Origin of the sequence: Parasphingorhabdus sp., from assembly GCF_036568145.1 — a bacterium.
Taxonomy (GTDB): domain Bacteria; phylum Pseudomonadota; class Alphaproteobacteria; order Sphingomonadales; family Sphingomonadaceae; genus Parasphingorhabdus.
This window is the reverse complement of the sequence record NZ_DATCTC010000016.1, coordinates 1-115,343: the sequence shown is the minus strand read 5'-3', so window position 1 is coordinate 115,343 and position 115,343 is coordinate 1. Positions and strand designations below refer to the sequence as shown.

109 protein-coding genes (1 of these 109 running past the window's edge) are annotated in these 115,343 nt (G+C 53.8%); 45 read left to right on the top strand and 64 right to left on the bottom strand.

The genetic code is table 11. The annotated features are described in order from the left end of the window. Positions 1-140, bottom strand: the start of a protein-coding gene (locus VIN76_RS04860) for an aromatic ring-hydroxylating dioxygenase subunit alpha (protein WP_332040693.1). 1,444 nt of this gene lie to the left of the window's left edge; 140 of the gene's 1,584 nt are visible here — the first part of the coding sequence; it begins with the start codon at positions 138-140; its stop codon lies off the left edge, out of view. Between the two features lie 223 nt (positions 141-363). Between VIN76_RS04860 and VIN76_RS04855 the strand changes: the two genes are divergently transcribed. The 4 genes from VIN76_RS04855 to VIN76_RS04840 all read left to right on the top strand — a co-directional run bounded on the left by VIN76_RS04855 (position 364) and on the right by VIN76_RS04840 (position 3,161). Then, the gene (locus VIN76_RS04855) at positions 364-993 is read left to right on the top strand and encodes a glutathione S-transferase family protein (protein ID WP_332040692.1); all 630 of its coding nucleotides are present in this window, start codon (positions 364-366) and stop codon (positions 991-993) included. Continuing rightward, positions 990-1,550, top strand: a complete 561-nt coding sequence (locus VIN76_RS04850; protein WP_332040691.1) for a VOC family protein — start codon at positions 990-992, stop codon at positions 1,548-1,550. The genes VIN76_RS04855 and VIN76_RS04850 overlap by 4 nt, the downstream gene beginning before the upstream one ends. After that, the gene (locus tag VIN76_RS04845; protein ID WP_332040690.1) at positions 1,551-2,336 is read left to right on the top strand and encodes a ThuA domain-containing protein; all 786 of its coding nucleotides are present in this window, start codon (positions 1,551-1,553) and stop codon (positions 2,334-2,336) included. Positions 2,337-2,402: 66 nt separating this feature from the next. Continuing rightward, positions 2,403-3,161 carry an SDR family oxidoreductase gene (locus VIN76_RS04840; protein ID WP_332040689.1) on the top strand — a complete coding sequence of 253 codons (759 nt, stop codon included), beginning with the start codon at positions 2,403-2,405 and terminating at the stop codon, positions 3,159-3,161. A gap of 161 nt (positions 3,162-3,322) precedes the next feature. On the opposite strand, the gene VIN76_RS04835 is transcribed toward VIN76_RS04840, so the two are convergent. Continuing rightward, entirely contained in the window at positions 3,323-4,903 is a 1,581-nt protein-coding gene (locus VIN76_RS04835; protein ID WP_332040688.1) for a fatty acid--CoA ligase, read from the bottom strand. Between the two features lie 176 nt (positions 4,904-5,079). Here VIN76_RS04835 and VIN76_RS04830 point away from each other — a divergent pair, with 176 nt between their 5' ends. The 4 genes from VIN76_RS04830 (at position 5,080) to VIN76_RS04815 (ending at position 8,641) form a co-directional block, all read left to right on the top strand. Continuing rightward, complete coding sequence (locus tag VIN76_RS04830; RefSeq protein WP_332040687.1) at positions 5,080-5,907, top strand: sugar phosphate isomerase/epimerase; 828 nt, start codon at positions 5,080-5,082, stop codon at positions 5,905-5,907. A gap of 81 nt (positions 5,908-5,988) precedes the next feature. After that, the gene (locus VIN76_RS04825; protein ID WP_332040686.1) at positions 5,989-6,768 is read left to right on the top strand and encodes a GntR family transcriptional regulator; all 780 of its coding nucleotides are present in this window, start codon (positions 5,989-5,991) and stop codon (positions 6,766-6,768) included. A 68-nt stretch (positions 6,769-6,836) separates the two neighbouring features. After that, a complete protein-coding gene (locus tag VIN76_RS04820) occupies positions 6,837-7,757 on the top strand; it encodes a hydroxymethylglutaryl-CoA lyase (protein WP_332040685.1) in 921 nt (306 codons plus the stop codon). Between the two features lie 110 nt (positions 7,758-7,867). Next, positions 7,868-8,641: an SDR family oxidoreductase gene (locus tag VIN76_RS04815; protein WP_332040684.1), complete on the top strand. Its 774-nt coding sequence runs from the start codon at positions 7,868-7,870 to the stop codon at positions 8,639-8,641. A 5-nt stretch (positions 8,642-8,646) separates the two neighbouring features. Here the strand turns inward: VIN76_RS04815 and VIN76_RS04810 are convergent, their stop codons facing one another. Continuing rightward, positions 8,647-9,417 carry an SDR family NAD(P)-dependent oxidoreductase gene (locus tag VIN76_RS04810; protein ID WP_332040683.1) on the bottom strand — a complete coding sequence of 257 codons (771 nt, stop codon included), beginning with the start codon at positions 9,415-9,417 and terminating at the stop codon, positions 8,647-8,649. Positions 9,418-9,529: 112 nt separating this feature from the next. Here VIN76_RS04810 and VIN76_RS04805 point away from each other — a divergent pair, with 112 nt between their 5' ends. After that, positions 9,530-10,267: an SDR family NAD(P)-dependent oxidoreductase gene (locus VIN76_RS04805; protein WP_414696287.1), complete on the top strand. Its 738-nt coding sequence runs from the start codon at positions 9,530-9,532 to the stop codon at positions 10,265-10,267. Positions 10,268-10,269: 2 nt separating this feature from the next. On the opposite strand, the gene VIN76_RS04800 is transcribed toward VIN76_RS04805, so the two are convergent. The 9 genes from VIN76_RS04800 to VIN76_RS04760 form a co-directional block, all read right to left on the bottom strand. After that, on the bottom strand, positions 10,270-11,580 hold the full coding sequence (locus VIN76_RS04800) for an MFS transporter (protein ID WP_332040681.1): 1,311 nt from the start codon (positions 11,578-11,580) through the stop codon (positions 10,270-10,272). A gap of 94 nt (positions 11,581-11,674) precedes the next feature. Continuing rightward, positions 11,675-12,814: an acyl-CoA dehydrogenase gene (locus VIN76_RS04795; protein WP_332040680.1), complete on the bottom strand. Its 1,140-nt coding sequence runs from the start codon at positions 12,812-12,814 to the stop codon at positions 11,675-11,677. Between the two features lie 33 nt (positions 12,815-12,847). After that, a complete protein-coding gene (locus VIN76_RS04790) occupies positions 12,848-14,044 on the bottom strand; it encodes an acyl-CoA dehydrogenase family protein (RefSeq protein WP_332040679.1) in 1,197 nt (398 codons plus the stop codon). A gap of 163 nt (positions 14,045-14,207) precedes the next feature. After that, positions 14,208-15,170 carry an RDD family protein gene (locus VIN76_RS04785; RefSeq protein WP_332040678.1) on the bottom strand — a complete coding sequence of 321 codons (963 nt, stop codon included), beginning with the start codon at positions 15,168-15,170 and terminating at the stop codon, positions 14,208-14,210. Continuing rightward, positions 15,163-16,209, bottom strand: coding sequence for a stage II sporulation protein M (locus VIN76_RS04780; RefSeq protein WP_332040677.1), 1,047 nt, complete (start codon positions 16,207-16,209; stop codon positions 15,163-15,165). Before VIN76_RS04780 ends, VIN76_RS04785 begins: the two co-directional genes overlap by 8 nt. Continuing rightward, positions 16,209-17,528 carry a DUF58 domain-containing protein gene (locus tag VIN76_RS04775; RefSeq protein WP_332040676.1) on the bottom strand — a complete coding sequence of 440 codons (1,320 nt, stop codon included), beginning with the start codon at positions 17,526-17,528 and terminating at the stop codon, positions 16,209-16,211. Before VIN76_RS04775 ends, VIN76_RS04780 begins: the two co-directional genes overlap by 1 nt. Then, the gene (locus VIN76_RS04770) at positions 17,525-18,481 is read right to left on the bottom strand and encodes a MoxR family ATPase (RefSeq protein WP_332040675.1); all 957 of its coding nucleotides are present in this window, start codon (positions 18,479-18,481) and stop codon (positions 17,525-17,527) included. The genes VIN76_RS04775 and VIN76_RS04770 overlap by 4 nt, the downstream gene beginning before the upstream one ends. Beyond that, a complete protein-coding gene (locus VIN76_RS04765) occupies positions 18,478-19,773 on the bottom strand; it encodes a hypothetical protein (protein WP_332040674.1) in 1,296 nt (431 codons plus the stop codon). Before VIN76_RS04765 ends, VIN76_RS04770 begins: the two co-directional genes overlap by 4 nt. Next, positions 19,770-20,444: a hypothetical protein gene (locus VIN76_RS04760; protein WP_332040673.1), complete on the bottom strand. Its 675-nt coding sequence runs from the start codon at positions 20,442-20,444 to the stop codon at positions 19,770-19,772. Before VIN76_RS04760 ends, VIN76_RS04765 begins: the two co-directional genes overlap by 4 nt. Positions 20,445-20,643: 199 nt before the next feature. On the opposite strand from VIN76_RS04760, the gene cysD reads away from it, so the two are divergent. From cysD to VIN76_RS04745, 3 genes are read left to right on the top strand one after another with little or no spacing between them, the layout of a single operon-like run. Beyond that, positions 20,644-21,561, top strand: coding sequence for a sulfate adenylyltransferase subunit CysD (gene cysD, locus VIN76_RS04755; RefSeq protein WP_414696279.1), 918 nt, complete (start codon positions 20,644-20,646; stop codon positions 21,559-21,561). Continuing rightward, positions 21,561-23,486 carry a sulfate adenylyltransferase subunit CysN gene (gene cysN / locus VIN76_RS04750; protein WP_332040671.1) on the top strand — a complete coding sequence of 642 codons (1,926 nt, stop codon included), beginning with the start codon at positions 21,561-21,563 and terminating at the stop codon, positions 23,484-23,486. The genes cysD and cysN overlap by 1 nt, the downstream gene beginning before the upstream one ends. Then, the gene (locus tag VIN76_RS04745) at positions 23,483-24,220 is read left to right on the top strand and encodes a 3'(2'),5'-bisphosphate nucleotidase CysQ (RefSeq protein ID WP_332040670.1); all 738 of its coding nucleotides are present in this window, start codon (positions 23,483-23,485) and stop codon (positions 24,218-24,220) included. The genes cysN and VIN76_RS04745 overlap by 4 nt, the downstream gene beginning before the upstream one ends. A 31-nt stretch (positions 24,221-24,251) precedes the next feature. Here the strand turns inward: VIN76_RS04745 and VIN76_RS04740 are convergent, their stop codons facing one another. Continuing rightward, positions 24,252-26,234: a nucleoside-diphosphate sugar epimerase/dehydratase gene (locus tag VIN76_RS04740; protein WP_332040669.1), complete on the bottom strand. Its 1,983-nt coding sequence runs from the start codon at positions 26,232-26,234 to the stop codon at positions 24,252-24,254. A 259-nt stretch (positions 26,235-26,493) separates the two neighbouring features. Here VIN76_RS04740 and VIN76_RS04735 point away from each other — a divergent pair, with 259 nt between their 5' ends. Genes VIN76_RS04735 through VIN76_RS04725 form a run of 3 tightly spaced genes read left to right on the top strand, consistent with a single transcriptional unit; the run spans position 26,494 to position 29,698 of the window. Continuing rightward, positions 26,494-27,798, top strand: coding sequence for a UDP-glucose/GDP-mannose dehydrogenase family protein (locus VIN76_RS04735; RefSeq protein ID WP_332040893.1), 1,305 nt, complete (start codon positions 26,494-26,496; stop codon positions 27,796-27,798). Between the two features lie 18 nt (positions 27,799-27,816). Further along, positions 27,817-28,620, top strand: coding sequence for a class I mannose-6-phosphate isomerase (locus VIN76_RS04730; protein ID WP_332040668.1), 804 nt, complete (start codon positions 27,817-27,819; stop codon positions 28,618-28,620). Positions 28,621-28,630: 10 nt separating this feature from the next. Then, positions 28,631-29,698: a mannose-1-phosphate guanylyltransferase/mannose-6-phosphate isomerase gene (locus VIN76_RS04725; RefSeq protein ID WP_332040667.1), complete on the top strand. Its 1,068-nt coding sequence runs from the start codon at positions 28,631-28,633 to the stop codon at positions 29,696-29,698. On the opposite strand, the gene VIN76_RS04720 is transcribed toward VIN76_RS04725, so the two are convergent. After that, entirely contained in the window at positions 29,695-30,072 is a 378-nt protein-coding gene (locus tag VIN76_RS04720) for a hypothetical protein (protein WP_332040666.1), read from the bottom strand. The two genes, VIN76_RS04725 and VIN76_RS04720, sit on opposite strands and share 4 nt — an antisense overlap. Before the next feature lie 98 nt (positions 30,073-30,170). Here VIN76_RS04720 and wecB point away from each other — a divergent pair, with 98 nt between their 5' ends. Both wecB and uvrA read left to right on the top strand, forming a co-directional pair. After that, entirely contained in the window at positions 30,171-31,316 is a 1,146-nt protein-coding gene (gene wecB, locus VIN76_RS04715; protein WP_332040665.1) for a non-hydrolyzing UDP-N-acetylglucosamine 2-epimerase, read from the top strand. 477 nt (positions 31,317-31,793) lie between these two features. Continuing rightward, the gene (gene uvrA / locus VIN76_RS04710; protein ID WP_332040664.1) at positions 31,794-34,709 is read left to right on the top strand and encodes an excinuclease ABC subunit UvrA; all 2,916 of its coding nucleotides are present in this window, start codon (positions 31,794-31,796) and stop codon (positions 34,707-34,709) included. A 25-nt stretch (positions 34,710-34,734) separates the two neighbouring features. Here the strand turns inward: uvrA and VIN76_RS04705 are convergent, their stop codons facing one another. Continuing rightward, positions 34,735-35,127, bottom strand: a complete 393-nt coding sequence (locus VIN76_RS04705; RefSeq protein WP_332040663.1) for a DUF4345 domain-containing protein — start codon at positions 35,125-35,127, stop codon at positions 34,735-34,737. Positions 35,128-35,254: 127 nt separating this feature from the next. On the opposite strand from VIN76_RS04705, the gene VIN76_RS04700 reads away from it, so the two are divergent. After that, positions 35,255-35,608: a hypothetical protein gene (locus VIN76_RS04700; protein ID WP_414696278.1), complete on the top strand. Its 354-nt coding sequence runs from the start codon at positions 35,255-35,257 to the stop codon at positions 35,606-35,608. 1,965 nt (positions 35,609-37,573) lie between these two features. Here VIN76_RS04700 and VIN76_RS04695 read toward each other — a convergent pair. From VIN76_RS04695 to VIN76_RS04685, 3 genes are read right to left on the bottom strand one after another with little or no spacing between them, the layout of a single operon-like run. Further along, the gene (locus VIN76_RS04695; RefSeq protein WP_332040662.1) at positions 37,574-38,365 is read right to left on the bottom strand and encodes an SDR family oxidoreductase; all 792 of its coding nucleotides are present in this window, start codon (positions 38,363-38,365) and stop codon (positions 37,574-37,576) included. A gap of 11 nt (positions 38,366-38,376) precedes the next feature. Beyond that, positions 38,377-39,513 (bottom strand): acyl-CoA dehydrogenase family protein, encoded by a 1,137-nt coding sequence (locus VIN76_RS04690; protein WP_332040661.1) that lies wholly within the window; start codon positions 39,511-39,513, stop codon positions 38,377-38,379. Between the two features lie 38 nt (positions 39,514-39,551). Continuing rightward, positions 39,552-40,745, bottom strand: coding sequence for an acyl-CoA dehydrogenase family protein (locus VIN76_RS04685; protein ID WP_332040660.1), 1,194 nt, complete (start codon positions 40,743-40,745; stop codon positions 39,552-39,554). A gap of 348 nt (positions 40,746-41,093) precedes the next feature. Here VIN76_RS04685 and VIN76_RS04680 point away from each other — a divergent pair, with 348 nt between their 5' ends. From VIN76_RS04680 to VIN76_RS04660, 5 genes are all read left to right on the top strand, one after another. After that, on the top strand, positions 41,094-42,524 hold the full coding sequence (locus tag VIN76_RS04680; protein WP_332040659.1) for an MFS transporter: 1,431 nt from the start codon (positions 41,094-41,096) through the stop codon (positions 42,522-42,524). A gap of 99 nt (positions 42,525-42,623) precedes the next feature. Beyond that, positions 42,624-43,925: an acyl-CoA dehydrogenase family protein gene (locus VIN76_RS04675; RefSeq protein WP_332040658.1), complete on the top strand. Its 1,302-nt coding sequence runs from the start codon at positions 42,624-42,626 to the stop codon at positions 43,923-43,925. Positions 43,926-43,937: 12 nt separating this feature from the next. Continuing rightward, positions 43,938-45,023, top strand: a complete 1,086-nt coding sequence (locus VIN76_RS04670; RefSeq protein ID WP_332040657.1) for a Zn-dependent alcohol dehydrogenase — start codon at positions 43,938-43,940, stop codon at positions 45,021-45,023. A 29-nt stretch (positions 45,024-45,052) separates the two neighbouring features. Beyond that, complete coding sequence (locus VIN76_RS04665) at positions 45,053-46,135, top strand: phosphotransferase family protein (protein ID WP_414696277.1); 1,083 nt, start codon at positions 45,053-45,055, stop codon at positions 46,133-46,135. Positions 46,136-46,162: 27 nt separating this feature from the next. After that, a complete protein-coding gene (locus VIN76_RS04660; RefSeq protein WP_332040656.1) occupies positions 46,163-46,957 on the top strand; it encodes an SDR family oxidoreductase in 795 nt (264 codons plus the stop codon). Between the two features lie 101 nt (positions 46,958-47,058). Here the strand turns inward: VIN76_RS04660 and VIN76_RS04655 are convergent, their stop codons facing one another. From VIN76_RS04655 to VIN76_RS04605, 11 genes are all read right to left on the bottom strand, one after another. Continuing rightward, a complete protein-coding gene (locus tag VIN76_RS04655; protein WP_332040655.1) occupies positions 47,059-47,625 on the bottom strand; it encodes a hypothetical protein in 567 nt (188 codons plus the stop codon). Positions 47,626-47,736: 111 nt separating this feature from the next. Next, positions 47,737-48,249, bottom strand: a complete 513-nt coding sequence (locus VIN76_RS04650) for a hypothetical protein (protein ID WP_332040654.1) — start codon at positions 48,247-48,249, stop codon at positions 47,737-47,739. A 271-nt stretch (positions 48,250-48,520) separates the two neighbouring features. Continuing rightward, positions 48,521-49,855: an ammonium transporter gene (gene amt, locus VIN76_RS04645; RefSeq protein WP_332040653.1), complete on the bottom strand. Its 1,335-nt coding sequence runs from the start codon at positions 49,853-49,855 to the stop codon at positions 48,521-48,523. A 15-nt stretch (positions 49,856-49,870) separates the two neighbouring features. Next, positions 49,871-50,209, bottom strand: coding sequence for a P-II family nitrogen regulator (locus VIN76_RS04640; protein ID WP_332040652.1), 339 nt, complete (start codon positions 50,207-50,209; stop codon positions 49,871-49,873). A gap of 141 nt (positions 50,210-50,350) precedes the next feature. Next, entirely contained in the window at positions 50,351-51,169 is an 819-nt protein-coding gene (locus VIN76_RS04635; protein WP_332040651.1) for a patatin-like phospholipase family protein, read from the bottom strand. A gap of 52 nt (positions 51,170-51,221) precedes the next feature. Then, positions 51,222-51,434, bottom strand: a complete 213-nt coding sequence (locus VIN76_RS04630; RefSeq protein WP_332040650.1) for a DUF2007 domain-containing protein — start codon at positions 51,432-51,434, stop codon at positions 51,222-51,224. Continuing rightward, positions 51,434-51,997, bottom strand: coding sequence for a pyridoxamine 5'-phosphate oxidase family protein (locus tag VIN76_RS04625; protein ID WP_332040649.1), 564 nt, complete (start codon positions 51,995-51,997; stop codon positions 51,434-51,436). The genes VIN76_RS04630 and VIN76_RS04625 overlap by 1 nt, the downstream gene beginning before the upstream one ends. 15 nt (positions 51,998-52,012) lie before the next feature. Further along, the gene (locus VIN76_RS04620; protein ID WP_332040648.1) at positions 52,013-52,516 is read right to left on the bottom strand and encodes a type II CAAX prenyl endopeptidase Rce1 family protein; all 504 of its coding nucleotides are present in this window, start codon (positions 52,514-52,516) and stop codon (positions 52,013-52,015) included. Positions 52,517-52,526: 10 nt separating this feature from the next. Next, the gene (locus VIN76_RS04615) at positions 52,527-53,066 is read right to left on the bottom strand and encodes a DUF924 family protein (protein WP_332040647.1); all 540 of its coding nucleotides are present in this window, start codon (positions 53,064-53,066) and stop codon (positions 52,527-52,529) included. Between the two features lie 92 nt (positions 53,067-53,158). Further along, entirely contained in the window at positions 53,159-54,589 is a 1,431-nt protein-coding gene (tldD, locus tag VIN76_RS04610) for a metalloprotease TldD (protein WP_332040646.1), read from the bottom strand. A 60-nt stretch (positions 54,590-54,649) separates the two neighbouring features. Then, on the bottom strand, positions 54,650-54,865 hold the full coding sequence (locus VIN76_RS04605; protein WP_332040645.1) for a zinc-finger domain-containing protein: 216 nt from the start codon (positions 54,863-54,865) through the stop codon (positions 54,650-54,652). A gap of 117 nt (positions 54,866-54,982) precedes the next feature. Here VIN76_RS04605 and VIN76_RS04600 point away from each other — a divergent pair, with 117 nt between their 5' ends. From VIN76_RS04600 to VIN76_RS04555, 10 genes are all read left to right on the top strand, one after another. Continuing rightward, a complete protein-coding gene (locus tag VIN76_RS04600; RefSeq protein ID WP_332040644.1) occupies positions 54,983-55,918 on the top strand; it encodes an ABC transporter ATP-binding protein in 936 nt (311 codons plus the stop codon). A gap of 46 nt (positions 55,919-55,964) precedes the next feature. Beyond that, positions 55,965-57,551 carry an L-aspartate oxidase gene (gene nadB, locus VIN76_RS04595; protein WP_332040643.1) on the top strand — a complete coding sequence of 529 codons (1,587 nt, stop codon included), beginning with the start codon at positions 55,965-55,967 and terminating at the stop codon, positions 57,549-57,551. A gap of 143 nt (positions 57,552-57,694) precedes the next feature. Beyond that, the gene (locus VIN76_RS04590; RefSeq protein WP_332040642.1) at positions 57,695-58,618 is read left to right on the top strand and encodes a DnaJ C-terminal domain-containing protein; all 924 of its coding nucleotides are present in this window, start codon (positions 57,695-57,697) and stop codon (positions 58,616-58,618) included. A 26-nt stretch (positions 58,619-58,644) separates the two neighbouring features. Continuing rightward, complete coding sequence (locus VIN76_RS04585; protein ID WP_332040641.1) at positions 58,645-59,604, top strand: YihY/virulence factor BrkB family protein; 960 nt, start codon at positions 58,645-58,647, stop codon at positions 59,602-59,604. Between the two features lie 98 nt (positions 59,605-59,702). Beyond that, positions 59,703-60,506, top strand: a complete 804-nt coding sequence (fabI, locus tag VIN76_RS04580; RefSeq protein WP_332040640.1) for an enoyl-ACP reductase FabI — start codon at positions 59,703-59,705, stop codon at positions 60,504-60,506. A 51-nt stretch (positions 60,507-60,557) separates the two neighbouring features. Further along, the gene (gene aroC / locus VIN76_RS04575) at positions 60,558-61,637 is read left to right on the top strand and encodes a chorismate synthase (protein WP_332040639.1); all 1,080 of its coding nucleotides are present in this window, start codon (positions 60,558-60,560) and stop codon (positions 61,635-61,637) included. Positions 61,638-61,647: 10 nt separating this feature from the next. Next, positions 61,648-63,459: an SLC13 family permease gene (locus VIN76_RS04570; protein ID WP_332040638.1), complete on the top strand. Its 1,812-nt coding sequence runs from the start codon at positions 61,648-61,650 to the stop codon at positions 63,457-63,459. A 112-nt stretch (positions 63,460-63,571) separates the two neighbouring features. Then, positions 63,572-64,810, top strand: a complete 1,239-nt coding sequence (locus VIN76_RS04565) for a dicarboxylate/amino acid:cation symporter (RefSeq protein ID WP_332040890.1) — start codon at positions 63,572-63,574, stop codon at positions 64,808-64,810. Positions 64,811-64,929: 119 nt separating this feature from the next. Then, positions 64,930-66,441, top strand: a complete 1,512-nt coding sequence (locus VIN76_RS04560; RefSeq protein WP_332040637.1) for an ABC transporter substrate-binding protein — start codon at positions 64,930-64,932, stop codon at positions 66,439-66,441. 43 nt (positions 66,442-66,484) lie between these two features. Then, positions 66,485-66,907, top strand: a complete 423-nt coding sequence (locus tag VIN76_RS04555) for a DUF4112 domain-containing protein (RefSeq protein WP_332040636.1) — start codon at positions 66,485-66,487, stop codon at positions 66,905-66,907. A gap of 28 nt (positions 66,908-66,935) precedes the next feature. Here the strand turns inward: VIN76_RS04555 and VIN76_RS04550 are convergent, their stop codons facing one another. From VIN76_RS04550 to VIN76_RS04460, 19 genes are all read right to left on the bottom strand, one after another. Continuing rightward, positions 66,936-67,661 carry a ribonuclease T2 family protein gene (locus VIN76_RS04550; RefSeq protein WP_332040635.1) on the bottom strand — a complete coding sequence of 242 codons (726 nt, stop codon included), beginning with the start codon at positions 67,659-67,661 and terminating at the stop codon, positions 66,936-66,938. Between the two features lies 1 nt (position 67,662). After that, positions 67,663-68,523, bottom strand: coding sequence for a carboxylating nicotinate-nucleotide diphosphorylase (gene nadC / locus VIN76_RS04545; protein ID WP_332040634.1), 861 nt, complete (start codon positions 68,521-68,523; stop codon positions 67,663-67,665). Beyond that, positions 68,520-69,851: a DUF2254 domain-containing protein gene (locus VIN76_RS04540; protein WP_332040633.1), complete on the bottom strand. Its 1,332-nt coding sequence runs from the start codon at positions 69,849-69,851 to the stop codon at positions 68,520-68,522. The genes nadC and VIN76_RS04540 overlap by 4 nt, the downstream gene beginning before the upstream one ends. A gap of 70 nt (positions 69,852-69,921) precedes the next feature. Next, positions 69,922-70,935: a quinolinate synthase NadA gene (nadA, locus tag VIN76_RS04535; RefSeq protein WP_332040889.1), complete on the bottom strand. Its 1,014-nt coding sequence runs from the start codon at positions 70,933-70,935 to the stop codon at positions 69,922-69,924. A gap of 53 nt (positions 70,936-70,988) precedes the next feature. Next, positions 70,989-72,065, bottom strand: a complete 1,077-nt coding sequence (locus VIN76_RS04530; RefSeq protein WP_332040632.1) for a Kelch repeat-containing protein — start codon at positions 72,063-72,065, stop codon at positions 70,989-70,991. Continuing rightward, positions 72,062-72,778: a DUF4230 domain-containing protein gene (locus tag VIN76_RS04525; RefSeq protein ID WP_332040631.1), complete on the bottom strand. Its 717-nt coding sequence runs from the start codon at positions 72,776-72,778 to the stop codon at positions 72,062-72,064. Before VIN76_RS04525 ends, VIN76_RS04530 begins: the two co-directional genes overlap by 4 nt. Beyond that, entirely contained in the window at positions 72,760-73,638 is an 879-nt protein-coding gene (locus tag VIN76_RS04520) for an MBL fold metallo-hydrolase (protein ID WP_332040630.1), read from the bottom strand. The genes VIN76_RS04525 and VIN76_RS04520 overlap by 19 nt, the downstream gene beginning before the upstream one ends. Before the next feature lie 148 nt (positions 73,639-73,786). After that, positions 73,787-75,523: a M56 family metallopeptidase gene (locus VIN76_RS04515; RefSeq protein WP_332040629.1), complete on the bottom strand. Its 1,737-nt coding sequence runs from the start codon at positions 75,521-75,523 to the stop codon at positions 73,787-73,789. Further along, a complete protein-coding gene (locus VIN76_RS04510) occupies positions 75,520-75,888 on the bottom strand; it encodes a BlaI/MecI/CopY family transcriptional regulator (RefSeq protein ID WP_332040628.1) in 369 nt (122 codons plus the stop codon). The genes VIN76_RS04515 and VIN76_RS04510 overlap by 4 nt, the downstream gene beginning before the upstream one ends. Positions 75,889-76,433: 545 nt before the next feature. Then, the gene (gene grxD, locus VIN76_RS04505) at positions 76,434-76,769 is read right to left on the bottom strand and encodes a Grx4 family monothiol glutaredoxin (protein ID WP_332040627.1); all 336 of its coding nucleotides are present in this window, start codon (positions 76,767-76,769) and stop codon (positions 76,434-76,436) included. Positions 76,770-76,789: 20 nt separating this feature from the next. After that, a complete protein-coding gene (locus VIN76_RS04500) occupies positions 76,790-77,023 on the bottom strand; it encodes a BolA family transcriptional regulator (protein WP_332040626.1) in 234 nt (77 codons plus the stop codon). 10 nt (positions 77,024-77,033) lie between these two features. Then, positions 77,034-77,360 (bottom strand): DUF1476 domain-containing protein, encoded by a 327-nt coding sequence (locus VIN76_RS04495; RefSeq protein ID WP_332040625.1) that lies wholly within the window; start codon positions 77,358-77,360, stop codon positions 77,034-77,036. Positions 77,361-77,449: 89 nt separating this feature from the next. Beyond that, positions 77,450-78,451: an NADPH:quinone oxidoreductase family protein gene (locus VIN76_RS04490; protein WP_332040888.1), complete on the bottom strand. Its 1,002-nt coding sequence runs from the start codon at positions 78,449-78,451 to the stop codon at positions 77,450-77,452. Positions 78,452-78,486: 35 nt separating this feature from the next. Further along, a complete protein-coding gene (gene leuD, locus VIN76_RS04485) occupies positions 78,487-79,080 on the bottom strand; it encodes a 3-isopropylmalate dehydratase small subunit (RefSeq protein ID WP_332040624.1) in 594 nt (197 codons plus the stop codon). Continuing rightward, positions 79,077-79,352, bottom strand: a complete 276-nt coding sequence (locus VIN76_RS04480) for a hypothetical protein (protein ID WP_332040623.1) — start codon at positions 79,350-79,352, stop codon at positions 79,077-79,079. Before VIN76_RS04480 ends, leuD begins: the two co-directional genes overlap by 4 nt. Positions 79,353-79,360: 8 nt before the next feature. Continuing rightward, on the bottom strand, positions 79,361-80,788 hold the full coding sequence (leuC, locus tag VIN76_RS04475; protein WP_332040622.1) for a 3-isopropylmalate dehydratase large subunit: 1,428 nt from the start codon (positions 80,786-80,788) through the stop codon (positions 79,361-79,363). A gap of 202 nt (positions 80,789-80,990) precedes the next feature. After that, positions 80,991-81,623: a glutathione S-transferase family protein gene (locus tag VIN76_RS04470; RefSeq protein WP_332040621.1), complete on the bottom strand. Its 633-nt coding sequence runs from the start codon at positions 81,621-81,623 to the stop codon at positions 80,991-80,993. A gap of 132 nt (positions 81,624-81,755) precedes the next feature. Then, positions 81,756-83,243: a SulP family inorganic anion transporter gene (locus VIN76_RS04465; RefSeq protein WP_332040620.1), complete on the bottom strand. Its 1,488-nt coding sequence runs from the start codon at positions 83,241-83,243 to the stop codon at positions 81,756-81,758. A gap of 180 nt (positions 83,244-83,423) precedes the next feature. After that, entirely contained in the window at positions 83,424-84,587 is a 1,164-nt protein-coding gene (locus tag VIN76_RS04460) for an isovaleryl-CoA dehydrogenase (RefSeq protein WP_332040619.1), read from the bottom strand. A gap of 159 nt (positions 84,588-84,746) precedes the next feature. On the opposite strand from VIN76_RS04460, the gene VIN76_RS04455 reads away from it, so the two are divergent. The 3 genes from VIN76_RS04455 to VIN76_RS04445 all read left to right on the top strand — a co-directional run bounded on the left by VIN76_RS04455 (position 84,747) and on the right by VIN76_RS04445 (position 89,525). Further along, the gene (locus VIN76_RS04455; RefSeq protein WP_332040618.1) at positions 84,747-85,805 is read left to right on the top strand and encodes a quinone-dependent dihydroorotate dehydrogenase; all 1,059 of its coding nucleotides are present in this window, start codon (positions 84,747-84,749) and stop codon (positions 85,803-85,805) included. Between the two features lie 37 nt (positions 85,806-85,842). Further along, the gene (gene ggt, locus VIN76_RS04450; RefSeq protein ID WP_332040617.1) at positions 85,843-87,549 is read left to right on the top strand and encodes a gamma-glutamyltransferase; all 1,707 of its coding nucleotides are present in this window, start codon (positions 85,843-85,845) and stop codon (positions 87,547-87,549) included. 218 nt (positions 87,550-87,767) lie between these two features. After that, positions 87,768-89,525, top strand: a complete 1,758-nt coding sequence (locus tag VIN76_RS04445; RefSeq protein WP_332040887.1) for an AMP-dependent synthetase/ligase — start codon at positions 87,768-87,770, stop codon at positions 89,523-89,525. 51 nt (positions 89,526-89,576) lie between these two features. Here VIN76_RS04445 and VIN76_RS04440 read toward each other — a convergent pair whose 3' ends face one another. Together VIN76_RS04440 and gloB are read right to left on the bottom strand one after the other, a co-directional pair. Beyond that, the gene (locus VIN76_RS04440) at positions 89,577-89,996 is read right to left on the bottom strand and encodes a hypothetical protein (protein WP_332040616.1); all 420 of its coding nucleotides are present in this window, start codon (positions 89,994-89,996) and stop codon (positions 89,577-89,579) included. Between the two features lie 97 nt (positions 89,997-90,093). Beyond that, positions 90,094-90,816: a hydroxyacylglutathione hydrolase gene (gloB, locus tag VIN76_RS04435; protein ID WP_332040615.1), complete on the bottom strand. Its 723-nt coding sequence runs from the start codon at positions 90,814-90,816 to the stop codon at positions 90,094-90,096. Positions 90,817-91,033: 217 nt separating this feature from the next. Here gloB and VIN76_RS04430 point away from each other — a divergent pair, with 217 nt between their 5' ends. Further along, on the top strand, positions 91,034-92,710 hold the full coding sequence (locus tag VIN76_RS04430; RefSeq protein WP_332040614.1) for a diguanylate cyclase: 1,677 nt from the start codon (positions 91,034-91,036) through the stop codon (positions 92,708-92,710). 27 nt (positions 92,711-92,737) lie between these two features. Here the strand turns inward: VIN76_RS04430 and VIN76_RS04425 are convergent, their stop codons facing one another. Beyond that, positions 92,738-93,181: a VOC family protein gene (locus VIN76_RS04425; RefSeq protein ID WP_332040613.1), complete on the bottom strand. Its 444-nt coding sequence runs from the start codon at positions 93,179-93,181 to the stop codon at positions 92,738-92,740. Positions 93,182-93,293: 112 nt separating this feature from the next. Between VIN76_RS04425 and VIN76_RS04420 the strand changes: the two genes are divergently transcribed. Both VIN76_RS04420 and VIN76_RS04415 read left to right on the top strand, forming a co-directional pair. Continuing rightward, on the top strand, positions 93,294-94,028 hold the full coding sequence (locus VIN76_RS04420) for an SIMPL domain-containing protein (RefSeq protein ID WP_332040612.1): 735 nt from the start codon (positions 93,294-93,296) through the stop codon (positions 94,026-94,028). A 25-nt stretch (positions 94,029-94,053) separates the two neighbouring features. Then, positions 94,054-94,851, top strand: a complete 798-nt coding sequence (locus VIN76_RS04415; RefSeq protein WP_332040611.1) for a PdaC/SigV domain-containing protein — start codon at positions 94,054-94,056, stop codon at positions 94,849-94,851. Between the two features lie 49 nt (positions 94,852-94,900). On the opposite strand, the gene VIN76_RS04410 is transcribed toward VIN76_RS04415, so the two are convergent. Genes VIN76_RS04410 through VIN76_RS04400 form a run of 3 tightly spaced genes read right to left on the bottom strand, consistent with a single transcriptional unit; the run spans position 94,901 to position 96,829 of the window. Beyond that, positions 94,901-95,698, bottom strand: coding sequence for a tetratricopeptide repeat protein (locus VIN76_RS04410; protein WP_332040610.1), 798 nt, complete (start codon positions 95,696-95,698; stop codon positions 94,901-94,903). 24 nt (positions 95,699-95,722) lie between these two features. Further along, the gene (locus VIN76_RS04405; RefSeq protein ID WP_332040609.1) at positions 95,723-96,469 is read right to left on the bottom strand and encodes an alpha/beta hydrolase; all 747 of its coding nucleotides are present in this window, start codon (positions 96,467-96,469) and stop codon (positions 95,723-95,725) included. Positions 96,470-96,478: 9 nt separating this feature from the next. Continuing rightward, the gene (locus VIN76_RS04400; RefSeq protein ID WP_332040608.1) at positions 96,479-96,829 is read right to left on the bottom strand and encodes a hypothetical protein; all 351 of its coding nucleotides are present in this window, start codon (positions 96,827-96,829) and stop codon (positions 96,479-96,481) included. A 402-nt stretch (positions 96,830-97,231) separates the two neighbouring features. Here VIN76_RS04400 and thrS point away from each other — a divergent pair, with 402 nt between their 5' ends. Both thrS and infC read left to right on the top strand, forming a co-directional pair. After that, complete coding sequence (thrS, locus tag VIN76_RS04395) at positions 97,232-99,253, top strand: threonine--tRNA ligase (protein WP_332040607.1); 2,022 nt, start codon at positions 97,232-97,234, stop codon at positions 99,251-99,253. Between the two features lie 128 nt (positions 99,254-99,381). Then, positions 99,382-99,921 carry a translation initiation factor IF-3 gene (gene infC / locus VIN76_RS04390; protein ID WP_332040886.1) on the top strand — a complete coding sequence of 180 codons (540 nt, stop codon included), beginning with the start codon at positions 99,382-99,384 and terminating at the stop codon, positions 99,919-99,921. Positions 99,922-99,963: 42 nt separating this feature from the next. Here the strand turns inward: infC and msrA are convergent, their stop codons facing one another. The 6 genes from msrA to pabB all read right to left on the bottom strand — a co-directional run bounded on the left by msrA (position 99,964) and on the right by pabB (position 105,808). After that, a complete protein-coding gene (msrA, locus tag VIN76_RS04385) occupies positions 99,964-100,701 on the bottom strand; it encodes a peptide-methionine (S)-S-oxide reductase MsrA (RefSeq protein ID WP_332040606.1) in 738 nt (245 codons plus the stop codon). Between the two features lie 27 nt (positions 100,702-100,728). Then, positions 100,729-100,887 (bottom strand): hypothetical protein, encoded by a 159-nt coding sequence (locus tag VIN76_RS04380; RefSeq protein WP_332040605.1) that lies wholly within the window; start codon positions 100,885-100,887, stop codon positions 100,729-100,731. 180 nt (positions 100,888-101,067) lie between these two features. After that, a complete protein-coding gene (locus tag VIN76_RS04375; protein WP_332040604.1) occupies positions 101,068-102,270 on the bottom strand; it encodes a pyridoxal phosphate-dependent aminotransferase in 1,203 nt (400 codons plus the stop codon). A gap of 75 nt (positions 102,271-102,345) precedes the next feature. Continuing rightward, positions 102,346-102,648: an alkylphosphonate utilization protein gene (locus VIN76_RS04370; protein WP_332040603.1), complete on the bottom strand. Its 303-nt coding sequence runs from the start codon at positions 102,646-102,648 to the stop codon at positions 102,346-102,348. Positions 102,649-102,715: 67 nt separating this feature from the next. Next, positions 102,716-104,005: an O-acetylhomoserine aminocarboxypropyltransferase gene (locus tag VIN76_RS04365; RefSeq protein WP_332040602.1), complete on the bottom strand. Its 1,290-nt coding sequence runs from the start codon at positions 104,003-104,005 to the stop codon at positions 102,716-102,718. 27 nt (positions 104,006-104,032) lie between these two features. Continuing rightward, positions 104,033-105,808, bottom strand: coding sequence for an aminodeoxychorismate synthase component I (gene pabB / locus VIN76_RS04360; RefSeq protein ID WP_332040601.1), 1,776 nt, complete (start codon positions 105,806-105,808; stop codon positions 104,033-104,035). A gap of 71 nt (positions 105,809-105,879) precedes the next feature. Between pabB and VIN76_RS04355 the strand changes: the two genes are divergently transcribed. Continuing rightward, on the top strand, positions 105,880-107,835 hold the full coding sequence (locus VIN76_RS04355) for a S9 family peptidase (protein ID WP_332040600.1): 1,956 nt from the start codon (positions 105,880-105,882) through the stop codon (positions 107,833-107,835). A gap of 19 nt (positions 107,836-107,854) precedes the next feature. Here VIN76_RS04355 and VIN76_RS04350 read toward each other — a convergent pair whose 3' ends face one another. Next, positions 107,855-109,879 (bottom strand): NADPH-dependent 2,4-dienoyl-CoA reductase, encoded by a 2,025-nt coding sequence (locus tag VIN76_RS04350; RefSeq protein ID WP_332040599.1) that lies wholly within the window; start codon positions 109,877-109,879, stop codon positions 107,855-107,857. 177 nt (positions 109,880-110,056) lie between these two features. On the opposite strand from VIN76_RS04350, the gene VIN76_RS04345 reads away from it, so the two are divergent. Next, complete coding sequence (locus tag VIN76_RS04345) at positions 110,057-110,818, top strand: NRDE family protein (protein WP_332040598.1); 762 nt, start codon at positions 110,057-110,059, stop codon at positions 110,816-110,818. Here VIN76_RS04345 and VIN76_RS04340 read toward each other — a convergent pair. Continuing rightward, the gene (locus VIN76_RS04340) at positions 110,815-111,990 is read right to left on the bottom strand and encodes an indoleamine 2,3-dioxygenase (protein WP_332040597.1); all 1,176 of its coding nucleotides are present in this window, start codon (positions 111,988-111,990) and stop codon (positions 110,815-110,817) included. The genes VIN76_RS04345 and VIN76_RS04340 overlap by 4 nt on opposite strands. Before the next feature lie 105 nt (positions 111,991-112,095). Here VIN76_RS04340 and VIN76_RS04335 point away from each other — a divergent pair, with 105 nt between their 5' ends. Beyond that, on the top strand, positions 112,096-112,557 hold the full coding sequence (locus VIN76_RS04335; RefSeq protein ID WP_332040596.1) for an Lrp/AsnC family transcriptional regulator: 462 nt from the start codon (positions 112,096-112,098) through the stop codon (positions 112,555-112,557). Positions 112,558-112,564: 7 nt separating this feature from the next. Here VIN76_RS04335 and VIN76_RS04330 read toward each other — a convergent pair whose 3' ends face one another. Next, a complete protein-coding gene (locus VIN76_RS04330; protein ID WP_332040595.1) occupies positions 112,565-113,749 on the bottom strand; it encodes a serine hydrolase domain-containing protein in 1,185 nt (394 codons plus the stop codon). Between the two features lie 163 nt (positions 113,750-113,912). Further along, positions 113,913-114,209 carry a helix-turn-helix transcriptional regulator gene (locus tag VIN76_RS04325; RefSeq protein ID WP_332040594.1) on the bottom strand — a complete coding sequence of 99 codons (297 nt, stop codon included), beginning with the start codon at positions 114,207-114,209 and terminating at the stop codon, positions 113,913-113,915. A 502-nt stretch (positions 114,210-114,711) separates the two neighbouring features. Here VIN76_RS04325 and VIN76_RS04320 point away from each other — a divergent pair. Next, positions 114,712-115,343 (top strand): helix-turn-helix domain-containing protein (locus VIN76_RS04320; RefSeq protein WP_332040593.1); only part of this gene is annotated, 632 nt, incomplete at its 3' end.

Sequence of the window (115,343 nt, the reverse complement as noted above, 5' to 3'; positions counted from 1 at the left end):
ACATCAATACTCGTCAGGCCCGGCTCCATTGGCGATTCTTCAAAATATACTTCGGGCGCCCGTACTTTGTCGCCTTCCAACAACTCGATATAAGAAATGCCGTTTGACCGATTATGTCCTGTTAATGTCTCGACCATCATCTTCTCCTGAAAGCATTGAACTTCTTTTGCCTGAGCCTACTGCAAGAAACGGTAAACTCCACTAGTGAAACTGGCAGCCCCTTGCATCTTGCCAAAATATGTTCGCCCCGCGAAAATACCGCAACATTACTAATGGTTTTGAGAGGACCGTTGGGTCCCGTTACCTGTGTATCCTACCCGATAACAAGACAGGCATGAGTCTGTACAAAAGGAGAGCTATTCCGTGAAACTCTATTCCAGCCTTGGCCCGAATCCACGGCTTGTTCGTATGTACATCCTGGAAAAAGGGCTGGATATAGAACGTATTCATATCGACATTCTTACGGGCGAAAACCGTACACCTGAATTTGCCGACAAAAATATTCTCGGCACGACTCCCGTCCTGGAACTCGATAACGGCTTCATGCTGAGTGAGATCATCGCGATCTGCGAATATCTGGAAGAAACACATCCCGACCCTGCCCTGATCGGCACTACCCCGGAAACGCGCGCCGAGATACGCATGTGGGCGCGCCGTATTGATCTGGAAATAGCCGTGCCCATGACTCTCGGATTTCGCGGCGGCGCTGGCCGCCCCATGTTCGAGCCGCGCATGGATGTTGTCAGCCCCGAAGCAGCAGCTGAATTATCCGCTATATCTGACCGGCATTGGATATGGCTGAACGAACAACTGGGCGACAAAAAATATATCTGCCAGGACAAGTTCACGCTCGCAGATCTTGTGGCTTATTGCTTTATTAAATTTGGCGGCACGATTGGATGGAGCCTTCCCGAAGGTACCGATAATCTGGCCCGTTTTGTCCAGCATATGGATGAGCGCGAATCTGCCAAAGTCTGGTTGGATAGCGAATGACCGATATGACCACATCATCACCCGCCTCGCTCGCCAAACTCGGCACCATCATGCAGATCAGCTATGTGCCCGATGATTATGATGCTGCTCTTGACTACTGGACCCAAAAAATGGGTGCCGGCCCGTTTTTCCACACCGAAGGTGTCCAGGTCGAAAATGTCAAATATCGCGGCCAGCCCACCGACTTCCGTTTTTCCATGGCTATTGGTTATTGGGGTGATGTGCAGGTAGAATTGATCCGTCCCGATAATGATGCCCCGTCCATGTTCAAGGACTGGCGCGAAAAAGGATTACAGGGGGTTCAGCATCTTTGCATCATGGTCGATGATCTGGCCGAAGCGCGGCGAATTAGCGAAAGCAAAGGCGGCGAAGTCATTCAGGAAGTCACTCTGCCCGGCGGTGTCGGCGGGGCCTTCTATGCTGATTATGGCGGCGGACCCGGAACCATCATCGAATATCTGCAAATACCGCAAGCTGGCCGCGAAGGCTTTGCTGCCATGCGGCAGGCCCATCTCGACTGGGATGGAAAAACAAACCCGATAATAGGAAAAGAATGAATGAGCGAAGCACCGGAACGCAAACCTGACCAGAAACCGATCAATTGTGTACTGGTCGCTGCCGGTAAATATCATGATATTGATTTTGCTCGGCTGGAAGTTCTTAAATTACTGGCAGAAGATGATCGCATCCGGGTACGGGTATTTGAAGATTACGAAAATCTCGACGCGATCAAGAACGCTGATTTCCTGGTCAGTTATACATGCGACCTCCAGCCCAGTGTAGCGGCACAAAAGAACATTCAGGATTTTGTCAACAAAGGCGGCCGCTATTTCGCTTTGCATGGCACTAACTCGGTCCTCAGATTCCTTGAAAACGGGCTAGTCGATGCGCCGGATGAAATGCCGGTCTTTGCTGATACGCTAGGCACCCGATTTCTCGCGCACCCGCCGATCATTCCATTCACGGTCGATAATGCCCAGCCGGATCACCCGCTGGTCAAGGGTATTCCCAGCTTTGAGACTGTCGATGAGCAATATCTGGTCGAAACGCGCGCCGAGCTCGATATATTACTCGATACAGAATATAATGGCACGGATGATATTAGCGGCTTTGTCCATAGCGATATCAAGAAAAGCCGCCATCCGGTTTTCTATATCCGGCGCATGGGCGAAGGTGCGGTTCTCTATCTGACCATGGGCCATTGCCGCGGACATTATGATATGGAACCGGTACTCGATTGGTGGCCGGAAATAGACCGGTCAGGCTGGCAGCAACCAATTATCTACGACCTGCTACGGCGTGGCATAGCCTGGTCGTGTGAAACGGCTATCTCGAAATTTTAATCGCCGGATTTCAGGCATAATTTTCACCCGCGAACATAATCGTCAACGATATTAAAGGAGTGCAATATGGATTTAGGACTTAAGGGCAAGAAAGTCATTCTTACAGGCGGAAGCCGCGGACTGGGGCGTGCGGCGCTTGAGCATTTCGCTAAGGAAGGCGCTGATGTCGCCTTTTTCTCTCGCAATGCGGAACAGGTTGCGGCGGCAAAAAGCGAGCTTGAAGCACATGGTGGCAAAGTGTTTGCCGAGGCATTCGACATGAGTGACATTGAAGCTTATCCCGGCTGGTTGAAAAAGGCAGCAGAGGAATTGGGCGGATGCGATATTTTTGTACATAATGTCAGCTCTTCCGGTGCAGGTGCGACCGGTGATTGGGAAGTGACATTCCAGACCGATATCATTGGTGCTGTCAAAGCGATGGAGGTATTGGAGCCTTATCTTGAAAAGTCGGATGATGGCTCGGTTATCTTCATGTCATCAACTGCTGCATTCGAAACTTTCGTTGCGCCTCAAGCATTTAACGCAATGAAAGCGGCGCTTATCACCTATGGATCGCAGCTCAGCCAGGCACTTGGTCCCAAGGGGATCCGCGTTAACATGGTATCCCCCGGCCCGATCAAATTCCCCGGCGGCAACTGGTCCCAGATCGAGGCGGGTATGCCGGACTTCTATGAAGCCACCAAGGCCGGTTTTGCACTGGGTGATTTCGGCAGTGCAGACGATGTCGCGCGTACCGTTGTATTTCTGGCAAGCCCGGCATCAAGCTATACGACCGGCACAAATGTCGTGATTGACGGCGGCTTTACGAAAAGAGTGCAGTTCTAAAAAACTGAGTGCCTCTCTTCAATAAAGAAGGGGACGGATGGTTTTGAAAAAAAGGGGGGGGGGAGGTTTTACGCCTACTCCCCCCTTTCCAATTCCCTAGACAGCCCCCGTTGGCCAAGCTCTTGTTTCCTCTCCCCCAGAAGAGGGAGAGGATCAAATCTCTAATTCACCGCGCGGTCTTTTCCTTCCCAATAGGGCGCACGCAATTCGCGGCGGAGTATTTTCCCTGACGGGTTGCGCGGTAGTGCCGGGATGAAATCGACCGATTTGGGACATTTATAGCCCGCGATATTCTTGCGCGCATGACCGATAATCTCCGCTTCATCCGCATCTGCATCGCCCTTTAATACAACGCAGGCTTTCACAGCCTCACCCCATTTTTCGTCCGGCACGCCGATCACTGCGACATCCGCAACGGCCGGGTGGCCATAGATCGCGTTCTCGACCTCTGCCGGATAGACATTTTCTCCGCCCGAGATGATCATATCCTTCACCCGGTCATGGATATAGAGGTAGCCGTCTTCGTCAAAATAGCCCGCATCACCAGTGCGCAGCCACCCTTCGGCATCAATTGTCGCAGTCGTGGCTTCGGGCAGGTTCCAATAACCTTTCATGTTGTAGGACGAGCGCGTGGCAATCTCACCCACTTCTCGGGGCGGCAGAGTGTTACCTTCATCATCGATAATCTTCACCTCGACACCCTGTAGCGGCTTGCCCACCGAACGCATTTTCTCATTCCCGTTCGGATCATGATCTTCTGGCGGCAAGGCAACAATCGTCCCTGTTGTTTCCGTCATGCCATACATCTGCACAAATTCGCAGCCGAGAATATCAATAGACTGCTTCATCATTTCCAGCGGGATTGGAGACGCGCCGTAAGTGATATATTTCAGCTTCGAGAAATCGACCTCGCCAACCCTTGGGTGATTCAGTAATATCTGGATCGCGGCAGGCACCATGAAAATCTTGTTAATGCCATATTGCTCAATGAAATCGAGCGCCTGTGACGGGTCATATTCCCGCACTATGACCGCGTGGCCCCCGCTGTAAATATTTCCAAGTCCTGACCCCGTCCCGCCAATATGGAAACAGGGCATGGCGAGCAACATAGTCTCTCCCGGCTCTGACTTTTGCCAGTCGGCCAGTTCATCATCCGACAGCCTTGCGCGAGAGGCAAAGATGGAAGCACCCGTCAGAACCGCCCCTTTTGGGTGGCCGGTTGTACCCGACGTGTAAAGCTGCAAGGCATCATCGTCCGGCGCACAATGCACCATCGGATCAACATCGGGAAATCCATCGCGCCATTTCGGATAGCCGGGAAATTCCGCATCCGCTCCCTCGGAGCCGATAATGGTAGTGACATGCTCCAGATCGGGTTTAATCTGGCGCGCAAGATCAACAAATTCGGGTCCAATGAACAGGACTTTTGCCTGACAATCATTGACAATATAAGCCACTTCGGGGGCCGCCAGGCGCCAGTTCACGGGCGTCATCACTGCGCCGATTTTTGCCGCGCCTGCCAGTATCTCGAAATACAGATGCGAGTTCTTACCCATATAGGCGATCCGGTCGCCCTTTTTGACACCAAGCGATAACAGCCCGTTGGCCGCACGGTTGCTGCCTGTATCCAATTGGGAATATGTCATCTGGTCACCCTCGAAGGTGAAAACGACCTCGTTCCCTCGTTCCTTTGCCCGTTCCCGGATAACGTCAGCGATTGTTATAATATCTTCTTTCAGCATATACCTGTCCTGTTTTCACGGTCCTCCACGGGACCGATTCCCAGTACCCTATCTAATCGCCGCGGCCGTGCATACAGCCTAACAGATTCACTAGCCCCGTTTCTGAACATTTATAGCCGGGCCTTCTGCATTAAAGTCATAGGTGCAATCGCTGTGCCGCGGATTACCAATAAGCCATGCGTGATTTTGCCCTTCATCAAATTTGCCTGGCGCAAGGCGGCCCGGCCGCACTCGTCCGGTTCGCGGCAAAGGCCGGCTTAAAGAAAGTCTGCCTGTTCACATCCTCACCGGTGACAGAGGCCGGGGAGAATATTTTTCCGGTTGTTACCGCTGCTGACAAACAGGATTTCCAATCGCTACTCAGCGATAATCACGTATCGATCATCAACGCGGAATATTTTCCTGTCATGCCCGGCGTAGACGTGACGCAATATAAGGCTGCTTTGGAACTGGCCGCAGAATTGGGCGCCAAACGCGCCGTTACCCACATATCTGAAACCGATAGCGCAAGAATTACGGACCAGCTTGCTATGCTTTGCGAAATAGGGCGCGATCTGGGCATGGAGATCGGGCTGGAATTTACCGGCTTTGCGAAAGGCTGTGACAGCCTTCAAAAAGCAGTAAAGCTCCACCGCGTCACGAGCCAGCCGAACCTGAAAATCGCAATTGATGCGCTGCATTTATTCCGGACAGGCGGAACGCTGGATCAGGTTAAGGCCATTGATCCGCGCGATATTGGCTATGCACAAATATGTGATGGCGCCCATTTTCGCAAATCGGATAGCTATGACGAAGAAGCCATGAACAGGATGATCCCCGGCGAAGGCGTGTTCCCCCTTCGTGACTTTCTTGCCCTTATGGGGGATCATGTCGATCTGGATATTGAGGTCCCGCATTATAATTCCGGCCCGTCTTTTGATGCGGAAGATTGGGCCTGTCGGGCAATTGCTGCAAGCAGGGCTTTATTGTCCCCTGCCTCATCCTCCACCAACCGCAACAAATAATTTACGGATAATAAAAAATAGATTGCCGCTTCACGCTCAGGCTCTCTTGCTTCACAGCATCGGCTCGAATAAGGTTAGTCTATGTCAGGGAAAGAAAAATTGGCCGTGAAAGCGCCTAAAAAGATCAAAAGCACAGCGAAGAAAAAACCTCGGTACATTGAATTGGCCGATGAATTACGCGCGGCGATTTTACAGGGGGATTATGCTGATCCTGGTAATTTCCCGACAGAATCTGTCCTGTGCGAAAAATATGATGTCAGCCGTTTCACGGTTCGGGAGGCTTTGCGCAAGCTGACCACCGAAGGCCTGATAACGCGCAAACGCGGGTCGGGAACACTGGTTCAGCCAGCAACGGCGCGCGCCGGAGCGCTGCACCAGCCGCTGAGTAACGTCGGCGAGATTTTGCAATATGCGCGTGATACCACTATTATCTTTGAAAAGAGACAGCCCACCGCCATTCCCGATGATGTAGCGGCTCAGATTGACATCAGTCCGCAAGGTGAATGGTTTACCTTCCGCGGAAAGCGGATGAAGCCCGGAAAAGAGCTGCCCATCGCGCTCACAGAGGCGTGGATCCATCCCGATTTGGCAGAAGCCGTAGCGCAGATCGATACCAATGCGGTTACCCTGTTCGGTCAGATTGAATTGCTCGGAAAAGTTACGGTTACACGTGTGACCCAGGATATTCAGGCGATTAAAGCCTCAAAAGACATATTGGAGGGACTGGGCCTGACCAAAGGCGATCCGGTGCTACGCATCCTGCGCTGCTATTTCGACGAAGATGGCCGGATTTTCGAGATTTCTGCAAGTTATCACCCTGGCGAACATTTTGCCTATTCGATGCATATCGAGGTGGATTGATCTCCACTGCGTGGACCCCATATCATTACTGATCGCCTCCCCTAGACATTTATAATACAGATAATCTTATGACACAGAATAATCAGACATCCGTGAATATCGTCGAAGTTGGCCCGCGTGACGGGTTGCAGAATGAACCGGATATAATTTCGACAGCCGACAAGCTTGGCATTATCAGTAAAATGATCGATGCGGGCATCCGCCGGATGGAAGTGGCCAGTTTTGTTCACCCCAAGCGTGTGCCCCAGATGGCCGATGCGGAAGCGGTGATTGCCGGACTGCCGGACCGCGATGACGTCTCTTATATCGGCCTGTGCCTGAACAAGCGCGGCGTGCTGCGCGCGCTGGCGACCAAGGAAGAGGGCCAGCGCGGTATTGACGAAGCGGGCTGTGTCATCGTTGCCAGCGACACGTTCGGTCAGAAAAATCAGGGGCAGACCATAGAACAGGGCATCCGCGAAAATCGCGAGATGATCCGTTTTGCAAAGGCCGAAGGGCTGAAAGCGCAGGTCACAATCTCCGCCGCCTTTGGCTGTCCGTTTGAAGGGCATGTTCCCCCCGAAACCGTGATGCATATCGCCAGTGAAATGGCCGAAGAAGAACCGCTTGAAATCGCGCTTGCCGATACAATTGGTGTCGGCGTCCCCGCTCAGGTCGAGGACCTGTTTGGCCGCTTGAAAGAACTGCTGCCCAGCAACATTAGCATGCGCGCGCATTTCCATGACACGCGCAACACCGGCATTGCCAATGCCTGGGCCGCTGTGCGGTCCGGTGTGACAACGCTGGACGCCAGCATTGGCGGGCTTGGCGGCTGCCCGTTCGCCCCCAATGCCACGGGCAATATCTCTACCGAGGATTTGATCAACCTGCTGGACCGGTCGGGGATAAAGCACGGCGTTGACCTGACCCAGGCGATTGCCACCAACAAATGGTTTGAAACCATATTGGGCAGGCAATTACCCTCGCTCGTCGCACGGGCCGAGGGTTAAGGGCCGAGCGTTAAGCGCTGGATCCGGTCTGGCGATTATACTAGTGCTATTCTGTTAGTGGACTTCTCTTTTGCTGCCGATAATCTGGCTGGCAAAGGAGCATATCACGCATGGCTATACTGGACAGGTTCAGACTGGATGGCGAGGTCGCAGTCGTCACTGGCGCCGGCAAAGGCATTGGACGCGCGATTGCATTGGCTTTGGCAGAAGCGGGCGCGGATGTGGTGCTCGCGGCCCGGACGGCCAGTAATCTGGACAATGTGGCAGAGGAAATCCGCGCCCTTGGCCGCCGTGCCATAGTCGTGCCCACCGACGTCACGGATATGTCCGCACTGGAGCATCTGGCCGATAGGGCAGTGAATGAGCTGGGCTCGCTCGGCATCTGGGTCAATAATGCGGGCGGTTTGCCGGACGGAACACCGCGCTATCTTACCAGAACATCTGAGGATGAATGGGACGCGCAGATTGATCTTAACCTGAAAAGCGCCTGGATGGGCGCTGTCGCTGCGGCCAGGCACATGAAAGATGACGGCGGGGTCATCATCAACACATCGTCCCGCGCATCCTTTGGCGGTCAGGTGAAAAACGGCCCCTATGGTGCATCCAAAGCGGCGGTGAACAGCCTGACCAGCACATTATCGCTTGAACTTGCGCCTAAAATCCGGGTCAATGCGGTCGCTCCCGGCCCGATCCCTACCGAAAATTTCGACGAGTCCATGGGAATAAAATCCGAAGAAGACCGACAGAAACTGCTAAAGAATATCGGCATCCCCCTGGGCCGGTTTGGCCAGGAAGATGATATAGCCGCTGCCGTAGTCTATATGGCTTCACCAGCCGCGAGTTGGGTGACCGGTCAGTGCCTGTTCGTCACCGGTGGGCTGTAAATAGCCTATAGCGACTGCCCGTCATCAATCACGAACTCCGAACCCGTCACCGAATTCGCGGCATCGGATGATAAATACAGCATCATCGCATCAAGCGAAGACATATCCTGCAACCGCCGCCGGTGGAAAGCCGCAATCTGGTTCTTGCCGCCTTCGGTTTGAAACCAGTCGCCCTGAATTTCTGTGGCGATATAACCGGGATGGACGGTGTTGACATTCACCCCTTGCCGCACCCATTCCCGCGCCAGATTGCGTCCAAGATGCGCGACGCCGGCCTTGCTTGCAGCATAAGCGCTGTCCCCTTCACCGGTCAGGCGCGATGTGATGGATCCGATAATGGTGATCCGGCCATTTTCCTTTGCCCGGCTGTCACTGGCGATCAGGCGCTTCGCCCCTTCGCGCGCGACCAGATAGACGCCGACAAAGTTGGTGCCGATGACATTTTGCAAGCCATCAATAGGGACATCTGTCGATCGGCCGGGCACGCTGATCCCGGCATTGCAGACGACAGTATCCACGATACCGAATTTGGCTTCCGCCGCATCATAGGCCGCGATTATGGACCCTTCATCCGTCACGTCCATGGGAACTGCCAGCGCGTTACCCCCCGCAGCGATAATCCTGTCTGCCACTTCCGCAGTACGATCAGTGCGCCGTGCGCCCAGCACCACGTTCGCTCCGGCCTTAGCGAATAATTCCGCAAAATGCGCTCCCAGACCCGATGATGCTCCGGCGATCAGGGCTGTTCGATTGGCCAGTGAGAACGGTATTTGCATGATTTTTCCTCTGGTTAAGCGTGATTGAAATCGGTCCTAGACCATCTTGCTCCGATGGGGCAATATCGCTTTTCATAGTAGTAAAATGAAAAACAGGGAGAGGGACGTTATGATTGATGCGTCACTGGATTATAACGGAAAAATAGTTGCCATCATCGGCGGCTCCAGCGGAATTGGCAACGCCACGGCGCAGGCGTTTCGCGGACGCGGGGCACGGGTCCATGTCACCGGAACACGCGCTAGTGCAGACGATTACTCAAAGGATGAAGGCTCTGACCTGGAAGGCCTGCATTATGCTCAGGTCGATGCGGCTGATAATGACGCGATTGCCCGCTATCGCCAGACATTCGACCGGCTGGATGTGCTTGTCTGTTCGCAAGGAATGGTGCTCTATAAAAGGCAGGAATTTGAACCCGACAATTTTGCGAAAGTCATTCAGGTCAATCTCAACAGCCTGATGACCTTTGCCAGTGCATTTTATGACCTGTTGAAAGCAGCCCAGGGATCAATGATCATTGTGAGCTCAACCGCTGCCTATCACGCCACCGTTGGTAACCCGGCCTATAATGCTTCAAAAACCGGCGCGATGGGCCTGACCCGCACTTTGGGCAAGGCATGGGCACCCGATGGCATACGCGTCAACGGCATTGCTCCGGGTCTGATCGCCACCAAGATGACGGCCGTTACAACGCAAAATCCAAAGCGCCGGGAAGCAACTATCGCAAACATCCCGATTGGCAGGATTGGCGAGCCAGATGATATGGCTGGCCTGTCGCTGTTCCTGGCCTCTCCACTTGCACGCTATATAGTCGGGCAAACGCTTATCGCGGATGGCGGGTTGTTGTTATGACATCACGCAGTCTGCGGCGATAGCACGGCCGCTTTGCCGGGCACGGCCTTGGCGGCGTATAAATAAGCGAATATTGCTGCAATCAGGCTGAACACCGTAATCGCGATCATCGCATAGTTAAGGGACATGGTGCCATAATCCCCGGCCAGTTTATCGCTCATCATACCTACCACGGCGGGTCCGATGAAATAGCCAAGGAAAGTTGCGGCCAGACCATTGATCGAGGATGCTGTCCCCCGTTCAGTGGGCGAAACCGAAGATTGCATCATGGCGATAGCCGGTCCCTGGGTTGAACTATGCGCTGCATAGCCCAGCGTATAAAGGACAAGGACAAGCAGGACATTGTCGGATAGCAGGCAACCAACCAGCAAAGGCAAGGATATTAAAATGACAATGGCGCTATACCACGCGCGCCATTTCGGGTTACGCAGCGCCAGCCAGTCGGTAAAATATCCCCCAAGGATCATGCCCGGCACTCCGCCTGCCGTCCAGGCGATGCCAAGATAAATACCGACCTGCGACACCGGTATTTCAAAATTGCGCATAAGGATCGGAGCCAGCCAGATCGAGAAACCATAAAGCGCAATAATGCCCAGTGCATTGGCCAGCACAACGCGAACGAAAATCCGGTTTTTCCATAGCGAAGCCATGGTTTTCGCAAAAGGTTCCTGCGTGACAGCTTTTACCTTTTCCTGCTCGCTCTTTGAAAAGCGGCTGCGATCCGGTTCACGGACTGTCAGATAGATTATCGCGCCCAGCACAACGCCCGGCAAACCGAGGATGATGAACGTCCAGCGCCAGCCATAGGCTTCCGCCAGTAAACCACCCGCGACAAACCCCATTACAGGCCCCAAGGCCGCCCCAAGGGAAAATATTCCCATCGCTCTGGATAGTTCGTGCGTATCGAAATAATTGGTGATGATCGAAGTTGCGGGGGGATTACCGCCCGATTCCCCCACACCCACGCCAAGCCGCGCCAGAAACAGTGTCCAGAAACCTGTAGCAACCCCGCAGAGTGCAGCCATCACACTCCATAGGCTGACGGCAATCGCCAGCATATTTTTGCGGTTGGTGCGGTCGGCCAGCCGCCCTGCCGGAATGCCGAGCACCACATAAAAAATCGTAAAGGCAGTTCCCGCCAAAAGACCGATTTGCGTGTCAGTGAGGACAAAGTCGGCCTTGATATCCTCGATCAGGATCGACATGACCATGCGATCCGTGATGTTGAACATATAGGTCAGCATCAACATGAATAAAATAAAGTAACGATACGCGTTTTTCGGTACCGCTGCGGCCTGCTGAACCATATTCATCCTCTCCCTTTGGGAAGGGAAAGGAATAGCGTGAAAAAGGGGGCACAAGTCCCCCCTTTTATGATAGGATTATGATGGTTTTTTTAAGCTGAACTTATCTGGCAGCCGACAATTTTATATGCCGCCGCATGTGGTGGTCCACACTGCCAAACTCGCTTTCAATAATGGACAGCCGTTTGAAATAGCTGCTGACCGCGGTTTCGTCGGTTACGCCCATGCCGCCATGGGTCTGCACCGCTGACTGGCCGACAAAGCGGGCCGCCTGGCCGATACGCACTTTTGCCGAAGAGACGGTTTGCTTGCGCTCGGCTTCTTCTTCGCTCAGCTTGATCGTTGCCAGATAAGACATGGAAACCGATTGCTCATATTCCATGAACATATCGGCCATCCGGTGCTGAAGCACTTGAAAGCTGCTGATCGGAACGCCGAACTGCTTGCGCTGCTGCGCATATTCCAGCGTCATCTTGTTCGTCATCTGTATCGCGCCCACCGCTTCGGCACAGACCGCTGCGGTTGCTTCATCGACAACCTTCTCGATCAGCGCAAGGCCGTTGTCCAGTTCACCGATCAAGGCATCGCCGGGAAGCGAAACATTCTCGAAATACACTTCCGAAGCGCGGCGACCGTCGACAGTGGCATAATCGCGCATGCTGATGCCGTCTGCATCCTTGGCGACGATGAATACGGAGACACCGTTCCGGTCAGCCTGACCACCAGAGGTCCGTGCCGTGACGACAAAATGGCTTGCCCATGGCGCGCCGATCACGACCGCTTTCTGGCCGCTCAGGGAATAGCCGTCGCCGTCTTTCTTAGCGGTTGTGGTCAGGTTCGCCAGATCATAGCGCCCCTGCGGCTCGGCATAAGCAAAGGCGAATATTTTTTCACCAGCGATTATGCCGCTCAGATATTCTTCTTTTTGCGCTGTCGTTCCGGCATGTTTCAGGAAGCCGCCGGCACAAACCACGCTGGGAATGAACGGTTCGACGACAAGGCCTTTACCGAATTCTTCCATGATCAGCATGGCCTCGACCGCCCCGCCGCCAAAACCGCCATCCTCTTCGGAGAACGGCGCGGCGAGCATGCCAAGCTCCGCCAGCTGTGCCCAGAATTCCGGCCGCCAACCCGCTTCGCTTGCAATGATCTCGCGCCGCGTGTCCCATTCATATTGCTCCCGAACCAGCCGGGAAATACCATCACGAACCATGTTCTGTTCGTCAGAAAAATTGAAATCCATAATATCGCTTTCTTATGATTTGTGCGGTTGGATCTAGAGTCCGAGAACCATTTTGGTGATGATGTTCCGTTGAATCTCGTTGGATCCGCCGTAAATCGACGTTTTACGCATGTTGAAATATGTCGAGGAAGCACCGTGGGCATAATCCGGACCAATCGGGAAGTCGTTCGATCCGTCTTCCGGAAAGCTGCGGAAATCGGGCATGCCGTAATTGCCGACAGCTTCCAGCGTCAATTCGGTCAGGCGCTGCTGTATTTCCGTGCCCTTCACTTTCAGAAGCGAACTTTCCGGCCCCGGCCCTTTGCCTGCCTGTTCACCTGCCAAAGTCCTCAGCTCGGTGATTTCGAGTGCCGCAAGGTCAATTTCCAACTGGCTGATCTTGCGCGCGAATCCCATGTCCTCGATCAAGGGCTTGCCATCGAGCATCTCTTTTGAGGCAATGTCCTTTAGCTGCTCTACACCGCGCTTTGACCGTGCCACTCCGGCAATGCCAGAGCGTTCGTGCGCGAGCAGGAATTTCGCATAGGTCCAGCCCTTATTTTCTTCACCCACACGGTTTTCCACCGGAACGCGAACATCAGTCAACCACACTTCGTTCACTTCATGGCCGCCATCGACCAGCTTGATCGGGCGCACTTCGATGCCAGGCGTGTTCATGTCCACCAGAATGAAGCTGATGCCCTGCTGTTGTTTCGGCGCATCGGGATCGGTGCGGCACAGGAAAAATCCCCAGTCGGCATGCTGCGCCAGCGTCGTCCAAGTCTTCTGGCCATTGATGATATAATGGTCCCCGTCGCGCACCGCCGTTGTTTTCAGCGATGCAAGGTCCGAACCTGCACCCGGTTCCGAATAACCCTGACACCACCACACGTCGCCGCTGCGGATGCCCGGCAGATGCTTTGCTTTTTGTTCTTCATTACCGAATGTATAGATAACCGGGCCGACCATGGAGACGCCAAAAGGCAGCGGCATAATGGCATTGACGCGGGCATTTTCCTCCGACCAGATATAACGCTCTGTCGGGGTCCAGCCGGTGCCGCCATATTCCACCGGCCAGGCAGGAACCGACCATCCCTTTTCACCAAGGATTTTATACCAGGCGGTGAGCTCTTCCCTGCTCATCTCATCCTGCATGTTCTTGCCTTGAATGTGCTTGGGATAATTATTCTCGATAAACGAGCGCACTTCGTCGCGAAATGCATTTTCCTCTGCTGTGAATTCCAGATTCATGAACGACTCTCCAATGACTATTTTCACGCAACAATAAGTCAAAAACTGCAGAAAACAAGCAAATCCAGAGAGGAAACCCAAGAGAAGAATGGTGACGCTACGGCAAGGGCGGCTCCCGCCAACCCGCATCCCGCGCTACCCGCCAGAAAATTTAACCGCTTTGTTAAACTCCGTCTGAAAATTTGTCCTTGCGCCGCTTTCCGAAACGCATATTGCGCTCTAGCTTGGCTCGCAGAGCGGTGTAATAGGCTTCCAGGAACAGCCGTTCGTCCCCGCCTCTCGATTCCGTGTCCCAATCCCTGCCGATTTTATTACAGATTGACCGCGCCACTGCCACAAGCGCTTCATCTGCGCCGGTCCGCAGCACGCTTTCCAATGTTTGCAATTCATATTCACCATAGACGGACAGGTCTGCATCCGAAAATTCATAGCGGGCCACTCCCCGCCCCGTCACCGGATGGGCATGGGTTTCAACCGAAGGCGCAACCACGCCGTCGAGGTTCCACCTGACATCCCGGATCACCCAGGTTCCCGCAATCAGGTCACCGCAGCGCAACCGATCCTTATTGAACAGCGGGAATGAAGCAAATATCGAAACCCAGATAAAAGCGGTTAATCCGGAGATACCGGAGCCGGACAAAATATCAGACCCCGTTTGCATCAGTTGCAACGGTATGAACAGCTCGATAGTCCTCAAAATATTTCGGGCAATGATCGCTTCTGCTGTCAAACGCCCCCCGTCGCGGGATGCCACACGGATGCCAAGTGCACGCTTTCCCCATGTCGCCGCCCGGTCGCCCATCTCGAAATATATGAAATAGCCGTTTTGAAGCACAAAATTGCTGATAATCCAGACAATGACGATAAAGCTCAATGGCCCTTCAAGGCTGAACATATCTCCGCCGTTGCTTCCAGTCAGGATAAGAAAACCGAAGAGGAAGCAAAGGATACCGATGCCGGTCGAGATCAGACTGATAATCACGAGGTCCAGAACCAGCGCCCACACCCTCGACATAAAGGGTGCGACAGAAACATGAAGCTCAACCCCCTCTGGTGAAACCATGATCCGGTCCAGCCCGGCTTTGGCGGACCTTTGGACCCGCGCACCGGATTTTGCGCTACCCATAAGCCGGGCCCTTCTTCTGACCGTCATAGACAAAGAAATAAGCCAGCCAGAATAGCAGCATCCCGCCGCCGACCAGATAACGCAAAGCCGTATCGTTGATAAGCTGGCGCGCGAACCCTTCCAGCAATCCGGCACAAAATAGCATGACAACCACGCCCGCCATCACCACCGCAGAACGCTTTCCGGCCTCACGCGCGGCGACCAGATGGGATCTCGCACCGGGAAAGGCAATCGAACGCCCGACATGGATCCCGGCCGCTCCGGCCAGAAGTATGGCAAATAGCTCTGTCGTGCCGTGGATGGAAAGCCACGCGATAAAATCAGCCGTCAACCCGCGCTGGGCAAAAACCCATAACATTGCGCCCAATAACGCCATATTGTGGATCAGCAACAATATGCTGGGCACTGCAAATGCAAAGCCGAGCGCAAAGGCCAGGATAGCGACCTGTGCGTTGTTGCTGAACAGATAGGCCGCGAATATTCCCAAACCGTTCTGTTTTTCCGCGCCGAACAACGTGCCGCGCAAAGCCTCTTCAGTGGCACCGGGCACACGGACATCGGCAAAGTCGCCGGGAACCAGCGCATAAAACCAGTCACTGTCACCAGCGACCAGCATATAGCCAATCAAGGTTCCGACAATCATCACGGACAGCGCGATCCAGATGTCCAGCTTCATATCCCGTATTGCCCGGCTCCAGCCGCCGCCGAAAAAGCCTTTCAGCCATCTGCCGAAACTGGTCTGGGTGCCGTAAACCATGAAATAGGCCCGCAGCGCCAAAGCTTCGAGATAGTCGATCAGGGCAGCATCCAGCGAGCTTTCACGCGCGATGGACAGGCTTGATAATGTGGTCCGGTAAAGCGTGGGGAGCGCGAGCACATCCTCGTCACTCAAGCGCCGCGCCTTTCCCCTCTCCATCTTGGTGATGATTTCTTCCAGACGCGCCCAGTCGGCTTCCCGCTCCAGACGAAAGCGGTCGCTTTTCAGGACGACCGTGTCAATCGCCCGCCCTTCTTTGGGGTTTGCCGATATGTCCGCCATCAGATCGCTCCCCGCCGCTTAATTTTAAGATAGCTGTTAATCAGCTGCGTGCCGATATTTTGATGCGGGCCTTCGATTACATCAATACCCATATGGCGAAGGCGGCTAACGACCAGTTTCTTTTGATCGAGCAGGCTTTGCGCCATCACGCTTCGCGTAACATCCTGCGCGCTTTCCGGCTCTTTCCTGATGAATCTGGCAAGCTCTTCATCTTCCAGAACCACGAACAGCACCAGATGCCTGTCAATCAGCCGCCCGGCGGCCTCCAGCATCAAATCAGCGCTGGTCGGATCGGTAAAATCGGTAAAGATTATTATCAGCGATCGCCGCTGCAACCGGGCCGACAGTGCCGACAAAGCCAAAGTGTAATTGCTTTCCTGATGCCGGTAATCAATCTTTGCTGCATCCTGTTGCAAGCGATAGAAATTACGGCTTCCTGACAGGAAGGGCGTCGATATTTCGGGCTTGGCGGCAAAGCTGAACAGGCTGGTCTTATCACCCGATTTAAGCGTGATATATGCAGTCAGCAAGGCCGCCGAAACCGCACGGTCAATTCGCGGCAATCCATCGACAGGCTCGCACATGGCCGTTCCGCAATCCAGCGCAAAAACAATCTGGTTGTTGCGGTCGGTATCATATTCCTTGGCCATCAATTTGCTGTGCCGCGCAGAAACTTTCCAATCAACACTGCGTCGATCCATGCCCGGCTGATATTCGCTCAGCGCCTCAAACTCATTCCCCTCACCGCGAAATTGCCGGGATAGCAGCCCAAAAACAGAGTCGCGCAAAAACATCTGCACGGCCGGGCTGCGGACTGCGGATATGTTGGGCACGACCGCAATCGACTGGTCATTGGTCCTGGAACTTTGCCGCCATGCAAGGCCCAGCGGCCCTTTCCAGCGCAGCCAGAGTTTCCCGATAGCGCCAGTCCCGCGCCGGGCCGGTATCGTGGTTGCTGCCCCGCTGAATGCAGGTGTCTGGGGGGCTATCTGGTGGAGTGTAAACTCAATCCGGCCGCTTTGCGATAACCTGTCGTCCACACCCAGATTCGCGCTTACCTGGCGGGGCATGATTAACCCGGCAAACTCGGCCTTCACGCCCAGTTCCAGCGGCGCACCGATTTCCGTAGTCCGGGGCGCCGTAAACTGAACATCGCTCATCTTCGCCGCGATCATTCCATCAATGAAAAGCAGCAAGACAAGCACCGCCGCCCACGCAATGCCAACCGCCCAAAGTCCCGGTATCACCGCCGCCAGCAACGTCGAAACAGGCGCGCCAATCACGATGAACATCACGGCTCTGGCGGTGGGGTAGATCAACGCGGCGCTTCCGTCCGGTCAATCAAGTCTGCAATGATAGCGTCCACACGGCGGCCTTCGATTTCCGCCGCCGGGGATAATATCGTTCGATGCCTCAAAACCGATGGCGCAAGCGCTTTAACGTCGTCTGGAACCACATAGTCACGGCCCGAAATCGCCGCCCTTGCCCGCGCGGCAGTGGCCAGCATAATCGCGGCGCGCGGGCTGGCACCATTTTCAAGATCAGCCGTTTCACGGGTAGCGCGGACCAGCCGGACGATATAATCGGTGACATCCTCCACCAGCTTGACCGATTTGACCGCTTCCGCCGCCTCAGCCAGAGAATGACTGTCCGCCTGTGCACTGATCCCGAAATCATCAGGCCCCGGCGCTCCTACCCGCTGGCCATATTGGCTGACAATCTTCTTCTCTTCCTCCGCATCGGGATATGCGATCAACATCTTGAACAAAAACCGGTCCAACTGCGCTTCGGGAAGCGGATAAACCCCTTGCTGTTCAATCGGATTTTGGGTGGCGACCACCATGAATTGCGGGGATAGCTGATGCGTCTCCCCGTCTAGGGTGACAGCGCGTTCCTGCATGGCCTCCAGCATCGCCGCTTGAGTTTTTGGCGGCGTGCGGTTTATTTCATCGGCAAGCAACAGGTCACAGAATATCGGGCCGCGTGTCAGGGTGAACGTGCTGGTCTGGAAATTGAACAGGTTGGATCCGACAATATCGCCGGGCATCAGATCGGGTGTGAACTGTATCCGGTTAAAATCGAGATTGAGCGTTGCGGCGAAACATTGCGCCAGAAACGTCTTGGCGGTCCCCGGCGGTCCCTCCAGCAATATATGGCCAGCGGAAAACAGCGCGATCAACAGGTGGTCAACCACCTCTTCCTGCCCGACAATCGCTTTTGCAACCTCCGCGCGGATATTATCCGCCAGCGTCTTTAATTCCCCGACATTCATCCGATAATTTCCTTTTTCCAACGATAGAGCGCCCCAGCCCAAAGCGCAGTTTCCTGCGGGTTACGGGCGTTTTTGAGCCTATTGTGCAAGTCCGTGAAGCTATGGCCATCCACCTCGCCCAGCATGTCTAGCTTGCGGTCCTGAACCTCCTGGTCCGCATCGGGCGACAGGCCAATGGCATGAATCGCCTCAACCCTGATTGTGTCTCCATATGTTCCACCGACAATATGTTCGCGCCGCATCCTGTGAATGAAACCCGCACTGTTATTGACCAGTGCGGTTTTTCCAAAATCAATACTCCGCCCCTCCCGCACCCCCGCCCCAAAGCGATTAAACGCCATCCATGCAGCGGCCAGTGCAGCAATGACCAGACAGATTGTGGCAGATAAAAATGGCGGGTTAAAAGCAAGGGTGAGCAAATTTTCGGGATTACCAAGCCCATTGAAGGTTAAGTCAAATGTAACCCTGCCGTCTGTCCCGGTTGAAACAGCTTCCATAAGAGCCAGCGCATGTCTGGCGGTTTCCTTATCCGCCATCCCGCTATTGTTAAAGAGATCGGCATCAGCGACAAACACCAATGGGAAAAGGGACTCATCAATAGACTCTTCATCTGTGACGCGGGATTCATCCAGGCTATCCAGCTGTGGATAAACACCGCCATCATCCAGATAAGCGACCAGAGCGCCGCCCTTTGGCGCAGGAACAACGGCGCGGATAGAATTGCCGGACATAGTGACCGGAACTTCCGGAATTTTAACAGATCCACCAACCGCAGATGGAACGACTGGCCGCTCATTCGTTTTCGCTCCACCTTTATCGGCGACATGGATATTAACATCAGCGATATCCTTGAGCATTGCCACTCCAGAATCCGGGGCCAGTGTTCCAAAGCGCTGCACCCACCCCTTTTTAATCCTTGGATCGGGAACCCGGCCAACCTGCCATTTGGGCAATATGATCATCGTAGGCCCGATATAAGCCCGGTCCCTTGTTACCTTCGCGATATCAACAGCCTCAACATAAGAAGAAGGCGTCAGGACCAGCAGGCCATAATTATCAAGCCCCGCGGAAGTCCGCGAATATTGCACCTTGACCCCGGTTTTTTGCATAAGGTCCGCAAGTGCCTTATAGCCAACAAGGCTGTTTGAAGCACCATGTGCATCACCATTCTGGCTGGAAGACAAAGGACTTCCGGCACCCAACCCATAAAGCAGCGCGACAAAAGCGGGAAAGCCGATGGCAAACATGATTATGATCGTCGTGCGTTTAAACGGATTGGTCTGAACGCTCATTTGATGTCAGCCTCCGGCTTGTGCCAACTCTTGGCCAGCACAAATTCACTATAGGCATTACGAGATGCGGCCCAGCCTTCTTCACCAATGGGCGTAGCCGCGAAAACCCCGCGTTCAACATGCCCGGCTATCACCGCAAACATAGCTCGTGCGGTTTCAGGCAAACTTTCAAAGAGCCCGATTTCACGTGCGGTATCAGAAGGGCGGAGCAGATCGGGACGGCGTTCCTCAATATCCTCTAAGCTACGAAACAGCAAAAGACGCGCAGCTTCGTCAAATTGTCCCTTTGCAGCAAGCACATCCGCTTCGTCGAGCAGCCGCCGGGCTGCCATTTGGTCCGGTCGCCATTCTTCTTCCGGCTTGGGTTTACGGCCACGCCAAATCTGCCAATAGGGAGATAATATCACCCATAATAATGTCAGGAAACCGGTTGCCAAAAGCACCAGCAATACGATCTTCAGCACCGGCCACGCAGCCGCTAGCATTTCCCCCGCGGGGGTCAGTACATCACTCAACCAGTGCAGAAATTTGCCCCACCACTCCGGCGGCTGCGCTTCCGGATCCGGAATAATATTCGCAAATTGGATATCATCATCCGTTCGCACGTCTTTCCACGCAGCGTCAAAAGAAGCGTCTTCGTTATCACCTTGAACTATTGCGCCTTTTGCCACTGGCTGGATGTTACAGAAAGCTTTGGTCGGGGCAAGAGCGAAGATTACAGTGCTTGTCAGGCTTTACGGCCTTCTGCCGGGGTGACAATCAATAGCCAAATATAACAAATGTTGCGCTTCAATAAGAATTTATTGCTCCCGCTCATATCAGGGGTTTGCTAAGCAATTTGAGTAATCCAAATTATATCGGAACTTTTACGTGCAGCAGCCAGTCTCCAGAACCCCGCTAACCCACCTTCAACGCCTCGAGTCAGAGGCCATTCATATCATGCGGGAAGTTGCAGCAGAGGCCGAGAATCCGGTGATGCTTTATTCTGTGGGCAAAGATAGCGCTGTGATGCTCCACCTTGCGAAAAAGGCATTTTTTCCATCTCCTCCACCTTTTCCATTGCTTCATGTGGATACGACCTGGAAATTCCAGGACATGTATAGGCTGCGAGAAAAAGCAGCTAATGACGCTGGTATGGAATTGCTGATTTATCATAATCCGGAAGCCAAGGAACGCGGCATCAATCCATTTGAGCATGGCGGCCTCCATACGGACATGTGGAAGACTCAGGGGCTGAAACAGGCACTGGACAAATATGGTTTTGATGCGGCGTTTGGCGGGGCACGGCGCGATGAAGAAAAAAGCCGGGCAAAGGAGCGTATCTTCTCATTCCGCTCTGCCAGCCATCGCTGGGACCCTAAAAACCAACGGCCAGAGCTTTGGAAGCTATATAATACGCGCAAATCCAAAGGCGAAAGCATCCGAGTATTTCCCTTATCCAACTGGACCGAGCTTGATATTTGGCAATATATTCACCTTGAGAATATCGAAATCGTCCCGCTTTATTTTTCTGCGCCCCGCCCAACAGTGGAACGCGATGGAATGATCCTGATGGTCGATGATGAACGTTTCCAGTTTCAAGAAGGGGAACAACCGGTTGAACGCTCAATCCGTTTCCGCACCTTGGGTTGTTATCCTTTGACCGGAGCTGTTGAAAGTGAGGCAACCACCCTGCCCCTGATTATTCAGGAAATGTTGCTAACGACTACTTCCGAGCGGCAGGGACGGGCGATTGACCATGATCAGTCCGCGTCGATGGAAAAGAAAAAGCAGGAGGGTTATTTCTAATGGATAGTCCTGAAACAATCTACAAAACCGACGCCCTTATCGCAGCAGATATTGATGCTTATCTTGAAACACACCAGCATAAAACGATGCTGCGTTTCATTACCTGCGGTTCAGTGGATGATGGAAAATCGACGCTGATCGGGCGTTTGCTTTATGATTCCAAAATGATCTTTGAGGACCAGCTTGCCTCTTTGGAAGCAGATAGCAAAAAAGTCGGCACACAAGGTCAGGAGATTGATTTTGCGCTGCTGGTCGACGGGTTGGCTGCTGAACGTGAGCAAGGTATTACGATTGATGTAGCGTACCGTTTTTTTGCGACAGAGAAACGCAAATTTATCGTCGCAGATACACCGGGGCACGAACAATATACCCGCAATATGATAACCGGCGCATCAACCGCCGATCTAGCGATTATTTTGATCGATGCACGGCAAGGAATTTTAACGCAAACGCGCCGCCACAGCTATTTGGCACATCTTATCGGCATTAAACATCTCGTCGTTGCCGTGAACAAAATGGACCTTATTGACTATGACGAAACGGTCTATGATCAAATTGTCACCGACTATGCAGCCTTTGCCAACGACGTGGGCATAGAGGCTTTTACACCTATCCCGATTTCCGGATTGGCCGGTGAGAATATCACCAGCCTATCCAGTAATACACCTTGGTATAAAGGCCCTAGTCTGGTCGGGCATCTCGAAAATGTGGAAGTGATGAACACCGCCAATCAGGCGGAACCGCTACGGATGACAATGCAATGGGTCAACCGACCCAATCTGGATTTCCGGGGTTTCAGTGGGCAAATTTCCAGCGGAACCGTCAAACCGGGCGATGAAGTCCGTGTTCTTCCCAGTGGCAAGACCTCCACAATCAAGCGCATTGTCACCATGGATGGTGATCTGGATAAAGCAGTGGCCGGTCAGTCTGTCACTCTGACTTTGGCCGACGAAATTGATTGTTCGCGGGGAGATGTCATCGCCGCAACCGATGCGCCGCCGCAGGTAGCGGACCAGTTTGAGTCCACTATTGTCTGGATGGATGAAGAAGAATTATTACCGGGCCGCAGCTATTGGATGAAAATCGGAGCGCAATTTGTTAATGCAACGGTCCATCCCCCAAAATATCTGATCAACGTCAATAATCTGGAACATCTTGCTGCCAAGACACTCCAACTCAATAATATAGGCGTCGCCGAAATTACTACTGACCGGCCAATTATCTTTGAGCCTTATTCCGACAACCATGACCTTGGCGGTTACATTCTCATTGACAAGATGAGCAATGCCACTGTCGCTGCCGGCATGCTCCATTTCAGTTTACGGCGAGCGCAAAATGTCCATTGGCAAAATATTGACATCGACCGCGCCGCCCATGCCCAGCAAAAGCATCAGGAGCCACGCGTGATATGGTTCACGGGCCTTTCAGGCTCCGGGAAATCCACCATCGCGAACTTGGTCGAAAAACGGCTATATGCGCTTGGCAAGCACAGCTTCCTTTTGGACGGGGACAATGTCCGTCACGGGTTGAACAAAGACCTTGGCTTTACAGACGCCGACCGGGTGGAGAATATTCGCCGCATCGGGGAGGTTGCCAAGTTAATGGCTGATGCCGGGCTTATCGTGCTCACGGCCTTTATTTCACCGTTCAGGGCAGAACGCCAGCTTGTGCGGTCGATGTTGCCGGAAGGCGAGTTTATCGAGATATTTATCGATACACCGCTTTCTGTCGCGGAAGAACGTGATGTGAAGGGGCTTTACAAAAAGGCGCGCGCTGGCGAACTTAAAAATTTCACCGGCATTGATAGCGACTATGAAGTTCCCGAAAATGCGGAGCTTCGTATCGACACGACCAAGATGAAACCGGAAGAGGCTGCTGAACTTATCGTCGACAAAATTGTCGGTAGCTGGGCTTATACCATATGACCGATGCGGAACTCGCGGCAAAACTGGCCGAGGACGCGGGCGCACTACTTTTGGAATTGCGCAAGAATTCGGGCTTGGACGGGAAGCAGCTTGGTGATGCCGGCGATAAGGCGGCGAATGACCTGCTGGTCGCTGCACTGCGTGAATTGCGGCCCGGTGATGGCCTGCTTTCCGAAGAAAGCAAAGATACGGTTGAGCGGTTGAACAAAGAGCGTGTCTGGATAATCGATCCGGTAGATGGCACACGAGAATATAGCGAGGGACGGAAAGACTGGGCAGTGCATGTGGCACTGGCTGTGGACGGGAAACCGTCTGTCGGAGCTGTGTCATTACCCGGGCTTGGTTTAACCTTACGCAGCGATTTACCAATCGCCCTTCCCGTTCGTGCCAGCAAACCGCGTCTTGTGGTCAGCCGGACTAGGCCAGCAAAAGAAGCTGTCGCCGTTGCAAAAATATTGGATGCAGACTTGGTTCCAATGGGATCAGCAGGCGCCAAAGCAATGGCTATTATACGCGGAGAGGCCGATATTTATCTTCATTCTGGCGGCCAATATGAATGGGATAACTGCGCTCCTGTAGCGGTAGCGCAAGCGCATGGACTGCATTGCTCTCGTATCGACGGTAATGCCCTCATTTATAACCAGCAAGATACATATTTACCCGATTTGCTGATTTGTCATAAGCAGGATGCGGGCAGGGTATTGGAGTTGGTGAGCACACTTGATTTTAATTAGATTAGAGAGACCCCGCTTAGGCTAACGTTTATCAAGATGCCTTCTCTATCTCATCATTGTCCCGACCATGCTCAAATTCCGGAACAAGTTTTTTAAGTAAGGTGATTGCTTCTTCCGAATCGCGGCATTTTTGGAATTGGCTCAATAGTTCTGCCAATATCGTCTGATCTATATGGCTTTCACGAGCCATCATTATACGATTATGCACTGTCGATTTCGGATCATTACCAATAATCAACTCTTCATATAATTTCTCACCCGGACGCAGACCAATTTCCACGATTTCGATATCACCATCTGGCTTAGCTTTGTCGCGTATGGTCAGACCGGACAAATGAACCATGGTCTTCGCTAAATCCATGATACGAACCGATTTTCCCATATCCAGTACAAAAACTTCACCGCCTTTGGCCATACCACCAGCCTGGATAACGAGTTGTGCAGCTTCCGGTATTGTCATGAAATAGCGAGTAACATCACGATGCGTAAGCGTGATCGGCCCTCCAGCCTGAATCTGTTGCCGGAACAAGGGAACTACGGAACCACTTGATCCCAGAACATTACCAAAGCGGACCATAGAAAACCTGGTTTCACTTTCTTCAGCCAACGCCTGGATAATCTGTTCGGCGCCACGCTTGGTCGCCCCCATAACATTGGTAGGGCGAACTGCCTTGTCCGTGCTGATAAGGATGAAGTCACTGACCCTTGCGATATGTGCTGCTCGGGCAATCTCATATGTGCCCAATATGTTGTTTCTTATGCCTTCAACCGGATTGGCCTCTACCAGAGGTACATGCTTGTAAGCTGCAGCATGGAAAACAGTATCTGGATGCCAAAGTGCAAAAATCTCTGCCAGACGATTAGCGTCTGCAACAGATCCCAGAACAGGAACAATCTCTATCTTGCCAGGAGTATGGTCTGCCGAGAGATTGCGAAGTTCTTTTTCGATGGCATAGAGTGAAAACTCCGACACTTCGAACAGTAACAGTTTACGCGCTCCGGATTTCGCAATTTGCCTGCACAGTTCACTGCCAATAGAACCGCCAGCACCGGTTACCATGACAGTTTTACCTAAGATCGTCCGACCGAGAAGCAGCTCATTGGGGGCAACGGGCTCGCGACCAAGCAGATCTTCGATGTCCAGCTCACGGATGTCATTAAACGATACTTGACCGTCAATAATATCCTTTACGTTCGGCAAGGTTTGAACATGGACCTTAAACTTCTGGATTTGGTCAACGATAGACCGTCGCTTTTTGCGAGAAATATTCGGAAGTGCGAGCAAGATGTCAGTTACAGCATATTTAGTGATGACATCTTGTAAATTGCCGCTCCAGAAAACTTTGTCGCCGTCCAGTTTTTGCCCATCCAGCCGCTGATCATCGTCGATATAGCCACGCATCGCCATTGCTGGCTCAGACCGCATAGATGCTGCAAGTTGTTGCCCGGCATTACCCGCACCATATATTAGGACCGTCTTAACTTGTCCGCCAAAGCGGCTCCTGTTCAATAGATCCACCATTAGATAACGTGCTGTGACACGCGAAAAACCGACCATTATAAAGAAAATAATGGGCTGAAGAATTCCCACTGTCCTTGGGACGCCTGCAATTCCGATAATTGAAAAAATAGCAACCATCGGTATACTGTAGAAAGTGAGCGCCCTTACCAAGGTCCTCATCATACCAGAGCCAGCATAGCGGAATATCGCATTGTAGACGCCGACAAAGTAGAACACCGGTATCATCGTCAACAGTGCGACCAGTACAATTTTCTGGACAGCCAGATCCCAATAAATCCAGACACCTATGCGCAAAGAGTAAGCTATCCATATAGATTGTATACAAAGAACCATATCTAGCAGAAGCACGATAGCCTGCTTCTGCCAGCGCGAGAAATTCGCGATTTTTTCTAGAAGAGCGGTAATTACGGCGATCATGGCTTCGATTTTTCCAATTCCAGATGAATATTCATTGAACCATCGCTTCAAACGTAGACGGGTGATTTTAATCACACAACTGTAATTAGGCAGATTATACAGTTACTTGTGAGTCTATGATAAGCTGATCTGTTTATGTAAGCATTCTAACTTCCCAGTAGGTAAGGACGTATCAGATGCTAAAATCATAAGGGTTACTATCATAAAAAGATAGAATGCACTGTAGAGAGGTTAGAACAAGTTCCCTTGCTTGACCGGAAAACGCGATCAGGCCAGAGAAGCAACGACACAAATCTGCGTCACCCTAGTGACAGTATCAGCCAAAAGGACAAATATGAAAATTACAATGATCGGTTCAGGCTATGTTGGCTTGGTTTCTGGTGCCTGCTTCGCTGATTTTGGACATGAAGTCATTTGCGTTGATAAAGATCCGAACAAAATAAACCAGCTTAACAAGAATATTATGCCTATTTTTGAGCCCGGACTTGCTGATTTGGTTGAGCATAATGTAAAAGCTGGTCGCCTGTCCTTTTCCGGCGATCTGACAAAGTCGGTAAAGGATAGCGATGCCATATTCATTGCCGTTGGTACACCTTCGCGGCGCGGAGATGGCCATGCCGATTTAAGCTATGTTTATGCTGCAAGTGAAGAAATTGCCGATGCAATCAGCAAAGCAGCAGTTATCGTGACAAAATCTACTGTTCCGGTGGGGACAGGTGATGAGGTAGAGCGGATAATCTCACAAAAGCTCAATACTGATCAATTTGCCGTCGTTTCCAACCCTGAATTTCTTCGGGAAGGGGCCGCTATAGATGACTTCAAACGCCCTGACAGAATCGTAATCGGCGCCGAAAACGAATGGGCACGAAATGTGATGAGCGAGATTTACCGACCGCTCTTTTTAAACAAGTCACCCATTCTTTTTACGGGCCGACGCACCGCTGAACTAATCAAATATGCGGCAAATGCATTTCTTGCGACCAAGATCACTTTCATCAATGAAATAGCAGATCTGTGCGAAAAAGTAGGCGCGAACGTTCAGGAGGTTTCACAGGGTATCGGGCTTGATAATAGGATCGGTTCAAAATTCCTGCACGCAGGCCCCGGTTATGGTGGAAGCTGTTTCCCCAAAGATACGTTGGCGCTAATAAAGACCGCTCAGGATAACGAAAGTCCGATACGGATTGTTGAAGCGGTTGTGCAGGTTAACGATCAACGTAAAAGGGCAATGGGACGTAAAGTCATCCAGGCATTGGGCGGCGATGCGCGCGGCAAGAAAATTGCTTTGCTCGGCCTGACATTTAAGCCGAATACTGACGATATGCGCGACGCCCCATCTATTGCCATCGTTCAGGCATTGGTGGATGCAGGAGCGACGGTAAGTGCTTATGATCCGGAAGGCATGGAAATCGCTGCGGAAATTATGCCCGATGTTAGCATGGCTAAAAGTAGCTATGATGCTGCCAAAGACTCCGATGCTGTCGTGATTGTAACAGAATGGAACGCTTTTAGGGCTCTTGACCTCGACAAATTATCATCGTCAATGGCTGGAAAAGTGCTGGTAGACTTGCGAAATATATACCACCCTGAAGATGTTGCCAAAAGCGGACTGGAATATACAAGTATTGGCCGCAGTTAGGAATTAATGGGGAGGGGCATGAAGCTGAAGCAAAAGAAGGTTCCAAAACCATGGGGTCAATTGAGCCTGCCCCAAATATTTGGCGGAAAGCAAAAGGAGAAAATCGGAGAAATCTGGTTCACGCCTGAAAAGGGTATTACGCCTACGTTGTTAGTCAAATATATATTCACCGGTGAAAAGCTTTCGATTCAGGTACACCCGAATGATCGTCAGGCGCGCCGACAGGGCTTTCCTCGCGGGAAAGATGAGTGTTGGTATATAGTGGATGCCGAACCGGGTGCTGTTCTGGGCATTGGGCTTACTAAAGAGGTCAGTGCGACAAAATTACATGCAGCGGTTGTTTGTGACCAGATCGAACAGCTTGTCGAGTGGAAACCCGTTAAACGAGGGGATTTATATTACATTCCCGCTGGAACAATACATGCGATAGGACCCGGAATACAGCTTATAGAAGTTCAGCAAAATGTAGATATAACCTACCGGCTTTACGATTACGGCAGACCTCGCGAATTACATCTGGATGACGCGATATCAATAGCGACCACCGCACCCTATAACATGAAAAACCACCTTGAAGCGGTACCCGACCAATCGGTGAAACTGCTGGACGGCCCCCATTTTAGGCTGTTTCAAGTTATAGCCGATGATCATGATATGCTCAGAGACACTATTGCAGGGGAGTGGCACGCTATACCTCTGGAAGGGGAAGTTACTGTCAGAGGTAAAGTTATCCGTGCTGGAGAATGCGGACTTTGCGCCAAGGCTTCAGATATCGACTTGTCGGCGAACATCAAGTCCCTGATCGCCTGCAGCATGAAATGAGGGGGGTGATATGAACCTTCCTGATCTTATAACGCCCGTGATCCTTTCTGGCGGCTCCGGAACACGTCTATGGCCCGTATCGACTGCGGAGCGGCCCAAGCAGTTCCTGAAACTCACAGGTCCGCTCAGTATGTTCCAGATGACTTTGGAAAGATGTCAGGATCGAAGCCTGTTTGATCTGCCGATTTTAGTCGGAGGAGCAAAACATGTGGTTCTTGCCAATGAGCAAATGGAACGAATGGAGACACAAGCGGCATTTCACATATTGGAGCCCTGTCCCAGAAGCACCGCCCCGGCCATCGCGCTCGCCGCCCTCGCCTGCGAGGACCCGCAAAGGGTGATGCTTGTGATACCCAGCGATCATGTTATCAAGGATATATCAGCGTTTCAGGACGCTGTCCGGCAATCCCTTCCCCTTGCAAAAGCACAGTGGCTGGTGACGTTCGGCATAGAGCCAAGCGGCCCCGAAACAGGATATGGCTATATTCAGCAAGGCGAACCTATCGCAGGCAGCTCCAACAGCTATGCGGCACGTCGCTTTGTGGAAAAACCCGGCCGCGACGCTGCAAAAAAAATGCTCGCCGCGGGCGGCTATCATTGGAACGCAGGAATTTTTCTGTTCCGGGCCGATAGCTATTTGCAGGCATTGGGCAAATATGCCCCGGAAATGCTCACGGCGGCCCAAAAGGCCATGCAACTCGCCAAGAAGGACAAGAATGAGATTAGACCCGATGAAGCCAGCTTTGCCCTCTCTCCGTCAGATTCCATAGATTATGCAGTGATGGAAAAAGCGGACAAAGTCGCCGTTACGCCGGTAAATCCCGGCTGGTCGGATGTCGGTAGCTGGGATTCCCTGTTCGATATCAGCGTGCCAGACGATCAGTCCAATGTCACATCCGGCGATGTCTTGGCCATTGATGCCAATAATAACCTGATCCACGCCGATGGGCTTGAAATTTCTGTGCTGGGCATCAGCGACCTGATCATCATCGCCAACGGGAACAAGCTTATGATCGTTCCAAGAGGCCAGTCGCAAAATGTCAAAGAAATCGCGGCGAAGCGGATGACCGGTGATTAACGTCCCGGCTCTGACCAAAGCTTATCGAAACGAGAAGGCTTTTTCTCTTCCGGCTTCTTGACCATCCACCACGGCCAGAACCGCGCAATCAGCGTCAGGATTGTGGGAAGCAGCATCGTGTTCCACATATCGCGATATGCCTCTGCCTGGAAAAGCAGGATAGAAGCTTCGCTGGTGCCAACCTTTTGATAATCAAGATATTCGTTGATGGTTGCTATGATAAGAACCGCAATCCATGGCCAGATGCTTCCCAGCCGCCGACGAAAAAACAGGGCACAGAAAAGCTGAATAACCAATGCGCAATATATATGCAGCGCATCACGGTCGAGCCCTGTTGTGCTTACCAACCACATTTTGATTTCTAGCCATTCCATACAAGGCCATTTGGCGAAGAGAGCCACAACCGTCAATGAACAACAGACCGTTATTGCCGTTATCTAATTTTTAGGTAAAGGCCGGTAGTGGATTTCCCATGGAAAACCGCCAATCAACAAAGCCCAAAGTGGTGACAATATTCGGGACCAGGCCAGAAGCTATCAAACTGTTTCCGGTAATAGACGCACTGTCAAAACGCAGCGGCCTGCACAGCATAAGCTGCGTCACTGCCCAGCACAGGCAAATGCTGGATCAGGTTCTGGATATTGCCGGTATCGTGCCCGATTATGACCTGGATATTATGCGTGCGGATCAAAGCCTCGACCAGCTCACCGGCCGTCTGCTTGCAGCTATCGGCCAAACGCTGGACGAAATCAAACCAAGCCGCGTGATCGTGCAAGGCGATACAGCAACCGCCATGTGCGGCGCACTCGCGGCTTATTACTGCAAAATCCCCGTCAGTCATGTTGAGGCAGGCCTACGCAGTTATAATGTTTATCACCCCTGGCCCGAAGAAGTGAACCGCAAAATTATCGGGACCATTGCCGACCAGCATTTCGCCCCGACGAAAACCGCTGCAGAAGCACTGCAAAAGGAAAATATAGCGCAAGAACAGATCAGCATCACCGGCAACACTGTGATTGATGCATTACTAGCTGCGGTTGAAAAAAGCCGGGATAGCCAGTTTCTGGATGATGGTCTGAAAGCTCTTTTTGCCCGGTTTTCCGGTAAGAAAATCATCGGTGTGACCAGCCACAGGCACGAGAATTTTGGAGATGGTTTAACCAACATTGCATCTGCGCTGCGTGAAATCGCGCAACGGGATGATGTTGCGCTGATATTCCCGGTCCACCTGAACCCCAATGTCCGTGCGATCATGAATGAAGCTTTGGGCGGTCTGGATAATGTCGCAATGATAGAGCCGCTTGATTACCCCAATTTTGTAGCGCTTCTGGATGCCTGTACATTCATGCTAACCGATAGCGGCGGCGTACAGGAAGAAGCACCCGCCTTAGGCAAACCGGTATTGGTGATGCGCGATACAACCGAAAGGCCAGAAGGCATAGAAGCGGGGACAGCAAAACTGGTCGGAACCGACAAAGACCTGATTATAAGAACAGCCACTAAACTGTTGGATAACAAACAATTTTATGATTTAATGGCAAAAGCCCATAATCCTTTCGGAGATGGCAAAGCCAGTGACCGTATTGCCGATATTATCGAGCAAAGCTTGTGTCATTAAAAGCTTTGGCCAGACAAAAAGGGGGATGATGCCAGTAACGTTGCTAACAAAGCGCTATAAGGGGCCAGCGCTTACGATACCGGGCGGGAAACGGAGCTGCCTATGCGGTGGGCAAGATTTCCCGAATATCCGGAATAGTAACCACGTTTAAAACGTGACATCATCCCCCGCTGTTCAAGCCACCCGGCGATCCTGAAATACAACGCAACAGAAAACGCGGTGGGCTTGGTTCATATAGTGCGCCGCTCCGCCCCGGAAAGGCAGCGGCTTTCGACCAAAGGTGCACAGGCTTCGACAACGGTTCACACGGTCCCGGTGAAGACAGATGTGAATGTGCAAAACCCTCTTGCATAAAGAACATAACTAGAACATAAGCCGGTATAATGACGCACTGGACTCTCTTCCCTATCTTCGGCAAAGCAAGCCTATGAGACTGTTTTCCTCTCCCTGCCCCATTACCCAGCGAGCATCCCCAATATGCTGACCCATATCAAAGTCAAAGGCGCCCGCGAACATAATCTCAAAGGCATTGATATCGAGCTGCCGCGCGACAAGCTGATCGTGATTACCGGCCTGTCAGGCAGCGGCAAGTCCAGCCTGGCCTTCGACACTATTTATGCCGAGGGGCAGCGGCGCTATGTCGAGTCTCTCTCCGCCTATGCTCGCCAGTTTCTTGAGATGATGCAAAAGCCGGATGTCGAGCATATCGAGGGTCTGTCGCCCGCCATCTCGATCGAGCAGAAAACAACCTCTCGCAATCCGCGCTCCACCGTTGCTACCGTGACGGAGATCTACGATTATATGCGCCTGCTATGGGCGCGGGCCGGCGTTCCATATTCACCCGCAACCGGGCTGCCGATTACCGCTCAGACGGTTAGCCAGATGGTCGACCGCGTCATGGCGTTGCCGGAAAAAACGCGCTTTTACCTGCTCGCCCCGGTCGTGCGCGCTCGCAAGGGGGAATATCGCAAGGAACTGCTCGAATGGCAGAAAGCGGGCTTTACCCGCGTCCGGATTGACGGCGAATTTTATAATATCGAGGAAACGCCCAAGCTCGATAAAAAGCTGAAACATGATATCGAGGTCGTGATCGACCGGCTGGTGGTCCGCGAAGGTATGGAAACACGGCTGGCCGACAGTTTCGAAACCGCGCTCCGGCTGGCCGACGGACTGGCCTTTGTCGATCTGGCCGACACCACCACCGCCGAAGTGATGGCACAACAATCCTCCGCTCCTGAAGGAGAGAAGGCTCAGGGTAAGATGAAGGGCACCGGCCTGCCCGACAACCGTATTGTGTTTTCCGAACGCTTTGCCTGCCCGGTAAGCGGCTTTACGATCGAGGAAATCACGCCCCGGCTGTTTTCGTTTAACGCACCGCAGGGGGCTTGTCCCGCTTGTGACGGGCTGGGCGAAAAGCTCCATTTCGACATTCAGCTCATCGTGCCCAATCCGGCGCTGTCGCTCAAAAAAGGGGCGATTGTTCCGTGGGCCAAATCCAATCCGCCCAGCCCTTATTATATGCAGGTATTGGGCAGTCTGGCACGGCAGTTCGAGTTTTCTCTGGATACCCCGTGGCAGGATTTGTCCGAACATCACCGCGACATCATCCTGAACGGCACGCAAGGCTTGCCAGTCACATTGCGCTTTCAGGACGGACGCAAAAGCTATGAGGTCAAGAAACCGTTTGAGGGCGTAGTCGGTAACCTGACGCGCCGGATGCTGCAAACCGAAAGCGCGTGGATGCAGGAGGAGCTGGCGAAGTTCCAGGCCGCCGCGCCGTGTGAAGTATGTCACGGCGCACGGCTTAAACCCGAAGCGCTGGCGGTCAAGATCGCGGGTGAGGATATCAGCATCCCGGTCCGTCGCAGCGTGGGCGATGCGCTGGTCTTTTTCAACGGCCTTGCCGATCATCTCGACAAGACCCAGCGCCAGATTGCCGAACCGATCCTGAAAGAAATTATCGAACGGCTGGGGTTCCTCAACAATGTCGGCCTCGATTATCTGAACCTTGACCGGACCAGCGGTACTTTGTCGGGCGGGGAAAGCCAGCGTATCCGGCTGGCAAGCCAGATAGGTTCGGGATTAAGCGGTGTTTTATACGTATTGGATGAGCCCAGCATCGGACTGCACCAACGCGATAATGACCGGTTGCTGACGACGCTGAAACGTCTGCGTGATCTGGGCAACACTGTGATTGTCGTCGAACATGACGAGGATGCAATACGCACGGCCGATTATGTTGTCGATATGGGCCCGGGTCCGGGTGTTCATGGCGGGGAAGTTGTAGCGGCTGGCACGCTCAAACAGGTGCTGAAATCAAAACAGTCCCTGACCGCCGCTTACCTGAACGGAACACGCAAAATTGATGTTCCGACAAAGCGGCGCAAGGGCAATGGCAAGAAACTGACCGTGCACGGGGCCAGAGCGAACAACCTGAATAATGTTACCGCGTCGATCCCGCTTGGTACTTTTACGTGCATTACCGGCCTGTCTGGATCGGGCAAATCATCGCTGATTATCGACACGCTTTATGCCGCTGCGGCACGGACGCTGAACGGGGCGCGGGTGATTGCCGGTAAGCATGACAAGATCACAGGACTGCAATATCTCGACAAGGTGATCGACATTGACCAGTCCCCGATTGGCCGCACGCCGCGATCCAATCCGGCCACCTATACCGGTGCTTTTACCAATATCCGCGACTGGTTTGCGGGCCTGCCCGAAGCACAGGCACGCGGATATAAGCCGGGGCGGTTCAGTTTTAACGTCAAGGGCGGCCGCTGCGAGATGTGCCGCGGTGACGGCCTGATCAAGATCGAGATGCACTTCCTGCCCGATGTATATGTCACCTGCGAAGAATGCGGCGGCAAACGCTATAACCGCGAAACGCTGGAAGTGAAGTTCAAGGGCAAGTCTATCGCCGACATACTGGATATGACGGTCGAGGATGCTGTTGAGTTTTTCAAGGCCGTCCCGCCTATCCGCGACAAAATGGCAATGCTGTATGAAGTCGGGCTGGGCTATATCAAGGTCGGGCAACAGGCGACAACGCTTTCAGGCGGCGAGGCGCAGCGGGTAAAGCTCGCCAAGGAACTGTCCAAACGCTCCACCGGGCAAACGCTCTACATTCTAGACGAACCTACGACGGGCCTGCATTTTGAAGATGTCCGGAAACTGCTGCAAGTGCTTCACCAACTGGTCGAGCAAGGCAATAGCGTGGTGGTGATCGAGCATAATCTGGACGTGATAAAAACCGCCGACCACATCATCGACCTCGGCCCCGAAGGCGGCGTGCGCGGCGGCGAAATTGTCGCACAAGGCACACCGGAAGAAGTGGCGAAGGTAGAGGCCAGTTTTACCGGCAGTTATTTGAAAGACATGCTGGCGGGTTAATTGCGGCGATTGGGCATGCTCCCCTTCATCGGATAATATTGCTCGACCTTCTCAACACATATGCCTGCCATATCAGGAACAGCGGCGGTGCCAGGAGTTCCGTCACCATGCCGCCCGTCTGCCAAAGCTCTGCTCCGCCGATGGTCAGGTAGGATACCAGCCGCCCAAGGCCGCCGATAAATACCGCCAACATCGCCAGCCGAAAGATCTGCCCCCGTGCGATAACGTCACCAGCCGCATAGAACAGCATGATCGCAAGGCCGATATAGATGCCGGAAAGATAGCGGAACTGGTTGTCCACCGCGCTTGCGGCCGGCTCCCCGCCCGCCAGTTGCGCCGCACCGGATATGGTTCCGGTAATACCGAAATATAACGGAATGAACGCGAATATTATGATCGCGATACGGAATAATTTCATGTGGCTCCCCTCTTCATTTGCTGCCTGGATTTTTCGTCCGTCACGGGCGCCCTGACATCTTAACAAGCAAGATCAACAATGCTACCCCCGCAACATCGAAACGATCTTCCTCTGGATTTGCCTGGCCGTGTCCGGAACAGGTTTGGCGCTTGTTCTGCGCGGCGATCTGCCGTTCCTGCGCTTCCCCGTGCACCGCGCACCTGCAATGATCGTCCGCCACGACCGCCGCTTTGAAAAAGGCCGTGCCCTCTATAAGCCCGTCTTCCGTTTCGCTAACCGGAACGGCACTTTTATAGAGGTCCGTGACAAAGTGTACATGCCCTTCCCCAAACCGGTGATCGGCGAAATGGTCGAAATCGTATATCCCGAAGGCTTCCCCCAAAAAGCCCGCATTCCCTATCCGGTTTTCCGCGGATTGCTCTATGGAGCGCTGGGTTATGTCTTTGTGATGGCCGGCGTGGAACTGACGGGATGGTGGTGATAACCAGGATGACCGCGGTTTTAATCACCTTATTCCCACATACCATATAGGTTATTTACTAACCTGAAAATCTCGCCCGAGGTCGGCTCGGCCGCTTGCCGCGTTGAGAGGATGGCAATCGCGGATTCGGATTGTGGTAATGGCTTATGGTGAAATATTGGCGCGGAATGTGAACGGGAAAATTTGTGCCCGATTATAGCGCGACAATCTGACTGCTTATGATGAGAATTTGTCCGTTAGTGTTAAATATTGCCGCTGCGTACACCAGAAGCAAAGAAGCCCGGTGGTCGGGTCGCTGGCCACCGGGCTTCAATTGATTACGGACTCACAGCTAAAAGCTTTCGTCGCCGTACGTCATCCTATAGCATGTAATTCTAAATAATGTGTAATCATCATAATAGAAAATATAAATAACTATGAAAAACCGAAAGAAAAACACTCCAAAAAAATGCCCTCCCCGCCCTTGGTCCGATGGCCGGGTCGCTTAACCACCGGACTCCAGGAAGAGAGGGCATCGCAAAAGGCCAAAACCTGTTGCACAGCGGCGTCGCCGCCCCCCACAATTTTATGTGAATATTGCGACATCGCCTGACTGTAATAGCCGGCGATTCTGACCGCGATGTGACGGCGATCACTCTCTGGAAGATTGGTAGAAAAATATGGTTATCAAATGGAGCACATAGAAAATGGGAGTCGATTCCCGAAAAGATTCGAGTCTCGGCTCCCACTGTGCCTGATTCAGGATGCGCTCATCTTACGATTCGGGCATCCGCTTCTCTGGCATCTGGTTTCCGGGCCATTATAAGGGTTTTGGTTTTCCGCATCATTGCTTGCGCAATCATGTTTCGGTTTGAACCCGGTACTGGCCCGGTCACCCGGTGATTGCTTTCCATCCGGTCCGCTCTGGTTTGCACCTGAACTTTCCTGGATCTTGTCCAATCACCAATCGATACATCAAGCTGATATTCTGGCGAATTACAGTATGATCATTCGATTATCATCCGGTATTGAATCGTCCCGTCGGGTCATCGCTGACTGGTCGCCGGTCGGGTTCAATTTCCTTCCGATAAAATCCATATACCACGAAAATGCGAGTCGCTCCAAGCGCCAGAAAGTCAGTTATCCACAGGCACATGGCCCAATCTTGTGGATAAACATGGGGAGGGCTGTGGAAGTTTTATATTTCAAAACCGGCTTCCTGCTCAAACATTATTGAGACAGGTTTTACGGAATTGATTTATCTGGCTGTTTCTCAAAAGTGAACGATGATGTTCGCTATGATCGCCTACTAGGGAATTGGCGTGTTATTGAGAGTACGATATAATCCGGAAGAAATATCTGCCCGGGAAAATAACCGTTGGTCCGGTCTTTCAAATGGGAGGAGTTTTGAAAGAACCGGACCTTCGGATCAATCCCGCTGCCCAGAATGGAGAGGGGTGGGGCAAACGGGACCGAAAAACCTTAAATGGTCAAACTTGAACCGTCGTCATCAATACGATGCTGGTGACGGTCAAAGATGCTAAAATATTGAAAAGCGTTTTCATTGGAGTTCCCCTTATTATTAAAAACGCCGATCAAACATCACTTTTCCTGTTGATACTTTTATAAACTTTTATATTTCCTGTCGAACAACTAAAGCCTAGTTAGCAAGTAGGTAAATAAGTTCAATTGAGAAGAACTCACATGTAGTTGCACGTTTTGCAACTAACTGCATTTTTTGCAAAACAAACTTGCCGGGGCATGATTTTGAAACACAAAACTTACCCTCTGCAAAAGCATGGAACAGCGGTCAATTTGGGCAGATTCAGGCCGACATGCGGCTTCGTAAGGGAAATATTCCCCGGATTTTGGCCGAGAATGCAGCACATGACCAGTCCGGCAGGCAACCTTCCAGTCGCCTGCAATCCAGTTACCGCCCCTGAATGTAAAGTGCTGGCTATACCCGACTAAAGACTGGCTTTTGTATCATGCATCAATCCTTGCGCCGGGATTCGCCGCGTTTACGATGCCGCCATCAACAATCAATGTCGTGCCGACAACATAGTCGCCTGCGCTGCTGGCCAGATAAATGGCAGCTGCGGCCATATCCTCGGGTCGGCCAATCCGCTTTGCAGGGATGCCTTTTTCAACAGTATCCTCATGGTCACGGGCCGATTTGTTCATGTTCGAGGCAAATGCACCCGGTGCGATACCGGTCATGATGATGTCTTCGGAAACCAGCTTGGACGCCATTTTGCGGGTCAGGTGAATGACCGCCGCTTTTGATGCCTGATAGCTATATGTTTCCCACGGGTTGACCTTGACCCCGTCGATCGAGGCAATGTTGATGACCTTTGCCGGACGCTCAAAACTGGCTGCGGCTTTCAATTGCGGGTGCAGCGCCTGGGTAAGGAAGAACAGGCCCTTGACGTTGGTATCCATCACCTTGTCCCAACCTGATTCTGGAAAGTTGAGATATTCTTCTCCCCATGCGGCACCGGCATTATTGACCAATATGTCGAGCCTTTCTTCGCGGCTGGCAATTTCAGCGGCCAGCGCTTTACACCCTTCGACGGTGCTGACATCGCCGGGGAAAGCAATGCAATTATCGCCCATTTCAGCGGCAGCCGCCTCGCAAGCATCGGCTTTGCGTCCTGTAATATAGACTTTTGCTCCTTGGGCCAGAAAGCCCTCCGTAATCATCCGTCCGATACCGCGATAGCCGCCAGTAACGAGGGCAACGCGGCCCTCCAGCGAAAACAACTTGTTAAAATCCATGATAATATCCTCTAATATCCGTGCATCTCGGCAACGCGGTTGGTGTGATAGTTTACGTCGCCCATAAATTCGGCCAGCGCGCGGTCGCGCTTCATATACAGGCCGATGTCATATTCATCGGTCATCCCGACGCCGCCATGCATCTGCACGCCTTCCCTGACCGACAGCGCGGTCGCCTTGCCTGCCTTGGCCTTGGCAACGGATACCATCATGTCAGCCTGTGGAGAGCCTTCGTCCAGCATCTGCTGGGCCTTCAAAACTACGGCGCGGGCGATTTCCATCTCGCTATACAGATGCGCGGCGCGGTGTTGCAGCGCCTGAAACGTTCCGATGATCTGGTCAAACTGTTTGCGGCCCTTGATATAGTCCACTGTAATATCCATTGCGCCTGCACCAACGCCCAATATTTCGGAGGCAGTACCGGCACGTCCAGCATTCAGCATCCGCTTCAAAACCGTGGCCCCGTCATCAACTTCCCCAATGACGGCATCGGCATCGACCAGAACACCGTCAAACTCGACATGAGCGGCCATCGCACTATCGACCAGGCGAACACTGTTTCTGGTCAAACCGGCGGCACTGGTATCAACGGCAAAAAGGGTCAGGCCCTTGTCATCCCCTGCACTTCCGCTTGTCCGTGCAGCCACGATCATCATATCCGCCGATCCGCCCTGCACGACAAACTGCTTTTTGCCGTCCAGCTTGAATCCGTTGCCTTCCCGCGTTGCTGCCATGGCAATGCGTTCGGGACGATGTTTCGCCCCTTCATCAACTGCAACCGCCAACACGCTGTCACCCGACAGGATTCCGGGGAAATATTTCTCGCGCAGCGCCTTGCCGCCAGCATTCAGCGCCTCGACACCGGCAACCGCAGTCGCCAAAAAGGGCGACGGCGTAAGATTACGGCCGATTTCTTCGAGCACAACCCCCGCTTCAACATGCCCCAGACCAAGGCCGCCCTCATCCTCGGCAATCAGGATGCCGGAAAACCCCATCTCCGCAAATTGCTTCCACAGCGCGTGCGAAAACCCGTCCTTGCATTTCTTGTCACGAAATTCCCGTAAATGGGCAACATTGCCCTCGCCTTTCATGAAATCCGCTGCGCTGTCCTGCAGCATTTTCTGATCGTCGTTCAAGTAAAGCGCCATCGCTTTTCATCCTTTTAATATGTGGTAACGCCCTGCTCTCACGCGTTTGGCAGCTGTAAAATCTGTTTGGAAATCACGTTCAGCATAACCTCGCTGGTGCCGCCTTCGATGCTATTCGCTTTTGTCCGTAACCAGCTTCGCGCTGTCAGGCCGCCATTGGTGGCGTCGCTTTCCCATTCCAGCACTTCGCTACCACCGGCAGACATGATCAGTTCATGACGGCGTTTGTTGATTTCGGTACCGGCATATTTCATCATATTGGGCTGTGCGAAGTGGCAAAGATTGGCCTTGAACATATCGCCGAAACGCTCCGCCATTGCCCGGAAAGCCAGAACGTCAATATCCATTTCCGCCATCTGGGCACGGAGCATAGGATCATCCAGACGGCCTTTTTCGTCACGGCCATAACTATCCGCAAACTTGGCTCCCAGTGAAGTCGCCCCGCCAGACCCGTCGCCGGAAATCATGCTGCGTTCATGCCCCAGCAGATATTTGGCAACGTCCCAGCCGCGGTTCACTTCACCCACGACAGAGGATATGCCCTCGCCATAGGTTTTGGGTACTTTGACATCAGTGAAAAATGTTTCGCAAAAAACCGACTGGCCAGAAATCAGGATGATCGGTTTCGTCTCCACGCCCTCGCTTGTCATGTCGAACAACATGAAGCTGATGCCCTTGTGCTTGCTCGATTTGTCGGTCCGCGTCAGGCAGAAAATCCAGTCGGCCTTGTCCGCGTAACTGGTCCAGATCTTCTGGCCATTAATCAGGTAGTGATCGCCCTTGTCTTCCGCAGAGGTTTGCAGCGAGGCAAGGTCCGATCCGGAACCGGGTTCGGAATAGCCCTGGCACCAGCGCACTTCACCGCGGGCAATAGGCGGCAGGAAGTGCAGTTTCTGTTCTTCGGTCCCGAAATGCAGCAACGCAGGGCCGAGCATCCAGATACCAAAGCTCGCCAGTGGCGAACGGATTTTCAGGCGACCCATCTCCTGAAGCAGGATTTTGGTTTCTTCCCGCGACAAACCACCGCCGCCATATTCCTTTGGCCAGTCCGGGACGGTCCAGCCTTTCGCGGCCATTATGTCCATCCATTCTTTCTGGCCCGGTTTGAATGTGGGGTTTTTCCCGCCCCAGCAAACATCGGTTTCATCGACAACGGGCTGACGCATTTCCGGCGGACAATTCGCCTCCAGCCACGCAGCAGTATCTGCGCGGAAACGTTCAAGATCAGACATGACGGCACCTCTCTTAATTATCTAGTTAAGGCCTGACTATCACAATTCAGGACTATCGTTCAATCATCTGCTTCCCGAAAAAGTCAGAAAAAAATGGCCGAAGAATGCGCGCGTCGGATTCCGTAACGGCAATTCAATCTCTTACCGGAATCGATTGACGGCCAATTCGCGCTGGGCCTATGCTTCAAAGAAAAATATTATGAAAACGGGAGAGTAAGACATGCGATTTAAAGGCGAAACCGTAGTCATAAACGTTGGTACTTCCGGCATCAGGCTGGCGGCTTTCGGACTAATTTTACGGGAGAAGGCCTTGGGGATAATGGACACCATTACACCGGAGCGCCCGCGTTGACAGAAACATCCAGCAAACTCCCGCTAAAGACTAAGCTTCTCTATGGTGCCGGTGCGGCCGCCTATGGGATCAAGGACAACGGGTTCGCCGTTTTCCTGCTCTATTATTATAATCAGGTTGTCGGCATGCGCGCCGATGTGGTCAGTTTGGCCATCGCCATTGCGTTATTTGTCGATGCCATGATCGATCCGATTATAGGCCAGATGACAGACCGCACCAGAACATCCATCGGGCGCCGTCACCCCTGGCTTTATGGGTCAGCCATTCCTATTGCAATTGCCTGGATTTTCCTGTGGCATCCACCCGAAGCCAGTGCAACGGTGCAGTTTTTCTATTTGCTGGCTCTGGCCATGCTGGTGCGCTTTTCGCTATCCGCCAATGAAGTTCCGTCGCTGGCCATTGTCCCTGAATTGAGCAAGGATTATCACGACCGTACCAGTATCGTGCGCTATCGCAGCCTGCTTGGCTGGGCAAGCGGCCTTGCCATGATGGTTCTGGCTTATGGCGTGCTTCTTGTACCCAGTGAGGAATATCCGGTCGGACTACTCAACAAGGATGGGTATTCAACCTTTGCGTTTATCGGTGCCGGGGTCATGTTTGTGGCCGTTCTCGTTTCAGCCACCAGCACCCACAGAAGGATCGTGGATCGGTACCAAGCGGAAAAAGCGCATCCGGAAACAGCGGAAGATTTCTCGCAAATGCTCGCCGCTTTTCGTTTTTCGCCATATATGCTATTGATGTTTGCGGGGGTTTTCGCCTTTACCAATCAGGGTCTGACTTTCGCCATGACCCCCTATCTCCTCACCCATGTCTGGGAATTTGGTTCGACTGAACTTACCCTCTATTCTGCTGTTCTTTTTATCGGTGTTATTATGGCATTTGTTCTGGTCACACCAATTTCCATGCGCACCGGAAAGGCTAAAGGCGCGGCCTATCTGACATTTCTTGCCGTGGTGTTTAGCACCTTGCCATATTGGCTGCGCATGGCGGGGCTGTTTCCTGAACCGGGTTCTGCTTATTTAATTCCGGCATTATTCATTGCGATTGTCATCGCTATAGCTGCGAGCATCTCTGCTATGATACTGACTTTCTCAATGATGGCGGATGTCGCAGATGCCTATGAATATACAGCCGGCAAACGGACGGAAGGATTGTTTTCTTCAGGCATGTGGTTGATGCAAAAAATGGTTGGCGGCATGGGCATATTGCTGTCGGGCCTGATTATCGCATTCATCCAGTTGCCGCAACAGGCGGTTCCCGGTAGCGTAGATCCGGCAATTGTCGACAATCTCGCTTTGATTTTCGTAACGATTATCACAGTCATCGGCTTGACGGGGACATGGGCTTACACATTATTCCCGCTCAGTGAGCAGGATCATAGTGACAGGCTTTCGAAACTGGCAGCCGCATCACCGCCTGCGGAATAATCGGATGAAAAGAGCCTTTTTCTTTGTGGCAATGCCACTGTGGCTCTGATAAGTTAATTGCATAATTAAATTAAATAGCTTTCAAAAAAGGACAGGAACATGGATTTTGATCTCACAGAAAAGCAAGAATATTGGCGCAATCGGGTGCGTGAGCATATAGAGAATCATGTCCGCCCCCGTCAGGCCGATTACAAAGCCGAAGACGAATCCGGAGATCGCTGGAAAGTCCTGAACGTCGTTGAAGAAGAAAAAGCGAAGGCAAAAGAAAAAGGCATCTGGAACCTTTTCATGCCGCCTTCAAACCCGAACCTTCCCCATGTTGACGACGCGTTTGAATTTGAAGGTCCCGGCCTTACAAATCTTGAATATGCGCTGTGTGCCGAAGAAATGGGTCGGGTTAGCTTCTCATCCGAAGTGTTTAATTGTTCTGCACCTGATACCGGCAATATGGAAGTCCTCCATCGCTATGGCACTTTGGAACAGAAAGAACAGTATCTTCGCCCGCTGATGAACGGCGAGATTCGTTCCGCATTCCTGATGACGGAGCCTGCCGTTGCTTCCTCCGATGCGACAAATATTGAAACCTCGATCGTTCGTGACGGCGACGAATATGTCATCAATGGCCGGAAATGGTGGTCTTCAGGACTTGGTGATCCGCGCTGTAAAATTGCCATTGTTATGGGCAAGACGACTTTTGAAGGAAGCCGTTATACACAACAGTCACAGATACTGATGCCAACGGATGCGCCGGGTGTGAACATCCTTCGCCATCTTCCGGTCTTCGGTTATGACGATGCACCGCATGGTCATATGGAAATCGAAATGAAAGACGTGCGGGTTCCGGCATCCAATATAATCCTGGGTGAAGGTCGCGGCTTTGAAATCGCGCAGGGCCGTTTGGGGCCTGGCCGTATCCATCACTGCATGCGTACTATTGGTGTGGCGGAAGAAGCGCTTGAGAAAATGGTCAAGCGCCTGCAATCGCGCGTTGCCTTTGGCAAACGCATCTCTGAACACAGCGTTTGGGACGAGCGCGTAGCGCGTGCGCGGATCGACATAGATATGAGCCGTTTGCTCTGCCTGAAAGCCGCAGACATGATGGACAAGGTCGGCAATAAATATGCAAAAGCCGAAATCGCGATGATTAAGGTGCAAGCACCAAATATGGCACTGAAAATCATCGATGATGCTATTCAGGCCCATGGCGGCGGCGGCGTGAGCGCCGATTATGGTCTTGCCAGTGCTTATGCCCATCAACGGACCTTGCGTCTCGCAGACGGTCCTGACGAAGTTCACAACCGGACAATCGCCAGAATGGAATATGGCAAATATGCCGAAACGGCCGATGGCAGCAAAATGAAGGAAGAAATTTCCTCGGGCGACCTTGCCGTTACACGATAAGAGAGGGATTCAATGAAAGCAGCAGTTTTAGTCGAGGCGGGTAAGCCGCTCGAAATCGAGGATGTCAACATCTCCAAGCCGGGGCCGCACGAGGTATTGATACGGACGGCCGCCTGCGGGCTATGCCATTCGGATCTGCATTTTATCGAAGGCACCTATCCGCACCCCCTTCCCGCTATACCGGGACATGAGGCAGCGGGTATCGTCGAAGCAGTCGGCAGCGAAGTTCGCACAGTTGCGGTTGGCGATGCCGTGGTAACCTGTCTTTCTGCCTATTGCGGTCATTGCGAATTTTGCGTGTCGGGGCGTATGTCCCTTTGCCTTGGCGCGGAAACGCGGCGCATGGCGGATGATGCACCGCGCATTACCCGCCCTGACGGAACACCGGTTGCCCAGATGTTGAATTTGTCCGCCTTTGCCGAACAAATGCTGATCCATGAACATGCCTGCGTACGAATTAACCCCGATATGCCGCTTGATCGTGCCGCTATCATTGGCTGCGCGGTCACCACAGGTGCCGGAACGATATTCAATGCCTGCAAGGTTACACCCGGAGAAACTGTCGCGGTGGTTGGATGTGGCGGGGTCGGCCTGGCGACAATCAACGCCGCAAAGATTGCTGGTGCTGGCCGCATTATCGCGGCGGACCCTATTCCTGAAAAACGAGAGCTGGCAATGAAGCTGGGTGCCACAGATGTCGTCGATGCGATGGCCGCTGATGCGGCGGGCCAGATTATCGAAATGACCAAAGGCGGCGTTGACCACGCAATCGAAGCTGTTGGCCGTCCGGCATCGGGTGAGCTGGCCGTCGGATCGCTGAGGCGTGGCGGGACAGCAACCATATTGGGCATGATGCCGCTTGATCATAAGGTTGGCCTTAGCGCGATGGACTTGCTGTCTGGCAAGAAATTGCAGGGCGCTATCATGGGCAATAACCGCTTCCCGGTCGATATACCGCGCCTGGTCGATTTCTATCTGCGCGGTATGCTCGATTTGGACAGTATCATTGCTGAAACCATTCCGCTTGAACAGATTAACGATGGCTTCGAGAAAATGAAAAAAGGTGACGCGGCGCGGTCCGTTATCACATTTGGATAAATTAGGCGCAGGACTGCGCTACAGGTAATATGGCGAGTAAAATTGGTATGAACCCACAAGACGATATGACTGGCACTATGGAAGTTCCAGAGAAGGACAAGCTGGACGAGGCGAGTCTTCTTAAATGGATGGAAGCAAATGTAGAGGGCTTTGCCGGTCCGATGACCATCACGAAGTTCAAAGGCGGTCAGTCCAATCCGACTTACAAGATCGAAACGCCGGGCACTGATTATGTCCTCCGGAAAAAGCCTTTCGGCAAACTGCTTCCTTCTGCCCATGCCGTTGATAGGGAATTCAGGGTTCTGGCAGGACTGTTTCCAGCCGGGTTTCCTGTAGCAAAGCCTTATGGCCTTTGTGAGGATGACAGCGTCATAGGCACGATGTTCTATATCATGGGCATGGCCGATGGACGGACTCTCTGGGACGGTACATTGCCGGGCATGGAGCCGGATGAGCGGCGAGCCATTTATTATGAGATGATAGATACTCTCGCCCTGCTCCACAGCTATGACCCTGCGGAAGTCGGTCTGGAAAAACATGGCAAGCCCGGAAATTATTGCGAGCGCCAGATTTCCCGGTGGAGCCAGCAATATAAATTGTCGGAACTCGAAACAATTCCGGAAATGGATCAACTGATCGAATGGTTGACCAAAACAATTCCCGAGCAAAAAAGTTTTGGCATCGTTCACGGTGACTTCCGCCTCGACAACATGATTTTCGCGCATGACAAGCCCAAGGTGATCGCGGTGCTTGACTGGGAGCTGTCGACGCTTGGTGATCCGATTGCGGATTTTGCATATTGGTTGATGGCCTATGAAATGGAGCCGGAAGGACGAAGCGGCCTGAAAGATGTGGATTTAAAGGCGCTTGGTATTCCCTCGCGCGAAGAAGCCATTGCGCGTTATTGTGAAAAATCCGGAATTGATAATTTACCTCCGATGGATTGGTATCTTGCCTATAATCTTTTCCGGATTGCTGCTATTTTACAGGGTATCAAGAAACGTGTAGTAGATGGCACCGCGAATAGTGCGGCAGCTTCCGAAATGTCCGACCGGGTCACCCCTCTTGCACAGGCCGGATGGGAAGTGGCGAAACGGGCCGGCGCAGCATGAACAGGCCGGACTTACAGGAGCAAAGCCATGGCAGACCTTAAAGACAAAGTGGCCATCGTTACCGGCGCGGGCAGCGGCATTGGCAGAGCGGCGGCGCTGTTATTTGCAGAGCATGGCGCAAAGGTCATCGCCAGCGACATTACCGATGCGGTTGAGGAGACTGCCAAAGGCTCCGACGGAAATATCATCGCAATAAAAGCGGATGCCGGTTCCGAAGGCGATGTCGAAATGCTGGTTGAAGCTGCAGAGCAGAAGTTCGGCGACTTGCATGTCTTTTTCGCCAATGCCGGTATTGGCGGCGGTTTTGAAGGTATGTTCGACAGCAGTGTTGCCGAGTGGCAGGAAGTGTTGCGCGTCAACCTGATCGGGCCTTTCCTGGCGGTTAAATATGCCGGAAAGGTAATTGCCGATAGCGGACATGGCGGGTCGATTATCTGCACCGCCAGCGTGGCCGGTATCCGGTCGGGTGCTGGCGGCCCGGCTTATTCTGCATCCAAGGCCGGTGTCATCAATCTGGTGAAGGTCGCTTCCCAACAATTTGCCACCTCCAACGTCCGCTGCAACGCGATTTGCCCCGGCATTACAGAGACTGGCATGACCCAGTTCATCTATGACAAGGCGCGGGAGAAAGGCAAAGAGGACCGGCTAGGTTACCTCAACCCTCTCCGCCGCGGAGCGAACCCGATCGAAATGGCAGAGGTCGCCTTGTTCCTTGCCTCTGACCGGTCATCCTATGTCAATGGGCAGGCTATTGCAGTGGACGGCGGGCTTAGCGCATCGCACCCTGTCACCCGGCAGGACTTTGGCCGGACAGCGGTTTAACTCCTAATCCGCAAAAGCCAGATCGCCCGCGCCGTCAAATTGCACAAAATCCACGCGGCCGTTGGTTGTGCCGCACAGGAACGCGCGCTGGCTACTGCCGGTTAGATCGCCTTCGACGCGCCATCCGTTACCGTCACGCGCAACCGATTGTATTTCTCGGATACACGGGCATTGTCACCAGCCTGACGCTCGGCTGCGTCGGAACAGACGTTCACTGCCATGTCCATCGCGCTCAAGTCGCGGTCATCATAGCGGCGATCATTATAGCTCCGGTCGTCATAACGCCGGTCATCATAGCGACGATCATTGCGATAATCGGAATCATTGGAACGGGCATTTTTTGAAGCTGCACTGGCGATAGCTGCGATGCCGCCGATAATCAGGGCGCCCGCAATGATGTCGCCCGCATCAATCCTGTCCCGGTGTCGGCGATAGCCGCGGCCATAGCCGCGATAGCCCCGATAATTACGGTAGCCTCTATAACTGCGCCAACCTTCGGCTTTGTCATTGTCTGCGCTCCAGCCCAGACTGGCAATATCGATGACGCTGGCTGGCGCTGGCGCAGGGTTGATCGGCGCCGCCATTGCAGGTGTAAGGCCAGTAAAGGCCCCGGAAAAGACCAATGCTGCCGACGCCGCAATGGCGGACAATTTTTTTGGATAATCCATATCACATACCCCAAAGTTCAGTAGATTCTGCGCCCAGGAATCGACTCGCCCACTATATCTAGGGGGTCCAGCCTGTCATCAGGCTGAACCATTACGTAATATCTTGCAACTTTATCTGCGATATTTCAGGTTTTTCAGACGCACATCGGTCACTCGGTTGCCCTCAATGTAACAGGTAAACTTACCACTATCGTTACCGCGGCGATAACCGTTGCGCACATCCAAACGGCCCTTGATCTTATACCCGTTGCGCGTCCGGTCTACATCGCTGATCCGCGTCACATTGGCACGGCCATAATAGCTGGCCCTTCGTTCGGTAGCCCGGACACAAGTATCCACTGCCTGCTGCGGGTTGATATAACCGCTATAGCGATAATTATTATCATAGCGGTTTGCGCTATAACGATCATTATATGAATACCGATCATTATAAGAGTAACGGTCATTGCGACCCGAACTTGCAATCGCAGCAATCGCCCCGATAACAACAGCCCCGGCAATTATTTCACCGGCGCTGATACCGCCCCGGTCCCGGTCATAACCATTGGCCATCGCCGGTGTCGCGGAAACAGCCATCGCAGATGCGGCAGCGGTTCCGATTATCGCTTTTTTAAGAGTGTTCATCTCCACTTTCCTTCGCACTGCCCGGGAATGATTACCGAGCTTATGTGGCCTTTATAGTGGATCGGGATTGAGTGGAGGCTGAACTCTCTTGTCAGGAATTGTTCATATTAAAGACTCTTAATATGAACAGAACATGCTCTCCGTTCATATATAGTTTCGACAAAAAAAGGCCGGAGATGTTTCCATCACCGGCCAAAGTTGTTGTTCTCAGGAGGAACAAGGGGAGGTGCCGACCTTTAATCTTTGGGAGAGGTGGCCGGCACCAAACTGGTTAACCTTTGACAAACTCCGGGTAAGCTTCGACACCGACTTCCGTGATATCCATACCCAGGCGTTCATCTTCTTCGGTGGGACGTACACCGATGGTGAATTTCAAAATCGACCAGATGATTGCGGTGGTGATGAAGGTAAAGGCACCGATAGCTACAACACCCAGAGCCTGAACTCCCAGCTGCGCACCAATGCTTAACGTCACGCCATCAACCTCTGACTGCGTATTCGCGGCAACGATCAGCGTACCCCAGATACCGGCCAGCAAGTGGACGGGGATAGCACCGACAACATCGTCGATTTTCAGTTTGTCGAGCAATGGCACCGCCACCACAACGATCAGTCCGCCTACAGCACCGATCATGATGGAAGCCGGAACCGAAGGCGTCAGTGGTTCGGCAGTGATAGACACCAGGCCGGCCAGTGCACCGTTCAGCGCCATGGTCACATCGATTTTGCCATACATAAGCTGCGTCAGGATAACCGCTGCCAACACACCGCCTACGGCAGCCATATTGGTGTTGACGAAAATCCGTGAAACATCGCTGACGTCGCTGATCGTACCCATTGCAAGCTGTGACGCGCCGTTAAATCCGAACCAGCCGAGCCACAGGATGAATGTGCCCAATGTTGCCAGCGGAATGTTGGAACCCGGCATGACGTTGACTTTGCCATCCACATAGCGTCCCAGACGCGGGCCGATGATTATCGCACCGGACAGAGCTGCCCAACCACCTACCGAGTGAACCAGGGTTGATCCGGCAAAGTCGCTAAAGCCCATCTGGTCAAGCCAGCCAGCACCCCATTCCCAGCTTCCTGTAATTGGGTAAAGGAAACCGGTAAGCACCAGGACAAAGATCATGAAAGGCCAATATTTGACGCGTTCCGCCACCGTACCCGATACGATTGAGGCTGCCGTGGCACAGAAAACCATCTGGAAGAACCAGTCCGATGCCACCGAATAGCCGGTTTCGACATCGGCAGCGCCAACCGCCTGCATGCTATAGGGGCCAAAGGTCCCGATCCAGCTGGTCACATCCGTATACATGAGATTATAGCCGGTTGCCCAGAACATCAGGCCGCCAAGCGAGTAAAGGCTGATATTTTTCAGGCACTGCATGGTCACGTTTTTGGACCGGACCAGCCCTGCTTCCAGCATCGCAAAACCGGCGGCCATCCACATGACCAGAAAACCACCGATCAAAAACAATAGAGTGTTCAAAATATAGGCGACATTCGCACTGGGATCAGTGACTGTTGCCGCCTCTTGAGCGAGTGCGGGTGATGCGGCCCCGATAGCCAGTAATCCCGCAGATAATGTTAGAATTTTATTCATTATATGCTTCCCTGTTTATATCGCAGTTTCGCCGGTTTCACCGGTGCGGATACGCACGGCTTCTGCCAGATCCATGACGAAAATCTTGCCATCACCGATTGCATCAGTGCCGGCTGCGCCCTGAATCGCTTCAACAACTTGCTGCGCAATGTCGCTGCTGCACGCGATTTCCAGCTTCACTTTCGGAACCATGGTGGTGGTATATTCGGCACCGCGATAAACTTCGGTTTGCCCCTTTTGACGCCCGAAACCCTTGACTTCAGACACGGTCATGCCCGCAACACCGACTTGCGTCAGCGCATCGCGCACATCATCGAGCTTGAATGGTTTTATTATGGCTATAATAAATTTCATCTGACCCCCTTTGCTATGGTTCAGGGGTTATTTCGCAAAGCCCGTGCCAGAATCATAAATGACTGTAATTAAACAGATAATTATGATGCCAGTGCCAAAGGAAGAATATTTTTTGGGCAGCGAGAGATGATTGCCTAAATTTTAGGCAGCGCCTTTTTCCAATCTCTCGATAATTTCGGGGATGAGCGCTTCGGTCTCGCGGCGGCCTATTTCGATGAGCTCATCCGCTTTGGTAAAGTTCTGCATATCGATATGGCCAACCGCCGGGGACAAGGCAAAATCCGGGGGATCGAGGGCCAGCGCGTAGCGGCCCAGATTGCGCAGGGACAGGCCGATAGCCGCTTTTACAATGGCGATACTATTGGGATATTTCCCGTCATGGCGGTTGATACCGGCCATTTCTGCGCGGCGGATAAAATCATCCTGCAAATTGACCGAGAGGCACAAAGCGTCAGGGGCCATTTCCCGCGCCGGGGACACGGGGACGGGCAGCGCCGTTCCGCCGTCCACCAGCAAGCGGCCATCATATTCCACCGGCTTGAAAATACCGGGCAAGGACATGGACGCCCGGAGCGCGGGGACCAGTTTGCCACTGTTCATGATGATCGTGTCGCCTGTCCGTAAATCAGCGGCTACCGCCGCCACCGGGATAGAAAGGTCCGAGAAATCAAGACTGCCAAGCTGTGTGTCCAGTTCCCTTTCAATCGTCCGCGCGCCCATAACTGCGCCGCGCTTGAAAGAGGGATCCATGAATCGGAGCAAGGTCCGCAAATTGGCGGTGCGTGCGGTTTCTTCCAGATAATCGAGCTTTCCGGCGGCAAAGCTGGCCCCCGCTATCGCGCCGATGGACGTTCCGGAAATCGCGGCAATTTCGATCGGTGACGCTTCCAGCGCGCGCAGCACCCCGATATGGGTCCAGCCCAGCCCCGCTCCGCCGCCAAGCGCAAGTGATAATTTCATTGCTGACCAACTCCTGCGCGATCAGGTCCCGTGCCGGCAAAAGCACAAACGTTCATAGGGACACATCCTCTGCCAATATCACTCTCGCCTCATCAAGATCCTCGGCAAGCACCATGACGCGGGCGGGCAAGGCGATCCCTGCCCCCTCGACAATATTCACCCCGCTATCGAAACAAACCGCGCCGATGCCAGCCGCTTTCAGACGACCGCGAATAATCTCTGCTTCATAGCCATGCATGTGGCGGGACAGTTCAACCAGGCTCATCAGCTATTCTCCCCGCCAAAATAACGGTCCGTCGGACGAGTGGGCAGACCGTCAATGCTCCGCACACGGTCGGAGGTTTTCTCTATCCATTTTTCCGGATCGGCCTGACGATGATATTTGACCAGCGTTTCACGCTCTGCTTTTAACTCCATTTGCGGTACGCCCCAGCCGCAGCTTGTTTGGATATTATCTATCGTGATATCAAAAATCTGGCGGGTGCCGGGCAAAATATCAAAATGCGCCGACAGGTCATCCCAGCCATCATCCTGCGGCAAGACAGGAATGCCCGTTCCGTAAAGTCGCATGATCAAGGCAGGATTTTCAAAATTGTTGAACATAATCGTAATCCGGCCATCGGCAACCAGATGCGCGTGGGTTTCATTGCCGGACCCGCCCAGATCAAGATAGGCGACACGATTTGGGCCAAGCACGCGGAAACTATCATAGCCTTTGGGTGACAGGTTGATCCGCCCATCGGCCGCCGCAGTGGCGACAAAAAATACTGGCTGCTTTGCGATAAAAGCGACGTGTTTATCGCTCAGGGCATCAAAAAAATCGGCCATGGTCCGGTGTCCCACTTAATAGAAAGGTGCTCCTAGCAAAGATTTCCAGATCAGAACAGCAAACCAATGTATCACAACCACCGGCCAAAGCGAGCGGGAAACAATCCGTATATGCGCCAATATGATACCAAGGATCAGGATCGCTACCCAGAATGCCGGATGCAGGAACATATTGGCCCAAGGCGGCCCGATAGTTAGCGCCTGTAGCGGTTGCCAGGCAACGAATAACAGCGTCGAAAGCCATGCCCCCCAACGCGGGGTAAGCTGTGTCAGCCATGACAAAAGCACGCCGCGAAAAATGACCTCCTCGATTAAAGCGGGCACGAAAAATAGCATGGCTGCGGCGACTAGCAATTTCGCATTGATATCCACCGGCGCCCAGACCAGCCATCCGGACAGAAAGCCCAGCCCGGCAATAACCACCAGCACAGGGATCGCAAGTCGTACAGCCGCGATCCATTGCTTGCGCTCCGGCAAGTTTTTCAGGGCTGCGAGGGTTTGCTGAAGTGCTATTTGCACGGCGACGGGCTTACCAATTTAACCCTTGTTCTATCGCTTCCTGCTCATCCGGGCGGGTTTCACGGCCCAGCACAGCGTTACGGTGGGGGAAGCGGCCATATCGTGCGATGATATCCCTATACTCTCTGGCAAATTTGAGATTATCCTCCCTCCCCAAAGCGGTGAACAGGCCCAGCGAGCGGGTCTGGTCTTCCAGATCCTCGCTGTGCATGAAGGGTAAATAGGCAAAGGCTTTCTGGTCATCGGAAAGCTTGTGGTCATATTCGCGGTCAATCACCTTTTCCGCGATTTGCAGCGCCAGATGGTCGGTAGAGAACGCGTCTGCCGTGCCCCGGAACATATTGCGCGGGAACTGGTCAAACAGGATGATCGCGGCCAGCGCACTTTCTGGTGTATCAAGGAAATCCGAAGCGGTTTTAGACTTTTGTTCTTCCCACAGTCCCTGAAAACGCTCGACAATTTGCTCGTCAACCGTGTCACTGGCCACGAACCAGTCTTCACTGCCCAGTTCATCGAACCAGAAGTCAAGAATTTCTGTGGTCCAGTTCATCGCTTATCCTCTAGCTATGCTTACCTGAAAATGCTGGCATAAAAACCGTTAGCCCTGAGCCTGTTGAAGGGCGTTCTCAAACAGGTGCAGCATCAAGATGCCGTGCCCCCGACCGTCAGGGCATTTACCAGCAGGGTTGGCTGTCCGACACCCGCTGGCACGGACTGTCCGCCCTTGCCGCACATGCCGATGCCTTCGTCCAGCGCCATGTCATTGCCGATACCGGACACCTTGGTCAACACGGTCGGGCCATCGCCGATCAGCGTTGCTCCCTTGATCGGAGCGCCAATCTTCCCGTTCTCGATTTTATAAGCCTCGGTGCAGGAGAAGACGAATTTACCGGACACAATATCCACCTGTCCGCCGCCGAAACTTTTGGCATAGATACCGTTTTTAACTCGGCTCATCAGCTCGGCCGGATCGTCATTTCCGCCCCGCATAAATGTGTTAGTCATCCTCGGCATCGGTGCATGGGCATAGCTTTCGCGCCGTCCGTTGCCGGTGGCAGGAACGCCCATCAGCCGCGCGTTAAGCCGGTCCTGCATATAGCATTTCAGGATACCGTCCTCGATCAGCACATTTTCCTGAGTCGGTGTGCCCTCGTCATCGATGCTCAGCGACCCGCGCCGTTCATGGATGGAGCCGTCATCGACAACCGTCACGCCGGGTGCGGCCACACGCTCGCCAATCCTACCTGAAAAGGCGCTGGTGCCTTTGCGGTTGAAATCACCTTCCAGGCCGTGGCCAATCGCTTCGTGCAGGATGATTCCGGGCCAGCCGGGGCCAAGCAACACAGTCTGTTCACCCGCCGGAGCATCCACACTTTCCAGATTGACCAGCGCCTGATGTAATGCCTCATCAATCGCGCGGTTCCAGCGGTTTTCCTCAAATAGCTGATCGTAAAGATAACGCCCGCCCATGCCAAAGCTGCCGGTTTCGCGGCGGCCATTTTGCTCTGCCACGATGGAGACATTGAGCCGGACCAAAGGCCGCACATCGGTGGCGACAAAACCGTCCGGACGGACAATTTCCACCACGCTCCAGCTACCGGACAGGCCAACCGAAACCTGGGACACACGGGGGTCACGCGCCCGCGCGGCGGCGTCAATTTGCTGACACAATGCAACTTTTTTGGCGAACGCAATCGCCTCCAGCGGGTTTGCCTCCCCGTAAAGATGCTGGTTGGAGCCACGCGGCGGCGGAGCCGGCTCCCCTTTGGCCGGGTCAAGCAACTGCAATGTTTGCGCCGCGCGTTTGATCGCAGCTTCGCTGATTTCATTGCTGTGTGAAAATCCGGTCATTTCACCGGACACACCGCGCAGGCCAAAGCCGCTGTCGGTGCTATAATCAGCGGTTTTCAGGCGGCCATCATCAAAGCCGAAGCTCTCTACCGCGCTATATTGAAGATAGAGTTCGCCGTCATCACAGGACGAAAGGCTGTTGGATACCAAAGCCTTGGCCCGTTCCGGGTCCAATCCGTCGGGGCGATAGAGAAACGAGCGGGGATCAATATTTTTTATCATACCGCTTATATAGAAACGAAATCGGGGCCGCGCACCCCCTTTAGTCAGATTATCGGTATATTATTCAGCAGCAGCCGGAACATCTGTCGAAATATCAGCCGGTCCACCAATCAATATGAAACGCCGGTCGCAATAGCCGCAGTCAACATAGCCTTTTTCATCAATTTCCAGCCACACGCGCGGATGGCCCAGCGCAGCACCACCGGGAATTTCGGATGCTCCATCACAAACATTGCGTCGTTTGGAGGTTTTTACTGTTTCAGCTATGAGGTCCATGACGCGGAATTAGCAAGAGTAATCAGGCAGCGCAATATATTACGAACCGATATCGGAATAGATATTTCGCAACGCAAAGCCTTTGATTGTAGCTGGCAACATGGTTATGCGGTTTCCATGACCGAAGCTGCTATATCTATAAAGAACCTCTCGAAAACCTATGCTGGCGGCAAAAAAGCGCTGGATGACGTGACTTTCGACGTAAAGCGCGGAGAGATTTTCGGGCTGTTGGGGCCAAATGGCGCTGGCAAATCGACGCTGATCAACATTTTGTCAGGCATGGTCAGCAAGACCCGCGGGACCGCCCATATATGGGGCTTTGATATTGAGCATGACCCCCGTAATGCAAAGGCGTCTATCGGTATCGTGCCGCAGGAAATCATGTTCGACCCGTTTTTCACTCCCGCAGAATCGCTGGAAGTGACCGCCGGGCTTTACGGGATAAAAAAACCGGAACGACGGACAATGGAATTGCTCCGCGCCGTGCATCTGGAAGACAAGGCCAATGCCTATTCACGCACTTTGTCCGGCGGCATGAAACGCCGCTTGCTGGTCGCCAAGGCAATGGTCCATTCCCCGCCGATACTGGTTCTGGATGAACCGACGGCAGGCGTGGATATCGAACTGCGCCAACAACTCTGGGAATATGTGGAACAGCTTAACAAAGCCGGTGTCACCATTGTTTTGACCACCCATTATCTGGAAGAAGCGGAAAATCTTTGCGACCGGATTGCGATTATCAACCACGGCAAGCTGGTCGCCCTGAAAACCACGCCGGAACTGGTCAACATGGCCCGCGAAAAGCTTGTCGAGCTCACGCTCGACAGGGATTTGAGCGAACAGTCCGATGCCATCACCTTTGCCGATGACCGCTTCCTGAAAGCGGAAATCATCGGACCGCGCACCATTGCCATCACCTATAACAAAGACCACACCAACGCAGGCGGCGTGATGGAAGCCGTGCAAAAGCGCGGTTACCAGATTATCGAGGTTACAACCCGCGAGGCGGATCTGGAGGATGTGTTCCTGAATTTGACAAGGAAAGCAGCTTGATCGGGCGCTGTATAAAGCCCTCCTTTGAAGCGGAAGGGCTAGTTTAATGCATGATGTCATCATTGTCGGTTCCGGCGCAGCGGGGCTGACAGCCGCGATTACGTTGGCGCGGACGCACAAGGTGCTGGTACTGGCCAAGGGCGAACTGGCGGGTGGGTCAACCGCCTGGGCACAAGGCGGAATTGCGGCTGTGCTGGACGCCGGGGACACGTTTGAAAACCATATTAACGACACGATGATCGCCGGAGCTGGTCTGAACCGCCGGGAAACGGTCGAGTTTGTTGTCGAAAATGCCCCGGCAGCGATCGAGCGGCTGGAAGCCATGGGCGTGCCGTTCAACAAGGAAGCCGAAGTCCTGCACCTTACGCGTGAAGGCGGGCATAGCCACCGGCGGATCGTGCATGTCGATGATGCGACCGGCTGGGCGGTGCAGGAAGCCTTGCAAAAAACTGCCGCAGCGAACCCGAATATCACGATGCAGCCGCATATGATTGCGATTGATCTGATCGTGGACCGCAATGCCAAAAACCCCACCGGCGCAAAAAACGTCTGGGGCGTCTATGCGCTTAACAACAGCACTGGACGGGTCGAAACGCTAACCGCACGCGCGACCATCATGGCCAGCGGCGGGGCCGGACGGACTTATTTATTCTCCACCGCACCGCGCGGCGCGACCGGTGATGGCATCGCCATGGCATGGCGTGCAGGGGCACGGGTTTCCAATATGGAGATGATGCAGTTTCATCCGACCTGTCTCTATAACCTTGAAGTCAAGAATTTCCTGATAACCGAAGCCGTGCGCGGTGAAGGCGGGCATTTGAAATTACCCCCTTCGGAAAAGAGTGGCGGAAAACGGTTCATGCAACGCTTTGACCCCGAACGCATGGAACTGGCCCCGCGCGATGTTGTCGCCCGCGCCATTGACCATGAGATCAAGCGCCTTGGCCTCGATTATGTCCATCTCGACATCTCCCACCGCGATCCGGAATTTGTGAAGGGGCATTTCCCGAATATCTATGACAAGTTGCTTGGCCTTGGCATTGATATGACCAGAGAGCCAATCCCCGTTGTCCCGGCGCAGCATTATACCTGCGGCGGGATATTGATCGACCTGAATGGCCGCACCGATCTTCCCGGCCTTTATGCTGCCGGAGAGGCAAGCGAAAGCGGGCTGCACGGGGCCAACCGCCTGGCCTCCAACAGTTTGCTGGAATGTTTCGTCTTTGGCGATGCTGCAGCGCGCGATATTGCGAACCATTGGGACCATATGCCAGAGCCTCCGCCCATCCAGCCTTGGGACGAAAGCCGCGTTACGGATAGTGACGAGGAAGTTGTTATCAAACAGACATGGACCGAAATCCGCCGCTTCATGTGGAACTATGTCGGCATTGTCCGGACCACCAAACGGCTGGAACGCGCCCAGCACCGCATTGATATGCTGCGCGGGGAAGTTCAGGATTATTACGGCAATTTCCGGGTAACGCAGGATTTGATCGAGCTAAGGAACCTGATCGAAGTCGCGGACTTGATCGTAAAGTCGGCCTTGGCGCGCAAGGAAAGCCGGGGGCTGCATTATATTATCAACTATCCGGACACGTTGCCTGTTGCCGAAGACACGGTTCTGGTACCCTGAAGCGCGATCTGGCTTTCGCACCATGGGTCACGAAAGGCTTGCCAGAGCTTGCAGATGGCATAATAGCGATATGTGACACTGTTGAATTAGCAGTGCATGGTTCCAATCTTGCAAACAGATAAGGAATTGAAAAAGGGTAAGTAATGGCAGATCCGTATCAAGCATTGGGTGTAGCAAAAGGCGCCAGCGAGAAGGATATTAAAAGCGCCTATCGCAAGCTTGCCAAAGAACTGCATCCTGATCGCAACAAGGATAATCCCAAGGCGACGGAGCGGTTTTCCGACGTTACCAAGGCTTATGACCTGTTGCTCGACAAGGATAAGCGCGCGCAATATGACCGCGGCGAAATTGATGCCGAAGGCAATCCGACCGGCTATGGTTTTGGCGGCGGGCAAAGCGGGGCGTATTCACGTGGCGGCGGCGGCCAGCAATTTGATTTTGGCAATGGCGGCGCTGATTTTGGTGATATTTTTGAAGGCCTGTTTGGCGGCAGCGGCGGGGCGCGATCCTCCAGTCCGTTCGGGCGGCAACGCAGCGCCCCTCCCCCCAAAGGTGCTAATGTTTCCTATCGCTTGAAAGTCGATTTCATTGCCGCTGCAACGCTGGAGAAACAGCGCATCACCCTGGAGGATGGCAAGACCATCGACCTCAGCCTGCCCAAAGGTGTCGAAGAAGGCACGCAGATGCGGCTTGCCGGCAAGGGGCGGCAGGGTCCGGGCGGCAATGGCGATGCGATCATCACCATCCACGTCGCCAGCCACCCGTTTTTTGAACGGGACGGCGATAATGTGAAGCTGGAACTGCCCATCAGCCTGAAAGAAGCGGTTGAAGGCGGAAAAGTCCGCGTGCCGACGGTTGACGGTCCGGTGATGCTGTCGATTCCGGCGGGTAGCAGCTCCGGCAAGACGTTACGGCTCAAGAACAAGGGCTTTCACAAGAAATCCGCCGGACGCGGCGACCAGCTCGTCACGCTGATGATCAGCCTGCCCAGCGATGACGCGAAGCTCACGGAATTTGTCAAAGGCTGGGACAATAACGAAAATCCACGCGCTGCGATGGGTGTGTGACCGGATGATCGTGACTGCCGGATTTCATGTCTGAACCTTCCCCTCTTTCTCCCGAAGCCCGGCGCGAGGAGCGGGTCAAGGGATTAAAAGACAGTGATCCGGCGGCACAGCCTTTGGCGAATGACAGCTTACCGCAGCGGATAATGGCGGTTGTGGCGCGTACCGCCGTGGGCGTTTATTCCGATGGTTTCAACTTTGCTGGGAACTTTGCCTATCTCTCGCTTTTGGCGGTATTTTCCTTTTTCATCGTTGCCGCCGCGATTGTGGGCAGCCTTGGCGAGACGGAGCTTGGCACTGAAATTGTCGAGGCTTTTCTAGCGACCGTTCCCCCGTCGGTTGCCCGCGCGCTTCATGACCCGATCAACTCTGCGATGAGCGCACGGACCGGGCCTTTATTGTGGTTGAGCGCCGCCGTCGGCCTGTGGACCACGGCCAGCCTGATCGAAACGATCCGCGAAATCCTCCACCGCGCATACGGCATCACGGCCCAACGCGCGTTCTGGGAATATCGGCTAAGCTCCATCGGATTGATTATTGTGTCCGTATTTCTGGCTATGCTGGCGCTGAGTGTACAATTTGTCATCGCCGGGATCAGCGAGTTTCTGAACGCTTTTTTCCCGCACCTTTTACAGGATTCCACATGGTTTTCACTGTCCGGTGCCCTGCCCTTTCTGATGCTGTTTATCACGCTCTACGCCTTGTTCCGCACGTTAACGCCCCGCCAGTATCGGCACCGCATCTATCCCAAATGGCCGGGGGCTGTTTTCATCAGCGGCTGGTGGTTGCTGATTACCGGCTTATTGCCCCTGTTTCTGACATATGCGGCCAATTACCGGCTTACCTATGGCAGCCTTGCCGGGGTGATAATTACGCTGATTTTCTTTTACCTGATCGGCCTTGGCATGGTGATTGGCGCCGAACTTAACGCCGCTCTGGCTGACCGGCCCTCACCCGACAAAACGGACCGGCAAAACGGGTCGGAATAAAAGCTCAATAGATTGATGATGATTTTCTGGAGTATAAGCGGCATGGGCGCTATTGAATGTCGTAGATTCAATTAGGTGACTGCTAAAAAGGACTGGTAATGAATGAACTGATGAAGGGCAAGCGCGGCCTGATCATGGGGCTGGCGAACAACAAGTCGCTGGCTTGGGGCATTGCCCAAAAGCTTTCCGAAGCTGGCGCGGAACTGGCGATAAGCTATCAGGGCGAAGTGATGGCAAAGCGGGTCAAGCCACTGGCGGAAGAGCTGGGCTGTGATTTCCTTCTGGATTGCGACGTTTCCGATATGGATCAACTCGATCGGACCTTTGCCGAGCTTGCAAAAAAATGGCCGACAATCGACTTTATAGTCCACGCGATCGGCTTCACCAACAAAGATGCCCTGCGCGGCAAATATTTTGATGTGACGCTTGATGATTTTCTGATGACCATGAATATCAGCGTTTACAGCTTTACCGCCGTCGCCAAACGCGCTGCGGCGATGATGAACCCGGGCGGCGCGATGTTGACCCTGTCCTATTACGGCGCGGAAAAAGTCATCCCGCATTATAACGTTATGGGTATCGCAAAGGCGGCTCTTGAAACATCGGTCAAATATCTTGCCAATGATGTCGGTCCCGATGGTATCCGGGTAAATGCGATTTCCGCCGGTCCGATCAAGACCTTGGCAGCATCCGGCATCGGTGATTTCCGCTATATCCTGAAATGGAACGAATATAATTCGCCGCTGCGCCGCAACGTGACAATTGATGATGTCGGAGCTTCCGCGCTTTACCTGCTGTCCGATTTGTCTGCTGGCGTGACCGGCGAAACGCATCATGTGGACGCTGGTTATCATACCGTTGGCATGAAGCAGGAAGATGCGCCGGATATAGCGCTGGATTGATGACAAGACGAACGATCAGCCGCCAGATTGGCAGATGCCGGATGAGGATATATGAGTTTTAATACATTTGGCCGCGTTTTTCGCTTTTCCACATGGGGGGAAAGTCATGGACCTGCGCTAGGCGCAGTGGTTGATGGCTGCCCTCCCGGTTTGCCGTTGAGCGAGACGGATATTCAGCCGTTTCTGGATGCGCGGCGCCCCGGCCAGTCGAAATATACGACGCAGCGGCAAGAACCGGATCAGGTCAAAATCCTGTCCGGTGTGTTTGAAGGCAAAACCACCGGCACGCCTATTTCCCTGATGATCGAAAATGTCGATCAGCGGTCCAAGGATTATAGCGAAGTCGCCAAAGCCTATCGCCCCGGTCATGCCGATTATGCCTATGACGCCAAATACGGCTTTCGCGACTATCGCGGCGGTGGCCGGTCCAGCGCGCGCGAAACGGCAGCGCGGGTCGCTGCGGGAGCAGTGGCACGATTGGCTATTCCGGAAGTTTCGATCCGCGCCTGGGTGGCGGAAATTGGCGGCGATGCTATTGATATGGCGAATTTTGACGCCAATGAAATCGGTAACAACCCGTTTTTCTGTCCCGATGCACAGGCCGCGAAACGCTGGGAAGCACTGGTTGACGGCGCGCGCAAGGATGGCAGCAGCATCGGCGCGATAATCGCCTGTGAAGCGACTGGCGTTCCGGCGGGATGGGGTGCCCCCATCTATGCCAAGCTCGACAGCGAACTTGCCGCCGCGATGATGACCATCAACGCCACCAAAGGCGTGGAAATTGGCGACGGTTTTGCCGCAGCACGCCTGCGCGGGGAAGAAAATGCCGATGCCATGCGTCCCGGTACAGGCAAGAACGGCGGTGCTCCCGAATTTCTGGCAAACCATAGCGGCGGAACAGCGGGCGGCATATCCACCGGTCAGCCGGTTTTCTGCCGCGTGGCATTCAAACCGACCAGCTCTATCCTGACACCTGTGGAAACCATCACCCCCGAAGGCGAAGCAACCGAAATCAGCACAAAAGGCCGTCATGACCCATGTGTCGGGATACGCGGTGTGCCCGTTGTAGAAGCCATGATGGCCTTGGTTCTCGCTGATCAGAAAATGCTACACAAAGCCCAGTGCGGATAGACGGCAGGTAATGGTCGACCTTATCCTTCATGTCATTAACGAATATATTCAAGCACATAAGGCGATTATCGGCCTTGTCATACTGGCCATCATGTTCACCGGCTTTGTCATCGAACGGTTTCCGGCGGCGGTCGTGGCGATACTTGGTGCCTGCTCTTTTCTCTTGCTGGGCATCATTGATACAGCGGGGCTCTATTCCGTCTTTTCCAATACCGCGCCTATTACCATTGGCGCGATGTTCATCCTGTCGGGAGCGTTGCTGAGAACCGGCACTATCGACGCGATTGCTGGATTCATCATCGAACGGTCCCGCAAAAGACCCAAACTGGCTGTGGCGGAAATGTTCCTCGGTGCCTTTGTCGCGTCTGCATTCATGAACAATACCCCCGTTGTCGTGGTGATGATCCCCATCATCATTCGCCTGTCCCGTGCCACGGGTTTTTCAACCAAAAAGCTGCTTATTCCGCTGAGCTTCATCTGTATTTTGGGCGGCACAACGACCTTGATCGGTACATCGACCAACCTGATTGTCGATGCTGTGGCGCAGGATAACGGCCAGGCTGCCTTCGGAATTTTTGAAATCACTCCTTATGGTTTGGTAGCGGCCCTGGCTGGTACGATCATGATGATCCTGTTCAGCAGTTGGCTATTACCAAAGGATCAACCCGGCGACCAGGTCGGCGGCGCATTTAACAGCCGCGATGAAAGCGACTTTCTGACCGAACTGACCGTCAGAACAAAATCGTCTGCTATCGGCAAAAAAATCTCCGAGATACCGGTTTTCCGGCGGCCGAGTGTCTCTGTCACTGCCGTAATACGGCTCAGCACCTATATTCGCCATGATCTTCCCCATCATGAACTGCGCCCGGGGGACCGTATTGTCACCAGACTTGACCTTGCGGAACTGATCGCGCTGCGCTCGTCGGATGATTTCAAAGTCGGGATCGTCCGGGCCGGGGATGTCGGCCCGATGGGCGAAGAGCTGGTCGAGGCAACCGTTGCGCCCAGCCACCCCAGCATCGGTAACCGCCTGTCCGAGATTCCCTTTCTCAACCGGTTGAACGTCCGGTTACTAGGACTGTCGCGCTATCGCAATTTGCCGCGATCCGATCTGGCAAATGCACGCATCCACGCCGCCGACCGCCTGCTCGTCACCGGATCGAGCGAGGATATTCAGCGCATGTATGAAAATCCCAATCTGTTCGGTATTGGGCAGACCAAGATACGTGCCTTTCGCCGGGATCGCGCACCGGTTGCGATTGGCGCCTTAATCGCTGTTGTATCGCTCTCTGCGCTGAATATCGTGCCGCTTGCAATGGCAGTTATACTGGCCGTTGGCATAATATTGTTAGCGCGCTGTATGGATGCAGACGAAGCGTGGGACTCTATCGACGGCAATGTGCTGGTGCTTATATTCGGAATGCTGGCGGTTGGCCTTGGTCTGGAACAGGCCGGCAGTGTGACCCTTATCGTCAGCAATCTCGTGCCGTTTCTGGAAACGGTACCAATTTGGGCGCTGGTTATCACAGTCTATGTGTTATCTGTGTTGATGACCGAAATCGTGACCAACAACGCGGTGGCTGTTATCATGACACCGATCGTCATCTCTCTCGCCAATGATCTGGGCGTTGATCCCCGTCCATTGGTGATTGTCGTCATGTTTGCCGCCTCTGCCAGCTTTGCGACGCCCATCGGCTATCAGACCAATACGCTTGTGTACGCAGCGGGTAATTACCGTTTCACCGATTTCTTCAAGGCGGGTATTCCGCTGACATTCGGCGTGGGCCTCGCCACTTGTGTGGCCATCAGTTTGTCGATGTAAGCTCAGCCGGTAAATGGTTGCCGTATAGGTTCTTGCCCGATAGGTTGAAATAAAGTTACGCCGGTGATGGTGGAACGGTAATAAGCCGGACAAAAATTGGGGAATGCGTAATATGCTGTCTTTCTGGTTCAAGATACCGCTTTGGCAGCGGGTTATCGGTGCGCTGATACTGGGTATCATCACCGGCTTTATCTGGGGTCCGGAAGCAGAATCGATCAAATGGATGGGGGATTTCTTCATCAAAGCGATCAAGATGCTGGTCGTCCCCTTAATCTTCTTTTCCCTTGTATCCGGCGTGGTCGCTATTGGCGATCTGCGAAAATTAGGCAGCGTCGGCGGGCGCGCCATTTTATTGTTCGTCGTGACAGGTCAAATTTCCGTTTGGATGGGCATTGCTCTCGCCTCTTTGATAAAACCGGGTGCAGGCGTGGACACAAGCGCTATTCAAAAAGGCGAAACACCCGTGCCCAATGATGCGAGCGCGGTGGATCTGATCCTGTCGATAGTTCCCGAAAGCCCGGTTCAGGTCATGGCAGATGCCAATGTTTTGCCCCTGATCGTTTTTGCCGTGCTTATCGCTGTCGGCATATTGATGGCCAAGAAAGACGGCGAACCGCTTGTCAAAATTTTCGATAGCGGTGCGATTGTGATGCAGAAAGTCACCATGATCATAATGGAGCTGACCCCCTTTGGGGTCTTTGCGCTTATGGCATGGGTTGCGGGCGCTCTGGGCATGGATGCGCTGCAATCGCTGGCCATACTCGTCGGCCTCAACTATCTCGGCTGTTTCATAATCATCATTGTTATCTATAGCTCGATGATCAAATTCCTTGCAAAATTACCGGTTAAGGATTTTTTCCGCGGCATAATTGATGCGATGGCGGTCGGCTATTCCACTGCATCTTCCAGTGCAACATTGCCGGTCACACTCAGATGTACCCAACGCAATCTGGGTGTGTCGCAAAGCGTATCGAGCTTTGTCGTTTCTCTTGGTTCGACCATCAATATGGATGGCACGGCCATGTATCTGGGCCTGGCAACACTGTTCGGCGCACAGATTTTCGGCATTGATTTGAGCTGGAGCGACTATGTAATCATTTCGATTACCGCCACGCTGGGATCAATTGGGGCAGCGGGCATCCCCGGTACCGGCCTTATCATGATGGCACTGGTGTTCGGTAGCGTCGGCGTTCCGCTTGAAACTATCGCTTTCATTGCCGGTGTCGACCGGATCATGGACATGATGCGCACCGCCACCAACGTTACCGGCGATGCCGCTGTAGCGACAACAGTGGCCGTGATGACGGACGAGATTAACGTGGATGAAATGGTTTCTGCCGATGATGTTTAACCATGCTCATCCCAGCCCTGCTCTTGGCCTACGCCCTTCGCTGGCCGGATGTACTATCAGGCACTGACAGAATATTTTCTGACTGTGCATCCCGCCTGCTCTTTGCTTATAAGCGCCCCATGATCCAAAAAATTCGCCCCGGTTTCAAAGCACTGCTCACGACTGTTGCGAGCTCGCTATGCTTGGCATCCTGCGGTACGTCAAAGGATCAGAATCAGGTCCATGTGACGGTGATTGAAGATAGCAATCCCGTTATCAAGCCTGTCGGGATCGACCTGAACTACGCCTCCGCCACTGCTCGCGCGGCAATCGCAAAGGGACTGGTCGGCTTTGACGAGGAAGGCCGCGTAGTCCCGGCTTTGGCCGCGCGCTGGATCGTGACGGATGACGGCCTCAGCTATATATTCCGCCTCAACGAAGCGAAATGGGACGATGGCCGCCAAATCACGGCTGACCGGATCGCAAGGCTGCTACGGCAAAGGGTGAGAGAACTACGCGCCAGCCGGTTAGGGCCGGATCTGGAAGCTATTGAAGAAATTGTGTCGATGACCGGTCAGGTAATCGAAATCCAGTTGAAATCCCCGCGCCCCAATTTCCTGCAGCTTATGGCCCAGCCCGAAATGGGATTGTTCCGCGCCGGCAATGGCGCAGGTCCGATGAGCGAGCTGGAAAGCGGCAAGATATACAAGCTGGGACCATTTAATCAGGCTCCGTCCGAGAACGAAGATAGAGACAAAGAACCACAAGACGAAGAAAATACCAGCGACCCACGCCGTATCACCATGCGTAGTGAAAGGGCGGCAATGGCCCTCGCCCGTTATACGTCCGGCCATACCGATCTGGTTCTGAACGGACATTTCCACCATTTGCCGCTGGTTGATGAAGCTGGCATCAGCAGCAATGACCTGCGGCTTGATCCGGTGGCGGGTTTGTTCGGGCTGCAATTTGTAAGGGCAAACGGATTCTGGTCCCTGCCCCAGAACCGGGCCATATTATCGATGGCGATTGACCGTCCGGCGCTGCTGACCTCTTTCCCCAAAGTCACAGCATGGCAAAGCCGCCTGAAAATCATTCCCGACGCCCTGAATGTCAGTGGTGTCAACGCACGGCCAAACTGGGCCGATACGACAATGACCGAGCGCCAGCTTTATGCGCAGGAGCATGTGCGCCGCTGGGAAGCGCTGGAAGGTCAGATCGCGCCATTGACCATCGCTTTGCCTGATGCCGCGGGTGCGGACATATTATTTCTGCGGATACAGTCCGACCTTCGCCGTGTGGGGATGGATGCCCGTCAGGTTGCCTTGGGTGAAGATGCCGACGTTCGCCTGATTGACCAAATCGCCCCTTATGACAGCGCACAGTGGTTTCTATCCCGCCTGACCTGCGCGCAAAACCCGGTATGCCTGAGCGAAGCGGATGAGATTATCGCCCAAGCCAATACAGAGGTCAATTTGCAAACCAAGGCCCGGCTGTTCGCCGAAGCCGAAGTGCTTTTGGTCCAGCATTATAGTTTCATCCCGCTGGCTGTCCCGGTCCGCTGGTCCATCATCAAGCCCGGCGCACGCGGATTCGCAGTTAACCAGCGCGGCTGGCATCCATTGAACTTGCTGATCGGGATTCCCATATCCTGAAGATGGATGATCTTGCAGCAATGCAATAATGACTGGAGAGCGCATGGCAATTTCTGAGGAACAGTTAAGGCGTATGGCCCAACAATTGCCGGATGTAAGCCGCGATCCACAGGCCGTCCGCACCCGTGTCGAAGCGATGGAAAAAGTGCTGGAACGCGCCTTTGTCATCCCCGGCATTAAACAGCCCGTCGGGCTGGACGCCTTGGTCGGCATGATCCCGGTTGTCGGCGATATCGTGACCGCGATCATGGGGGCCTATATCGTATGGGAAGCCCGCAATCTGGGCATGTCCAAATGGCAAATCACCCGCATGGCTGCCAATGTCGGCATTGATACCGCACTGGGAGCGATCCCGCTGGCGGGCGATGTTTTCGACTTTTTCTGGCGCTCCAACACCCGCAATTTGCGGATCATCCGTAAACATCTCGACAAACATCACCCCGGAACGCGCACTATTGAGGGGTAATCCGGCCAACTCTGATTTCTAAGGCCCCCTAAGCCCCTCGCCAGATTTTAACCGGTTTGTCATCACCCGCCGCTCTCATATGCGCGGGGCAGCGTCGGGGGCGGAAGTTTTTCGCGAGGCACAATCGCACTTCTTCCAGCCAGCCGCGCCGGTTTATCTTCAACCGTATCATCTCTGGCCGCACGCCCTCATTCGCCGCCGCGAAAGCATTGAGAAGCGCACCGGCGGTAAGCGGTTTACGGGACAATCGGTCCATGTCGGGAAAGTCCACAGCGCCAAACATGATCTGCGAAACCCGGAAATAGGTTTCAGGCTGTTCGGTCATGCAAGTGCCATGTTTTGCCCATTCACTGGCCATCAGGCGGGGCGATGGCATCATGCAGAAATTGCGCCTGACCACAGCCGGGGGTAACGGTTTTGTCGCGCGGCACCATTGCGGATAGCTGGTTCCCTGTCCATCGGGCCACAGGCCGTGCAGGATAAAACCGAAACTCCCTTCATCGCCGCTGCATTGTGTCTTGTGCCGCCGGTCATCTTTGCGCAGTCGGCAAAATTCCGGGGACCAGCTCATCGCAAGCGTATAGCCGGTTACCGGCGTGACACGGCGCGGTTCGTCGGCGGGTTTGCGGGCCGGTGCGATTGGTTGGGATATGGTCGGTGCTTTGCACTGATAGGATTGGGCGACCGCTGGTGCCGATAGAACGGGCATCAGGACCGCCGCCGTCACCAGCGCCGCACCCCGTCGGACGGTCACATCAAACCTGCGCAAAGTCCAATCCGATGTCCGCTGCCGGTGCGCTTTGCGTCAAACGGCCAACGGAAACATAATCCACGCCGGTATCCGCCTTTTCAAAAATCGTTTCCAGCGTGATCCCGCCCGATGCCTCTACCGGCACGCGCCCGCCGATCAGCGTTACCGCCCCGCGCAATATGGATGGTTCCATATTGTCGAGCAGCAAATAGGTCGCCCCGGCGGCCAGTGCCGGTTCAATCTGGTCAATCTTGTCCACTTCGACGATAATCTTTTCAATGCCCGCATCGACCGCACGTTTGACCGCTTCGCCGATATTTCCGGCAACAGCGACATGATTATCCTTTATCATCGCCGCATCCCATAATCCCATGCGGTGGTTCTCCGCGCCGCCCATGCGGGTGGCATATTTTTCAAGCACGCGAAGGCCCGGAATAGTCTTGCGCGTATCGAGCAAAGTGCAGCCGGTGCCATTGATTTTCCGTACATATTCATTGGTCATCGTGGCTATTCCGGAAAGATGTTGCACCGTATTCAGCGCGCTGCGCTCCGCGGTCAGCATCGCACGGCCCCTGCCCTTCAGGCGCATGACTTCGGTTCCGGCCTGTACAGCCTCACCCTCTTGCACCAGGATTTCGATTTCGACATCGGGATCAAGCGAACGGAAGAACGCCTCTGCAATCGGTAATCCTGCGACCACCACCGCGTCACGACTACCCATGACGCCGGTAAACATGGCATCAGCGGGAATAACCGCTTCGGATGTCACATCGCGCCCCCCTTCGCCCGGCGGTCCGCCCATATCTTCGGTCAACGTGCGCCGCACAAAATCATCGAGGTCAAAGGAGTCCAGTGCAAAAGTCAATTCAGATGGCCTTTCATTTTTTGCTTAAAGTCGCTCAAACGCGTTTCCAGTTCTTCCAAGGAAGGGCCGGATAGCTGCGTGCGCGCCAGTCGAACCATGGTCTCCGCTTCCCTAACGAGCAAGTCCAATCTTTTGCGGGAACGACAGGTGCTGCATGCGGCATAAAGCGTGTCGATGAATTTTATCGAAGCAATCGCGCTACTCGCTGCTGCGCTTCGAATTACGCCAAAGCTGCGATGCAGGTAATGCTGAAAATTGTCGCTAAGGGGTTGAACCCGGTTCCAGTCATAATCTTCCTGTTCCGGCCCCCGGTCAAGATCGCGGCGCCCCAGTTCCGCCAGAGCAGCGCCTGACCAATGCATGGCCGTAATCGCCGTAAAAGGGTCATTTATTCCCGGTGACAACGCCCTAAGCGCTATTTCAGCAAGCTCATCAATCAAATATTCCAGATCCTGCGTCGCCGAACGCATCCCGCCCGTACTGATACAATTACGAATTTTGTGGGACATCTCGTCTGTTAATTCTGCATTGCCGAATTCCACTAATGGAACCATCGGGTGAACGAAATCACCTGTGCGGATCTTCAACGCTATCGTCCCCCCGCTTTCTGTCGCAATGTCGTTCAGACCGTCAAAATCAATTATTCTGACATAGCCCACGCTGCTCGCGGTGACTGCCTGTCCGGATATTTGTTCGCGCGGCTCACGTTCCTCGGTATCGGCAGGAAACCGGTGCTTGATATCATGGATCAGCCGCTGACCAATCCCCTGCAAAACTGTATTTATACGGATACTCGCGGGAATGTGGTGCAGGAAATAGACCAGAACCGCGACAGAGGTTATCGCAAGCACCATGCCGACCATCAGCGACAATTGCGGCGTGAAGCCGGGTAAAGCGGTTTCTGCGGCAATCAATGAACTAGTCGCAGCTTCGTCCTCGTTCCGCACGGTCCGCAGTACCATGAGGGAATAGGTGAATGTCGCTATGAAAACGCCGAGCGAAAGCTGATTGCCCCGGTCTTCCATGAAGTTGGTAAGTAATCGCGGCCCATAATTACCGGAGGCATAGGCCACGGCGGCGATGGTAATCGAAAAAACCGTGGCCGCGATGCCGATCATTGATCCGGCAATCACGGTAAATGTTGTTCTGGCCCCCTCGGGACGGCTCGGGTGGATCCATTCAAACTGTTGAAGCCACTCTGCGGCTCCATTACGATCCAGATAAACTGTCAACAATGCCAGCAAACCGGCCAGTATCGATAACAGCGCGGGAAAGAACCAGTAACTGGCGTTGATCGAAAGCAGCAGGGAGCGGATGCGGGCGATCATTTCGTATAATAATCACGTATATCGCACGAAACCATCACATCACCATCTTGCAGGGCACCGCAAATTGCCCCTACCCCTTATGCGCCAGATCGGTCGGGCCCAAATCGCCCTGACCGACGGTTGCGCTGGCCATCTCCATCATTTTATCGATCGACTTGCGTGCCTGAAGCCGCAATTCCTCATCCATCTCGATACGCGGCTCCAGATCGCGCAGGGCGAGATAAAGTTTTTCCATCGTGTTGAGCGCCATATAGGGGCAGATATTGCAGTTGCAGTTACCGTCCGCGCCCGGTGCGCCGATGAAATTCTTTTCCGGAACCGATTTTTCCATCTGGTGGATGATATGCGGCTCGGTCGCCACGATCAGCGTATCGCCTTCCATTTCCTTGGCGAATTTCAGGATCGCACTGGTCGAACCAACCATATCGGCATGGTCCAGAATATAGGCCGGGCATTCCGGATGGGCGGCAATAGGTGCGCCGGGGTGCTGGGTTTGCAGTTTCAGCAGTTCCGTCTCGCTAAACGCCTCGTGGACGATGCATACACCGGGCCAGAGCAGCATGTCGCGCCCGGTTTTCTTGGCAATATAGGCGCCCAAATGCTTGTCCGGGCCGAAAATAATCTTCTTGTCCAGCGGGATCTGCGACAGGATATGCTCGGCAGAAGAGCTGGTTACGATCACGTCCGAAAGCGCCTTCACCTCTGCAGAGCAGTTAATATAGGTGAGTGCGATGTGATCGGGATGTTCGTCGCGAAATGCTTTGAACTTGTCGGGCGGGCAACTGTCTTCAAGGCTGCAACCGGCATCCATATCGGGCAGCACGACAATCTTCTCCGGCGACAGGATTTTCGCCGTTTCCGCCATGAATCTCACACCGCAAAATGCAATCACGTCGGCATCGGTTTCCGCCGCTTTGCGTGATAGCTCAAGACTGTCACCGACAAAATCGGCAATATCCTGTATTTCCGGCTTTTGATAATAGTGAGCAAGGATGATCGCGTTGCGTTCTTTACGCAGCTTGTTGATTTCCTCAACAATATCCACTCCGGCCAAGCTGCCGCCTATTCCTCCACGTGCGTCCATCATCTTTTCCTTAAAATAGTTGTCGCCGCTATGCCACGAGGAAGCTGCAAAAATCAATCATCTATGCGGAACTTCATAATCTGCGCTGTCACCGCCTGATCCGCATTCATTCCACCTATAATATAATAATCACTGCCCGATTTTACGAGCCCCCGATGATCCATGCTCGGTTTGGCAAGCTTACCAAGCTCGATCCACTGGTCGGCGTTCAGGTCATATCCGAAAATCCGGTCCGTGGGTGATGCCGGAACCCCGTCAAAGCCGATACCATCAAAATTATACGGCTTATCGCCACCGCCAGCGAACAGGATCAGGCCGCGATCATCGTCGCCCGTCGCCGCCATCCGGTAAAGCGGCCCGCCGGGATGAGCATCCACCGCGCGCCAGGTAATGCGCGCCGGGTCATTGGGATCAATATCGCCGCGCCATGCAAAGGGGGCAGCGACAAATTTGCGCTTTCCATCCACCAGCCCCGCCACGGCCACGCCATCGGTGATAATCATGCTATTGCCCGCAAGACCGCCGGCATGGCCAAATACCGGCTTTCCGGGAAACTCGGTCGCCATGCGCCATGTATCTGTCCGCGTATCGTAAAGCTGGACCAGGGCAACATTGCCCTCGTCATGCCAGCCGGATACCAGATAGATATAGCGATCCTGATAGGGCAGCGCGACCATATCATCGACCGGAGTCGGCATGTCGGAAAGGCGTGAATATTCACCTGTGTCGGGATCATAGGCGAACAACTCTGGCGTGGAAAGCTCGTCGCCATTCTCTGCAACGCTATAGCCCCCGAAAATATAGATTTTATCCGCGACCGTGACAGCAGCGCTGGCCAGCCGCCCTTCACTGACGGGCACAGAGGCGATTTCCTCGCATGACTTTGTGCTTATCACGCACGCAAAGGCAGCATGGCTAGTGTCCTGCCAGCTTTTGCCGGATTTCAGCCCGTTAAAACTATATAGCACCGGATTTTCACCGGCCATAGCAACCGCATTATTGGTCATCGGGACGGGCAGAGAAAATTCGGCGGTGGCGGAAAGAGGCTGTTCCGCCGTTTCCTGACCGCAAGCGCCTAAAGTCAACAACGCGAAAAGGCTGGCCAGATACTTGCCCCCCAGTCCCCTCACTGCGCGTCCTGCCTTTCCTTATCCGCAAGCACATCCTTGATCGACCGGGATACGTCCCACCGGTCTGTATTGTCCGTGCCCCGTTCAAAGGCAAAAAACGCATCGACCTTCGCTTCCAGTCCGGCAGCACGCAGCGGCAAGACGAAACTCGTTTCCACAGCACGCCGGGCCGCCTCGCGGGCCAGTCGCATCTGCACCGGATTTTTTGCCTGTTTAGCCAACTCCGCTACGCCCTTTTTGCGATTGGCCTGATCCAGTATTTTTTCCGCATCCGTAAGCGCCATCAACACGCCGCCCTCACCATAGCTTTGAATCCGGTCAATCTGCACCTCTGGCCGGGCTATTTCGATCGGTGGTATCTCTATGGACAGTGTGCCGCTTTCCGCGTCCCAGCGAACCTTGTCGGCATCCAGCTTTGCAAGATCAACCTCATAGCGCACTGACCCCGGCATAATCAGCGTCTTACGCGCGGAAAGTCCCATGCGCCTCATCGTGGTGGTCACTGTCGCGTTATAGCTTGCGGAGAACACCGTCAGCCGGTTCTGTTCGCGCAGCCCGTCAAGGCTGGCACTGGCGATAGAAACCGGATCAGGGCTGAACCCGCTTTCCACTTTTGAAAGTAGCAACCATGACAGCGCCCCAAGGATTAGCAACACGCCAGCCATGATCGCCAAGGGAATGGCGAAGCGGCGATTCACGCGGACATTTTCCATATCTCGCCATCCGCGCCGACAATGCCTCTGTTCTGCAAGTCGATCAGATGCGCTCGCACCGATTGGCCAGCCGCACCTGTCAGGCGCGGATCAAGGCCCTTGTACATCTTTGTCACCATGTCGGGAATGGCCGCTGCGCCGCCTTCGAGCAGCTTCAATATCTGGCGTTCCCGCTGTTTGCGGTGCCCCATCATGCCGCGAACCAGTTGCCGCGGTTTTTCGACCTTCTTGCCATGCGCGGGATAATAAACCTTGTCATCGCGGTCATAGATTTTTTGCAGGCTGGCCATATAGTCGGACATATTGCCATCGGGCGGTACGATGACGCTTGTCGACCATGCCATGACATGATCGCCGGTAAACAGCGCGCCGGATTCCTGCAAAGCGTAGCACAGATGGTTGGATGTATGGCCCGGCGTTGCCACCGCTTCTATGGTCCAGCCATCACCGGACACGGTTTCGCCATCGACCAGCACACGGTCCGGATTATAGTTCTTGTCAAAACTTTCATCCACGCGCGGTCCGTCATCCTCCAGAACCAATGGCGCACAGCCGATAATCGGCGCACCGGTCCTTGCCGCCAAGGGTTTCGCCGCCGGGCTGTGGTCGCGGTGGGTATGGGTGCACATGATCGCGCTGATGCTGGCATCGCCAACCGCCGCCAATATCGCGTCAATATGATCGTCAAACACCGGTCCCGGATCAATGACTGCGCGATCACTACCATTGCCCACAACATAAGTCTGTGTCCCGGTATAGGTATAGGGGCTGGGATTGCCGGCCAAAACCCGGACGACCAGCGGTTCAAGCTGTTCGGAGAGACCTGTCGGAAACTGGTCAGGATCAAATTTCATGTTCATGATAAAGATGTGGCATATTCAAGCCAGAAAACAACCATGAATATCGCTATATAATCCGGGAAAGCTCCAAAACCGGCGTGTCGCCATGCTTGACAGAACCGGCTTTTACAGCTTTTCAGGAGGCCAAACGCTCAGGCTTTCCGGTTCTTTATGCCTTGGCGACCTCGATGATCGGCATTTGATCGCCGCCTGTTTCCGGACATCGCGACGCAGCGGTCTGCTTATTTTCAAGCGATTTCGAAGCTGCGGTCAATGCCGCTTTCCGGGCTGTATCCGGCTGTTCCGTTTCAGGGCAACCGGCAATATTGGCCTCAACATAGGTCCAACTGGTCGCACCTGTTCCGGCAACGGTGATTTTTCTGCTCACAGTAACGCATTCCGCCGCGCTACTTGCCACGGGACCGGACTGATGCACGCTGCCAATAGCGGACCTGAAATAAGGCTGGATGGTGAATTGAGAGATTTCCCACACGCGGGCCGCCATGCCCTTTTGAAGGGCCTCCCGCTGTGCTTCGCGGGCGGCTTCCATCGCTTCGCGCTGTATTGCGCGGGCGTTGTGCTGTGCCTCACGGACCTCGCGATTGGCTTTGGCGAGCGCGACGCGTAGCTCCTGACGTGCTTCCTGACGCGCAATTTCAGCGGCTTTCAGCTTTTCTTTCGCGTCATAGCGGGCCTGACGGGCAGCCTCTTTCGCAATGCTCCGGATTTCTTCTTTATCGGGCATTTCATCCGCTCTGACTGGTGTCGCAGGCGCAGCAGGTGGAGCCGCCGGAGGAACCGGGGGTGCTGGCGGAACGGGCAGAGTTTCCGCAAGGGATGACTTCGTCGCAGCGGGTTGCTGTGTAATAACCGCTATGTCCTTGTTTTCCAGATGAGCCTTTGGCGGCACATAGGCCTCTGCGCCCTCCACCGGCTGCGCTTCGGCTTCCACGGCATAAGTCACTGTTGCTGTGAGCGGCAAGGCCAGAGCAGTGCTCGCGCCGACCATCAAAGCGCCCATTCGTTTACGAAAAGCGGACTTTTCACTCTGACCCAGCATGATCAGCCGGTCTTTAATCTTGTTCTTCTGATTGAGCGGGCTGGCCAGACCAAGCTGCCGACCGGATACGGATTTCGCAATCGTCCGCCCGTAAACCGCCCTTACATTGCGCCCTCCATTTTGCAGGCCTTTTTGCAGGACACGGGCATCGCAAGCCGTTTCCTGATCCTGCCGGAACGCGGTCCAAGCAAACCATGCCACCGGGTTGAACCAGTGCAGCGACAGGACCAGAAGCCCGACAAAATTCGCCGCCAGATCGCCCGATTCATGGTGGGCAATTTCATGTTCCAGCGCCAGTTCGCGTTCGCGCGGCGCATAGTCGCGGAAGAAATTGGTCGGCACTGCAATATATTTTTCAAGCAATCCGAAAGCCAAGGGGCCACCAACAGCCGCGGTTTCAAGAATTTTTATCCGCCCGTGTCGCCCAACCAGATGCCCGTCAGAGATTATGTCCTCACGAAACTGGAAATAGCTCGCCAATTTGGTGATAAACAACAAGCCTGCCCCGCCAATCCAGAGCACCAAAGCGATCAGCACCCAGTCAACCGAGGCCAGAGAACTCATCACGGCGCTCTGCTCCGTAAGATGCAGGCCGGTCATATTCTGACCGGAAATATTATTTGCGACGGTTGATAATAACGGCGTAGCGGCTGCCGCCTCGGCACCTTCAACCGGCGCCGGAGCCTTTAGCGTCAAAGTTGGCATGAACAGCCTCGCCAGCGGCAAGGTCCAGAGGAGATAAGCGATATGCGGCCCGAAAAAGCGGCTAACCGGTTTACGGAGCATCAGAACCAGCACCATCAGAAGCGTCATCGACACCATCGTGTCCATCATCCAGTTGGTCATCTCTTCAGATCCCTTAAAAGCTCTTCGATTTCCTTTATATCATCGTCGCTTAGCTGATCGGATTCGGCCAGATGGGCCACCAGCGGCGTGACCTTTCCTCCGAACAGGCGATCAACAAATTTACGCGAAACACCGGCCAGATAGGAATCTCGCTCTACCAGCGGCGAATATAAAAAGCGCCGTCCGTCGCGCTCCGTGCCGATAACGGCTTTGGCGGCAAGGCGGGACAAAAGCGTTTTAACGGTTTGCAGCGTCCAGCCCCTGGCCTCACTAACCCGGTCCGCAACATCGGTCGCGGTCAAAGGCGCTTCTTGCCAAAGCACCTCCATGATTTCATGCTCGGCATCGCTGATACGCTCGACCATATCCACCTTCTCCCTAATGCAACCGGATCATACCCGCTATTGACTACATGTGTAGTTTCATTTGCCGAAAAAGTAAATATACCTTTTTCCTTTTCGTGGTGAGCGGGTGCCGCGCCGTGTCTCTTATAAGCAGCCATGAGCCTCATAAACAATGCGGCCGGTTTGTCGGAAAACTTTACAATTTCGGCAAGGTTAACAGCAATTTAACTATCCAAGTCCATGAAATATATGGCGTAGTAAAAACTGGCACGCATGGTGCAATACTTCAGATGTTCCTATGTTTCACACCCATGAAACCCTAATGCGGGGGGACGATATACTGGTCTGTGTCGTCCCTCCCATTATCCCCAAATAAAGACGGCCCGGATTGTCTGATCCGGGCCGCTTTATTTTTAGGGTGAACGCTGATGAATTATCTAACAGTAATAACCATCGTCATTCCCGCGCAGGCGGGTATCCAGCTATCTAAACCTTGCAGAAGTAAGCTGGATACCTGCCTTCGCAGGAATGACGCTTAACCCAGATGGTCTGAAACAGCCCTGACCTCAATTATTCGCAGGGGCGACCTTTTTCTCGGCCATCAGTTCGCCCAGCTCGCCAGCTTCATACATTTCCATCATGATATCGCTGCCGCCGACAAATTCGCCTTTGACATAAAGCTGCGGTATGGTTGGCCAGTCGGAAAATTCCTTGATGCCCTGACGAATTTCCATGTCCTGCAGGACATCGACGGATTCAAAGCCAACGCCAAGATGTTCCAGAATGGCAACCGCCTTGCTGGAAAAGCCGCATTGCGGGAAAAGTGGCGTGCCCTTCATGAACAGGACCACATCATTGGACTGTATTACGGAATCGATACGTTGATTTACGGCGTCACTCATTTCATTCTCCATTTCAGGTTCTATTCCGGAACCCCAGTGGTTAGCTGTAGTGCGTGCAACTCCCCGCCCATTTTACCTTTTAAGGCCGCATAGACGGCCTGATGCTGTTTCACCCGGTTCATGCCCGCAAATGCAGGCGACAAAACCGTAGCTGCATAATGGTCCCCGTCACCGGCCAGATCCTGAATCACCACATCCGCATCGGGAAAGGCTTCCAGTATCATAGCCTTGATATCGTCACTTGCCATGGGCATTGCAAATATCCTATGACGCTTGTTCGATATACTGGCGGCGCGCTTCGACCATTTTGTCGGCCAGTGCGGTGCGGATACCGGCATCGTCAATATCCACTCCCGCAGATGTCAGATCACCAAGCAGTTTGCGAACAACATCTTCGTCGCCCGCTTCTTCAAAGTCTGCCTGCACCACACCTTTGGCATAGGCATCTGTTTCTTCGGCGGTAAGGTTCATTTTTTCGGCAGCCCATTCACCTACCAGACGGTTGCGCCTTGCCGTGATTTTGAACTGCATTTCCGCATCGCGCGCGAATTTAGTCTCAAACGCTCTTTCACGATCATCAAAATCAGTCATAATATTCCCTAATTACCATTTATCCATCACTGGACCATGTTGAATAGAAATAGGCACTTGCTGCCTTGGCTACAAGATGCCCGATTAGGTCATTCTGCAACTTTTACAACCATCTTTCCAATCGCGCCGCGATCCGCCATTTTCTGGATCGCTTTTCCGGCATCGGCAAAGTCAAAGACTTCCGATACGCGTGGCTGGATCTTGCCTTCTTCCCATAGTTTGAACAACTGGTCGATATGGGCACGGTTCCCGGCCGGATCGCGCGCTGCATAAGCGCCCCAGAACACACCGCAGACATCACAGGATTTGAGCAAAGTCAGGTTGAGCGGCAATTTGGCAATACCCGCAGGGAAACCAACCACCAGAAAACGGCCTTCCCATGCGATGGAACGCACCGCCGGTTCACTATAATCGCCGCCGACTGCATCATAGATCACGTTGGCACCATCGGGTCCGACAGCTTCCTTGAACTGCGCGGCCAGTGCTTTCGACTGGTCTTTATCGAATGGTGCGCGTCCGTATATGACCGTTTCATCCGCACCGACAGACTTGGCAAAAGCGGCTTTTTCTTCGGAAGAAACCGCAGCAACCACACGCGCGCCAAAGGCTTTGCCCAGCTCAACGGCAGCGATACCAACGCCGCCGGATGCGCCCAGCACCAATAATGTATCGCCTTCCTTGATATGGCCGCGATCGACAAGCGCGTGGATCGACGTGCCATAGGTCAGGATTAGCGCGGAGGCATCTTCAAAGCTCACGCTATCGGGAATCTTGAAGACGCTGTTCTGGTTAACCGCCACTTGCTCCACCAGACCGCCATGGCCGGTGGTGCTGGCAACACGGTCCCCTACAGCCAGGCCGGTAACGCCTTCGCCAATGGAGGAAATGACGCCAGACACTTCGCCGCCGGGCGCAAAAGGACGCGCCGGTTTGAACTGGTAGAGATCCTGAATGATAAGGACATCAGGATAGTTGATAGAACATGCCTTTACATCAATGACCACCTGCCCCTTGCCAGCAACCGGGCCATCGACCTCCAGCATTTCCAGAGTTTCAGGACCGCCAGTTTTTGTGGACATTAATGCCTTCATCATTTTCTCCTCTTTCCCTATTTATTTTTATTTCTCTACGCAGCCACAGGCTTAAGCCACGGCTTTGCAGAATCAATGCTTTGTTCGTGGGCTTGTATGGCATCGGACTTCGCCAATGTCAGGTCAATTTCATCCAGCCCTTCCATCAGGCATTGCTGCCGGAACGGGTCCATTTCGAACGTGAAACGGTCCTGAAACGGGGTTGTCACGCTCATGCTTTCCATATCGATCGTGATCGAGTCGGTCTTTGCGACCTCCATCAACCGGTCAACCGCCTCTTGGGGAAGCGCAATGGCAAGCAGGCCGTTTTTGAATGCGTTGCCGGAAAATATATCCGAAAAACTGGGGGCGATAATCGCCTTGATCCCCATGTCGTCGAGCGCCCATGCCGCATGTTCGCGGCTTGACCCGCAGCCGAAATTATCCCCTGCGATCAGGATCGGAGCACCGGCATATTCCGGATCGTCAAACACATTGCCTTCTTTGGCACGAATGGATTCAAACGCGCCTTTGCCCAACCCTTCACGCGATATGGTTTTCAACCAATTTGCCGAAATGATAACATCTGTATCGACATTTTTCTGGCCAAAAGGAATGGCGCGTCCATCAACTTTACGAACCGGCTTCATTCCGCGTCCTCTCCATTAGAATCATCAAGCGGCTCATTTTCATAGCGGGTTCCCGCTTTTGGTTTCGGGGCCTTGAACTCGTCCAGCTTGCGTAGCTTGTGCCGACCGGCATAGAGCAAGGCCGCCGCAACCGCAGCCGAACCAACCGCCGCGCCAACCTTGGCTCCGGTGGTCCACTTGCCATTTTTTTCTTCACCCTTTTGCTCAGGTTTCTTTTTGGATGCCTCTGCTTCCGGGCTTCCGGCTTCGGGTTGTTTCTTGTCGTCTGCCATAACCAAACCTATCCTAGTTCACGAACATCAGTGATTTTTCCTGTAACCGCAGCCGCAGCGGCCATTGCGGGGGACATGAGGTGGGTTCTTGCACCCGGCCCCTGACGCCCGACAAAATTGCGGTTGGACGTAGAGGCACAGCGTTCACCCGCCGGGACTTTATCAGGGTTCATGCCAAGACAAGCCGAACAGCCCGGTTCCCGCCATTCAAATCCGGAATCAAGGAATATCTTGTCCAGCCCTTCCGCCTCGGCCTGTGCTTTTACAAGGCCGGAACCGGGAACGACAATCGCCCATTTCACGCCATCGGCTTTTTTGCGGCCTTTCAGCACTTCGGCAGCGGCTCGCAAATCCTCTATCCGGCTATTGGTGCAGCTACCGATGAAAATATTTTCCACTGTGACATCGTCCATCGCCTGACCGGCGGAAAGTCCCATATATTCCAAGGATTTACGCGCAGCATCCTGTTTGGACGGGTCGGCAAAACTTTCCGGATCGGGGACCTGTCCGGTGACCGGCACAACATCTTCCGGGCTGGTGCCCCATGTCACGGTTGGCACAACATCGGCTGCATTGATGGTAACGCTTTTGTCGAACTTTGCGCCCTCATCGGTCGGCAAAGTTTTCCAATATGCGACCGCCGCATCCCAATCAGCGCCTTTTGGCGCCATCGGACGGCCTTTCAGATAGGCAAATGTTTTCTCGTCCGGAGCGATCAGCCCGGCACGCGCGCCAGCTTCGATCGACATGTTGGATATTGTCAACCGGCCCTCGATCGACATCTGTTCGAAAACCTCGCCGCGATATTCGATCACATGGCCGGTTCCGCCCGCCGTCCCGATCACCCCGATAATGTGCAGGATCAAATCCTTGGGACTGATGCCGGGGCCAAGCAGCCCCTCGACCCGGATTTCCATGGTTTTGGAGCGCGTTAATTGCAGCGTTTGCGTCGCCAGAACATGCTCGACCTCGCTGGTGCCGATACCAAAGGCAAGCGCACCCAAAGCGCCGTGCGCCGCCGTATGGCTGTCGCCGCAAACCATGGTGGTGCCGGGCAGCGTAAAGCCCTGCTCCGGACCGATAACATGGACAATGCCCTGTTCCTTGTCACTGGCGCCGATATAGCGGATGCCAAATGCCGGTGCATTCTCTTCCAGCGCTTCAAGCTGAGCGGCGCTTTGCGGATCGGCAATAGGGATTTTATTGCCATTCGCGTCAAGGCGCGGCGTTGTTGGCAGGTTGTGGTCGGGAACCGCCAGTGTCAGGTCCGGCCGCCGCACTTTGCGTCCGGCTTTGCGTAGCCCTTCAAACGCCTGCGGGCTGGTAACTTCATGCACCAGGTGACGGTCAATATAGATAAGTGCGGTGCCGTCATCGCGTTGGTCCACGACGTGCGCGTCCCAGATTTTCTCATATAATGTTTTTGGGTCGGTCATTACGTGACTATACATCCTTATTTGCCAAATTGGCCATTATTCCAACCATGGCCCGTTTCCAATATGATGCCCCGTTTACCGAGAACAACTGCCCTTGCAAGGGAGAATTATTTTCAAAAGCCCCTCGCAAAGATGGTTCTTCACCAGATGAAGGCTTTTCCAATCATCGAAATATCGGTAACCGTCAGAGCAGGACCAGGCCCTAACCGGCAAGAGTTGGAACGACCGGGCCGCCCAGTTCAATCGCTTTCTTATAAGCCGCCCGCGCCATCATCCGTTTGCAATAATCCATTGATGCGGGGCGGTTGGCCAGCATCCCTGCGGACAGGGCAAGTTCGATGACATAAGTGATATTGATATCAGCGCCGGTAAACCCGTCACCAACAAGAAACTCCCGATGGTCGAGATGATGTTCCACATAGTCGAGCAGCTTAACGACTTCACCTTCGATAAACGGCCCATAGCCCTCACCCAGCCCGCCGAAACGGGGGCTAAGCATCTGGACAATCACCGGATTGGCCAATGTTCCTTCCGCAAAATGCAGCCATTCAAGATATTCGGCGCGGTCCTTTGAGCCGGGCGCAGGGGCCAGCCTGCCTTCGCCATACTGTTCCAGAATATATTCAATCACCGCGCCCGATTCCATCATCAGATGATCGTCGATAATGACGGTCGGTGCCTTTGCAAGCGGGTGGATAGCCGCAAGGTCCGCCTGCGCCCGCATGGTTTCGGGATGCCGTTGATGGCGCACCATTTCATAGTGCAAGCCGAGTTCTTCCAAGAGCCAGATGATCCGGGTCGAGCGGCTATATTCCAGATGATGCAGTTTGATCATATTCGGCTCCTAAGCAGGTTTAACCTTTTCGGTTTTGCCAAGCCTATATGCAGTCCGGTGGACAAACAACTAAAACAGTGTTTGCCACCTCAGACTACCACATCAGACTATGCGCCACCTGCACCCGAATGTTTAGTGCCCGATAACGCCCAGACTCTCGAACGGCCGTTCATTTTCGCTATATTTCTCGACCAGCGTCGCGCTTGCTAGGTTCAGTCCGATAATCTCGACCGCTTTGCCCTCGTTCTTCAAACGATTGACAATCTTGTCGAGCATACCGGTCGCAGAAATGTCCCAGAAATGCGCGTCATGAACATCGATAATCACCTTATCAATGCCCTCTTCGTTAAACTCCATCGCTTCATAAAGCATATCGATCGAGCCAAAGAAAATCTGTCCGGCGAAGACATAGCGATGCGTCGTCCCTTCAACGCTTTCCTGGATATTCACAAGCTGGCGCACTTTCCACGCGAAGAATATGCCAGAGAGCAACACGCCGGTCAGCACCCCGATGGACAGGTCATGGGTTGCGACTACCATCACCACGGTTGCCAGCATGACGAGATTGGATGGCCACGGATGATGGGTGATTTCGGCAATAGATTTCCAGCGGAACGTGCTGATCGACACGAACAGCATCACCGCGACCAGCGCTGGCATCGGGATTTGTGCCACCAGCGGCCCCAGACCGACGATCAGGACCAACAGCATCACGCCTGATACAAATGTCGAAAGCCGACGCCGGCCGCCCGATTTAATGTTGATCACAGACTGCCCGATCATCGCACAGCCGCCCATGCCACCGATCCAGCCGGTGACGAAATTGGCAATGCCCTGACCATAGGTTTCACGCCTTTTATCGCTGCGCGTTTCGGTCATGTCATCGACAATTGACGCGGTGAGCAGCGATTCCAATAGTCCGACTGCCGCCATGGCCAGCGAATAAGGGGCAATAATCTGTAATGTTTCCCATGTCAGCGGGACTTGCGGAATGTGCAGCCACGGCAGGCTGTCCGGCAAATCGCCCATATCACCCACGGTAGAGACATCCACTTTGAAATATATGCTCACCGCCGCCAGCACGATAATCGCCGCCAATGGTGATGGCACCCAGCTGGTCAGCCGTGGCAGGCCATAAATGATTACCAGACCGGCAGCGACCATCGCATAGGTTTGCCAGGTAAAGGCCTCACCTGTCAGTTGAGGAAGCTGCGCCATGAAGATCAGGATCGCGAGCGCGTTTACAAAGCCGGTAATCACTGACCGCGAAACAAAACGCATCAGCAAGTCTAGCCTCAGCAATGCGGCTATCCCCTGAAAAACGCCCATTAATATGGTCGCGGCAAACAGATATTCGACGCCGTGATCCCGGACCAGCGGAACCACCAGCACCGCCACTGCCGCAGTCGCTGCGCTAATCATACCGGGACGCCCGCCGACCATAGCGATGATTACCGCGATTGAAAAACTGGCATAAAGCCCCACACGCGGATCAACACCGGCGATGATTGCAAAACCGATAGCTTCGGGAATCAGAGCCAGCGCCACGACCAGTCCGGCCAGAAATTCGGTTTTAGGGTTGGAGAGCCAATCGCGCCTGAAATCGCTGTGTATCGCCATGTTATCGGCCTCCGCTGACTCTGTTATTGCTTTTGGGTTTTTGGATAGAAATGCTGCGCCGCAACATCATTGCGCGCGGCCTTAATCCATAGGTTTGACGCGGTCAAGCTTGGGAGCGGGACCGATGATCCGTATCTTTATTTTCCCCTCCCTTTCAAGGGAGGGGTTAAAGCGGGAACATCATCCCGCGCCGATCAGTTCACGTCCGATCAGCATCCGGCGGATTTCATTGGTTCCTGCGCCAATGTCGAGCAGTTTGCTGTCCCGCCAATAACGTTCCACCGGCCAGTCGGTTGTATAGCCCGCCCCGCCCAGTGCCTGAACCGATTCTTCCGCCACACGCACGCTGCTTTCCGACGCATACATGATAGCGCCAGCCGCATCGAAACGTGTTGTCTGACCCGCATCACAGGCTTTGTTGACCGCATAGACATAAGAACGCGCACTGTTCAGGCGGACATACATATCGGCAATCTTTCCCTGCATAAGCTGGAACGTGCCAATCGGTTTGCCAAATTGCTTGCGTTCGCGAACATAGGGAATGACCGTATCGAGACAGGCCTGCATCAAACCCAGCGGGATCGCCGCCAGCACCGCCCGTTCATAATCAAGGCCGGACATCAAAACACCAACCCCGCCGTTAATCGGACCCATGACATTTTCTTCCGGCACTTCGCAATCATCGAACACCAGCTCTGCCGTCGGGCTACCCTTCATGCCGACTTTCTCGATCTTTTGGCCGATGGAAAACCCTTTCATGCCCTTTTCGATCAGGAAAGCAGTAATCCCGCTGGACCCCGCTTCGGGCCGGGTTTTCCCATAAACTACCAACGTGTCGGCATCAGTCGAATTGGTGATCCAGAATTTCGTTCCGTTCAGAACATATCCGCCCTGCACCGCCTCGGCTTTGAGTTTCATGTTCACAACGTCGGAACCCGCTCCGGCTTCTGACATGGCAAGCGACCCGACATGTTCCCCGGAGATCAGCTTCGGCAAATATTTCGCCTTCTGCTCTGGCGTGGCCCAGCGGCGGATCTGGTTGACGCACAGATTGCTGTGCGCCCCATAGCTAAGCCCCAGTGCGGCGCTGCCCCGGCTGATTTCCTCGACCGCGATGGCATGTTCCAGATAGCCGAGCCCCAGTCCGCCATCCTCTTCCTCAACCGTCACCCCGTGCAGCCCCAGATCACCCATCTGTGTCCACAATTCGCGCGGGAACCAGTCTTCACGGTCCATTTTCTGCGCCAGAGGCATGATCTTTTCCTCGGCAAAGCGCCGGGTTGTGTCGCGGATCTGGTCAGCCATTTCGCCAAGCTGGAAATCAAATTGAGGGGTCGCGATCATGTTCTCTCCTTTGCATTTCTTTTTTGCATTTCTTTGCAATATGGTTGCCTCTGTAACAGATTTACCATCGGCTTCTAGTCAAATCATGGCAGCTTTTATGCTCCTGTTACGGGATACAAGTATATTGCGCCGCTCTTTCCCCCCTGCCATAGCGCGGCCATGCTTTATGACCTTGCCCGCCCGTTCATTTTCACCCTTGATGCAGAGAAAGCCCACGGCCTGACCATAGCCGGGCTAAAAGCTTTGCCGCTGGGGCCAGTGCCCAAATCCGATCCTGTATTGGCCACCACGCTTGCGGGCCTTGATTTTCCCAACCCGATTGGCATGGCCCCCGGTTTTGATAAAAACGGCGAAGTGCCCGACAAGCTGATCCGCATGGGATTCGGTTTTGCAGAGGTCGGCACGTTGACGCCGCTGCCACAGCCCGGAAATCCCAAACCGCGCATATTCCGCCTGGTAAAGGACAAGGCGGTTATCAACCGTCTCGGCTTTAACAATGGCGGTCAGGAAGAGGCCGCGCCGCGCCTGAAACGCATGGGCGGCCGGATGGGCGGCGGTGTGCTGGGCATTAATATCGGCGCGAACAAGGACAGCGAAGACCGCATTGCGGACTATGTGACCGGCGTTAGGAACATGGCGCCTTTGGCGGATTACCTCACGGTCAATATATCCTCCCCCAATACGCCGGGCCTGCGCGCATTGCAGGATAAGGGCGCGCTGGAAGAATTGCTGTCGGCGGTTATGGAAGCGCGGGACAATATAACAGGAGGCGCCCCGAAAGTGCCGGTATTCCTGAAAGTCGCACCCGATCTGGAGCCTGCGGATATTGACGATATTGTCGAAGTCACCGCGAAACACGGGCTCGACGCACTGATTATATCCAACACGACCATCACCCGCCCGCCATTGCGGTCGCCGCATAAAGGTGAAACTGGGGGGTTGTCCGGTGCGCCGCTCAAAGATTTGGCGCTGCAACGGCTAAAAGATTTTCGCGCGGCGAGCGGCGGCAATATCCCGCTGATCGGTGTCGGGGGCATTGCCAATGCCGAAGATGCCTATGAACGGATCAGGGCCGGTGCGTCGCTGGTGCAGCTTTATACCGCGATGATATATGAAGGTCCGGCAATGGCGCGTTCGATGACATGCAAGCTGGCGCGGCTTTTGAAACGCGATGGTTTTTCCTCTGTCGCCGAAGCGGTTGGAAGCGCCGATAAATGATTTGCTAAAATGTTAAGCCGTCCATAAACTTGCCTGCATGAAAAAACTGCTGACTTTATTCGCTTTTTCCTTTTTCACATTGCTAGCGGTCCCGGCTAACGCCCAAAATACCGGCACTGTAGCATCCGCCCATCCCGAAGCCACCAAGGCAGGGTTCGAGATTTTGCAAGCCGGCGGCTCGGCCAGTGACGCCGCAATGGCGATGATGCTTACGCTGACGGTTGTGGAACCACAATCAAGCGGCATTGGCGGCGGCGGATTCCTGCTGCACCATGATGGCAAGAGCGGGTGGCTGGAAACAATTGACGGGCGCGAAACCGCCCCGGCAAGTGCAAGTGCCGACAGGTTTCTGGATGCACAGGGCAAGCCGATGGGCCATATGGATGCGGTTGCCGGCGGCAAATCCGTCGGTGTTCCCGGCAATATGCGGCTGATGGAACTGGCGCATAAAAAATGGGGCAAGCTGCCTTGGGCCAAATTGTTTGAACCCGCGATCAGGCTGGCGGAACAAGGCTATGCAGTCAGCGCGCCGCAACATGACTGGATGAAGCGGCTCGAGAAGCTCTGGGTGAACTTTCCTGACATGCAGAAACTTTACTGGCGCGATGGCGCGGCTGCTCCACGCGGCACGATCATCAAAAATCCCGAGCTTGCCAAACTATTGCGCGAGTTGCAGGCTGGCGGGGCGGATGCTTTTTACACTGGCAAGACCGTCGCAGCCATTTCCTCGGCAGTGGCCAATGCCCCCAATAACCCGTCCACGCTGACCGAGCAGGATTTCGCCAATTACAGCGCGGTATTGCGCGCCCCTGTTTGCTCAAGCTACCGCGAATACCGGATTTGCGGCATGGGCCCGCCTTCTTCGGGTGCAACAACCGTGCTACAAATCCTGGGCTCCATAGAGCGTTTTGATATGGGCGCGCTTTATGAAACAGATCCGGCCCGCGCGTGGCATGTCATCGGGGAAGCGATGCAGCTTGCCTATGCCGACCGCGAAAAATATCTGGCGGATCAGGATTTTATATCCGTTCCCGTTGCCGGTCTGATTGACAAGAATTACCTTGCCAAACGATCAGCCATGATCAGCCTGGATAACGCACGCCCGCGCACCGACGGTGTCACGACCTATCCCGCTGGCACCCCGCCCGGAGCCATGCCCCGCACCGCCGCCATTTCATCGGAAGTGGCTGGCACCACCCATTTCACCGCCGTCGATGGGCAAGGCAATATTGTCAACATGACCTCGACCGTCGAGGGGCCGTTTGGTAGCCAGTTGCTCGCTCGCGGCATGGTGCTCAACAACGAATTGACAGACTTTACCTTTGCGCCGGAAAAAGACGGCGCGCCTGTGCCGAACCGTGTTCAGGCGGGCAAGCGCCCCCTCTCATCCATGTCACCGACGGTCGTTTATGATGCCGACGGTCAGCCCATCCTCGCCTTGGGTTCGGCGGGCGGCAAGCGGATAATCATGCATGTCACCAAAACGCTGATCGGGGTGCTTGATTACGGAATGCCGCTAAAAGACGCGATGGCGATGCCCAATATCTATTTTGACGCAGCCGGCCTGGTCGTCGAAGAGGGTAGCGATCTGGAAAATCTGCAAGAGGATCTGACGCGCCTCGGCCATGTTGTGAAGACTGGCGGACTGCCATCAAAACTTGCCGGTGCACAGAAAACGGATTCAGGCTGGGTCGGTGCCGTGGACCCGCGCAGCACGGGAGAAGCGGTCAGCAAACTGCCGTGATACCATCTGGATCCGTCATTAAGTGCGAGGGAAAATTCTCCTTAATCAACCCACAACTTACCGAAAAGATTGCCGGATAGTTTTATCCGCGCTAGCCTGTATTTCCAAAGGCGACAGGCCTTGGTCAGCATAAGCCGCGCGAGAGGGTGAATAGAGTGTCAGCAAAAAAAGTGAAAAACCGCTATCTGGAATTTGACGGTTTCTCAAACCTGGTTTCCATGTTCTTCCAACGCGCCCGCGAAGGCGGTGACAAGCCGTTTTTAAGCTCCAAAATTGACGGAGAGTGGCGGTCAATCAGCTGGGCAGAAGCCGCGCGGCAGGTGGCGGCGCTGGCAAAATCTTTCCAGAAACTTGGCCTGAAACCGGGCGACCGTATCATGCTGGTGTCCGACAATTGCCCGCAATGGTGCATCAGCGATCTGGCCATCATGGCCGCGCGGTGCATTACGGTTCCGACCTATACCACCAACACGCCGGGCGACCATCAGCATATTCTGGATAATAGCGGCGCCAGGGCTGTGATTGTCGCCAATCAGAAGCTGTCACAAAACCTGATCCCCGCTGTGCTGAAATCATCGGATGCAGATATTGTGATTGGCTTTTCCGATCTTCGCATCGGGCAATCAGGCCAGTTTTCGATTCTGAAATGGGATGATCTTGTCCAGGGCACGGATGAAGATGTCGCCGAAGTCACCGCAGAGGTCGCCACTATCCAGCGCGATGATATGGCCTGCATCATTTACACCAGCGGCACCGGCGGCAAACCGCGCGGTGTCATGCAATCGCACGGTTCCATATTGCACAATGTCAAAGGCCCGGCGGAGCTTATCGAAAATAACTTTGGCTGGGACGACGAAGTCTTCCTGTCCTTCCTGCCGCTTAGCCACGCCTATGAACATAGCGCCGGACAGTTTTTCCCGATCGGCCTGGGCGCAGAGATTTACTATGCAGAAGGGCTGGAAAAGCTCGCTTCCAATATTGAGGAAGCCCGGCCAACCATCATGGTCGTCGTGCCGCGCCTGTTTGAAGTGCTGCGCCAACGGCTTATCAAAACGGTTGAGAAACAGGGCAAGATGCCCAGCTATCTGCTCGGCAAAGCACTGGCCATCGGGGAGCGTGTAGCAGACGGTAAACAACGTTTGCGCGACAAGCCGATGGATATGTTCCTGAACAAAACCCTGCGGCCCAAGGTGCAGGAACGCTTTGGCGGACGGATCAAGGCCATGGTCTCCGGCGGTGCCCCCCTGAATCCCGAAATCGGGGTGTTTTTCCAGTCTCTCGGACTGACTCTGTTGCAGGGCTATGGCCAGACAGAATCCGGCCCCATCATCGCATGTAACCGCCCGAGCGTAGGCCTGAAAATGGATACGGTCGGCCCGCCGATGATTGATACCGAGGTAAAAATCGCGGATGACGGCGAAATATTGGTGCGCGGCGAACTGGTCATGCAAGGCTATTGGCGCAACCAGGCGGAAACCGACCGTGTCATTCAGGATGGATGGTTGCATACGGGCGACATCGGCAAGATTGACGAGGCCGGGCGGCTGGCAATTACAGACCGCAAAAAAGATTTAATCATTAACGACAAGGGCGAAAATGTCGCACCGCAAAAGGTTGAGGGCATGCTGACCCTGCAACCGGAAATCCTGCAAGCGATGATTGCCGGCGACAAGAGACCCTATATGGTCGGTTTGATCGTGCCAGACCCGGAATGGGCTTTGGAATGGTGCTTTCAGGAGGACATACATTATGACTTCGCGGAGCTACAAGGCAATCCGCTGTTCAAAGCCGCCATTGGCAAAGCCGTGGACCGGGTGAATGCAAGCCTGTCCGTTACCGAAAAGATCCGCCGGTTTGAACTGGCCGATGAAGCCTTTGCAATCGAGAACGAAGAGCTGACCCCCAGCATGAAAATCCGCCGTCACGTCATTCGTGAGCGCTATCAGGACAGGCTTAACGCGCTTTACAGGAAATAGGCCGGGTTCTTACATTCCCGACCCGACCGTCATTCCCGCGCTAAACCGGCATCATTCTTCCTTCTTGGTATAAGGCACAAAATCGCTAAAACTACAGCTTCCGACAATCATGCCGGATGTCATATCCTTGATCTGTGCAATCTCTCCGCGGCATAGCTGCGACATGGATCTGCGGGTCACCAATGTATTATGTTCGGCACTTCTGCAGCCGCCATAAGGTTCATTGACATAGATGGTTTTGGGATTGCTGCTACGCTTGTAAACCAGATATTTATCGCCGACTACGGTCAACCTTTTCTGGTCGGCGCGGTTGATACAGCTCACCGGCTCTCCGGGTTCGCGGTCCTTGATAATCCTGTCAAACTTGGCCTGATCTTTTTCGCTCAATTTGACTTCCGCCGTGCCGCTATGGGCCGCAGGAGCGGCCAGCATCATTGCCAGCGGCAGAGCAAAAATAATCTTACGCATCATCCTTCTCCATCAATGCCCCTCCCGGTTATCTCCGGGTTAAAGCCAAACTATATAATTCCTATCATATCATAACAGCCGGAGACTGCGATATATAAGTTTAGAAATTGTCTTTTGCCGTGCGCCGCTCCGCCAGCTCATTGACGGATGCAGCCCGCATGAAAGGGTTGGTCGCGGTTTCCAGCGCGATAGTTGTCGGGACTGTCGCCTCCCCCCTTTTGCGCGCGTCTCGCACCTTTTTCATACGCTCTTTCAGTGCCTGGTTATCCGGCTCCGCGACCAGCGCATATTCGCCGTTGGATAGCGTATATTCGTGGGCGCAATAAACCTGCGTATCGCCGGGCAATCGGGACAGCTTTTGCATATTGTCAAACATTTGCTCCGCCGTGCCTTCAAACAGGCGGCCGCATCCCATTGCGAACAGGGTGTCACCGACAAACACGGTTTTTTCATCCGCAATATAGAAAGCGATATGCCCTGCCGTATGGGCCGGTACATCGATCACCTGCGCCGTGACATCGCCCAGGCGAACGGTATCGCCCCCCTTGACTAGCGTATCAAGCGTGGGAATCCGCTCTTTTTCCGCTTCCGGGCCGGTAATATGACAGCCCGTCGCTTCCTTGATCGCCGCATTGCCGCCGGTATGGTCGGGGTGCCAGTGCGTGTTCCATATCTGGGTAATGGTCCATCCGCGCTTCTCCGCCTCGGCCAGCACCGGGTCGGCGACGGCAGGGTCCACAACCATCGTTTCTTTGGAAACCGGTTCATGGACCAGCCAAACATAATTATCGGACAATACGGGGATACGGATAATTTCAAGCATGGAGACAGGGTAATACGCGCTATCTCCGCTGTCGAGGGTTAACGGCAAAATAACCAATTCGGCCTAACAAGGACGGACTATGACTTGCCCGAAGACTTCACAGAAGGCCGGGACAACCAATAAGAAAGGACGCGCTTTGCGCTTATCAGCCGTATTTCTGGCAGTGCTTGTATTGTGTATGATTCCCGGGTTCTCGAGTCCGGTACGCGCTGCGGTTTTGGTATCTGATGAACTATGCACATACAGCACGTCCAAAAACGGCTCTATCGCCGATGTCCTGAAAATTGCCGACCGTTTCGATTGCTCTGAACGGAAATACGCGGTCAGCGGCCCGCGTGTCTGGGTTAAAATTCCATTCATGGATTCAGAAATCAAGGACGGCGCTGTCGAGATTCAGGGCGATAGTAGCGGACTCTCGTCCATGTCTGTGCACGCTGTTCTGGATGACGGCTCTATCCGGTCTGCGTCTTTTTCCGAACGGGAAGTGACCCGTAGCTGGCGGCCAAAGGGCAATTTCGGTTTGGCAGTGCCCGGCTCCGAAGACCCGCAGATCCGGCGGAAAATTCAGGAAATCTACGTTTCCATGGACAATCCCAAAATAGCGAGCTCGATTTTGTTCATGCAGCTGGCTTCAAAAGAAACGTCGGATAATCTGAAGCTGCCTTTGTCAGTAATGTTCGCGGCTTTGTGCGGCATGGCGATCATACCGCTTTTCTATAATATCTTTTTCTATGCCGCGCTGCGCCACAGCTTTTTGTTGTGGCACAGCCTTACGATCGCAGGCAGCGTGATCTATACGTTCAGTTCATCCGGCCTGATCTTCATCGCCTTTGCGGATGCCAGCATGACGACCAAATTCTTTCTCAATTATTGGTCCCTGACGATAGCCATCGCTGCCAGCGGCTTTTTTCTGGTTCGCTTCGTTGAACCGGGGAAGATAGCCAAATGGCTGGAGTCGGTAATTTTGATATCCGCTGTGTTCCCGGTTTTTGTAACGGCCTTGGCGCTGCGCTTTGACGGAGGATATAATCTGGAAGGCCGCATCTATTTCCACTCTGCCTTTCTCCCTTATTTCTTCGTCGTCATTTATTCGATGTTCCATGCGTGGCAGCGTGGCAGCAAGGCGATCTGGTTTCAGATAATAGCCTGGACCCCGATTCTTTGTCTCACTCTTGACCGCATCTTGCGCGGCATGGATGTCTATGTTGGCATACTTTCTTTGGATTATGCTCTATATTTCGTACTGATTATTGAAACGATTGTTCTGGCCTTTGGCGTCGCTCACCGGATCATGCAGTTACGCCTTAAACATGAAGCAACCCTACGCAAACAGATCGAACTGACAAGGCTGGCAGAGACAGATGGCCTGACCGCCATCGGCAACCGCCGGGCGTTCGAAAATGCTTACGAGCTCAACCGGACAGAGCGGAAATATAAGCATCTCGCCATTCTCGACATTGATTTTTTCAAACGCATAAATGATCGATACGGGCACGAGGTAGGCGATGATGTGCTGCGCATTGTTGGCAGCGAGTTGAGCAAAACCCGCCATTTCACCGCCCGTATCGGGGGTGAGGAATTTGCGTTACTGGTCGCAAGTGACGGACGGGAAAACCGCAAGGCGCCACCCTCAGCAGAGCTGACCCGGATCTGCGAAAACCTGATCCGGGCCGTGCACTGTCAGATGCCGATTATCAAAGAGCCTGTCACCTTTTCCGTTGGCATAGCCGCCATCGAGAAACAGTCATCGCTGCGATCAGTCATGGCCGTGGCGGACAGGCGGCTTTACGAGGCCAAGAATAATGGCCGTAATCAGGTTATCAGCTTTGAACTGCCCCAGTTGCAATCCGGCGGGTCGCCATTAAACGACAGGCTTGACGTGGCATCTGGCTGAGCATCAGGGTGACGGGTGCGCTTTGGCTCACCACTCGCCGATATTTTCCATGCTCGCCCATGGTTCCTGCACCGGCAAGGCATCACCGGCCTGTAACAGTTCCACCGAAATATTGTCCGGTGTCCGCACAAAGGCCATGTGGCCATCACGCGGCGGACGGTTGATAGTCACTCCGGCATCCATCAACGACTGGCAAAGTTCGTAAATATTATCGACCCGGTAAGCGAGATGGCCAAAATTGCGTCCGCCTTTATATTCCTCTGCCGGGGAGCCATCCTCGCTCGGCCAGTTATAGGTCAGTTCAACCTCCGCAACGTCTTTTTGCCCCGGTGCGGCGAGGAAAATTAGCGTGAAGCGCCCCTGCTCGCTGTCGTAGCGGCGTACTTCTTCAAGGCCGAGGAGATTGAAAAACTTCACCGTGGCATCGGGATCACTGACCCGAAGCATGGTATGTAAATATTGGATCGACATAGGGGCTATACTCCAGTTATCTCTATTCATACACGATTCATCGCCGGACAAGCAAAAGTGGACCGCGTCAGTAAAGATAGTCTAGGATGACAGCAGCCAGAGGGAAAGAGCAATGACCGATAATGTGGATAATGGCGGATTTCTGGACAAGAGAAACAATGTCATATTGATCAGCGCCCTGTTGCTGATGGTCGGGATGGTCGTTGGCGGTTATTTGCTGGGCGATGGCTTGCTCCGGTCCAAAATGGCGGACCGCAGCGTCACCGTGCGCGGGCTTGCCGAACGGGAGGTGACAGCCGACCTTGCAACCTGGACCATTGCCTATAGCGCGCAAAGCACCAACCTTGCCGAAGCGCAAGCCGACATTGATGCCGATACCGCCGCGATTGGAAAATTTTTCACCGAGCTGGGATTCGAGGCCGATGCACTCAGACCCACGGGGGCCAATGTCAGCCAATATAGTTCAAATGGTATTCCCCAATATACTATCCGCCAGCGGCTCTCGCTCCGCACCAATGATATCGACAAGGCGCAGGCGGCCGTGGCCCGGCAATTTGATCTGGTTCGCCGCGGCGTTGTTCTGGAGGACGGATCGGGCATGAGCTATTCGTTTACCAAGCTCGATGAAATCAAACCGCCCATGGTCGCCGAAGCCACAAAGGATGCGCGCAAATCGGCCGAACAATTTGCCGAGGACAGCGGAACCGATGTCGGCGGCATTAAATCCGCAACGCAGGGCTATTTCTCGATCGAAGCCCGCGACGGAGACGGCGGAGGTTACGGCGTCTCGGACACACCGTATAAAAAGGTGCGCGTTGTAACGACCGTCAACTTCTACCTCGATTAAGCGCACAATTGCGGGAGCCATCACTATGCAATATTTAACCCCCCGCTCTCTGGCGCAAGCCGCCCTGCCCCTCCTGATGTCCGCGATCATGGTATCGGCTGCCCCTGCTATCGCCGCACAGGATTCTGATCCTACGGAAGTCAAGGAAAGCTATGGCATAACCATTGAGTCGGAAAATCACAGGTTCCATTATAGCTATCCCAAGGCGCTGGCCCGCGAGCCTGCCCTTTCCGGTTATCTGGACCGTAAGGGTCTGGAAGAGGGGACAGGTTTTTCCGCCGATTCCGACCGCGACCATGCCGAGATCGCGGCCAAGGCAGAAAGCGGCTATAGGCTGAACCCCTATGAACATCAGGTCGAATGGAGCGAGGAAGCGGAAATCCCGGCCTATATCAGCCTGTCCCGGCACACATATAGTTACCTTGGCGGCGCGCATGGCATGTCGGTCACGACAAGCCTGCTGTGGGACAAAGCCGGTGACGAGCCGGTCGAGGTCTTGACGCTGTTCAGCGGCAAGGCGGGTCTGGATCAGGCCGTGCAGAAAGCATTTTGCGCGCAGCTAAATATCCAGCGCGCGGAAAAACGCGGGCATCCCATCCCCGCCAATAGCGACGATGGCTTTGAGCAATGCATCACCCCGTCGGACCAGACCGTTATTTTGGGATCGAGCAAGGGCGGGAATTTCGACACCCTGTCAATCAACGTCGCTCCCTATGAAGCGGGTCCCTATGTCGAAGGGTCCTATCAGGTGGATTTGCCCGTGACACAGGCGGTTATCAGCGCACTGAAGCCGGAATATCGCAGCCATTTTGCTGTCCGGTAAATCAACTCTACACCGTCATTCCCGCCTGCGCGGGAATGACGAGAATGGGTTACTCGGACACGCTGGTCACCAACTGCGCCAGATATTTCTTCGCTGCTTTGGCGGGTTGGCTTTCGGGGTCCATCTCCACCGCTTTTTCCCAGTTGGACTTGGCCTCGACCAGATCGCCGCCGGCATAGGCGATGTTGCCCGCTTCCAGCGCGACCGCAGGGTCGCGGGCGGCCAGATTGGCGGCGACCTGAATATCGGCCTTTGCCCGTTCCAGATCATCCATCCGCCTTGCCAATGTTGCGGATAACAGCCAGCCAAGCGGGTCTTGCGGGGCCAGTTCGTGGACCAATATAAATTCTTCCCCGGCCGCATCATAATTGTTTAGCGCGACATAGGCCCGTGCGCGGTCCAGATGCACTTCGCCCTTTTGCAGGCCCACCAGAGTGCCCTGCACCAAAGCGGCGTTCAGATATTCAATCGCCTTGTCCGGCTGATCCCCGGCAAGCGCGGCATTGCCCGCTTGTGCCCAGAAATTGGCGGTGCGGGGATATTTCGCGATCTCTGCCTCACGCGCCGCTTCCACGAAGCTGGTCGTGGCCGCGTCCCAGTTAAATTGCTCGGCATAAGCAAAGCCCAGACAATGGCGCGCCAGAAATCCGCCGCCTTCGATACGCCATCTGTTCGCCTCGACAATCGCGCTCGCCGGATCATCAACCGCCAGATCGACACATTCGTTAAACCGCACTTCGGTCATCGTCATGGGGACGGACGGATCAACAGACTCCGCCGGAACCGTGGGGATTGGCGGCACCGCCACATTGGGGGCAGCGAGAGCCAGAGCGAGAGAAAATAACATTGCAGACATCCAGATCGTCTAAACTCAGGGAAGCCGCGCAACCACGTCGATCAAAAGCTCTATGTCCTGATCGCGTGACAAGCGGTGATCGCCATCCTTTACCAGATGCACCTGCACATCGGCTGAACGTATTTTCTTGGCAATCTCCAGCGCATAGGCCCACGGCACGTCGGTATCTTCCTGCCCGTGCAGCAATCGCACCGCGCCATTAAAGGCGATTTCCTTGTGGAGCAGGCGATTGGCTTCACCGGACTGCCAAAATGTCCTGGTCGTCACATAGGGATCATCGCTATATTCACTATGTTCTTCCAGCTTGCCTTCGCGCAGGATCGTCATTTTCTGTTCCTGCGAAAAGCCCCAGTCCGTAAAATCGGGCGCAGCGGCAATGCCGACCATGGATTTCACCCGCATCGGCCGCGCCAGTGCAACCAGCAGCATGAGCCACCCGCCCATGGACGATCCGACCAGAGTGATTGAACCGGACGTGACTTTCTCGATCAGGAACAGCACATCATCGCGCCAGTCGATCAGGCTCTGATCCTCAAAATCGCCGCCGCTGGCCCCGCATCCGGCATAGTCGAGCCGCAGCATCGCGCGCCCCTGCTCCTTTGCCCATGCATCCAGAGCCAGCGCCTTGCCGCCTTCCATATCCGACATATAGCCGGGCAGGAATACCAGCGTGCTGCCCTTCACCCCCGGTTTGGCCGCCCGGTAACAATAAGCCAGACTGGCCCCGCCGGGGCGTTCGAGATACAAAATTTCATCTTCCATGCCCGCTTATTAAGCGGCGGCGGAGAAATAGACAATTGCCAAACACAGAAACGCGATCACGGCCATAGCGCCCCGACTGAGCGCAGGCTGTTTTATTTTGGGCATCAAACCGGACAATTCGGCTGGCAGCTCCCCCATAAAGCCGAGTTGCCAATGCGGGCGCGGCTTGATCCCGTCGTCCAGGCCAAAGACATGCGACCCGCCGGACTGGCCGCGATAGACCAGATCCCCGAAAAAATAGGCTTCGCTGCGCCATTCATTTTCAAAAAACAGGAATGTCTTGCCAATTGTCTCAATCCGCACAGACCGCTTGCGCGCGCCCTTTGCATCGCGGTGCCAGATGGAAATAGCCTCATCCATAATTATTTATCCATATATTATAGTAGGTTATATAGGTTTTATCACAATAACCTTGCAGAATGGTTGAGATCACTCCCACCCTGCTTACCCCTCATTCCGTCATTCCCGCGAAGGCGGGAATCTCTCGAGGATGCAGTGCCAGTCGTCCAGAGATTCCCGCCTTCGCGGGAATGACGATAGAGGCTTTGAAGGAAACGCTCGATGATTTGCCCCTTCATCTAACCAAAAGCTTTCCAACATTCTGACTAAAAGCCTTTCCTACAAAGGACCATCCCGCTATGAAAGCGGCGGCTGACTTGGGCTGTCCACGGCATAAGGCAACCAAAGACCAGAATCGCGGATTTGCGCGGTTCCTTGGTGTGAACTTTGTGAACTTTGAAAAATTAAGAGATACATGTACCGATGACCAAGATGATAAAAATCACCCTTCCCGACGGCAGCGCGCGCGAAGTGGCATCGGGTACAACACCGGCACAAATTGCCGCCGACATTGGCCCCGGTCTTGCCAAGGCGGCATTAGCCGCTCGCATAGACGGCGAAGTCCGCGACATCATGCGGCCGTTGGAGGTCGATACCGAACTGGCGCTCATCACGGCCCGCGACGAAGCGGAAGCGCTGGAACTGGCGCGCCACGACTTTGCACATGTGCTCGCTGAAGCAGTGCAAAACCTCTATCCCGGCACGCAAATCACCTTTGGCCCGTCCACCGATGACGGCTTTTATTATGATTTCGCGCCTACCGGTGATCCTTTTACGGATGACGACCTGCCCGCTATCGAAGAAGAAATGCGGCGGATCATCAAGGCCGACAAACCTCTGCACCGCGAAGTGTGGGACCGTGACGACCTGATCGCCCGGTGGGAAAAAGACGGAGAGACGTTCAAGGCCGAATGGGCCGCCGAGCTTCCCGAAGGCGAGGAAATCAGCGTCTATTGGTCAGGCGAGCCCAATCAGGAAGGGTCATGGATGGACATGTGCCGCGGCCCGCATCTGGCCTCGACCGGCAAGCTGGACCCGCAGGCATTTCAACTGACCCGCGTCTCTGGTGCTTACTGGCGCGGCGATCAGCGCAATCCTCAGCTATCGCGTATTTACGGCACGGGCTGGCTCAACAAGAAACAGCTCAATGCCCATCTGGTGCGGCTGGAAGAAGCGGCCAAGCGCGACCACCGCAAGCTGGGTCAGGAAATGGACCTGTTCCACTTCCAGCCCGAAGCGCAAGGATCCGTATTCTGGCACAGCCAGGGTTATGTGATGTGGCGCGAACTGGAAGCCTATATGCGGCGCAAGCTGGACGGCGCGGACTATAAAGAGGTCAAAACCCCGCAAATCATGGATGCCCGTCAGTGGGAAGCGTCCGGACACTGGGGCAAATATCGCGAAAATATGTTCGTTGTTCCTGACGAAGTGCCCAGCGTCGATGACGATGCACCGGTCATATCCGGCGATGCCGACATGATGGCGCTGAAACCGATGAACTGCCCGGCGCACGTCCTGATTTTCCGTCAGGGCATCAAAAGCTATCGCGATCTGCCGATGCGCATGGCGGAATTTGGCTGCTGTCACCGCAATGAACCGCACGGCGCCTTGCATGGCCTGCTGCGTGTGCGGCAATTTACGCAGGATGACGCGCATATTTTCTGCCGCGAAGACCAGATTGTCGATGAAGTCCGGCATTTCTGTGATCTGCTCGACGGGATCTACAAGGATCTTGGCTTTGAAAGCTATGCGATCAAACTCGCGCTGCGCCCCGAAAAACGCTTTGGCAGCGATGAAATGTGGGACAAGGCGGAACAGAATCTGCGCGACGCCGTGCATGAAGCGGGCCGCGCCGGCGAAGAATATGAATGGGAAGAGCTGCCCGGTGAAGGCGCTTTCTATTCACCCAAGCTGGAGTTCCACCTGACCGACGCGATTGGCCGGACGTGGCAATGCGGAACGATACAGCTTGATTATGTCCTGCCCGAACGGCTGGACGCCAGCTATATCGGCGAAGATGGCGCGCGCCACCGCCCTGTCATGCTGCACCGCGCGATTTTGGGCACGTTCGAGCGTTTTCTGGGCATCATGATCGAGCATCATGCCGGGCGCATGCCGGTCTGGCTTGCCCCGACGCAGGCGGTTGTCGCAACGATCGTGACGGACGCCAATGATTATGCCGCGGACCTCACCGCCAAGCTGAGAGCCGCCGGAATCCGCGTGGAAGCAGATCTGCGGAACGAAAAAATCAACTACAAGGTGCGCGAACATTCACTGGCCAAGGTGCCGAACATATTGGTCGTCGGGATGCGCGAGGCCGAAGAGGGCAAGGTCGCACTGCGCAAACTGGGGCAGAAAGAACAGATGTTCCTCACCGTGGATGAAGCGGTCGCCATGCTGAATGAGGAAGCACTTGCGCCCGATCTGAAAGGACGGACTGCTTGAGCCGGATTTCACGCTGCAATTGTAACATTGATATATGGATCGTTAGCAATTAAATATGCAGAACAATTTGCGACCAGTGCGATTTATCGCTATTGGCCAGAGCATGATATCAATCAGGAGTATATAACATAGCTGCACCACCACGCCGTCCAACGCCACCCGTCAAAGGCGGTCCGCGTTTCAACGATCTGATCATTTCCAGCACTGTACGGGTCATCGACGACAAGGGCGAAAACCTTGGCGTAATGAACACAGACGAAGCGATTGAACGGGCCAAGGATGTTGGCCTCGACCTCGTAGAGGTTTCTCCCAACGCTTCCCCGCCAGTCGCGAAGTTTCTGGATGTCGGCAAATTCAAGTATGAAGCCCAGAAAAAGGCTAATGCTGCGCGTAAAACGCAAAAGGTGCAGGACGTCAAAGAAATCAAGATGCGTCCCAACATCGACAGCCATGACTATATGGTGAAGATGAAGAACGTCACCAAGTTCATCGAAAATGGCGACAAGGTTAAAGTGACGCTGCGTTTCCGTGGCCGCGAAATGTCTCACCAGCAACTCGGTATGCAATTGTTGCAGCGCGTGCAGGAAGACATGAAAGAAACCGCCAAGGTCGAAGCCTATCCAAAGCTGGAAGGCCGACAGATGCTGATGGTACTTTGCCCTAAATAAGATGTCTTATCCCCTCCCTTGAATGGGAGGGGTTGGCCCTGCCTAACGCACTGGCTTGGCGCGATACAGACCGGGAAAATGCTGCTTTAAATTGGCAAGCTTCGGCTTGTCCCAGCGCACAATATAAGCATTGCGCGGGTTTTTGTGCATGAAGTCCTGATGATAGGATTCGGCAGGGTAAAAGGCTTTATACGCTTCGACCTTCGTCACAATTGGCCGCTTCCAATATTTGCCCTCCCCTAACTGCGCCAGATAAGCCCGTGCTGCCCTGGCCTGGGCATCGTTCATCGGGACCAGCGCGCTGCGATAATGCTTGCCGCGGTCCGGACCTTGCGCATTGAGCATTGTGGGATCGGCTACGACCGAAAAGAATATCTGCATCAACTGGCCATAACTGACCACATCGGGATCATAGACCACGCGCACGGCCTCTGCATGGCCGGTCATGCCCGCACTCACCAGCTTATAGGCAGCGGAGCGCTTTGTCCCGCCATGATATCCGGACACTGCACTGATAACGCCCTTGGTGTGCGCAAACACGCCCTCCACGCCCCAGAAACAGCCACCGGCAAATATCGCAGTGGCGCGTGCCCCCTTTTCGGAAGCATCTATACGGGGAGTGGGAATGATGACCGCTTTTTCCGCGGCGTGCGCTTCATTGGCAAAGGGATTGATGCTTTGCCGGTTATCGGGGGAGGATGCGTTAATGCCGATCCACACTGCACCGGCCGCGGCAAGGCTGATTGTAGCAAAGGCTATTTTGGGAAAGGCAGTATGCATATCAAATGCCCCCCTTTCCCATCGGACCTAGCTTATAATCTGCTGCGTATTGGTAACAGCGGAATCCTGATGTTGGTTAAGATCCTGCCGCTCCTCAACGGGCTGCATGAAAAACAGGGCAAGCGCGCCAAGAATGAATCCGCCGCTCAAGCTATATGTTAAATCTGATTTCAAAAAACTCGGCATCTTATTGTCCTTGTGACTTTCCGGTTTCCGAAGGGCCGGTAACCAGAGCGTCATGTGAATTGCTTATCTTATAATATAGTTTTGCTTTCCCCGCTGTGAACCATGTCACAAGGCAACATTCAGTTTCTGCGGGTAAAGTTTTGATAGCCGCCCCTCTAACGGAGCGATGATAAAAACCTCTTAGCTAAGCGCCGCGCAAGCCCGTTGGATACGGGTGCAGGCTTCACGCAAAATCTCTTCCGACGTTGCGTAGCTCACCCGGAAAGCCGGTGACAGGCCAAAGGCTGCACCATGCACGGCCGCAACGCGGGCTTCGTCCAGAAAATAGTTTATCAGGTCTTCATCGCTGCTGATCGTTTCACCCTTTGGCGTCCTGGTGCCCATCAACTCGCTGGCATCAGGGTAAACGTAAAAAGCGCCTTCCGGAGTCGGGCAATTCAAGCCCGGCGTATCGTTCAACATGGAAACCACCAGATCCCGGCGAGCCATAAAGGCTGCATTGCGTTCGATCAGGAAATCCTGCGGCCCGTTAAGCGCGGCGACTGCCGCAGCCTGGGAAATAGAACTGGGGTTGGAAGTCGATTGCGATTGCAGCTTACGCATCGCGCCGATCAGCCAGTCCGGTCCACCAGCGTAACCAATTCGCCAGCCCGTCATCGCATAGGCTTTTGAGCAGCCATTGACCGTCAATGTGCGATCAAAAAGATCGGGGCAAACCTGCGCAATAGTCGTGAACGGAGTGCTCGCATACCAGATATGTTCATACATATCGTCCGTCATCACCATGACCTGCTGATGCGGCAATAACGCATCACCAAGAGCTTTCAGTTCTTCCCGGCTATAAGCCGCGCCGGTCGGGTTGGATGGCGAATTGAGGATCAGCCATTTTGTTTTCGGCGTAATAGCAGCCGTCAGCTGTTCCGCCGTAATCTTGTAATTCTGATCCGCGCCAGCCTGAATGATGACCGGCGTACCACCGGCAAAATTGACCATGTCGGGATAGCTGACCCAATAAGGTGCAGGAATGATAACCTCGTCACCGGCATCAAGCGTCGCTACCAAGGCGTTGAACAATGTGTGCTTGCCGCCGCTGTTCACCGAAATCTGGGACGGCACATAGGTCAATTCATTGTCACGCAGAAACTTTGCGGCAATCGCTGCTTTCAGCTCAGCCGTGCCGTCAACCGTGGTATAATTTGTTTCCCCGTCACGGATCGCCTTGATCGCCGCTTCCTTGACGAAATCCGGCGTGTCAAAATCCGGTTCCCCTGCCGACAGGCCGATAATATCGATACCCTGTGCTTTCAGCTCGTTCACCCGGCCGGTCATGGCCAATGTAGCAGAAGGTTGGATACGGTCTAAAGCTTTGGAAATTTGGGGCATGGAAAAAACCTGTTTCAAGGGAATGACAGCCAGCGCATAATGCCGTTGTCATAGCAGTGCAACAGAGGGATTTACCTAGCTGCGTTTTTTCACAAATTCCGCCCGCAGGACGAGACCTTTTATCCCCTCATGCTTGCAATCAATTTCCTGATCATCCCCGGTAAGCCGGATGGATTTTATCAATGTGCCGCGTTTCAGTGTTTGCCCCGCGCCCTTGACTTTCAGGTCCTTGATTAGCGTCACCGCATCGCCGTCGGCGAGCTGATTGCCCACCGCATCAAATACCTCTGGCCCCGTGATCTTTGCCGCCGCATCTTCGGGGCTCAGCCACTCGCCAGTTTCCTCGTCATAGACGTAATCACCATCACCTGATGTCATCGTATTTTCCTGCTCTGTATAGGGCTTTATGCCCGTTCATGTTGCCCGTGGGTAATGAGGGCGCTTCTTATAACGACAATAACGCCTGTTCCATGTCAGCGATAATGTCATCAATATGTTCAATGCCAACAGACACACGAACAACATCCGGTCCGGCTCCTGCCGCGATCTGCTCCTCTGCAGCCAGTTGCCGGTGCGTGGTCGATGACGGGTGGATAATCAGCGAACGGGTATCGCCAATATTCGCCAGATGGCTGAACATTTTGACGGCTGAAACCAGCTTCACACCTGCATCATATCCGCCTTTCAGGCCAAAAGTGAATACTCCGCCGCCCTGACCGCCAAGATATTTTTGTGCGAGGCTGTGATAAGGGCTATCCGGCAAACCGGCATAGGAAACCCAGCTAACTTCATCACGGGCCTTCAGCCATTTCGCCAGTGCCAGCGCATTGGAGCAATGCCGTTCCATGCGCAGGGCCAGCGTTTCCATTCCGGTCAAAATCTGGAATGCGTTAAACGGCGATAGTGCCGGTCCCAGATCACGCAAAGCCAAGGCTCGCGCTGCCAGAATGAAGGCCAGATTACCAAAGGCTTCAGTAAAGACTTTCCCATGATAGGATGGGTTAGGCTGGTTGAGATGGGCGTATTTCTTGCTCTTCGTCCAGTCGAATTTGCCGCTGTCCACTATAAGTCCGGCAATGCTGTTACCGTGACCGCCAAGGAATTTTGTTCCACTGTGAACGATAATATCCGCGCCGTGTTCAAACGGGCGGCACAGCATTGGGGACGCCATCGTATTATCAACGATTAACGGGATTCCCGCCGCATGGGCAATATCGGCAATGCCCGCAATATCCTGCACCACGCCGCCGGGGTTGGCGAGGCTTTCAATAAAGACACAGCGTGTCTCATCGGTAATAGCGCCTTTGACTTCATCAAGATTATCGGCATCGACAAAAGTCACGTTCCACGCCATTTTTTTGAACGCATAGGCAAGCTGGTTAAGCGATCCGCCATATAGTTTCTTGGCCGCAACAATATGTGCGCCGGGGTCCATCAATACATGGAAGACCAGCACCTGCGCTGCATGACCCGACGCCACGGCAAGAGCAGCCGGACCACCTTCCATAGCCGCAATCTTGCCCTCAAGCACGGCATTGGTCGGGTTTGTAATACGGGTATAAATATTGCCCACGGCATCAAGATTGAACAGATCAGCCGCGTGATCGACATCATCGAACACATAGGACGAGGTCTGGTAAATCGGGGTAATCCGCGCATTGGTTGTCGGATCAGGCGCAGTCCCCGCGTGCACCGCCATTGTTTCCAGATGGGTCGTTTCCAGATGATCAGTCATAATATTCTCCGTAAAAATTCTTCATGCTCAGACAAGCCGGGCCTTCATCAAACCCCGTAAACTGTTTCCTACATAGAGCCCGCTATTTAAATCTCCAGCCCGCAAATCGGATTCAACCGCTTTGCCACTGGCCAAAAGCTCCGCGCGCAATATACCTGGCAAGACACCGCGCGAAAGTGGCGGGGTTAACAGCTTACCAGCGCGTTCGACAAATATGTTCCAGATCGCCCCCTCGGTCAGATAGCCTTCCGGATCATGGAATAGCGGATGGGCATCTGCCTGAATGTCAGGCGCATGATAAATAGTGCGGTCGCTGGTCTTATGCCTCAATCTGTAATCCAGCGGATCGGCAAGCATCGGTGTCAGCTTGACCTTCACGGGTTCGGTCAGCGGCGCCGGCATCGGTTGCAGCTCAATCGCTATCGCACCGGAGCGGGCCAGCATCAGCCGCACCTTGGCGGGCTGGTCTTGATGAAAGGTGATGGCTTGTATGGCATTGCGCGCGGCATGGCGGTCAAACTCGAACTCCAGAGCGGCGGCACTTGCCTTCATCCGCTCCAGATGGGCCTCAAGGCGAACGATGCCGCGTTCGGGAATAAACGCCATCGTCTCCATCAAGTCCATAATCCTGTTATCCGCGCCTTCATTCACGGCAGCAAATTTCCCCTTCGCGAGACATTCCCGCCATTCATCATCAACAACAGAATCTGCCACTACGCCAGAGCCAAGGCCGATGGAAAGCGTTTCTTGATCCTTGCCGAGAAAGAACGTGCGAATAGCAACATTAAACGCAGCATCGCCATCCGCATCAATGCGGCCAATCGAACCACAATAAATGCCGCGCTGATCACATTCCAGTTCATCAATAATCTCCATAGCGCGGATTTTTGGGGCCCCTGTTATGGAACCGCACGGGTAAATCTGACGTAGCAGGTCCACTGCGCTGTAATCTTCCGCAAGCTTTGCCGTCACAGTTGATGTCATCTGATGAATCGTCGGATAGCTTTCTACTTGGAAAAGTTCCCGTACCTTTACACTGCCGGGTTCAGCAAGCCGCGACAGATCGTTGCGCAACAAATCAACAATCATCAGGTTTTCGGCGCGCTGTTTCGGATCGCTCTGCAACTCGGCCTGCATTGCGGCATCGGCTGATTTGTCCGGAAGCCGGGCGGCGGTTCCCTTCATGGGCTTGGCTGTGATCCGCCCTTCTTTCAATGCAAAGAACAATTCGGGGGAAAAGGACAAGACCCAGTTTTTACCGTCAAATACCACCCCGCCATAGCCAGCCTTTGCCCTGCCCCGTATCGCGGCATAAAGCGCCAGCGGATGCCCCGCATAGTCGGCATGAGCGCGAAAAGTCAGGTTTGCCTGATAAATATCTCCCCCGGTAATATAATCCTGAACCTTGGCAAAAGCGCGGTTATAATCCTGCCGTGAAATGCCGGGTCTTATCTTTCCCAGCCACGCGCCTTTTGCATCCGGCAATTCCGCCGCCACTGCTTCGGGTTCCAGCAAATCAAAATCTTCAAATAGTCCGAACCAGGCCAGCGGACATGTCCTGCCGCTTCGCAGACGCGCGGCCAGCCGATTTTCCAGCATCAGCCCTGCCTCATAAGACATGTAACCTGCGGCATGCAGCCCGGCTTTCTGCGCTGCGGCCACATCCTGTAATACCTTATCAAGCTCATGTGGCTCAAAAGCCATGACCGTCTTGACCGGATTGCGGTAAAGCCGCGCCGGAGCGGTATCCTCGCCATCGCGGGCATCATCGAGCAATATGAAAGGGCTATTATCAGGGAACATCACTCTTCCCTAATTGCTTTTGATGTGGTTCGTCCATAAGCATAAGCGAAATCAAACAGGAGACGCGCCGAATGCGCACCACATTTGTCGCCGCTTTGGTAGCTGCGTCACTGCAATTTGTTGCCCCGTCCGCACGCGCAGCTGATGATTTTTCAGACGCCTATGCCCAGGAGCCTGCTGCACTAGTCGCCGACCAAATACCGGACATTCCCATGGCCATGGTTGAAAAGACCCGGCCCTATATGGAGTTCCGGACTGCAGGCTTTGTTGACTGGGATCCCAAAAGCAGAGCGATGCTGATCCGCACACGTTTTGCAAATACCAGCCAGCTTCACCGCGTGGAAAAGCCATTGGGCACGCGCGATCAATTAACCTTTGCCGATGAACCGGTGCAACATGCCAGCTTTGCGCCGGATGGTTCTGCGTTATTCTTTCAAAAAGATACCGGGGGCAATGAAGTAAACCAGATTTTCAAACTGGAAGACGGTGTTCCTAAAAAGCTGAGCGACGGCAAAAGCCGATATAGTCTTGGCCCCTGGTCACATAAAGGCGATTTGCTGGCCTTTAGCTCTAATAAACGCACCGGGCTGTATAACGATATTTACCTGATGAACCCCGCCAACCCCGATGGCGCAATCATGCTGGTCGCATCAAACGACGGCGGGTGGTTTCCGATCGACTTTTCGCCAGATGACAAACATCTACTGGTGTTCAACTATGTCTCGGTCAGTGATAACCAGCTTTATCTCATTGATATCGTCAACGGCACATCACGCAGGCTAACCGATAGCAGTCACCCAGTTGCCTATAACGGGTTGCAATTTGCGGTGGATGGAAAGCTTTGGGCCGCGTCAGATGACGGAAGCGATGTTCAACGCCTCGGCACAGTGAATCTTGAAACCGCCGTTTTCGAACCGATCATAGACGAGAAAATCTGGGATATATCGAGCTTTGACATTAGCAAGAATGGCCGCTGGATAGCCTATGAAGTTAATCAGGCCGGACAATCCGTTCTAAAAATATACGACATGCAAAGCGGCAAGGTTCGCACCGTATCTCGGCTGCCGACGGGGGTTATCAGCGGATTGAAATTCGCACCATGGGGGGAATTGGGCTTCACCCTCAATTCCAACCAGACAGGCGGTGACAGTTATAGCATGGATCCGGAAACATTGGTGATCACCCGCTGGACAAAAAGTGAGACTGGCGGTCTGAATACAGCCCATAATGTGGAGCCGGAGCTGGTTGAAATCACCAGTTTTGATGGCGAGAAAATGTCAGGCTTTCTGTATCGCCCCGATCCCGAAAAGCATAAAGGCAAGCGGCCGCTGATTATCAATATCCACGGCGGCCCCGAAGGACAGGCAAGACCAGGGTTTCTGGGGCGCAAAAATTACCTGATTAACGAGCTTGGCATCGCGATTTTCTATCCCAATGTTCGCGGCTCTACCGGTTTCGGCAAGCGGTTTGTCGCACTCGACAATGGTCCCTTCCGACGGGAAGACAGCGTCAAGGATCTTGGCGCATTTCTGTCTCACTTTCGCGGGGACAAGCGGATCGATAAACAGCGCATCGCAGTCACCGGGGGCAGCTATGGCGGATATATGACACTTGCCTCCATGCTCAGCTATGGCGATCAGTTAAAGGCCGGGCTGGAAGTGGTTGGCATATCGAACTTCGTCACTTTTCTGGAAAACACGCAGCCTTATCGCCGTGATCTGCGCCGGAGGGAATATGGTGACGAGCGGATTCCGGAACATCGGGTAAAATTGGAAGAAATCAGCCCGCTTGGACGAGCCAATGAAATTAAAATCCCGCTGATGGTCATCACCGGTGCCAATGATCCGCGTGTTCCGGCGAGCGAAGCGGACCAGATTGTCACGGCGGTACGCGCCAATAACCGGCCCGCGTGGCACCTTCTGGCAAAAAATGAAGGGCACGGGTTCCGCAAAAAGGAAAATGCAGACTATCAGTTCTGGGCGTCGCTGTTATTCTGGCAAAAATATCTGCTGAACGGAGACAAGTGATTGGTGGTCTTGGACGACCTTAAACTGCTGCCGCCATATAGCTTGCCTGATTGATAGCAGCCTTGGCATCCAGTTCCATTGCCTCATAGGCACCGCCGACCAATTCCGCCGGAATACCTTCCGCGACTAAGTCATCATACAGGTCCCTGAGGGGATCCTGCCCAGCGCAAATGATGATTGTATCAACCTCCAGCAATTGTGGTTGGCCGTTCTGCATTATGTGCAGGCCATCATCATCGATTTTGACATATTCGACGCCATTCATCATGCCAACATCGCGGCGCGCAAGGGCAATCCTGTGCGCCCAACCGGTTGTTTTTCCTAGACCAGCACCGACACGGCTTTCTTTGCGCTGCAAAAGGGTTATTTCGCGGTCCGACCTTGCGACCTTTGATTCCACGCCGGTAACGCCGCCGCGCGGATGGCCTTCAAAATCCACACCCCATTCAGCCGCAAACACTTCGCGGTCCAAAGCTCCGGATGGCCCGGCATGGCTTATCAATTCGCAAACATCAAAGCCGATACCGCCAGCGCCGATTATAGTGACCTTTTTCCCGACCGCTTTTTTGCCGGTTATCACGTCGATATAGCTGACAACTTTGGGGTGGTTGATGCCTTTGATGTCCGGTGTACGGGGCTTGATGCCTGTGGAAAGAATGATCTGGTCAAAGCCCTCTGCCTTTAGCATCGCTGCGTCAGCTCTGGTATTTAGCCTAAGATCAATGCCGTGGACTTCAATCATACGGTTATAATAACGGATAGTTTCGTAAAACTCCTCTTTTCCGGGGATGGTCTTTGCCAGATTAAACTGGCCGCCAATTTCCGGCGATGCCTCAAACAACGTGACTTTATGGCCGCGCTCAGCCGCCACTGTCGCATAAGCCAAACCGGCAGGCCCTGCCCCGACTATCGCGATACGCTTTGCCTCAGTCACCGGCTCGTAATTCAAAATTGTTTCATGACAAGCACGCGGGTTTACCAGACAGCTTGTCAATTTTCCTGAAAATGTATGGTCCAGACACGCCTGGTTACAGGCAATGCACGTATTGATCTCGTCCTCTCGCCCTTCAATGGCTTTGCGCATAAATGCACTATCCGCCAATAATGGCCGCGCCATAGACACCAGATCGGCATCACCGCGCGCTAGCACGTCTTCGGCGACCTGCGGCATATTGATCCGGTTGGATGTAATTACCGGCACGTTAACTTCTTTGCGCAGACGCCCCGTGACAGACGTAAAGGCCGCTCTGGGTACAAGAGTTGCGATGGTTGGGACCGCACTTTCATGCCACGTAAAATGAGTGGATATAATCGTCACACCCGCCTGCTCCAGTCGCTTGGCAAGCGCGATAACCTCTTCCCAGCTCATGCCGCCTTCCAGCATATCCATCGCCGCTATACGGAAAATGATGATGAAGTCCTCACCCACAGCAGCGCGTGTTTTCTCCACAATTTCAAGGGCAAAGCGCATACGGTTTTCATAAGAACCACCATATTCATCTTCGCGTAAATTGGTTTTCTGAACCAGAAAAGTGGAAATCAGATAGCCAGCCGACCCGATGATTTCGACCCCGTCATAACCCGCTTTCTTGGCCATGACAGCGCAACGCACATGATCATCAATCTGCTTTTGGACCCCCGCTTTATCAAGCTCGTTAGGGACATATCGAGCGATCCTTGACTTGACCGCAGATGGCGCAACTGCGTTTTTTGTATGCGCCAATGGTCCAGGGTGCAGAATCTGCATACAGATTTTCGCATCGGGAGAAGCTTGATGCACGGCATCTGTAACCAACCGGTGCTTTGCCGCTTCCTCTTCACCGGACATCATCGCACCGCCGCTTGAAGCTTCTTCATTCGGTGCGATCCCGCCAGTGATAATCATGCCGATATCATTCGCCGCACGTTCAGCATAATATGCAGCCATACGTTCAAATCCACCCTCCATTTCTTCCAGACCGGTGTGCATGGAACCCATGATGGAACGATTTTTTATGGTGGTGAAACCCAAATCAAGCGGCTCAAGTAATAAAGGATAACTCATATTCTGTCTTTTAACGCCCCTTCCCCTCTGTCCTATTATCCTATCTGATAGCCATGAAGGTCTTTCTTGAGAAGAAGCTTCTTGAAACTATTGCGGCCTGACTTTTTTTTATCGGCGCACCCGAAAAATCGATAGAAACTTGTCGCCAAATATGTGTCATTCAGCAATATAGCGCGGATGTGTATCTTAGCATTTGCTTGGCAAGCCCATCCAAGTTGGAAACTTGTCGCCGTTGCCAACCGGGATGAAATTCACACCAGGCCCGCAAAAGCGCTGTCCCGGTGGGACGGTCATCGCCATTTACTAGCGGGAAAAGACACAAAAGCCGGCGGCACCTGGCTTGGTGTTTCCGAACAGGGGCGTTTTGCAGCAGTCACCAACCTTAGCGGCTATGGAGCAGCGGATCCCCGGCGGTCTTCGCGCGGCGATCTTTTAAAAGATTTTTTATGTGGTGACGGTTCATATTCGAAAATTGATGCAGATCGGTTTTCGGATTTCAATCCTTTCAATTTAATCACTGTTGAACGCAACAGAGCGCTTATTCATTCCAACCGGCCTAATGCGGTCAGCCGTATAATTGAGCCGGGTATCCATGGTCTTTCAAATGGTCCTCTGGATAGGCCATGGCCAAAATCAGCTCGGCTTAACTCTGCATTGGCACAGTGGATAGATAGCAATCAAACCGACCCTACAGTCTTGTTACAATATCTGCTCGACCAGACGGGATTTCCGCCGAAGGACCAAATCAATGGAAGTAATGGAGTCTCACTAGAACCCCAAAATTCGGGAATCTTCATCCAAAATCCGGTTTATGGAACCCGTTGCAGCACGGTCGTTGCCATTGACGCTCAGGGCGATGGAGTAATCATTGAAAGGCGCTATGCAGCTTCCGGCAAATCGACCGGCGAAACCAGCCTTTCATTTTCCTGGCCTTCTTAACCGTTAATCATGTGGGCAGCGGCTTCGTCCCGGTGTTTTTTCAGATATTTCATGAACGGTGTCCCCCCTGTCCCGACATCTGATGTATTACCGGCCCCGCCCTTTGACTGTTTGTTGATATAGCTCGCCGCATATTCCAGATGTCTTGTGCGGAAGCGGGTAAGGTTTTGCACACATTCATTGTAAAGCTCGTTCAATGCGGGAGAACCGGCGGACTGGATAAAGGTGCGCACAACGCTGTTCGCCCGGATGTCATCGATGAACCGGCGATGTTCTGGCGGACGATAGATGTGAAGCTCGTCGAGATAGGTTCGCAGCGGATCACCGGCATGGTCAATGCCCAGAAACGCATCCATGGATGGCACTATTGACGACTGTGATCCGGTTTGACCGCGAAATACCTGCGGCTTACCGCCCGTTTCCTCGACCCCTTCGTAAATTATTCCGTCTTTCAGCGCGGGGTTATCTTTCCAGCCATGAATCCACGGCCTCACGCGGTGGAAATAGATGTAGGGATCGCACTTTTCCGTCATGCGCCCGAAAATGTCATTCATGTCATCCCAAACCGCTGTCATCGCCGCCAGTCCGGATTGCAGCGTTCCGGCATCGTCGTTCCGGCAAGCCTCGACCAGCGCGGGAATAGAGGCCAGCATCTCCCCTGCCCGTGCTTCGATCGCGACATGGTCCAACACGAACCACGCTTCGTCCTGCCCGCCCAGAAATGGCTGAATCATATAGGTGTTCGATAGGTCTATGGGCCCAGCGGGATCCATGCGGCCCCAATTGTCGAGCACATAGCTGGAATAAGTGAGCAGCGGAGGCTGTCCGATTGATGCTCCCAATTGCCAGATGGGCAAGGCGATACATTTGGGAAGTGCTTTGGGAGGTTCCGGCTCGCCCCAGACATAAGCCTGCACCAGAAAGGAATAATGCACCATCGCAATCCTCCGCTGGGCAAGGCTGGCGCTGGCACAAAAATCGGTGAGATCAACAAAGGGCAAAGCCTCTAGGTGCTTACGCGGCTGACCGGTCACAAGCACGCGCGGCAAGGACATAGCCAGATCACGCGCAGGTTGAAGCTCCACCGGCAAAACGGTCTTGTCGGGGTCAAAGGACGAGAGGAACCCTCGCTCTGCGGAAATATCGTAATCGGCTAAATTAAAGGCGCTCATCCTGTGCTCCTGATTTCTCCGGGCTTCTCCGGCCCAAACAGTTGCACAATATTATCTCATGATAGCCGCAATATCCTTGTCTTCTCGGTCCCCAGAACGCATGATATGCAACAAATGACGCAACTGGATGCCATTAGCCGCAATATATTGCACCAGCTGGAGCGCGACGGGCGAATCAGCAACACCGACCTTGCCAGTAAAGTCGGACTTTCCCCATCGGCCTGTTTACGGCGCGTTCAGGAACTGGAACGCACCGGCATGATCCATGGCTATCGTGCCATTATCGATCCCGCTGTTCGCGGTGCCGCCATAACCATATTTGTCATGGTCGGTTTGTCCGAGCATTTGAAAAAAGATTCACTGGCGTTCGAGCAAGCCGTCGCAAAAGCGCCGGAAGTGCGCGAGTGCCACAATATCACCGGCTCTGTGGAATATCTGCTACGTGTAGAGGTGGCGGACCTTGCTGCCTATAAAGCCTTTCACGCCGATATATTGGGAACATTGCCGCAGGTTAGCAGCATTACGTCCCATATTTGCCTTGGCTCGCCAACTGACAAGCGCGCTTGAATCTACCCTATTCGCGCAGCAACCTGTAAGTGGCGTCGATCAGGCTCTGGCCGCGATCATTGAGCAGCAATCCCATGCCCATCTGGTTCATAGTATAGCTGAATGCCAAGCCATATTCCGGGTCCGCAAAACCGATCGAACCGCCAGCGCCGACATGGCCGAAAGCAGCATTACCCATGACCACTGACATCTGGTCCCCACCGGGATAGGCGCGGTTATCCATTGATTTCATGAAGCCCGATGCAAAGCGTGTCGGGGAAAGCAACGTCGCGTCAATCTGCGTTGCCGTGGATACCTGCCCTATATGGTCCAAACGTTCTGGCGATACCAGAGTGACGCCGTTATGCGATCCGCCAAGCGCCAATGGCTCATACATGGCCACTTGACCACGAGCATTGGACAGACCGCCGCCGCCGCCAATTTCCGCCTTGTGCGCCGCAGGGTCATTCTGGTTCCAGCCGCCATTGTTGAGGAAGGACAGCGCCTGAATGGAATCGGGCTCGCTGAGCAGTCTTTTGGTAAAAGGGCTTAATGGTATATTCGGATCGGGCTTTGCCACGAGTATCCGCGCGATGGGATTGGTCACATCATCGGGCAATCCGATCCAGAAATCCGCGCCCAGCGGGCCGGCGACCTCATCCTGAAAAAACTGGCCCAGCGACTTGCCCGACACCCGCCGGACCAGTTCGCCGACAGTCCAGCCGAAATTGACCATATGATACCCGTTGCGGGTTCCCGGCTCCCAAAAGGCTTCTTCATCCTCTATCCGCTTGACCATATAATCCCAGTCGAGAAAGCCACCCGGTTTTACCGGATCACGAAAGGCCGGGACCGCGCTTTCATGGTTGAGCATCATCTGCACGGTGGTTGTCTCTTTGCCATTTTTGGCAAATTCCGGCCAGTAATCGGAAACCGGCGCATGGAGTTTCAGCAAGCCACGATCCACCAATATGTGCGCGCATAATGCTGTTGCTGCTTTTGTGCAGGAGAAAACAACGGAAATCGTGTCGCGTTCCCAAGGCGTTTCGTTTTTCAGGTCCGCCATGCCGCCCCACAGGTCCACCACCCTCTCGCCATTAACGCTGACACAGACCGATGCACCGACCTCTCCGCGTTCGGCGAAGTTGCGTGCGAATTCGTCTTTTATGCTCGCGAACTTTGCCGAGGTGGTGCCTTCGATATTTGCTGCCATGTCGTACTTTCCCCTGGTTTGTTCATTTCAGTTAACCGGGCAGGCGCCGAAAAACCACATTTTTCGGGCAGGCTACCCCGCGATATGCCGGTTAAATGTATAGGGATTATGGGATGACAGGCGAAACAGCGGCTTATCTGGGCGCTATATCCGTTGCGATATTCTAATTATCAGCATCAACGGGATCGACCTTGGCAACTACCGATGGGTCGGAATTACGGAGGTCGGATTTAGTGACTTGCAGCAAGCCTTCCATCACCGCACACACAACCATGTGGGTGCGGTTCTTGGCACGAAGCTTCAGGCGAACATTCTCTACATGGCGGTCGACTGTGCGCGGAGCAATATTGATATGCTGTGCGACTTCCTTGGTGGACAGTCCCAGTGCAATATACTCCAGTATCTCATGTTCTCTCAGCGTGAGTACCGGATCATTAGCCAGACTTTTTCGCTGTAACATCACGAAGATTACCTTCTATAATATTTTATCTATTCTATCGGACAGCATCATTTGCAACCAATGGCGGCAAACAATCCGACTGTTTAAGCTATCGATTCTTATGCTGGTAATTTGCCCTCACCCAACAGCCGAAAAGCCGAAAAGCCCGTCACTTGACCAATTTTATTTTGCAACGTTTAATCTTTACTCTTAAACGCATGACCGGCGATAGGATAAAATCGTCCCTATTAACTATTGGAATTTACATAATTTTACAAGTAGAGAAAATAGTATGTGTAGAATCACCCAGTAAAAGTAACAGGTTGAATCGCCACGGGTTAAGAACAGGACAACCGCGGGATAGACCGATTCCAGCAAACAGGACTAAACAACCCTCACAAAACAATAATAACCAAGAACAGATCAACAAAGATCTTATCTGAGGCCGCTCTGGTATTTTTCAAAGATGTCAGGGTGGAACTAAAAAATAGGGTCGTGCTGGAGTCTAGAGGAGACAGCACGAATGCAAAGGATGCAAGCGCCATTAGCAGCACCTACGATGATGCAGGGGTTAAGTTCCAACTTGCGCTCAACCACTTTAAGGTTCCGCGCTGGACAATCCATATTTGACGAGGGCCAGACGGCCAACCGCTGGTATGAAGTGGTTCAAGGCACTGTCCGTACCTGCCGGTTCCACATTGATGGCCATCGGCACCTGACCGGATTTTTCTTTAACGGCGACGTTTTCGGAGCAGATCGGGGCACCTATAGCACGTCCGCAGAGGCCGTTACGAATGTAATCCTGCGCTGTTACCGTGTCGGCGATATGAGCCGCAATTCAACGCCAAAGCCACAGCTCGACGAAGCTGTTTCGATCTTGTTTCGCGCCATGTCCACGGCCCAGCGTTATCTTTTCATCATGGGCCACCGCACAGCGACTGAAAAGCTGGCGGCTTTTTTGCTCTGTCTGAAACAGCAGATCAGTGCCGATGGTCTATCCAGAGCACATATCAGGCTTTCCATGTCACGCAGCGATATCGCCGACTTTCTGGGCCTTACGGTTCATACGGTAAGCCGGACCTTCACCGATTTGGCGCGGCGCGGCCTGATAGAAATTGACGGGCGGCACTCGGTCATCATCACCGACCATGCCGG

What these genes read in the sequence shown, in the direction of transcription:
- VIN76_RS04850 (WP_332040691.1), top strand. Translation starts at nt 990, where the DNA reads ATGACCGATATGACCACATCATCACCCGCCTCGCTCGCCAAACTCGGC.
- VIN76_RS04845 (WP_332040690.1), top strand. Translation starts at nt 1,551, where the DNA reads ATGAGCGAAGCACCGGAACGCAAACCTGACCAGAAACCGATCAATTGT.
- VIN76_RS04840 (WP_332040689.1), top strand. Translation starts at nt 2,403, where the DNA reads ATGGATTTAGGACTTAAGGGCAAGAAAGTCATTCTTACAGGCGGAAGC.
- VIN76_RS04835 (WP_332040688.1), bottom strand. Translation starts at nt 4,903, where the DNA reads ATGCTGAAAGAAGATATTATAACAATCGCTGACGTTATCCGGGAACGG.
- VIN76_RS04830 (WP_332040687.1), top strand. Translation starts at nt 5,080, where the DNA reads ATGCGTGATTTTGCCCTTCATCAAATTTGCCTGGCGCAAGGCGGCCCG.
- VIN76_RS04825 (WP_332040686.1), top strand. Translation starts at nt 5,989, where the DNA reads ATGTCAGGGAAAGAAAAATTGGCCGTGAAAGCGCCTAAAAAGATCAAA.
- VIN76_RS04820 (WP_332040685.1), top strand. Translation starts at nt 6,837, where the DNA reads ATGACACAGAATAATCAGACATCCGTGAATATCGTCGAAGTTGGCCCG.
- VIN76_RS04815 (WP_332040684.1), top strand. Translation starts at nt 7,868, where the DNA reads ATGGCTATACTGGACAGGTTCAGACTGGATGGCGAGGTCGCAGTCGTC.
- VIN76_RS04810 (WP_332040683.1), bottom strand. Translation starts at nt 9,417, where the DNA reads ATGCAAATACCGTTCTCACTGGCCAATCGAACAGCCCTGATCGCCGGA.
- VIN76_RS04800 (WP_332040681.1), bottom strand. Translation starts at nt 11,580, where the DNA reads ATGAATATGGTTCAGCAGGCCGCAGCGGTACCGAAAAACGCGTATCGT.
- VIN76_RS04795 (WP_332040680.1), bottom strand. Translation starts at nt 12,814, where the DNA reads ATGGATTTCAATTTTTCTGACGAACAGAACATGGTTCGTGATGGTATT.
- VIN76_RS04790 (WP_332040679.1), bottom strand. Translation starts at nt 14,044, where the DNA reads ATGAATCTGGAATTCACAGCAGAGGAAAATGCATTTCGCGACGAAGTG.
- VIN76_RS04785 (WP_332040678.1), bottom strand. Translation starts at nt 15,170, where the DNA reads ATGGGTAGCGCAAAATCCGGTGCGCGGGTCCAAAGGTCCGCCAAAGCC.
- VIN76_RS04780 (WP_332040677.1), bottom strand. Translation starts at nt 16,209, where the DNA reads ATGGCGGACATATCGGCAAACCCCAAAGAAGGGCGGGCGATTGACACG.
- VIN76_RS04770 (WP_332040675.1), bottom strand. Translation starts at nt 18,481, where the DNA reads ATGAATGTCGGGGAATTAAAGACGCTGGCGGATAATATCCGCGCGGAG.
- VIN76_RS04765 (WP_332040674.1), bottom strand. Translation starts at nt 19,773, where the DNA reads ATGAGCGTTCAGACCAATCCGTTTAAACGCACGACGATCATAATCATG.
- cysN (WP_332040671.1), top strand. Translation starts at nt 21,561, where the DNA reads ATGGATAGTCCTGAAACAATCTACAAAACCGACGCCCTTATCGCAGCA.
- VIN76_RS04745 (WP_332040670.1), top strand. Translation starts at nt 23,483, where the DNA reads ATGACCGATGCGGAACTCGCGGCAAAACTGGCCGAGGACGCGGGCGCA.
- VIN76_RS04735 (WP_332040893.1), top strand. Translation starts at nt 26,494, where the DNA reads ATGAAAATTACAATGATCGGTTCAGGCTATGTTGGCTTGGTTTCTGGT.
- VIN76_RS04730 (WP_332040668.1), top strand. Translation starts at nt 27,817, where the DNA reads ATGAAGCTGAAGCAAAAGAAGGTTCCAAAACCATGGGGTCAATTGAGC.
- VIN76_RS04725 (WP_332040667.1), top strand. Translation starts at nt 28,631, where the DNA reads ATGAACCTTCCTGATCTTATAACGCCCGTGATCCTTTCTGGCGGCTCC.
- VIN76_RS04720 (WP_332040666.1), bottom strand. Translation starts at nt 30,072, where the DNA reads ATGGAATGGCTAGAAATCAAAATGTGGTTGGTAAGCACAACAGGGCTC.
- wecB (WP_332040665.1), top strand. Translation starts at nt 30,171, where the DNA reads ATGGAAAACCGCCAATCAACAAAGCCCAAAGTGGTGACAATATTCGGG.
- uvrA (WP_332040664.1), top strand. Translation starts at nt 31,794, where the DNA reads ATGCTGACCCATATCAAAGTCAAAGGCGCCCGCGAACATAATCTCAAA.
- VIN76_RS04705 (WP_332040663.1), bottom strand. Translation starts at nt 35,127, where the DNA reads ATGAAATTATTCCGTATCGCGATCATAATATTCGCGTTCATTCCGTTA.
- VIN76_RS04695 (WP_332040662.1), bottom strand. Translation starts at nt 38,365, where the DNA reads ATGGATTTTAACAAGTTGTTTTCGCTGGAGGGCCGCGTTGCCCTCGTT.
- VIN76_RS04690 (WP_332040661.1), bottom strand. Translation starts at nt 39,513, where the DNA reads ATGGCGCTTTACTTGAACGACGATCAGAAAATGCTGCAGGACAGCGCA.
- VIN76_RS04685 (WP_332040660.1), bottom strand. Translation starts at nt 40,745, where the DNA reads ATGTCTGATCTTGAACGTTTCCGCGCAGATACTGCTGCGTGGCTGGAG.
- VIN76_RS04675 (WP_332040658.1), top strand. Translation starts at nt 42,624, where the DNA reads ATGGATTTTGATCTCACAGAAAAGCAAGAATATTGGCGCAATCGGGTG.
- VIN76_RS04670 (WP_332040657.1), top strand. Translation starts at nt 43,938, where the DNA reads ATGAAAGCAGCAGTTTTAGTCGAGGCGGGTAAGCCGCTCGAAATCGAG.
- VIN76_RS04665 (WP_414696277.1), top strand. Translation starts at nt 45,053, where the DNA reads ATGGCGAGTAAAATTGGTATGAACCCACAAGACGATATGACTGGCACT.
- VIN76_RS04660 (WP_332040656.1), top strand. Translation starts at nt 46,163, where the DNA reads ATGGCAGACCTTAAAGACAAAGTGGCCATCGTTACCGGCGCGGGCAGC.
- VIN76_RS04655 (WP_332040655.1), bottom strand. Translation starts at nt 47,625, where the DNA reads ATGGATTATCCAAAAAAATTGTCCGCCATTGCGGCGTCGGCAGCATTG.
- VIN76_RS04650 (WP_332040654.1), bottom strand. Translation starts at nt 48,249, where the DNA reads ATGAACACTCTTAAAAAAGCGATAATCGGAACCGCTGCCGCATCTGCG.
- amt (WP_332040653.1), bottom strand. Translation starts at nt 49,855, where the DNA reads ATGAATAAAATTCTAACATTATCTGCGGGATTACTGGCTATCGGGGCC.
- VIN76_RS04640 (WP_332040652.1), bottom strand. Translation starts at nt 50,209, where the DNA reads ATGAAATTTATTATAGCCATAATAAAACCATTCAAGCTCGATGATGTG.
- VIN76_RS04635 (WP_332040651.1), bottom strand. Translation starts at nt 51,169, where the DNA reads ATGAAATTATCACTTGCGCTTGGCGGCGGAGCGGGGCTGGGCTGGACC.
- VIN76_RS04630 (WP_332040650.1), bottom strand. Translation starts at nt 51,434, where the DNA reads ATGAGCCTGGTTGAACTGTCCCGCCACATGCATGGCTATGAAGCAGAG.
- VIN76_RS04625 (WP_332040649.1), bottom strand. Translation starts at nt 51,997, where the DNA reads ATGGCCGATTTTTTTGATGCCCTGAGCGATAAACACGTCGCTTTTATC.
- VIN76_RS04615 (WP_332040647.1), bottom strand. Translation starts at nt 53,066, where the DNA reads ATGAACTGGACCACAGAAATTCTTGACTTCTGGTTCGATGAACTGGGC.
- tldD (WP_332040646.1), bottom strand. Translation starts at nt 54,589, where the DNA reads ATGATAAAAAATATTGATCCCCGCTCGTTTCTCTATCGCCCCGACGGA.
- VIN76_RS04605 (WP_332040645.1), bottom strand. Translation starts at nt 54,865, where the DNA reads ATGGACCTCATAGCTGAAACAGTAAAAACCTCCAAACGACGCAATGTT.
- VIN76_RS04600 (WP_332040644.1), top strand. Translation starts at nt 54,983, where the DNA reads ATGACCGAAGCTGCTATATCTATAAAGAACCTCTCGAAAACCTATGCT.
- nadB (WP_332040643.1), top strand. Translation starts at nt 55,965, where the DNA reads ATGCATGATGTCATCATTGTCGGTTCCGGCGCAGCGGGGCTGACAGCC.
- VIN76_RS04590 (WP_332040642.1), top strand. Translation starts at nt 57,695, where the DNA reads ATGGCAGATCCGTATCAAGCATTGGGTGTAGCAAAAGGCGCCAGCGAG.
- VIN76_RS04585 (WP_332040641.1), top strand. Translation starts at nt 58,645, where the DNA reads ATGTCTGAACCTTCCCCTCTTTCTCCCGAAGCCCGGCGCGAGGAGCGG.
- fabI (WP_332040640.1), top strand. Translation starts at nt 59,703, where the DNA reads ATGAATGAACTGATGAAGGGCAAGCGCGGCCTGATCATGGGGCTGGCG.
- aroC (WP_332040639.1), top strand. Translation starts at nt 60,558, where the DNA reads ATGAGTTTTAATACATTTGGCCGCGTTTTTCGCTTTTCCACATGGGGG.
- VIN76_RS04570 (WP_332040638.1), top strand. Translation starts at nt 61,648, where the DNA reads ATGGTCGACCTTATCCTTCATGTCATTAACGAATATATTCAAGCACAT.
- VIN76_RS04565 (WP_332040890.1), top strand. Translation starts at nt 63,572, where the DNA reads ATGCTGTCTTTCTGGTTCAAGATACCGCTTTGGCAGCGGGTTATCGGT.
- VIN76_RS04560 (WP_332040637.1), top strand. Translation starts at nt 64,930, where the DNA reads ATGATCCAAAAAATTCGCCCCGGTTTCAAAGCACTGCTCACGACTGTT.
- VIN76_RS04555 (WP_332040636.1), top strand. Translation starts at nt 66,485, where the DNA reads ATGGCAATTTCTGAGGAACAGTTAAGGCGTATGGCCCAACAATTGCCG.
- VIN76_RS04540 (WP_332040633.1), bottom strand. Translation starts at nt 69,851, where the DNA reads ATGATCGCCCGCATCCGCTCCCTGCTGCTTTCGATCAACGCCAGTTAC.
- nadA (WP_332040889.1), bottom strand. Translation starts at nt 70,935, where the DNA reads ATGGACGCACGTGGAGGAATAGGCGGCAGCTTGGCCGGAGTGGATATT.
- VIN76_RS04525 (WP_332040631.1), bottom strand. Translation starts at nt 72,778, where the DNA reads ATGGAAAATGTCCGCGTGAATCGCCGCTTCGCCATTCCCTTGGCGATC.
- VIN76_RS04520 (WP_332040630.1), bottom strand. Translation starts at nt 73,638, where the DNA reads ATGAACATGAAATTTGATCCTGACCAGTTTCCGACAGGTCTCTCCGAA.
- VIN76_RS04515 (WP_332040629.1), bottom strand. Translation starts at nt 75,523, where the DNA reads ATGACCAACTGGATGATGGACACGATGGTGTCGATGACGCTTCTGATG.
- VIN76_RS04510 (WP_332040628.1), bottom strand. Translation starts at nt 75,888, where the DNA reads ATGGTCGAGCGTATCAGCGATGCCGAGCATGAAATCATGGAGGTGCTT.
- grxD (WP_332040627.1), bottom strand. Translation starts at nt 76,769, where the DNA reads ATGAGTGACGCCGTAAATCAACGTATCGATTCCGTAATACAGTCCAAT.
- VIN76_RS04500 (WP_332040626.1), bottom strand. Translation starts at nt 77,023, where the DNA reads ATGCCCATGGCAAGTGACGATATCAAGGCTATGATACTGGAAGCCTTT.
- VIN76_RS04495 (WP_332040625.1), bottom strand. Translation starts at nt 77,360, where the DNA reads ATGACTGATTTTGATGATCGTGAAAGAGCGTTTGAGACTAAATTCGCG.
- VIN76_RS04490 (WP_332040888.1), bottom strand. Translation starts at nt 78,451, where the DNA reads ATGAAGGCATTAATGTCCACAAAAACTGGCGGTCCTGAAACTCTGGAA.
- leuD (WP_332040624.1), bottom strand. Translation starts at nt 79,080, where the DNA reads ATGAAGCCGGTTCGTAAAGTTGATGGACGCGCCATTCCTTTTGGCCAG.
- VIN76_RS04480 (WP_332040623.1), bottom strand. Translation starts at nt 79,352, where the DNA reads ATGGCAGACGACAAGAAACAACCCGAAGCCGGAAGCCCGGAAGCAGAG.
- leuC (WP_332040622.1), bottom strand. Translation starts at nt 80,788, where the DNA reads ATGACCGACCCAAAAACATTATATGAGAAAATCTGGGACGCGCACGTC.
- VIN76_RS04470 (WP_332040621.1), bottom strand. Translation starts at nt 81,623, where the DNA reads ATGATCAAACTGCATCATCTGGAATATAGCCGCTCGACCCGGATCATC.
- VIN76_RS04465 (WP_332040620.1), bottom strand. Translation starts at nt 83,243, where the DNA reads ATGGCGATACACAGCGATTTCAGGCGCGATTGGCTCTCCAACCCTAAA.
- VIN76_RS04460 (WP_332040619.1), bottom strand. Translation starts at nt 84,587, where the DNA reads ATGATCGCGACCCCTCAATTTGATTTCCAGCTTGGCGAAATGGCTGAC.
- VIN76_RS04455 (WP_332040618.1), top strand. Translation starts at nt 84,747, where the DNA reads ATGCTTTATGACCTTGCCCGCCCGTTCATTTTCACCCTTGATGCAGAG.
- ggt (WP_332040617.1), top strand. Translation starts at nt 85,843, where the DNA reads ATGAAAAAACTGCTGACTTTATTCGCTTTTTCCTTTTTCACATTGCTA.
- VIN76_RS04445 (WP_332040887.1), top strand. Translation starts at nt 87,768, where the DNA reads ATGTTCTTCCAACGCGCCCGCGAAGGCGGTGACAAGCCGTTTTTAAGC.
- VIN76_RS04440 (WP_332040616.1), bottom strand. Translation starts at nt 89,996, where the DNA reads ATGATGCGTAAGATTATTTTTGCTCTGCCGCTGGCAATGATGCTGGCC.
- gloB (WP_332040615.1), bottom strand. Translation starts at nt 90,816, where the DNA reads ATGCTTGAAATTATCCGTATCCCCGTATTGTCCGATAATTATGTTTGG.
- VIN76_RS04425 (WP_332040613.1), bottom strand. Translation starts at nt 93,181, where the DNA reads ATGTCGATCCAATATTTACATACCATGCTTCGGGTCAGTGATCCCGAT.
- VIN76_RS04420 (WP_332040612.1), top strand. Translation starts at nt 93,294, where the DNA reads ATGACCGATAATGTGGATAATGGCGGATTTCTGGACAAGAGAAACAAT.
- VIN76_RS04415 (WP_332040611.1), top strand. Translation starts at nt 94,054, where the DNA reads ATGCAATATTTAACCCCCCGCTCTCTGGCGCAAGCCGCCCTGCCCCTC.
- VIN76_RS04410 (WP_332040610.1), bottom strand. Translation starts at nt 95,698, where the DNA reads ATGTTATTTTCTCTCGCTCTGGCTCTCGCTGCCCCCAATGTGGCGGTG.
- VIN76_RS04405 (WP_332040609.1), bottom strand. Translation starts at nt 96,469, where the DNA reads ATGGAAGATGAAATTTTGTATCTCGAACGCCCCGGCGGGGCCAGTCTG.
- VIN76_RS04400 (WP_332040608.1), bottom strand. Translation starts at nt 96,829, where the DNA reads ATGGATGAGGCTATTTCCATCTGGCACCGCGATGCAAAGGGCGCGCGC.
- thrS (WP_332040607.1), top strand. Translation starts at nt 97,232, where the DNA reads ATGACCAAGATGATAAAAATCACCCTTCCCGACGGCAGCGCGCGCGAA.
- msrA (WP_332040606.1), bottom strand. Translation starts at nt 100,701, where the DNA reads ATGCATACTGCCTTTCCCAAAATAGCCTTTGCTACAATCAGCCTTGCC.
- VIN76_RS04380 (WP_332040605.1), bottom strand. Translation starts at nt 100,887, where the DNA reads ATGCCGAGTTTTTTGAAATCAGATTTAACATATAGCTTGAGCGGCGGA.
- VIN76_RS04375 (WP_332040604.1), bottom strand. Translation starts at nt 102,270, where the DNA reads ATGCCCCAAATTTCCAAAGCTTTAGACCGTATCCAACCTTCTGCTACA.
- VIN76_RS04370 (WP_332040603.1), bottom strand. Translation starts at nt 102,648, where the DNA reads ATGACATCAGGTGATGGTGATTACGTCTATGACGAGGAAACTGGCGAG.
- VIN76_RS04365 (WP_332040602.1), bottom strand. Translation starts at nt 104,005, where the DNA reads ATGACTGATCATCTGGAAACGACCCATCTGGAAACAATGGCGGTGCAC.
- pabB (WP_332040601.1), bottom strand. Translation starts at nt 105,808, where the DNA reads ATGTTCCCTGATAATAGCCCTTTCATATTGCTCGATGATGCCCGCGAT.
- VIN76_RS04355 (WP_332040600.1), top strand. Translation starts at nt 105,880, where the DNA reads ATGCGCACCACATTTGTCGCCGCTTTGGTAGCTGCGTCACTGCAATTT.
- VIN76_RS04350 (WP_332040599.1), bottom strand. Translation starts at nt 109,879, where the DNA reads ATGAGTTATCCTTTATTACTTGAGCCGCTTGATTTGGGTTTCACCACC.
- VIN76_RS04345 (WP_332040598.1), top strand. Translation starts at nt 110,057, where the DNA reads ATGTGTATCTTAGCATTTGCTTGGCAAGCCCATCCAAGTTGGAAACTT.
- VIN76_RS04340 (WP_332040597.1), bottom strand. Translation starts at nt 111,990, where the DNA reads ATGAGCGCCTTTAATTTAGCCGATTACGATATTTCCGCAGAGCGAGGG.
- VIN76_RS04335 (WP_332040596.1), top strand. Translation starts at nt 112,096, where the DNA reads ATGCAACAAATGACGCAACTGGATGCCATTAGCCGCAATATATTGCAC.
- VIN76_RS04330 (WP_332040595.1), bottom strand. Translation starts at nt 113,749, where the DNA reads ATGGCAGCAAATATCGAAGGCACCACCTCGGCAAAGTTCGCGAGCATA.
- VIN76_RS04325 (WP_332040594.1), bottom strand. Translation starts at nt 114,209, where the DNA reads ATGTTACAGCGAAAAAGTCTGGCTAATGATCCGGTACTCACGCTGAGA.